Origin of the sequence: Nocardioides alcanivorans, from assembly GCF_021555175.1 — a bacterium.
GTDB lineage: Bacteria > Actinomycetota > Actinomycetes > Propionibacteriales > Nocardioidaceae > Nocardioides > Nocardioides alcanivorans.
In genome coordinates this window covers 1-91,067 of record NZ_JAKGRW010000047.1, presented here as the reverse complement: position 1 = coordinate 91,067, position 91,067 = coordinate 1, and the positions used below count along the sequence as shown (strand labels likewise).

At 68.3% G+C, this 91,067-nt stretch carries 96 protein-coding genes, 6 pseudogenes and 1 riboswitch; of the genes and pseudogenes, 57 read left to right on the top strand and 45 right to left on the bottom strand.

Annotated elements, in window-relative coordinates:
• Window positions 1-89: 89 nt before the first annotated feature.
• The 3 genes from L1066_RS20635 to L1066_RS20625 form a co-directional block, all read right to left on the bottom strand.
• The gene (locus tag L1066_RS20635) at window positions 90-629 is read right to left on the bottom strand and encodes an acyl-CoA dehydrogenase family protein (protein ID WP_235738112.1); all 540 of its coding nucleotides are present in this window, start codon (window positions 627-629) and stop codon (window positions 90-92) included.
• A gap of 131 nt (window positions 630-760) precedes the next feature.
• Window positions 761-1,225, bottom strand: a complete 465-nt coding sequence (locus L1066_RS20630) for an acyl-CoA dehydrogenase family protein (RefSeq protein ID WP_235738111.1) — start codon at window positions 1,223-1,225, stop codon at window positions 761-763.
• A 10-nt stretch (window positions 1,226-1,235) separates the two neighbouring features.
• The gene (locus L1066_RS20625) at window positions 1,236-2,393 is read right to left on the bottom strand and encodes an acyl-CoA dehydrogenase family protein (protein WP_235738110.1); all 1,158 of its coding nucleotides are present in this window, start codon (window positions 2,391-2,393) and stop codon (window positions 1,236-1,238) included.
• Window positions 2,394-2,500: 107 nt separating this feature from the next.
• Here L1066_RS20625 and rlmC point away from each other — a divergent pair, with 107 nt between their 5' ends.
• The gene (gene rlmC, locus L1066_RS20620; protein ID WP_235738108.1) at window positions 2,501-3,622 is read left to right on the top strand and encodes a 23S rRNA (uracil(747)-C(5))-methyltransferase RlmC; all 1,122 of its coding nucleotides are present in this window, start codon (window positions 2,501-2,503) and stop codon (window positions 3,620-3,622) included.
• A 3-nt stretch (window positions 3,623-3,625) separates the two neighbouring features.
• Here the strand turns inward: rlmC and L1066_RS20615 are convergent, their stop codons facing one another.
• From L1066_RS20615 to L1066_RS20605, 3 genes are read right to left on the bottom strand one after another with little or no spacing between them, the layout of a single operon-like run.
• Window positions 3,626-4,465, bottom strand: coding sequence for a hypothetical protein (locus L1066_RS20615; RefSeq protein ID WP_235738106.1), 840 nt, complete (start codon window positions 4,463-4,465; stop codon window positions 3,626-3,628).
• The gene (locus L1066_RS20610) at window positions 4,462-4,857 is read right to left on the bottom strand and encodes a YncE family protein (RefSeq protein WP_235738104.1); all 396 of its coding nucleotides are present in this window, start codon (window positions 4,855-4,857) and stop codon (window positions 4,462-4,464) included. Before L1066_RS20610 ends, L1066_RS20615 begins: the two co-directional genes overlap by 4 nt.
• The gene (locus tag L1066_RS20605; protein WP_235738096.1) at window positions 4,854-5,471 is read right to left on the bottom strand and encodes a YncE family protein; all 618 of its coding nucleotides are present in this window, start codon (window positions 5,469-5,471) and stop codon (window positions 4,854-4,856) included. Before L1066_RS20605 ends, L1066_RS20610 begins: the two co-directional genes overlap by 4 nt.
• A gap of 155 nt (window positions 5,472-5,626) precedes the next feature.
• Here L1066_RS20605 and L1066_RS28925 point away from each other — a divergent pair.
• The 5 genes and pseudogenes from L1066_RS28925 to L1066_RS20580 form a co-directional block, all read left to right on the top strand.
• Window positions 5,627-6,657: pseudogene (locus L1066_RS28925) on the top strand (AMP-binding protein); the annotation flags it as partial.
• A 27-nt stretch (window positions 6,658-6,684) separates the two neighbouring features.
• Window positions 6,685-8,313 carry an alpha/beta fold hydrolase gene (locus L1066_RS20595; RefSeq protein ID WP_376707710.1) on the top strand — a complete coding sequence of 543 codons (1,629 nt, stop codon included), beginning with the start codon at window positions 6,685-6,687 and terminating at the stop codon, window positions 8,311-8,313.
• Complete coding sequence (locus tag L1066_RS20590) at window positions 8,261-8,830, top strand: chorismate pyruvate-lyase family protein (protein ID WP_235738092.1); 570 nt, start codon at window positions 8,261-8,263, stop codon at window positions 8,828-8,830. The genes L1066_RS20595 and L1066_RS20590 overlap by 53 nt, the downstream gene beginning before the upstream one ends.
• Window positions 8,827-10,023 (top strand): 4-hydroxybenzoate 3-monooxygenase, encoded by a 1,197-nt coding sequence (locus L1066_RS20585; protein ID WP_235738091.1) that lies wholly within the window; start codon window positions 8,827-8,829, stop codon window positions 10,021-10,023. Before L1066_RS20590 ends, L1066_RS20585 begins: the two co-directional genes overlap by 4 nt.
• Window positions 10,016-10,987, top strand: coding sequence for a glycoside hydrolase family 16 protein (locus L1066_RS20580; protein ID WP_235738089.1), 972 nt, complete (start codon window positions 10,016-10,018; stop codon window positions 10,985-10,987). Before L1066_RS20585 ends, L1066_RS20580 begins: the two co-directional genes overlap by 8 nt.
• Here L1066_RS20580 and L1066_RS20575 read toward each other — a convergent pair.
• From L1066_RS20575 to L1066_RS20515, 14 genes are all read right to left on the bottom strand, one after another.
• Window positions 10,876-11,424: a DoxX family protein gene (locus tag L1066_RS20575; RefSeq protein WP_235738087.1), complete on the bottom strand. Its 549-nt coding sequence runs from the start codon at window positions 11,422-11,424 to the stop codon at window positions 10,876-10,878. The two genes, L1066_RS20580 and L1066_RS20575, sit on opposite strands and share 112 nt — an antisense overlap.
• 12 nt (window positions 11,425-11,436) lie before the next feature.
• A complete protein-coding gene (locus L1066_RS20570) occupies window positions 11,437-11,781 on the bottom strand; it encodes a glycosyltransferase (protein ID WP_235738086.1) in 345 nt (114 codons plus the stop codon).
• Window positions 11,724-12,605, bottom strand: a complete 882-nt coding sequence (locus tag L1066_RS20565; protein ID WP_235738084.1) for a glycosyltransferase — start codon at window positions 12,603-12,605, stop codon at window positions 11,724-11,726. Before L1066_RS20565 ends, L1066_RS20570 begins: the two co-directional genes overlap by 58 nt.
• Window positions 12,602-13,567: a glycosyltransferase family 2 protein gene (locus tag L1066_RS20560; protein WP_235738075.1), complete on the bottom strand. Its 966-nt coding sequence runs from the start codon at window positions 13,565-13,567 to the stop codon at window positions 12,602-12,604. Before L1066_RS20560 ends, L1066_RS20565 begins: the two co-directional genes overlap by 4 nt.
• Window positions 13,564-13,935, bottom strand: a complete 372-nt coding sequence (locus L1066_RS20555) for a hypothetical protein (protein ID WP_235738053.1) — start codon at window positions 13,933-13,935, stop codon at window positions 13,564-13,566. The genes L1066_RS20560 and L1066_RS20555 overlap by 4 nt, the downstream gene beginning before the upstream one ends.
• A 201-nt stretch (window positions 13,936-14,136) precedes the next feature.
• On the bottom strand, window positions 14,137-14,670 hold the full coding sequence (locus L1066_RS20550) for a hypothetical protein (protein ID WP_235738051.1): 534 nt from the start codon (window positions 14,668-14,670) through the stop codon (window positions 14,137-14,139).
• A complete protein-coding gene (locus L1066_RS20545; RefSeq protein ID WP_235738049.1) occupies window positions 14,630-15,358 on the bottom strand; it encodes a hypothetical protein in 729 nt (242 codons plus the stop codon). Before L1066_RS20545 ends, L1066_RS20550 begins: the two co-directional genes overlap by 41 nt.
• Window positions 15,359-15,611: 253 nt before the next feature.
• A complete protein-coding gene (locus tag L1066_RS20540; protein WP_235738047.1) occupies window positions 15,612-16,193 on the bottom strand; it encodes an MATE family efflux transporter in 582 nt (193 codons plus the stop codon).
• Window positions 16,187-16,900 (bottom strand): polysaccharide biosynthesis protein, encoded by a 714-nt coding sequence (locus L1066_RS20535; protein WP_235738045.1) that lies wholly within the window; start codon window positions 16,898-16,900, stop codon window positions 16,187-16,189. The genes L1066_RS20540 and L1066_RS20535 overlap by 7 nt, the downstream gene beginning before the upstream one ends.
• A 4-nt stretch (window positions 16,901-16,904) precedes the next feature.
• Complete coding sequence (locus L1066_RS27090; protein WP_312008386.1) at window positions 16,905-17,597, bottom strand: glycosyltransferase family 2 protein; 693 nt, start codon at window positions 17,595-17,597, stop codon at window positions 16,905-16,907.
• A gap of 41 nt (window positions 17,598-17,638) precedes the next feature.
• Window positions 17,639-18,151 (bottom strand): glycosyltransferase family A protein, encoded by a 513-nt coding sequence (locus tag L1066_RS27085; RefSeq protein ID WP_283095535.1) that lies wholly within the window; start codon window positions 18,149-18,151, stop codon window positions 17,639-17,641.
• Entirely contained in the window at window positions 18,148-18,411 is a 264-nt protein-coding gene (locus tag L1066_RS20525; protein ID WP_235738044.1) for a hypothetical protein, read from the bottom strand. Before L1066_RS20525 ends, L1066_RS27085 begins: the two co-directional genes overlap by 4 nt.
• Entirely contained in the window at window positions 18,336-19,100 is a 765-nt protein-coding gene (locus L1066_RS20520) for a glycosyltransferase family 2 protein (protein WP_235738042.1), read from the bottom strand. The genes L1066_RS20525 and L1066_RS20520 overlap by 76 nt, the downstream gene beginning before the upstream one ends.
• The gene (locus L1066_RS20515; RefSeq protein WP_235738040.1) at window positions 19,087-19,911 is read right to left on the bottom strand and encodes a glycosyltransferase family 2 protein; all 825 of its coding nucleotides are present in this window, start codon (window positions 19,909-19,911) and stop codon (window positions 19,087-19,089) included. The genes L1066_RS20520 and L1066_RS20515 overlap by 14 nt, the downstream gene beginning before the upstream one ends.
• 151 nt (window positions 19,912-20,062) lie before the next feature.
• On the opposite strand from L1066_RS20515, the gene L1066_RS20510 reads away from it, so the two are divergent.
• Window positions 20,063-21,019 (top strand): alpha/beta fold hydrolase, encoded by a 957-nt coding sequence (locus L1066_RS20510; RefSeq protein WP_235738038.1) that lies wholly within the window; start codon window positions 20,063-20,065, stop codon window positions 21,017-21,019.
• Here L1066_RS20510 and L1066_RS20505 read toward each other — a convergent pair.
• Window positions 21,013-22,425 (bottom strand): alpha,alpha-trehalose-phosphate synthase (UDP-forming), encoded by a 1,413-nt coding sequence (locus L1066_RS20505; protein WP_235738037.1) that lies wholly within the window; start codon window positions 22,423-22,425, stop codon window positions 21,013-21,015. The genes L1066_RS20510 and L1066_RS20505 overlap by 7 nt on opposite strands.
• A gap of 280 nt (window positions 22,426-22,705) precedes the next feature.
• On the opposite strand from L1066_RS20505, the gene L1066_RS20500 reads away from it, so the two are divergent.
• Both L1066_RS20500 and L1066_RS20495 read left to right on the top strand, forming a co-directional pair.
• Window positions 22,706-24,004 carry a sensor histidine kinase gene (locus L1066_RS20500; RefSeq protein WP_235738036.1) on the top strand — a complete coding sequence of 433 codons (1,299 nt, stop codon included), beginning with the start codon at window positions 22,706-22,708 and terminating at the stop codon, window positions 24,002-24,004.
• Between the two features lie 26 nt (window positions 24,005-24,030).
• A pseudogene (locus L1066_RS20495) lies at window positions 24,031-24,676 on the top strand (LuxR C-terminal-related transcriptional regulator).
• A 12-nt stretch (window positions 24,677-24,688) separates the two neighbouring features.
• Here L1066_RS20495 and L1066_RS20490 read toward each other — a convergent pair.
• A complete protein-coding gene (locus L1066_RS20490; protein WP_235738035.1) occupies window positions 24,689-25,090 on the bottom strand; it encodes a Crp/Fnr family transcriptional regulator in 402 nt (133 codons plus the stop codon).
• Between the two features lie 136 nt (window positions 25,091-25,226).
• On the opposite strand from L1066_RS20490, the gene napA reads away from it, so the two are divergent.
• The gene (napA, locus tag L1066_RS20485; RefSeq protein ID WP_512699728.1) at window positions 25,227-25,589 is read left to right on the top strand and encodes a nucleoid-associated protein NapA; all 363 of its coding nucleotides are present in this window, start codon (window positions 25,227-25,229) and stop codon (window positions 25,587-25,589) included.
• A 1-nt stretch (window position 25,590) separates the two neighbouring features.
• The gene (locus L1066_RS20480; RefSeq protein WP_235738033.1) at window positions 25,591-26,058 is read left to right on the top strand and encodes a LytR C-terminal domain-containing protein; all 468 of its coding nucleotides are present in this window, start codon (window positions 25,591-25,593) and stop codon (window positions 26,056-26,058) included.
• Here the strand turns inward: L1066_RS20480 and L1066_RS27080 are convergent.
• Window positions 26,046-26,471 carry a trehalose-phosphatase gene (locus L1066_RS27080; RefSeq protein ID WP_312008372.1) on the bottom strand — a complete coding sequence of 142 codons (426 nt, stop codon included), beginning with the start codon at window positions 26,469-26,471 and terminating at the stop codon, window positions 26,046-26,048. The genes L1066_RS20480 and L1066_RS27080 overlap by 13 nt on opposite strands.
• A 26-nt stretch (window positions 26,472-26,497) precedes the next feature.
• The gene (locus L1066_RS27075) at window positions 26,498-26,959 is read right to left on the bottom strand and encodes a trehalose-phosphatase (protein WP_283095534.1); all 462 of its coding nucleotides are present in this window, start codon (window positions 26,957-26,959) and stop codon (window positions 26,498-26,500) included.
• 1 nt (window position 26,960) lies between these two features.
• A riboswitch (SAM riboswitch) is annotated at window positions 26,961-27,099 on the top strand.
• Window positions 27,100-27,110: 11 nt separating this feature from the next.
• Between L1066_RS27075 and thrC the strand changes: the two genes are divergently transcribed.
• On the top strand, window positions 27,111-28,388 hold the full coding sequence (thrC, locus tag L1066_RS20470) for a threonine synthase (protein ID WP_235738032.1): 1,278 nt from the start codon (window positions 27,111-27,113) through the stop codon (window positions 28,386-28,388).
• 21 nt (window positions 28,389-28,409) lie between these two features.
• Here the strand turns inward: thrC and L1066_RS20465 are convergent, their stop codons facing one another.
• Window positions 28,410-29,255: a helix-turn-helix transcriptional regulator gene (locus L1066_RS20465; protein WP_235738031.1), complete on the bottom strand. Its 846-nt coding sequence runs from the start codon at window positions 29,253-29,255 to the stop codon at window positions 28,410-28,412.
• A 152-nt stretch (window positions 29,256-29,407) separates the two neighbouring features.
• Here L1066_RS20465 and L1066_RS20460 point away from each other — a divergent pair, with 152 nt between their 5' ends.
• The 5 genes from L1066_RS20460 to L1066_RS20440 all read left to right on the top strand — a co-directional run bounded on the left by L1066_RS20460 (window position 29,408) and on the right by L1066_RS20440 (window position 34,168).
• The gene (locus tag L1066_RS20460) at window positions 29,408-30,421 is read left to right on the top strand and encodes an ABC transporter substrate-binding protein (protein ID WP_235738030.1); all 1,014 of its coding nucleotides are present in this window, start codon (window positions 29,408-29,410) and stop codon (window positions 30,419-30,421) included.
• On the top strand, window positions 30,418-31,302 hold the full coding sequence (locus tag L1066_RS20455; RefSeq protein WP_235738029.1) for a siderophore-interacting protein: 885 nt from the start codon (window positions 30,418-30,420) through the stop codon (window positions 31,300-31,302). The genes L1066_RS20460 and L1066_RS20455 overlap by 4 nt, the downstream gene beginning before the upstream one ends.
• A complete protein-coding gene (locus L1066_RS20450; RefSeq protein ID WP_235738028.1) occupies window positions 31,299-32,255 on the top strand; it encodes a FecCD family ABC transporter permease in 957 nt (318 codons plus the stop codon). Before L1066_RS20455 ends, L1066_RS20450 begins: the two co-directional genes overlap by 4 nt.
• A 34-nt stretch (window positions 32,256-32,289) precedes the next feature.
• On the top strand, window positions 32,290-33,309 hold the full coding sequence (locus L1066_RS20445; protein WP_235738027.1) for a FecCD family ABC transporter permease: 1,020 nt from the start codon (window positions 32,290-32,292) through the stop codon (window positions 33,307-33,309).
• An 85-nt stretch (window positions 33,310-33,394) separates the two neighbouring features.
• Window positions 33,395-34,168: an ABC transporter ATP-binding protein gene (locus L1066_RS20440; RefSeq protein ID WP_235738026.1), complete on the top strand. Its 774-nt coding sequence runs from the start codon at window positions 33,395-33,397 to the stop codon at window positions 34,166-34,168.
• 12 nt (window positions 34,169-34,180) lie between these two features.
• On the opposite strand, the gene L1066_RS20435 is transcribed toward L1066_RS20440, so the two are convergent.
• Complete coding sequence (locus L1066_RS20435) at window positions 34,181-34,780, bottom strand: TetR/AcrR family transcriptional regulator (RefSeq protein ID WP_235738025.1); 600 nt, start codon at window positions 34,778-34,780, stop codon at window positions 34,181-34,183.
• A 117-nt stretch (window positions 34,781-34,897) separates the two neighbouring features.
• On the opposite strand from L1066_RS20435, the gene L1066_RS20430 reads away from it, so the two are divergent.
• The 5 genes and pseudogenes from L1066_RS20430 to L1066_RS20410 all read left to right on the top strand — a co-directional run bounded on the left by L1066_RS20430 (window position 34,898) and on the right by L1066_RS20410 (window position 39,822).
• Window positions 34,898-36,529, top strand: coding sequence for an ABC transporter substrate-binding protein (locus L1066_RS20430; protein ID WP_235738024.1), 1,632 nt, complete (start codon window positions 34,898-34,900; stop codon window positions 36,527-36,529).
• A 526-nt stretch (window positions 36,530-37,055) separates the two neighbouring features.
• Complete coding sequence (locus L1066_RS20420) at window positions 37,056-37,769, top strand: hypothetical protein (RefSeq protein WP_235738022.1); 714 nt, start codon at window positions 37,056-37,058, stop codon at window positions 37,767-37,769.
• 20 nt (window positions 37,770-37,789) lie between these two features.
• Window positions 37,790-38,293 (top strand): annotated as a pseudogene (locus L1066_RS28915) (LLM class flavin-dependent oxidoreductase); the annotation flags it as partial.
• A 41-nt stretch (window positions 38,294-38,334) separates the two neighbouring features.
• Window positions 38,335-38,853 (top strand): LLM class flavin-dependent oxidoreductase, encoded by a 519-nt coding sequence (locus L1066_RS27065; protein ID WP_283095539.1) that lies wholly within the window; start codon window positions 38,335-38,337, stop codon window positions 38,851-38,853.
• Between the two features lie 150 nt (window positions 38,854-39,003).
• Window positions 39,004-39,822 (top strand): IclR family transcriptional regulator, encoded by an 819-nt coding sequence (locus L1066_RS20410; protein WP_235738021.1) that lies wholly within the window; start codon window positions 39,004-39,006, stop codon window positions 39,820-39,822.
• 79 nt (window positions 39,823-39,901) lie between these two features.
• Here the strand turns inward: L1066_RS20410 and L1066_RS28050 are convergent, their stop codons facing one another.
• Both L1066_RS28050 and L1066_RS20400 read right to left on the bottom strand, forming a co-directional pair.
• Window positions 39,902-40,189 carry an AMP-binding enzyme gene (locus tag L1066_RS28050; RefSeq protein ID WP_235738114.1) on the bottom strand — a complete coding sequence of 96 codons (288 nt, stop codon included), beginning with the start codon at window positions 40,187-40,189 and terminating at the stop codon, window positions 39,902-39,904.
• Window positions 40,190-40,399: 210 nt separating this feature from the next.
• Window positions 40,400-41,391, bottom strand: a pseudogene (locus L1066_RS20400) (AMP-binding protein); the annotation flags it as partial.
• Window positions 41,392-41,602: 211 nt separating this feature from the next.
• On the opposite strand from L1066_RS20400, the gene L1066_RS20395 reads away from it, so the two are divergent.
• The 11 genes and pseudogenes from L1066_RS20395 (at window position 41,603) to L1066_RS20350 (ending at window position 53,469) form a co-directional block, all read left to right on the top strand.
• Window positions 41,603-42,838 (top strand): MFS transporter, encoded by a 1,236-nt coding sequence (locus tag L1066_RS20395; protein WP_235738020.1) that lies wholly within the window; start codon window positions 41,603-41,605, stop codon window positions 42,836-42,838.
• A gap of 46 nt (window positions 42,839-42,884) precedes the next feature.
• Window positions 42,885-46,145: a molybdopterin-dependent oxidoreductase gene (locus tag L1066_RS28045; protein ID WP_512699729.1), complete on the top strand. Its 3,261-nt coding sequence runs from the start codon at window positions 42,885-42,887 to the stop codon at window positions 46,143-46,145.
• Complete coding sequence (locus L1066_RS29330) at window positions 46,118-46,579, top strand: molybdopterin dinucleotide binding domain-containing protein (protein ID WP_235738019.1); 462 nt, start codon at window positions 46,118-46,120, stop codon at window positions 46,577-46,579. Before L1066_RS28045 ends, L1066_RS29330 begins: the two co-directional genes overlap by 28 nt.
• A pseudogene (narH, locus tag L1066_RS20380) lies at window positions 46,579-47,957 on the top strand (nitrate reductase subunit beta); the annotation flags it as partial. The gene L1066_RS29330 and the pseudogene narH, both read left to right, overlap by 1 nt.
• A gap of 180 nt (window positions 47,958-48,137) precedes the next feature.
• Window positions 48,138-48,260, top strand: coding sequence for a hypothetical protein (locus L1066_RS28040; protein ID WP_312008388.1), 123 nt, complete (start codon window positions 48,138-48,140; stop codon window positions 48,258-48,260).
• Complete coding sequence (locus L1066_RS20375) at window positions 48,257-48,553, top strand: nitrate reductase molybdenum cofactor assembly chaperone (protein ID WP_235738018.1); 297 nt, start codon at window positions 48,257-48,259, stop codon at window positions 48,551-48,553. The genes L1066_RS28040 and L1066_RS20375 overlap by 4 nt, the downstream gene beginning before the upstream one ends.
• Complete coding sequence (locus tag L1066_RS20370) at window positions 48,541-48,969, top strand: nitrate reductase molybdenum cofactor assembly chaperone (protein WP_235738017.1); 429 nt, start codon at window positions 48,541-48,543, stop codon at window positions 48,967-48,969. Before L1066_RS20375 ends, L1066_RS20370 begins: the two co-directional genes overlap by 13 nt.
• Complete coding sequence (gene narI, locus L1066_RS20365) at window positions 48,969-49,706, top strand: respiratory nitrate reductase subunit gamma (RefSeq protein WP_235738016.1); 738 nt, start codon at window positions 48,969-48,971, stop codon at window positions 49,704-49,706. The genes L1066_RS20370 and narI overlap by 1 nt, the downstream gene beginning before the upstream one ends.
• 81 nt (window positions 49,707-49,787) lie before the next feature.
• Window positions 49,788-50,657: an ATP-grasp domain-containing protein gene (locus tag L1066_RS26175; protein WP_235738015.1), complete on the top strand. Its 870-nt coding sequence runs from the start codon at window positions 49,788-49,790 to the stop codon at window positions 50,655-50,657.
• Window positions 50,658-51,013: 356 nt separating this feature from the next.
• Window positions 51,014-52,647: pseudogene (gene groL, locus L1066_RS20355) on the top strand (chaperonin GroEL).
• A gap of 309 nt (window positions 52,648-52,956) precedes the next feature.
• A complete protein-coding gene (locus L1066_RS20350; RefSeq protein WP_235738014.1) occupies window positions 52,957-53,469 on the top strand; it encodes a hypothetical protein in 513 nt (170 codons plus the stop codon).
• A gap of 17 nt (window positions 53,470-53,486) precedes the next feature.
• Here L1066_RS20350 and L1066_RS20345 read toward each other — a convergent pair whose 3' ends face one another.
• From L1066_RS20345 to L1066_RS20300, 11 genes are all read right to left on the bottom strand, one after another.
• Entirely contained in the window at window positions 53,487-53,681 is a 195-nt protein-coding gene (locus tag L1066_RS20345; protein ID WP_235738013.1) for a hypothetical protein, read from the bottom strand.
• Window positions 53,678-54,733: a lysozyme family protein gene (locus L1066_RS20340; RefSeq protein ID WP_235738012.1), complete on the bottom strand. Its 1,056-nt coding sequence runs from the start codon at window positions 54,731-54,733 to the stop codon at window positions 53,678-53,680. Before L1066_RS20340 ends, L1066_RS20345 begins: the two co-directional genes overlap by 4 nt.
• A gap of 97 nt (window positions 54,734-54,830) precedes the next feature.
• On the bottom strand, window positions 54,831-54,989 hold the full coding sequence (locus L1066_RS28910; protein WP_376707709.1) for a hypothetical protein: 159 nt from the start codon (window positions 54,987-54,989) through the stop codon (window positions 54,831-54,833).
• The gene (locus tag L1066_RS20335; protein ID WP_235738011.1) at window positions 54,914-55,951 is read right to left on the bottom strand and encodes a hypothetical protein; all 1,038 of its coding nucleotides are present in this window, start codon (window positions 55,949-55,951) and stop codon (window positions 54,914-54,916) included. The genes L1066_RS28910 and L1066_RS20335 overlap by 76 nt, the downstream gene beginning before the upstream one ends.
• Before the next feature lie 371 nt (window positions 55,952-56,322).
• On the bottom strand, window positions 56,323-57,639 hold the full coding sequence (locus L1066_RS20330) for a hypothetical protein (RefSeq protein ID WP_235738010.1): 1,317 nt from the start codon (window positions 57,637-57,639) through the stop codon (window positions 56,323-56,325).
• Window positions 57,636-57,956 (bottom strand): PucR family transcriptional regulator, encoded by a 321-nt coding sequence (locus L1066_RS20325; RefSeq protein ID WP_235738009.1) that lies wholly within the window; start codon window positions 57,954-57,956, stop codon window positions 57,636-57,638. The genes L1066_RS20330 and L1066_RS20325 overlap by 4 nt, the downstream gene beginning before the upstream one ends.
• A 148-nt stretch (window positions 57,957-58,104) precedes the next feature.
• Window positions 58,105-58,884, bottom strand: coding sequence for a PucR-like N-terminal domain-containing protein (locus L1066_RS20320; RefSeq protein ID WP_235738008.1), 780 nt, complete (start codon window positions 58,882-58,884; stop codon window positions 58,105-58,107).
• Between the two features lie 258 nt (window positions 58,885-59,142).
• On the bottom strand, window positions 59,143-61,203 hold the full coding sequence (locus L1066_RS20315) for a copper amine oxidase (protein WP_235738007.1): 2,061 nt from the start codon (window positions 61,201-61,203) through the stop codon (window positions 59,143-59,145).
• Window positions 61,200-61,952, bottom strand: a complete 753-nt coding sequence (locus L1066_RS20310) for a hypothetical protein (RefSeq protein WP_235738006.1) — start codon at window positions 61,950-61,952, stop codon at window positions 61,200-61,202. The genes L1066_RS20315 and L1066_RS20310 overlap by 4 nt, the downstream gene beginning before the upstream one ends.
• Window positions 61,953-62,033: 81 nt before the next feature.
• The gene (locus tag L1066_RS20305; protein ID WP_235738005.1) at window positions 62,034-63,590 is read right to left on the bottom strand and encodes an Ig-like domain repeat protein; all 1,557 of its coding nucleotides are present in this window, start codon (window positions 63,588-63,590) and stop codon (window positions 62,034-62,036) included.
• Window positions 63,547-64,443, bottom strand: coding sequence for a hypothetical protein (locus L1066_RS20300; RefSeq protein WP_235738004.1), 897 nt, complete (start codon window positions 64,441-64,443; stop codon window positions 63,547-63,549). Before L1066_RS20300 ends, L1066_RS20305 begins: the two co-directional genes overlap by 44 nt.
• 563 nt (window positions 64,444-65,006) lie before the next feature.
• On the opposite strand from L1066_RS20300, the gene L1066_RS20295 reads away from it, so the two are divergent.
• The 7 genes from L1066_RS20295 (at window position 65,007) to L1066_RS20265 (ending at window position 70,825) form a co-directional block, all read left to right on the top strand.
• The gene (locus tag L1066_RS20295) at window positions 65,007-65,750 is read left to right on the top strand and encodes a hypothetical protein (protein WP_235738003.1); all 744 of its coding nucleotides are present in this window, start codon (window positions 65,007-65,009) and stop codon (window positions 65,748-65,750) included.
• A gap of 118 nt (window positions 65,751-65,868) precedes the next feature.
• Window positions 65,869-66,504 carry a hypothetical protein gene (locus tag L1066_RS20290; RefSeq protein WP_235738002.1) on the top strand — a complete coding sequence of 212 codons (636 nt, stop codon included), beginning with the start codon at window positions 65,869-65,871 and terminating at the stop codon, window positions 66,502-66,504.
• A gap of 214 nt (window positions 66,505-66,718) precedes the next feature.
• Entirely contained in the window at window positions 66,719-67,324 is a 606-nt protein-coding gene (locus L1066_RS20285) for a hypothetical protein (protein ID WP_235738001.1), read from the top strand.
• Window positions 67,325-68,107: 783 nt separating this feature from the next.
• Window positions 68,108-68,401, top strand: a complete 294-nt coding sequence (locus L1066_RS20280; protein ID WP_235738000.1) for a helix-turn-helix domain-containing protein — start codon at window positions 68,108-68,110, stop codon at window positions 68,399-68,401.
• Window positions 68,402-68,688: 287 nt separating this feature from the next.
• Window positions 68,689-69,606, top strand: a complete 918-nt coding sequence (locus tag L1066_RS20275) for a TIR domain-containing protein (protein ID WP_235737999.1) — start codon at window positions 68,689-68,691, stop codon at window positions 69,604-69,606.
• A gap of 9 nt (window positions 69,607-69,615) precedes the next feature.
• Window positions 69,616-70,089, top strand: coding sequence for a hypothetical protein (locus tag L1066_RS20270; protein ID WP_235737998.1), 474 nt, complete (start codon window positions 69,616-69,618; stop codon window positions 70,087-70,089).
• A 25-nt stretch (window positions 70,090-70,114) separates the two neighbouring features.
• Window positions 70,115-70,825 (top strand): TIR domain-containing protein, encoded by a 711-nt coding sequence (locus L1066_RS20265; protein WP_235737997.1) that lies wholly within the window; start codon window positions 70,115-70,117, stop codon window positions 70,823-70,825.
• 468 nt (window positions 70,826-71,293) lie between these two features.
• Here the strand turns inward: L1066_RS20265 and L1066_RS20260 are convergent, their stop codons facing one another.
• The 3 genes from L1066_RS20260 to L1066_RS20250 form a co-directional block, all read right to left on the bottom strand.
• The gene (locus L1066_RS20260) at window positions 71,294-71,530 is read right to left on the bottom strand and encodes a helix-turn-helix domain-containing protein (RefSeq protein ID WP_312008360.1); all 237 of its coding nucleotides are present in this window, start codon (window positions 71,528-71,530) and stop codon (window positions 71,294-71,296) included.
• An 81-nt stretch (window positions 71,531-71,611) separates the two neighbouring features.
• Complete coding sequence (locus tag L1066_RS20255; RefSeq protein ID WP_235737995.1) at window positions 71,612-71,896, bottom strand: helix-turn-helix domain-containing protein; 285 nt, start codon at window positions 71,894-71,896, stop codon at window positions 71,612-71,614.
• 204 nt (window positions 71,897-72,100) lie between these two features.
• Complete coding sequence (locus L1066_RS20250) at window positions 72,101-72,442, bottom strand: DUF6907 domain-containing protein (RefSeq protein ID WP_235737994.1); 342 nt, start codon at window positions 72,440-72,442, stop codon at window positions 72,101-72,103.
• A gap of 234 nt (window positions 72,443-72,676) precedes the next feature.
• Here L1066_RS20250 and L1066_RS29215 point away from each other — a divergent pair, with 234 nt between their 5' ends.
• The 11 genes from L1066_RS29215 to L1066_RS20190 all read left to right on the top strand — a co-directional run bounded on the left by L1066_RS29215 (window position 72,677) and on the right by L1066_RS20190 (window position 83,310).
• Window positions 72,677-74,506 carry an ABC transporter permease gene (locus L1066_RS29215; protein WP_446499924.1) on the top strand — a complete coding sequence of 610 codons (1,830 nt, stop codon included), beginning with the start codon at window positions 72,677-72,679 and terminating at the stop codon, window positions 74,504-74,506.
• 1 nt (window position 74,507) lies between these two features.
• On the top strand, window positions 74,508-75,344 hold the full coding sequence (locus L1066_RS20235; protein WP_235737993.1) for an MlaE family ABC transporter permease: 837 nt from the start codon (window positions 74,508-74,510) through the stop codon (window positions 75,342-75,344).
• A complete protein-coding gene (locus tag L1066_RS20230; protein ID WP_235737992.1) occupies window positions 75,341-76,675 on the top strand; it encodes an MCE family protein in 1,335 nt (444 codons plus the stop codon). The genes L1066_RS20235 and L1066_RS20230 overlap by 4 nt, the downstream gene beginning before the upstream one ends.
• Complete coding sequence (locus tag L1066_RS20225; RefSeq protein ID WP_235737991.1) at window positions 76,672-77,694, top strand: MCE family protein; 1,023 nt, start codon at window positions 76,672-76,674, stop codon at window positions 77,692-77,694. Before L1066_RS20230 ends, L1066_RS20225 begins: the two co-directional genes overlap by 4 nt.
• Window positions 77,694-77,909 (top strand): hypothetical protein, encoded by a 216-nt coding sequence (locus tag L1066_RS20220; RefSeq protein ID WP_235737990.1) that lies wholly within the window; start codon window positions 77,694-77,696, stop codon window positions 77,907-77,909. Before L1066_RS20225 ends, L1066_RS20220 begins: the two co-directional genes overlap by 1 nt.
• Window positions 77,906-78,712, top strand: coding sequence for an MCE family protein (locus L1066_RS20215; RefSeq protein WP_235737989.1), 807 nt, complete (start codon window positions 77,906-77,908; stop codon window positions 78,710-78,712). Before L1066_RS20220 ends, L1066_RS20215 begins: the two co-directional genes overlap by 4 nt.
• Entirely contained in the window at window positions 78,709-79,827 is a 1,119-nt protein-coding gene (locus L1066_RS20210; RefSeq protein WP_235737988.1) for an MCE family protein, read from the top strand. The genes L1066_RS20215 and L1066_RS20210 overlap by 4 nt, the downstream gene beginning before the upstream one ends.
• Complete coding sequence (locus L1066_RS20205; protein WP_235737987.1) at window positions 79,742-81,046, top strand: MCE family protein; 1,305 nt, start codon at window positions 79,742-79,744, stop codon at window positions 81,044-81,046. The genes L1066_RS20210 and L1066_RS20205 overlap by 86 nt, the downstream gene beginning before the upstream one ends.
• A gap of 17 nt (window positions 81,047-81,063) precedes the next feature.
• Window positions 81,064-82,197 (top strand): MlaD family protein, encoded by a 1,134-nt coding sequence (locus L1066_RS20200; protein WP_235737986.1) that lies wholly within the window; start codon window positions 81,064-81,066, stop codon window positions 82,195-82,197.
• A 133-nt stretch (window positions 82,198-82,330) separates the two neighbouring features.
• Complete coding sequence (locus tag L1066_RS20195; protein ID WP_235737985.1) at window positions 82,331-82,810, top strand: hypothetical protein; 480 nt, start codon at window positions 82,331-82,333, stop codon at window positions 82,808-82,810.
• Window positions 82,807-83,310, top strand: coding sequence for a hypothetical protein (locus L1066_RS20190; RefSeq protein ID WP_235737984.1), 504 nt, complete (start codon window positions 82,807-82,809; stop codon window positions 83,308-83,310). Before L1066_RS20195 ends, L1066_RS20190 begins: the two co-directional genes overlap by 4 nt.
• A 30-nt stretch (window positions 83,311-83,340) precedes the next feature.
• On the opposite strand, the gene L1066_RS20185 is transcribed toward L1066_RS20190, so the two are convergent.
• Entirely contained in the window at window positions 83,341-83,760 is a 420-nt protein-coding gene (locus L1066_RS20185; RefSeq protein WP_235737983.1) for a CCDC90 family protein, read from the bottom strand.
• 161 nt (window positions 83,761-83,921) lie between these two features.
• Window positions 83,922-84,281 carry a DUF8819 family protein gene (locus L1066_RS20180; RefSeq protein ID WP_235737982.1) on the bottom strand — a complete coding sequence of 120 codons (360 nt, stop codon included), beginning with the start codon at window positions 84,279-84,281 and terminating at the stop codon, window positions 83,922-83,924.
• A 42-nt stretch (window positions 84,282-84,323) separates the two neighbouring features.
• On the opposite strand from L1066_RS20180, the gene L1066_RS20175 reads away from it, so the two are divergent.
• Genes L1066_RS20175 through L1066_RS20155 form a run of 5 tightly spaced genes read left to right on the top strand, consistent with a single transcriptional unit; the run spans window position 84,324 to window position 89,336 of the window.
• Entirely contained in the window at window positions 84,324-84,917 is a 594-nt protein-coding gene (locus L1066_RS20175; RefSeq protein ID WP_235737981.1) for a nucleotidyltransferase family protein, read from the top strand.
• 9 nt (window positions 84,918-84,926) lie between these two features.
• Entirely contained in the window at window positions 84,927-85,841 is a 915-nt protein-coding gene (locus L1066_RS20170) for an AAA family ATPase (protein ID WP_235737980.1), read from the top strand.
• Window positions 85,842-85,848: 7 nt separating this feature from the next.
• Window positions 85,849-86,952, top strand: coding sequence for a vWA domain-containing protein (locus L1066_RS20165; RefSeq protein ID WP_235737979.1), 1,104 nt, complete (start codon window positions 85,849-85,851; stop codon window positions 86,950-86,952).
• Window positions 86,945-88,255, top strand: a complete 1,311-nt coding sequence (locus L1066_RS20160) for an XdhC family protein (protein WP_235737978.1) — start codon at window positions 86,945-86,947, stop codon at window positions 88,253-88,255. Before L1066_RS20165 ends, L1066_RS20160 begins: the two co-directional genes overlap by 8 nt.
• Window positions 88,140-89,336, top strand: coding sequence for a helix-turn-helix domain-containing protein (locus L1066_RS20155; RefSeq protein WP_235737977.1), 1,197 nt, complete (start codon window positions 88,140-88,142; stop codon window positions 89,334-89,336). Before L1066_RS20160 ends, L1066_RS20155 begins: the two co-directional genes overlap by 116 nt.
• 6 nt (window positions 89,337-89,342) lie before the next feature.
• On the opposite strand, the gene glpX is transcribed toward L1066_RS20155, so the two are convergent.
• Entirely contained in the window at window positions 89,343-90,368 is a 1,026-nt protein-coding gene (gene glpX / locus L1066_RS20150) for a class II fructose-bisphosphatase (protein ID WP_235737976.1), read from the bottom strand.
• Window positions 90,369-90,434: 66 nt separating this feature from the next.
• Here glpX and L1066_RS20145 point away from each other — a divergent pair.
• A partial coding sequence (locus L1066_RS20145; protein ID WP_235737975.1) for a DUF4245 family protein occupies window positions 90,435-91,067 on the top strand: 633 nt, incomplete at its 3' end.

Genomic DNA, 91,067 nt, shown 5'->3' with positions numbered 1-91,067 from the left:
ACGAACAGGAAGCAGAAGAGCGGGACGACCGGCCAGTCGAGCACCCCATCGTCGTTCTCCCAAACCATGGACGAGTAGAAGCGATCCGGTCAACGGATCGGTTCGACCTCCCCGTGGTCGGCCACCGTCGCCGCCGGGGCACTGAGGTGGTGGCCGCCGGTTCCGAGCCACTGCTCGAGCGTGAACAGGTGCGCGGTGTGGGCGCCGATCGCGTATTCGGCGGTCATGCCGGTGCCGCCGTGCAACTGGATGGACTCGTGGCCGATGAGCCGGCCAGCCTTGGCGACCTGGAAGGCTGCCCGGTGCTGGCCTCGGCCAGTTCCTCGAGCGCCTCTGCCTCGACCATCGTGGCCAGCCGACCAGGCTCGGGTGAGCTCCAGGGCGATGTAGAGGGTCAGCGGCGAAGGTGAGCGACTGGAAGTTGTTGAGGTGACGCCGAACTGCTTGCGGCTGGTCAGGTAGCCGGCCGTCATCCGCAGGGCCAGGTCCATCGTGCCGACGGCCTGGTTGCCGGCGGCACACCCAGGTGCGCTGCGAGGCCCGCTCGATCGCGGCGGTCGCATCGCCGCCGGTGCCGAGCGGCTGCGCCGCCGCGCCGGCAAGGTCGACCCGGGCACCGCGGCTGCCATCGATCGCGCGGCTGCTCGAGCAGGTCAGGCCAGTGGCGTCGCCGGGCACCACGAAGAGACCGGTGCCCCCGTCAGGCAGCGCCGCAGAGACGATCAACGTCTCGGCCGTCGCCCCGAGCGGCACCGGCTCGCTAGCTCCCGCTCAGCACCCAGCCGTCGCCGGCCGCCGTGGCGGTGACCGCCGATGCGGTTGCCGCCCAACGGCTCCCGGCCTCCGCGTGGGCGAAGGCGAGCAGGGAGTCGCCGGCGGCCAGAGGCGCGATGAGCTCGGACCGTTGCTCCGGCGTACCGACGTCGGCCACCAGGCCGCCCGCCAGCACCACGGCCGCCAGGAAGGGTTCGGGGGCGAGCACCCGGCCCAGTTCCTCGGCGACGATCCCGACCTCGATCGGGCCGGCACCGACGCCACCGTCGTCCTCGGCGAAGGGGAGGCCGAGAACGCCCATCTCGGCCAGCTTCTGCCACAGGTCCCGGTCGTAGCCGGGGTCGTCGGCCACCGTGCGACGGCGGTTCTCGTAGTCGCTGTAGCGCTTGGAGACCAGGCCGCGCACGGCCTCGCGCAGGGCCTGCTGTTCTTCGTCGTGGGTGAAATCCATGTCAGGCCTTTCAGAGTCCGAGGATCGTGCGGGCGATGATCTGCCGCTGCACTTCGTTGGAGCCGCCGTAGATGGAGGCCTTGCGGAGATTGAGGTGCACCGGGGTCGAACGACGGGCCCAGTCGGGTGCCAGCGAGCCCTCGCCAGCGAAGCAGGACAGCCCTGCCGGTCCGGCCAGGTCGAGCGCCAGTTCTGCCACCGCCTGCTGCAGCTCGGTGCCGCGAAGCTTGAGCACGGACGAGGCCGGGTGCGGCTTGCCGTCGCTGGAGTTGGCCGCGACCCTCACGGAGGTGAGCTCGAGGGCCAGCAGGTCGTTCTCGAGTTCTGCGATGCGAGCTGCGGTGAGCGGGTCGTCGAGCTGGCCCACCTCGGCCGCCCACTTCTTCGCCTCGGTGAGCACCCGCTTGGTCGCGCCCACCGGCGCGACGCCGACGCGTTCGTTGCCGAGCAGGAACTTCGCGTAGTCCCAGCCCTTGTTGAGCTCTCCCACGAGGTTCTCCGCCGGCACGCGCACATCGGTGAACCAGACCTCGTTGACCTCGTGGCCACCGTCGATCAGCTCGATCGGGCGCACCTCCAGGCCGGGGCTGGTCATGTCGATGAGCAGGAACGAGATGCCGGCCTGCTTGCGCACGTCGGGATCGGTACGGACGAGGCAGAAGATCCAGTCGCCGTGCTGTCCGAGCGTGGTCCAGGTCTTCTGGCCGTTGACGACGAAGTGGTCGCCGTCGCGGACCGCGGTGGTGCGCAGCGAAGCGAGGTCGGAACCGGCATCGGGTTCGGAGAAGCCCTGGCTCCACCAGATGTCGAGGTTGGCCGTGGCCGGGAGGAAACGTTGCTTGAGCTCCTGGCTGCCGAAGGCAGCGATCACCGGACCGACCATCGAGGCGTTGAAGACGAGCGGAACCGGGACCCCGGCCCGCTGCAGCTCCTCGTGCCACAGGTGGCGTTGGAGTTCGGTCCAGTTGCGGCCGCCCCACTCGATCGGCCAGTGCGGCACCGCGTAGCCGGCGGCGTTGAGGATCCTCTGGCTCTCCACGAACTGGTCCCTGGTGAGCTCCCGGCGGGCCAGCACGGCCTCCCGGATCTCCGCAGGCACCTGCGTGGTGAAGAAGGTCCGCAGCTCATCGCGGAGAGCAGCGTCCTCGGCCGACAGTTTCAGTTGCATGGGGCACCTTCCATTCGACGTCCGGCCATCCTTGCGCAGATGTGGTCGCGCCGACAGGACCAATCCGTGAAAGTTCTCCCCAACGCAACCTCTACCCTTGGCTGGCCATGGAATGCCCGCACTTCTCCGCCGCCCGCTGCCTCTCGTGCACCCTGATGGGGGTGCCGTACGCCGAGCAGGTGGCGGCCAAGGAGCAGGCGGTGCGAGCGCTGCTCCCCGCCGGAATCGATTGGCTGCCCAGCGTCGTCGGCCCCGAGAGCGGCTTCCGCAACAAGGCCAAGATGGTCGTCACCGGCACCGTGGCGGCACCGGTGCTCGGGATCCTCGACCGTTCCGGGGGCGGGATCGACCTGCAGGACTGCGGTCTCTATCCGCCCGAGCTGAGCGACGCCTTCGCACCGCTCAGCCGCTTCATCACGCTGGCTCGCCTGACGCCGTACGACGTCGCGCAGCGCCGCGGTGAGCTGAAGTACCTGCTCATCACCGTGGCTCCCGACGGCGGCCTGATGGTGCGGTTCGTCGTGCGGTCGACCGAGTCGTTGTCACGGATCCGCAAGCACCTGCCCACGCTGCTGGGGTGGCTGCCGCAAGCGCGGGTGGTGTCGGTCAACCTGCAGCCGGAGCACAAGGCGGTGCTGGAGGGAGAGCGTGAGGAGCTGCTGTTGGGGGAGTCGCTGACCATGCGCGTCAACGACCTCGACCTGCACCTGCGCCCGCAGAGCTTCTTCCAGACCAACACCGAGGTCGCCGCCGCCCTCTATCGCCAGGTGCAGGAGTGGGTGGCCGAAGGTGTACCCCGCGAGGTGTGGGACCTCTACTGTGGTGTCGGAGGCTTTGCCCTGCACTGCGCGGCCGCCGGTCGTCGGCTGGTCGGCGTCGAGGTGAGTGCGGAGGCAGTGGCCTCTGCCCAACGGTCGGCCACGGCGCTGCCGGGCGACGTCGAGTTCATCGTGGCCGACGCGACCAGGTGGGCCGTTGCCCGGACCGATGCTCCGGACCTGGTCGTGGTCAATCCGCCGCGACGAGGCATCGGACCCGACCTGGCGGACTGGTTGGAGCGGTCGACGACGCCGACCGTCGTCTATTCGTCGTGCAACGCGAGCACCCTGGCCCGCGACCTCGCTGCGATGCCTTCGCTGCAGCCGGTGCGAGCCAGGGTGCTCGACATGTTCCCGCAGACCGACCACTACGAGGTGGCGGTGCTGCTGGAGCGGACCGTCAGGTCTTGATGCTCACCTGACCACGCGGAACTTCGCGACCGCCGTGCCCTTCTTCGCGACGGCGTTGCCGTTGAAGACCACTCTCACCTTGTGCTTGCCCACCTTGAGCTTGGGCAGCTTGACCGTGGCCACGGCCTTCTTGGCGTTCTTGCGCGTCAGCTTGACGTTCTTCCAGGTCTTGCCGTCGATGGCCACGACGACCTTCTCGTTGGCGTGACCCGGCTTGACCACGACCTTGAGCTTGCCGCGCTTCTTGGCCTTGATCTTCTTCTTGATCGACGTGTTGACCTTCGACTTCTTCTTGACCGGCTTCGGCTCGGTGACGTCGGGGTCGGTCGGCTCCTCGGGCTCGGGCTCGGTGCCGGCCTCGGCTACGTCGATCGTGACCGCGACCGAGCGGCCCTGGTCGCCGGGCTTCAGCGAGCCCGAGAGGAAGCGCAGCGTGTGCTCGCCCGCGGTGAAGGCGGGGGTGGAGCCGTGCTCGCCCTCGGTGGTGCCGTCGGGCAACTGGAAGGTCACGGAGAACTCGCCGTCGTCGTCGGCCTCGATGGTGGCCCACACGTCGGTGCCGTCGCTGGCGCGCTTGACGGAGCCGTCGTCGAGCTTGAGACCGATGGTCGAGCCACTGCCGTCGGGGTGCTTCCAGCCGACGCCGTTGAGGGTGATCTCGCCGCCCACGGCGGGTGTGCCGTCGACGGTGACACCGGTCGCCGGCTCGGGCTCGGGCTCGGGTTCCGGGTCGGGATCGGGAGTGCCGTCGGCCTGCGGGGTGATCCGCCACAGCGAGGAGAGTCCCTGCGCACCGGTGGCGCCGCGGTCCACAGCGATGGCGCTGCCGTCGACGAGGATCACGTCGTTGGGGAGACCCCCACGTTCACGTGGCCGATCTTCTCGCCGGTGTCGGCGTCGGTGACCAGCACGGAGGAACCACCGAAGATGGCGGTGTAGACGAGGCCGGCCTCGGCGTCGACCGCGACGTTGAGGGCGGCAGCGCCGGCGTCGACGGTCTTGAGCACCTGGCCGGTCGCGAGATCGACGGTGCGCACGTCGGAGGAGTCCTGGCTGGCGACGTAGGCCTTGCCGCGCTCTGCGTCCACTGCCACGCCGGAGGCGCGGTTGCCACCCGTCGAGCCGACCTCGCGGTAGTCCTTCGCCACGGAGTCGAACTCGAGGAGCTTGCCGTCGTTGAGATTGACGGTGTAGAGGAGCGCCGTGTCCTCGTCCACGACCAGGTCGAGGCTCATGGGGAGAAGTTGCCGCCCAGTGCGATCGTCTCGACCACCTGGAGGGTGTCGGTGCTGATCTTGGTGATCGAACCGCCGTTGGGATCGCTGACGTAGGCGATGTCGCGGTAGGGGTCGATCGCGATGTCGCGGGAGTGGCCAACGCCGCCGATCGTCTTGACCCGGTCGCCGGTGGTGGCGTCGTAGACCACGACCGCGTCCTCGCGGGTGGCGCTGGTCCAGACGAGGTTGTGCTCGTCGTCGACCGCGACGCCGTACGCCGCCTCCGGACGTTCGACGTCGGTGCCGGCGCCGAGGGTGCGGGGCGTGATGGTCTGCTCGACCTGGAGCGTCTCGGGGTCGATCTTCTGGATCGTCGACTCGTCGGCGATCGGATAGCCCAGGTTGAAGTGGTGGGTCGTCCCGGTCACCCAGATCGCGTCCTGCTCCTCGGACCAGGCGGCCTGATAGAGCGATTTGCCGGCCTGGGCGCTGGTGACGTCGAAGACCCGGTCTCCGACGGTGACCTCGGCAGCCTGGGCCGGGGAGGTCGCCAGGGCGGTGGCGGTCAGGGCCCCGGCCACCGCGATGGCGGCCAGCCTGCGGGGGCGGGTGCGGCGCTTCGTGGTGCGCACGTACTGCTCCTTCTGTGCGAGTCCGGACCGGCCTTCCGCCGTCCCGGTGGCGGTGCGACGAGGTGATGGTGGGGCTCCTCGGTCGCAAGATCAGATGAAGGTTAGCATTACCTTAATTAGGTTGCACTCACTGTCGTGAAGGAAGATCGCCGCCGATGAACACGAACGTCCCGGTGCCGGACCCCGATGCCCCGCATCCCTTCCGGACCCAGCTCGACGCCATCGCTTCGTTGCTCCCCGAACAGGTGGCGCTCGCCGACAGCGCCGGTGTGCGCATCACCCGAGTCGCCCTGGCCCGGCTGTGCAGTGCCCAGCCGCCGGCCACCGGGCCCGTCGCCGTCCTCGGCACCTCGACGCCCGCGCTGGCTGCGGCGGTCGCACACCTGTACGCCGGTGCCCCGGTCTCACTGGTCGATCCGGCACTCGTCGCGGAGCGGCTCCACGACGTTCTCACTCGTTCCGGTGCCACCCGCATCGTGGTCGATCCGGCGAGTGCACCGGCGGTGGAGGCGGCCGCCGCTCCCGGCGCGGTGGAGGTCGTCGATGCGGCCTGGCTGGCGGCGCCACGGGAGCCGTCGGGTGCAGCGCCGACCGCCGGAACGGAGGTGGACGCGCCAGCCTCGATCGTCTGGACCTCCGGGTCGACCGGTCGCCCCAAGGGGTCGCGCTGACCCACGGCGCCGTCGTCAACGGAGCCGCTGTCAGCCGCCGGGAGTTCGACCTCACCAGCGACGACCGGATCGCCCTGGTGCTGCCGCCGGCCTACGCCGCTGGGCAGGAGATGCTCTTCATGGCGCTCCTCAACGGCTGCACCCTGGAGATCCGGGAGAGCCGCACCCGGTCGTTGCGCGACGTCGGCGCCTGGCTCCGCGACCGGCGGATCACGACGCTGCACGCCACTCCGTCCCTGCTGCGCCACCTCACCGGGGCGGTCGGGCACGAACGCCACGATGACATCCGCCTCTTCACCACCTGCGGCGAGGCGGCCCACGGCCGCGACATCGACGCGGCTCGGACCTGGATGCCGAACGCTCGTTATGCGAACTTCGTCGGATCCTCCGAGACGGGCCACCTCAGCTTCCGGCACGTCCTGCCCGGCGAGGAGCTGGAGCCCGGCGTGATCGGTGCCGGTCGGACGACCGTGAGCAAGGTGATCCGGGCTCACGACGAGCGTGGAGAGTTGCTCGCGCCCGGTGAGGCGGGCCGGCTCCGGATGACCTCCCGGCATCTCGCGCTGGGCTACTGGGGTGATCCCGACGCCACCGACGCCGTCTTCGAGCGGCAGCCGGACGGACGACGTACCTTTCTCTCCGGTGACCGCGGTCGGGTCGACGCCGACGGGACGCTCACCTTGCAGGGGCGCGGCGACGACGTGGTGAAGGTGCGCGGCTACCTGGTCGCGCCGATCGAGGTGGAGTCGGCGTTGCGCGGACTCGACGTCGTGGACGATGCAGTGGTCGTCCCCGACCACGACCAGACGACCCGACTCGTCGGCTACGTCGTCCCCGACCCGACCTGTGCGGCGCCCTCGTCGGCGCAGCTGCGCACGGCACTGCGGGAGCGGTTGCCGGAGTGGATGGTGCCTCAGACGCTGGTCCTCCTTCCGGAACTCCCACGCACCGAACGGGGCAAGGTCGACCGGGCAGCGTTGCCGGCCGCACCGGCCCGCTCCACCGACACCGTGCCGGCCGACCAGTGGGAGGCGCTGGTCTCTCGGCACTGGCGTGCAGTGCTCGGGTTGACCGAGGTGGGGCGCGCCGAGGACTTCTTCGCCCTCGGCGGTGACTCGCTCGCGGTGGAGGAGCTGCTCGTGCGGCTCGCCGACGAACAGATCATCCTCACCGGTGCCGACCTCGGCGCTGCCCCGACCCTGAGCGGGTTCGCCGCTGTGGTCCGGCGCCGCGCCCGAGCCAGCTCCACCGAGATCGGCGATCGCGGCCACCGCAGCCACCGGGGCATCGTCGTGCCGTTGCGCGAAGGCGGTGAGCGCCTGCCCGTCCACTGCTTCGCGGGAGCCGGCGGCCCGGCGTACCTCTTCTCGGAGCTGGCCCAGCAGCTCGCCCCGGGCCACCCGGTGACCGCCTTCCAACAGCGAGGACTCGAGCGTCGAGGAATCCCCGACTGGTCGGTCACTGCTGCGGCGCGACGCTATCTGCGCATCCTCGATGAGCGCGGCCACCACGGACCGGCAGTGCTGGTCGGGCACTCGCTCGGCGGGCTCTTCGCCCTCGAGGTCGCCCACCTGTTGCGTGCCCGGGGACACCAGGTGCCGTTGCTGGTCATGCTCGACACGGTGCTGCCGGGACACCTGGCACGCGCGGCCGGCGACGAGGTGCCCAGGATCCGGATTCCCGGGGCCGTGGGGCAGACCCGGGGCGAGCTGTGGCGCACGCGACTGCGGCTGCTGGGTGCGGGGTGGTATCCCTTCGCCTCGGCGACACGCGACGACGTCTTCTTCCAACACGGCCTGCGCATCACCGAACGGCACCGCCCGCAGCCGTGGGACGGACCTGCCGAGGTCTTCTTGACCGCGGAGAACATCGACGGCCGCGACTGGTGGCAGCAGGTGCTCACCGGCGCCCGTGGGATGCACGAGCTCCCGTGCACCCACCTCGCCGTCATCAAGCAACCCTGGATCGGCCAGGTTGCCGACCGGATCAACGCGGTTCTCCACGGCCTCGACGCTCCCACGTCGGCGCCGGTGGGGGTGCCTCGTGAGGACCGGCTGGGGAGGCCCGGTCGCGCGGGCGACCGACGACATCGCCGGCCTGGGCCGGGTGGAGCAGCTGGTGCTTCGCGGCGACGGGCTGACCAGCACCTCGCTGCGGGTCCTGACCGGTGACATCATCTCCGTGCAGGTGCGCGCGCACTGGGTGCTCGGCGCCCACGACGACCTCGCCGCGCTGTCAGGCGCCGAGGACGCCTACACCGGCATCACCGCCGACCGGATCGACACCCAGGTCGCCAGGGCACAGGAGATGCTCCGCCCAGCGGAGACGGAGTCACTGCTGATCCGCGAGGTGTTGCTGACCGGTGGCCGGCAGCGGGTGTGGGGCGCCTCCACCGTGGTGGCGGTGCTCGACCGGCTCCCCGAGCAGATCGTCGCCAGCCTGGCCGCCACCGACCGGCCGATCGGACCCGCGCTCCACGAGTCGGGGGTGTTGACCACCCGGGAGATCCGGCAGTGGGGCCTGGTCCCGGCCGGCCGGTGGGCCGGCATCCTCGCCGGCCTGTGGAGCCCCGAGGAGCAGATCCCCTCCCGGGACTACCTCATGCGCGCGGCGAACGACGGATGCCCACTCGCGCACTTCGTGGAGTGGTTCAGCCCAGCCGTCTTCGAGTCGAGGAGGGACCGATGACCGCGTCGCTGCCGCCCTCGACGCCGGTCGTGATCATCGGCGCCGGCCCGGCCGGGCTGCTGCTCGCTCACCTGCTCCACCTGCAAGGCGTCGAGAGCGTGATCCTGGAGCGACGCAGTCGTGAACACGTGCTCGGCCGGGTGCGTGCTGGCGTACTCGAGGATCCCGTTGTGCGGTTGCTCCACGAGGTCGGGGCCAGCCCGCGCCTGGCCGTCGAGGGCATGGTGCACGGCGGCGTCAATCTGCAGCACGACGGGCAGCGTCACCGGATCGACCTCACGGCCCACAGCGACCGCGCGATCACCGTCTACGGACAGCGGGAACTGGTCGCCGACCTCATCGAGCTGCGCGAGTCGTCGGGACTCCCGCTGCACTTCGACGCCGACGTGGTGGGTGCGGACGGGGTCGAGGGCGACCGGCCCACGGTCCACGTCGAGACCGCAGGCGTACGGCGAGAGGTGCGGGCGCGCTTCCTCGTCGGCGTCGACGGCGCCCGCAGTCGGACCCGCGAACTCGTCCCCGCAGCTCGTCGGCGCAGCCTGGGCCGGAGCTATCCGGTCGCCTGGCTCGGGGTGCTGGCCCGAGCTGTCCCAGCGACCGAGGAGCTGATCTATGCCCGCCACGACGACGGCTTCGCGCTGGCGTCGATGCGTACTCCCGAGGTGAGCCGGCTCTACCTGCAGGTGCCCCACACCGATGCCTTGGAGGCGTGGGACGACGAGCGCATCTGGAAGAACCTGCACCGGCGACTCGACTCCGAAGCGTCCGCCATCAACGAGGGCCCGATCCTGGAGCGCTCCCTGACCCCCTTGCGCAGTGTCGTGCACACCACGATGCGCCACGGATCCCTGCTCCTGGCCGGCGACGCCGCACACGTGGTGCCACCTACCGGTGCCAAGGGGCTCAACCTGGCGGTGGCCGACGTCGTCCGGGCGTCAGCCGCGTTGGTCCGGGGTCTTCGGGGTGACCTGCGGGGCCTCGACGACTACCAGGAACAGTGCCTGGAGCGGGTGTGGCGGGCGGTGCACTTCTCGTGGTGGATGACCACGATGTTTCACACTCTCGACGACGACCCCTTCACCCAGCAGATGCAGCAGACCCAACTCCGCATGGTCACCGCCGGTGGCGCGATGGCCGCACACTTCGCCGATCTCTACACCGGCGCTCCGTTCGAAGGGACCTGGCATGCGTGACCGCAGACGATGGATCGTGCCGATGCTGCTCGGAGCACTCGTGGCTCCCGCAGGCTGCGCAGGCGAGGATGATGCGCGCAGCCTCGACCTGGAGACTCGCGTCGTCCAGGGCCGGATGATCTGGTCCGATGAGTTCAACGGTCCCAAGGGGGCGTTGCCCGGCGACCAGTGGCGGATCCTCACGGGCGGGGGCGGCTGGGGCAACGGGGAGTTGCAGACCTACAAGGCCCGCAAGGCCAACGTGTCGCTCAACGGCAAGGGACAGCTGCGCATCGTCGCGCGGAAGTCGAAGAAGCGGAAGTACACCTCTGCTCGGATCGAGTCGGTCCCCGCGGTCACGCACGGAGTGATCAAGGCCAGGATCAAGGTGCCGAAGGGCAAGGGGATCTGGTCGGCCTTCTGGACGCTGGGTGAGGACCATGAGAACCGCGGATGGCCCAAGGTCGGCGAGATCGACATCATGGAGCTGCTCAACGACACCGAGACGCTCAATGCCAACGTGCACGTCGCCGACAGGGCCAGTGCGGACGGTCGTTGGCAACGGCCGGGCAACGTGAGGAACAAGCGTGGCTTCGCCGGGGAATGGCACGTCTATGCGGTGCGCTGGACCAGCAAGAAGCTGGTCTTCAAGGTCGACGGCACGACCTACCACACGGTCACCCGCGCCGAACTCGAACGAGACGGTCGGAGCTGGCCCTTCGACTCCCCCAGGTGGTGCTCCTCAACGTGGCGGTCGGTGGTGACTGGCCCGGAGCGCCCGACCGCACGACGAAGTTCCCGGCGCGGATGCTCGTCGACTGGGTGCGGGTGCGCAGGCTTCAGTGACTTGGCCCGCGCACCCGTGCTCAGGTGTCAGGCCAGCCAGGGCGCCTTGCGGACCAACGGAGTGCCGCTCCACCAGCGACCGAGTCCGAGTTGTCGACCGGCCGGGCTGACCGCGACCACCACGGCGATGAGTGCATAGAAGAGGTGCTGGTCGAAGAAGGGGTTGTGCTCCAGCGGCAGCGCCGAGAACCACAGCATCACCATGAGTACGCCGCCGCCGAGGGCTGCGATCCGGATCACCACGCCCAGCATCAGCGCGAGCCCGGCGCCCAGGGTGCCGGCCAGGTAGAGGACGTCGACCACCGGGTTCCCCGCCCAACCACTGAGCAGGTCGTGCGCCGGCCCGTCCGGGTTGAGGCCGAACGTCAGGTAGCCCTCGGTCGGAGAGTTGCCCTCGAGCACCGACGCCTCGCGCTCGGTCGGCCAGCCGAGACCGAAGACCTTGTCGAGACCTGCCCACAGCAGCACCCATCCCAGGGCGATGCGGACCAGGCCCACCAGGAGGTCGGACGTCCGTGACGGTTCGCTCGCGGTCGGTGCGGGGGTGGTGCCTGCGTGGTCGAGGGTGGTGCTCATGAGGGTTTCTCCTTATTCCTTGGGGGAATCGACAACGCGCGGAACGGCGTGCCGAAGCAGGGGCAACCAGTCGTCGACCACGGCATCGACGTCATGGTGGGAGATCGTGGAGCGGGCGGCCTCGGCCAACCGCTGGCGCAGCGCCGCGTCGCTGATCAACCGGTCCAGCGCGGTCGCGAGTGCGGAGACGTCACCGGTCGGCACCAGCAGACCTGTCTCCTCGGAGGTGATCAGGTCGCGTACGCCGGGGCCGCAGTCGGTGGCGACGGTCGGAGTGCCGCTGGCCATCGCCTCGGCGATCACCAGGCCCATGCCCTCGTGTCGTGAGGAGAGTGCATGCACCGCTGCCCGGCGCATCCGGGCCGGTAGGTCCTGCTCAGGGGGAGGAGGGCGGCCGGTGCCCCCAGGCTGTCGACCAACGCGGTGAGTGCGGCCCGGTCGGGTCCGTCGCCGTGGATCTCCAGGCGCCACCCCGGGTGCTGCGGGGCCACCTGCGCCCACGCACGCAGGAGGACGTCGTACGCCTTCTGTGGCGTGTGTCGGCCGGCGGCGATGACCACCGGGTCTCGATGCTGCGGAGGTGCGGTCGCGGTGAGCGCGGCGAGGTCGATCGGGTTGCGCATGGTCCTCACCGGCCCGACTCCGCGGGCGGCGAACAGCCGGGTGTCCTCGTCGCTCAGCGTCAGCAGCACTCGCGCCGCCCGGTGCACCCGGTCGATGCGGGGGAGCTCGTGGTAGCCCTCGGCAGCGCTGTGCGCGTCGTGGTACTCGACGATCAGCCGCTGCTTGGGCACGCCTGCAGCGACGGCGTACTCGGCGCAGCGGAGCTGGTGGGCAACCACCACCACGTCGTCGGAGTCGTCGAGATCGGCCAGCAGGCCGCGCAGGCGGCGGACGCCGGCATCGAAGTGGCGGACGCCCGCAGCCTTCCCGCGGGCGAGCAGTCGGCTCCGGCGCAGGCGGGTGTTGGGGGAGTAGGGAAGCGGCACGTCGTGGTCGTGCACGAGGAACTCGGGGAGCTCGTTCTTCGTGGGGAATCGGTGCGGGACGGTGGCCGGGACCAGGCCGACCACACTGGTGCGCACGCCCCGCTCGACGAGGCCGTCGGCCAACAACCGCAGCACTCGCTGCACCCCGCCCAGGGCGTCGGGACTGTCCATCATCATCACCACGTGGGTCATCGACGGACCACCGCCGCCGCATAGGCACGTGCGCTGATCCGCAGCACGAGCGCTGCTCGCGCCAGCTGCCAGCGTCGGGCACGCAGGAGGGTGGGCAGGTCGCGCAGCCGCACCAGCCGCGAGGCGTGGTGCAGCGCAGTCGGAGCGACCGGGTGTGCACCGCGGGCCCTGGCCGCCATGTTGGCCAGTGGGACCACCACGTTGGCGTAGCGGTGCTCCACCGACTCGGGCAGCATTGGCTCCCCGTGCTGCCGCAGCAGGACGTCGACCCGGGCTGACTGCGCCACCAGGTCGAGGGTGCGCGTCGAGAAGACGCGGCTGAGCGAGTCGCCGCGCACTCGGTAGCGATAGAGCGGCTCGGCAACCAGGCTCACCCGGTCTGCCGCCAGCGCGACGGCCACCATCGCGTCGAGGTCCTCGTAGGCGACGCCTTCGGCAAACGGCCGGAGCGCCTCCCGACGGAAGACCTTGTTGCACGAGTACCCCTTGGCCCGGTCGGCCAGGAGGTCGCGGGCGAACTGCTCGCCACTGACGACACCTGACGCGGCCGGCGACCGCTCTGCCCGTGACCAGGCGCCGGCGCCGTCGTCGCCGAAGAGCAGGGTGTCGCACACGGCGACGGTGCTGTCGTCGGCGAGGAGTCGATCGACGAGGGTCTGGAGGAAGGCCGGGTCGGCGCTGTCGTCGCAGTCGCAGAACCACACCACCGCGCCCCGTGACCGGGCGACTCCGAGGTTGCGGGCCCCACCGGGGCCGAGGTTGTGTGGGGCGCGAACCACGCGGTGCGGCAATCCGTGCCGCACCGCCCGGGCGACGGCCAGCTCGACCGAGGAGTCACCGCCGTGGTCGTCGACCAGCACCACCTCCAGCGGCGGCAGGGTCTGGGCGGCGATGGCGTCGATGCACTCCTCGATGTGTGCCTCGGCCCGGTGCACCGGCACCACCACGCTCACCCCGCTCATGAGACCTCCCAGAGGGCGGCGTCGCTCTCCTCGGTGCCGGGCGGGACGAAGCGGAACACCTCGATGCCCTCGTGGTCGAGGACCCGGCTCCACCGCACCCGCAGGTCCAGCGCTTCGCGGAGGTTCGCGAGCGCGTCCTCGGCATAGAAGCCGCGGTAGGCGTTGACGATCTCCATCCGTGGGGAGAGGACGACGAAGACGGGACGGGCATGGCGCAGGGTGAGGTAGTGCTCCCACTCCTGGAGCTGTTCCTCGGTGGTGAAGTCGGTTCCGGCCAGCATCGGATCGAAGGCGCTCGCATCGAAGTCGGGAGCATCGGCCACCCAGTCGACGTAGCTGCCGGCCGAGCGATCGGGCCAGCCCGGCACCGCCGGAGCCAGGTAGGCGGGCTGGGGACCTGGTCGAGGAGGGCCCGCGCCACCGCCACCTCGGCGGTCGGCACTTGGTAGACGTACCAGGGCCCGAAGTAGGCCTGCGCGCTGGTTCCGGTGGTCACCACCACGAAGCCGGCCGCAGCGGCAGCGGCGAGGCCGCGGCGTACGCCGACCCGGCCGGTCGTGAGGGCGCCGTCAGCAGGCGGTGCACCACCGGCCCGAGAGTGCTGCGCAACCGGCGAGCGAGTAGAGCGCCACCTGCAGGATGGCCTCGCCGCCGTAGCTCTGGGCGAGCAGCAGGGCGAGGGGCGAGAAGGCGACCACGGCTTCCACGGCCCACGGGCGGCGGCGCAGCAGGCGGAGACCGAGCACGAGGGCAGTGGCTGCCCACACCAGGACGGTGGCGGTGCGCGACATGAGCGAGTCGCCCTGCCGGGCGGCGCTGCTCCACTCCCGACCACTGGTCTGGGCGTTGGCGGCCACGTCGACACCGGAGAAGAGGCCGAAGTCGGAGACCGTCTCCAGATTGAGGCCGAGGAAGCCCAGGGCGGCCACAGCACATCCAGCCACCAGCCACCAGCTCACCCGGCGCAGCAACGCGATCAGGGCGAGGGCCCCCAGCACCCAGTAGGGAGTGAGCTGGTGGCTGATCACCATCGCCGTGAAGAGGACCAGCGCCAGCACCGCCTCACGTCGTCCGCGGGCCAGTGCCAGTTGCAGCACGAGCACGGCGAAGAAGCAAGGCGATCGCCTGCGGGGCGAAGTAGTCCTGACCGATCCAGTTCCACACCACGAAGAGGTACGTCGCCACGACGGCTCCCCACGGGTCGGCGCCCAGTTGCCGCGCGAGTCCGTGGACCGCCAAGGCGGTCAGCACGGTGATGAAGCCGGTGAACCACAGGGCGAGCTCGTCGGGCGCGACCCCGGAGGCATCGCTCAGCCACGCGCTGGCGGCGAACAGGCCCGGCCAGTCGTGATAGATGTCGACGGAGCCCGAGATGCGGCCCGCGGTGAGGAAGGTGTCGACCACCCCCAGGTGCTTCTGGGTCCAGTCATACATCGGTTCCGGCGAGACGAGTGCCGTGGTCACGCGCAACACCGCGCCGGTCAGCACGAGCGCGCTCACCGCAGCGGCCATCGAGCGCACCCGCAGGGCGGCGAGGAAGCCGGCCAGGGCCAGGGTCAGGGCGATCGCGAACGTCGGTGGAGCCCCGGTGAGCAGGCCCCGCGGGGTGGCGTCATCCGGGTCGATCCCGGGTAGCGCGACCAGCCAGCAGAGCAGCGCGGCCGCCAGCACCAGCCACACGGCCGCGACCGGCAGCGCCGGCCGCGTGGGGCGGGACAGCGAGAGGGTCGCGGGGGCCGGGTCTCGGCGCACGACCGCGAGCCAGGCGGCGCCGGTGAGCACGGCGACCACGCCGGTCGCAACACGTGGGTGCCAGCCAGTCCAGCCACAGCATCGCGCTGCCGACGAGGGTGCAGCACGGCCAGCGACAGGCCCGTCGCCAGGGCGGGCGACGCCACCTGGCCGCGCCAGAGCCGGGCGACCACGAAACCGGGCACCACGAGGAGATAGCCGAGCGCGAAGGGCCCGGTGGGCCAGCCGGCGACCTGGGTCAGGAGCAGGATCACGGAGAGCGCCGGGACCAGGCCGCGCCACGTCCACGCGGTCACCGCGCCCGCTCCGGACGGGTGAGGTCGCGCCAGGCGCGGACCAGCGGGCCGAGCAGGACCACCGCGCAGACGGTCTCGACGAGGAGATAGGTGGCTCCCACCCCACTGATGCCCCAGCGTGTGATGGCGAACGGGGTGAGGGTCACCATGCCGGTCACCGACAGCACCTGGACGGTCAGCAGGATCCGCATCCGGTTGCGCACCCGACTCATCACGGCGTAGGCGCCGATCAGGGCCTGGGGCAGGATCGAGAGTGCGAACAGCACCAGGTGGGTGGCCGCATGGGAGCGGTAGGCGCCGCCGACGAGTGCCAGCACCACCGGGCCGATCAACGCCAGCACGGCCGCGCCGAACACGGCGACGGTGGTGGTCATCTGGGCCAGTCGTCGCGTGCAGGCTGCGGTGTCGGTGTCGGGATGACTGGCCTCGGCGACGTAGGAGGTGTGCACGGCCAGGACGAAGAGCGTGGCGCCGGTGGCGAGCACCTGGGAGAGCCCGAAGTAGGCCGCGTGCTCGGCCCCCTCGAGGCGGAGCACCACCAGGGGCAGATACATCGGCACGACCAGACCCATCACCATGGTCGCGAAGACAGCGGCATGATGGCTGAGCAGGGACCGCAGTGGTGGCAGCTGGCTGGGGCCGGTGACCGCCCGCCGGGTCCGGGACAACGCCCAGCCGAGCGCGATGGCGGCTGCGACGGCCGAGAGCAGGGTCCAGCTGCCGTAGACCGAGGTGGCGTCACCGGAGGTGAAGGTGATGCCGATGACGGCGAGCAGGGGGAGCGCGGCGAGCTTGGCGCTGGCGTGCCCGATGTTCTTGGCAGCGACGAAGGGGCGTCGCGCAGGCCCACGAGCACCGGGTCGGCCAGCGCGAAGAGGGCGAAGGCGACGACGACGAGCGGGAACCACGCACGTTCGGAGGGCAGTGCGAAGAGCCGCTCGGAGATCGGCAGGGTCGCGAAGACGCCGCCGACCACGGCCGCTGTGACCGCCACCAGCGCGGCGCCCCGGACGATGAGTCCGGTGGCGCCCGACCCGCTCGAGCTCAGGAAGCGCTCGTACATCCCGCCGAGGGAGAGGCAGGAGAGGGTGCCGAGCATCGTCGCGGTGCTCACCACCACGGACGCGCGGCCGACCTCGGCCGTCGCGAAGAGCTGCTCGGCAGCCATCCAGTAGAGCAGGCCCAACAGCGCCGTGCACAGGGAGGAGATGGCCAGGGCACCCGCGTTGCGTTGGAAGCGGGACTTCTCCTCCGGGTGGGGTGGGACGGTGTCGGCTGCGGTCAAGGGGTCACCGACGCAGCGATCGGGCGCGGAGGACGGCGCGCAGGTAGAGCCACGGACCGGCCAGGTAGCCCTTCAGCTCTGCCCGGCTGACATCGGCGGGGAACTGGGCGGACTTGTCGGCGTTCTTCTCCGAATGCGGGCTGAGCAGCAGACGCAGGGCGGCCGGCAGGCGCCGCAGGATGGGCAGGAGATTGCCGCTGCACACCTGCTTCGTGATGACCGCAGCCATGCCCGAGCCGTAGCCGAACATCTGGTCGCGCAGCGCCTCGTGCTCGCGTCGGTGGTGGTGGGTGACGATTGCCGCCGGGTGATAGACGATGCCGTGTCCGGCGAGGTGGACTCGCCGGAAGATGTCGAGGTCCTCTCCGCCCCTGGTCGGGCTGCCAGCGCCGAGAGCGACGTCGAACCCGCCCAACCGGCGCAACGTGTCGGCGCGGAACGCCATGTTGTTGCCGGAGCCGAACTCGCCGCCGCTGAAGGGGAAGGTGATCCCTCGATGCCCGGGCACGGTGAGGGCCGCGACCTTGGGAGCCGGCTCTCCCCGTGACCAGTGCATGGCGACGAAGCCCTTCGAGAAGCCGGAGCACTCCTCGAAGAAGAGTTGCTGGGCGGTCGCGAACTCCGCCGGCAGCACGAGCCCCGTCACGCAGCCCAGCCGGCCGTCGTCGGCGGCGAAGACACTGACGAGTGCTGCGATCCAACCGGAGTCGGCGACGGCATCGTCGTCGGTGTAGGCGATCAGGCTGCCCGGGCCGCGGCCAGCCCGGTGTTGCGAGCGACCGAGAGGCCGCGCCGTGGTTCGGGGACGATCCGCAGGCGTCGGTCGGTGAGGTGGCCCAACAGGTTGGCGGTGCGTCCGGTGGCCGGGTCGTTGTCGACGACGATCACCTCGAGCCGGGCATGGCTCTGTTCGAGCAGCGAGGTGATGGTGGCCCGCAGCCGTGGCTCGCGACCGAGCGTGCACACGACGACGGAGACGAGCTGCTGCGCGGTGGGATAACGGTGCGGCCAGCCGTCGGGCACGACGCCCTGGTGCTCGATGACGATCGCTCGGACCCGCGCCACCGCGTCGTCGCCCGATGCCAGTCCGGTCTCCACCTGCTGGGCCAGTGGCCAGCCGTGGTGGCGTACTCGCAGGCACACCTGGCCCTGCTGGTTGGGGGTCAGTCGGTCTGCGGACCAGCCGGGGTCGGCGAGGTCGGCGGCATCGACCTCGATCACGGGGATCGGGGTGAAGTCAGTGGTGTTCATCGTCGTCCCGCTGCGTAGCCGAGTGCCGTGGCCAGGGTGCCCAGGGTCAGGACGAGGGCGCGCGCCACGCCGCCCGGCTCCCGCCGCAGTGGAGCGCACAGATGACGGAGGAAGGCTGCCGGCAGCACGGTGAGCAGGTAGCCACGCTCGGCAGAAAGGCCGGCACCACCGCCGACCGCTCGGGTCAGCTGCCGCTTGGAGACGCCTTCGTACCAACACCGGCGCAGGACGTAGCGCAGCCGGGCGCGTTCGGCAGGCACGTTGTGGTGCACCCGGGCGGAGGCGACCCGGATGATGCGGCCCTCCGGCCGGTGCCGACGGATCCTGATGCCGAGCTCGGTCTCCTCACAGCCCAACGGACGGGCGGAGTCGCGGCCCAGCTCGGTGCGGAAGGGATCCCCAAGGGCAGGACGTCACGACGGACGGCCATGTTGGCGCCGATCGGATTGCGGATCTCGGCGCCGTCGGGGGCCAGGCCGGTGTAGTCGCAGCCGACGACCCAGCCGAACTCGTCGGGGAACCAGGTGGGTCGTTCGGCCGACCAGCGGGGGACGACGCCCCCGCCGACCGCGGCCACCGTCGCGTCCTCGAAGGCCTCGCGGAGGGTGCCCAGCCAGCCCGCGGACGGGAGGGCGTCGTCGTCGAGGAAGACGAGCACGTCGGCTTTCGTCGCGCCCACCCCGGTGTTGCGGGCCCCGGAGAGGCCGCGCGGCCCCTCGCTGCCGACGACGCGGGCACGGGTGCCGTGCCACTCGCGCGCCAACTGTGCTCGGAGCACCTCGTTGTGGTCGATCACCACGACCAGCTCGTCGCAGCGGCCGAGCTGGGCCAGCGACTCCCCGACCGCGGCACGCAGCAGGTCGAGCCGGTCCGCGGTCCAGGTGCAGATGACCACCGCGATGCTGGGGGTCGGGAGGCCCCGCTCGACCGGCTGCTCAGGCAGCGCCATCGGCAGCGGCGGTGGCGAGCTGCCGCCGGGGGCGCTCGGAGAAGCGGGCACTCGCACCGAGATGGCGGGTGCCGTGGCGCTGGATGCGCAGGCGCCGGTGCTCGGTGTTGATGGTGCGCAGCACTCGTACGCCGTCGTGGAAGGCGCGCAGGTTGCTGAGGCCGTGGATGCGGCTGTGCTCGAAGCTGGGGATCTCGAGGATCGTCATCCGGGCCGCGGCCGCCCGGCAGTTGAGAAGGGTCTCGATCTCGAACCCGTCGCCCCACTGCGGCTCGCCGGTCATGGTGGGGTCTGGCAGGTCGAAGGTCTCCAACGTGTCGCGCCAGAAGGCGTTGTAGCCGTAGCAGAGGTCGGTGTAGCGGGTGCGGAAGAGTACGTTGACGGTCTTGGTGAGCGCCCGGTTGCCGACGGAGCGGACGCCGGTGAGGTCGGCACTGCCGCCCCCGTGCAGCATCCGGCTGCCCTTGACGAAGTCGGCGCCGTTGACGAGCGCGGCGACCATCAACTCGATCTCCCGGGCGTCGGCCGAGCCATCGGCGTCGAACATGACGATGATGTCGCCGGTGGCTTCGGCGAAGCCGCAGGCGAGCGCATTTCCCTTGCCCTTGCGGGTCTGCTTGATCACCGTGCAGCCGGGGAGGGTGCGACGCGCTGCCTCGGCCGTGCCGTCGGTGGATTCGCCGTCGACCACGATCACCTCGTGGACGGAGGGAAGCGTGGGCAGGACGCGCTCGAGGTTGGCGGCCTCGTTGAAGGCCGGGACGATCACGCTCACGCGGGGGTTGGGCGTGACGGAGCGAAGCGGGGACACGGGGACTCCTGGAGGTTCGTGGGCGGCATCTTGATTAGGGATGCCTTACCTTCATCAGACGAACGGACCCTAGCATGGGTTTAGGCATGCCTTACTTCCGAAGAGTGTGGTCCGGGTCACGCCTGCGACGATTCGCTGCCACAGTGGTCCCATGACGCTCATCGAGACTTGCGACATCGACGCTGGCGGCATTCGGCTCTCCGCCCGGACCGCCGGCACCGGCCCACTCGTGCTGCTGGTGCACGGTTTTCCCGGATCGGCCTGGAGTTGGCGCCACCAGATGGCACCGTTGGCGGAGGCGGGCTGGCAGACCGTCGCGATCGACACCCGGGGCTACGGCGGCTCGGAGCGTCCCGCTGACGGGCCGTGGACCACGGAGGCGATCGAACAGGACCTGCTCGGCGTGATCGACTCCCTCGGCGCGCAGCAGGCGGTGGTGGTCGGTCAGGACTTCGGGGCCAAGTATGCGTGGAACCTGGCCCGCCACCACCCCGATCGGGTGCGGGCCGTCGCCGGCACGGTGCCGTTCGCCGACCTGCCTCAGGACGCCCCGCCCTCAGCGGCGTGGGCCACCCTCGGGGAGGAGCACTTCCTGCACCTGCACTACTTCCAGGCGCCGGGGGTCGCGGAACGCGATCTCGGTGGCGAGCACGTCGAGGAGTTCCTGCGCCGCCTGCTCTGGGCGCTGTCGGCCGGCGGCAACTATTTCTCGGTCTTCGGCGCTGCCGGTTCCTCGAGCTATCTCGATGCGCTGGCGCCTGCGCCGGCCTTGCCGTGGTCGTGGCTCACCGAGGCCGACTTCGCGACGTACGCCGAGGGGTTCCGGCGCGGTGGAGCAGGCCGTGAGTTCGCGGGTGGATTCGGCTCCTACCGTGCTGCCGATGCGGACTGGGCCTTCGAGTCGCGGTGGCTCGGGGTGCGGATCGACCAGCCGGCGCTGCTCTTCATCGGGGAGCTGGACCCGGTGCGCAAGTTCACCCAGGTCGACCGGTCACTCTTCGCGGACCTGAGCGAGGCCGTCATCCCGGGCGCCGGCCACCACGTGCAGCAGGAGCAGCCCGCAGCGACCACGAAGGTGCTCCTGGACTGGCTGGCTGGGCTTCACTGAAGCTGGCGCATCTCCTCGAGTGCCGTGAGGAAGTTCGTCGCCCACTGGGCCACGTCGTTGTCGCGCAGCGTTCGCCGCAGCGCCTTCATGCGCCGGGTGGTGTCCTTCGGGTCGGCGCGGGAAGCGGCCAGGATGGTCGACTTCATGCCGTTGATGTCGTAGGGATTGATCAGCCAGGCCCGGGAGAGCTCCTCGGATGCGCCGGCGAACTCGGAGAGCACCAGGGCGCCGTCGTCGTTGAGGCGACAGGCGACGTACTCCTTCGCGACGAGGTTCATGCCGTCGCGGAAGGGCGTGACCACCATGATGTCGGCCGCGCGATAGAGCGCAGCCATCTCGTGCTGGGGGAACGACGAGTGCAGGTAGGAGATGGCGGGCCGGCCGAGGGCGCCGAGGTCGCCGTTGACCCGACCCACGAACTGGTCGACCTGGTTGCGGAGCACCTGGTACTGCTGGACCCGCTCGCGCGACGGCGTCGCGACCTGCACGAAGACGGTCTCGCCGATCCGGAACTCGCCCTCCGCCACCAACTCCGAGTAGGCGCGCAGGCGGGGCAGGATCCCCTTGGTGTAGTCGAGGCGGTCGATCCCGAGCAGGATCCGCTCGGGATCCCCGAGCGACCTGCGGATCTGGGCGGCACGGGCGATCACGGACTCGCTCCCGGCGAGCTTCTCGAAGTGCTGCACGTCGATCGAGATCGGATAGGCGGTCGCCCGCACCGAGCGCCGGTCCTGGGTCATCACCATGTCGCGGTGGGTGCGCAGACCGACCAAGGATCGGGTGAGGCGGACGAAGTTGGCGGCCGCGCCCGAGACCTGGAAGCCGACGAGATCGGCACCGAGCATGCCCTCGAGGATCTCCTTGCGCCAGGGCACCTGCATGAAGAGCTCGGACGGAGGGAACGGGATGTGCAGGAAGAAGCCGATGGCGACGTCGGGGCGCATCTCGCGGAGCATCTGGGGCACCAACTGCAACTGGTAGTCGTGCACCCACACGGTGGCGCCGGGAGCGGCGATCTCCGCGGCTCGGTCGGCGAAGCGCCGATTGACCCGCACGTAGGCGTCCCACCACTCGCGGTGGAACTCCGGGGGCGCGACCACGTCGTGGTAGAGCGGCCACAAGGTGGCGTTGCAGAAGCCCTCGTAGAACTCCTCGATCTCCGCGCCCGAGAGCCCGACCGGCACCAGGGTCAGCCCGTCCTCCGTGAACGGGTCGTAGGAGCCGACCTCGTCCTCGGCCACTCCCGGCCAGCCGATCCAGGCGCCGTCACGTTGACGCATCACCGGCTCGAGGGCACTGACCAGCCCGCCGGGCGAGCGTTGCCAGGCCACCTCGCCGGTGGCGCTGCGGACCTGGTCGACCGGCAGGCGGTTGGCGACGATCACGAGGTCCGCCGAACCGGTCATGCCCCTGACCCTAGCCGTAATGCAAACCCCGCGAACCTTCGGTTGGATCTCCCGAACCTTCAGTTGGAGGCGCCGAACCTGCACTGAGGCGCTCCTCGGGGATCCAAGTGCAGGTTCGCGGGATCCAAGTGCAGGTTCGCGGGATCCAAGTGCAGGTTCGCGGGATCCAAGTGCAGGTTCGCGGGATCCAAGTGCAGGTTCGGATGTCGGGCTGGCCCGACAGACAAGTCTCGGGCCCACTGGATCGATTCCGGGGCATGGACGCAGAATGATTCGACACATGGAAACCAACGACACGCTGAGCACCGGCTCCGGGCGCCTGCAGGGGCGCTCGGGCGGATTCTTCACCCGCCTCGGGCAAGACACCCTCTACGCCATGACGGCGATGCCACTGGGCCTGGCCGGATTCGTGCTCACGGTCGTCGGCGTCGCCCTCGGCCTCGGCACCCTGGTCATCTGGATCGGCATCCCGATCCTCGGCGCGACGGTGCTCGCTTCGAGCGGCCTCGCCCAGCTCGAACGACTGCGGTTGCGCAAGCTGCAGGGCCGGGTCTTCCCCGCCGTTCACTACCGCGGGGGCGGCCCGAGCCAGAACCCCTGGGTGCGTGCGCTGCGACGGCTCCGCGACCCGCAGTCGTGGCTCGACCTGGTGTGGGGCGTCGTCGGATTCGTCAGCGGGCTGGTGGCCTTCGTGGTCGTCACGGTGTGGTGGGCCGCCTCGCTCACCGGCCTGACCTACTGGTTCTGGGAGCGTTGGATCCCACGCAGCGACGACGACGAGCCGTTGGCCGAGCTGCTCGGGCTGGGCGACGGCCGCACTGCCGACGTCACCCTCACCACCGTCATCGGTCTGGTCGCCCTCGTCTCCCTGCCCTTCGTGGTGCGAGCCGTGGCCTGGCTGCACGCATCGCTCGCCAGCGTCCTGCTCAACAGCCGCGCGGAACTCCTGTCGGAGGTACGGCGCGCGGAGGGTGCCCGCGAGGCCGCGCACGCCGCCGAGGCGGTCTCCCTGCGCCGACTCGAGCGTGACATCCACGACGGGCCGCAACAACGGCTGGTGCGGATGGACATGGACCTGGGTCGGGCCCGGCGCCAGCTCGCCGACAACCCCGACGGCGCGGCGGAGATCCTCGCGCACCTGCAGCAGCACACCCGGGAGACGGTCAACGAGCTGCGGGCGCTCTCTCGCGGGATCGCCCCGCCGTTGCTCGTGGACCGCGGGCTCGCCGTGGCCCTCGACGAGCTCGCAGCCCGCAGCGCGGTCGAGGTCGACCTGCACCGCGACCTGCCTGCCGCGCTGCCGCCCGAGGTCGAGACGGCCGTCTACTTCACCGTCTCCGAGGCGCTCACCAACGCGGCCAAGCACGCCGGCGTGGACCGGGCTCGGGTGCGGGTGGTCGTGGACCGTGACGCGGTGGTCGCGGAGGTGACCGACGCCGGTCAGGGCGGCGCGCACCCCGGCAAGGGGCAGGGTCTGGCCGGCCTGCAGCAACGGCTCACCGCCGTCGGCGGGACCCTCGACGTGCACTCGCCGAACGGCGGCCCGACGACCGTTCGGGCCCGGGTGCCGCTGACCTGATCGGCCCGATGCCTGATGCTGGGGGCATGCGCATCGTGATCGCCGACGACTCCGTGCTGCTCCGCGAGGGCCTGGCCCTGTTGCTGTCCGAGGGCGGGCACGAGGTCGTTGCCCAGGCCAGTGACGGTCCGGGTTTCGTGGCCGCGATGCTCGAGCACCGTCCCGAGGTGGGCGTGGTCGACGTACGGATGCCGCCGTCGCACACCGATGAGGGCCTGAGGGCCGCGGTCGAGGTGCGCGGCGCCTGGCCCGAGGCCCGGATCATGGTGCTGAGCCAGTACGTCGAGGTCTCCTACGCCGACGACCTGTTGGCCGGGGAGACGGCGGCGTCGGCTACCTGTTGAAGGATCGCGTCGGTGATGTCGACGACTTCCTGGTCGCGCTGGCCGACGTGGCCGACGGTGGCACGTCGCTCGACCCGCAGGTGGTCGGTCAGCTGATGGGCAGGCGCAGGGACCCGGTCGCGACCCTCACCCCGCGGGAGCGGAGGTGCTCGCGCTGATGGCCCAGGGCCACTCCAACTCGGCCGTTGCCGCCGCCCTCCACGTCACGGAGGGCGGCGTGGAGAAGCACACGCAGCGGATCTTCGCCAAGCTCGGACTGCATGCCGATGACCGCGCGCACCGCAGGGTGCACGCGGTCCTCAACTACCTGCGTTCCGGCGTCGCCTGACGTCGAGCGGCGTCAGCTGCCGAGGCGCTGGCGGGTGGTCTCCTCCAGCGCATCGCGGAACCTCGGGACGGTGTCGAGCAGGGACTGCACCGCTTCCGAGGTGAAGTGCAGGACCTTGAGCGGGGTCACCGAGACCACCGAGGCGCTGCGCAGCTTGTGGCTGACGATCGCCGCCTCTCCCACCGTGTCGCCCGCGCCGAGCCGGGCGATCTCCTCGCGTCCGTGGCGCACCGAGACCTCGCCCTCGAGGATCAGGTAGGCCTTGTCTGCTGGAGTCTTCTCCCAGATCAGTGACCAGTCGGCGGGGATGTTCACCGCGGTGCCGTTGTCGGCGATGAGGTTGATCTCCTCGTCGGTCAGGTTGGCGAATCGCTCAAGGTCGCGCAGGCGAGCTGCATTCGTCGTGTTGCTCATGCATGGATCCCATCCGTTGGGGCCACAGGGCCCGGGCTGATCCTCCCGGAGGAATCTTCGTCGCGGTGCCTGCTGGTGTCCAGTGGGACGGGTGTGATTCGGGGCGTTCGGGACACGCCAGCGACGAATCACAACGTTGTTGTTTGGACGCGTAGACTCCACGGCGCAAGCATCCGCGAGCAGCTTCGAGGGGTCGAACCACATGGACGCCGCAGAATCCGTCACCACCGGCAGCAGCGCCGCCGCGAGCGACCTGTCGCAGCGCGACGCCGACATCCTCGAGTTCGAGCGCCACTGGTGGAAGTACGCCGGTGCCAAGGAGCAGGCCGTCCGCGAGAAGTTCGACATGTCGTCGACCCGCTACTACCAGGTGCTCAACGCGCTCATCGACAAGCCGGAGGCGCTCGCCGCCGACCCGTTGCTGGTGCGCCGGCTGCGGCGTCTGCGCGCCGCCCGCCAGCGTCAGCGTTCTGCCCGTCGTCTCGGCTTCGAGGTCTGAGATGACCGCCCCTTCCCCGATCGTCCTGCTCAGCGTTGCCGCGGTCGCCGTGGCCGGCATCGCGTTCGTGGCCACCCAGGGCGACGACGACAAGGAGAAGGTCGCCGTCGTCAGCCAGCCCGTGGTGCCCCCCACGGCCGAGCCCACCCCCGAGAAGACGACCAAGCCCAAGAAGAAGAAGCCTGCGATCAAGCGCGGGCAGATCTACGTCGAGGTCTACAACAACTCCAACATCTCCGGCCTCGCCGGACGCACGGCCACCAAGGTCACCGAGGCCGGTTGGCAGGTCGTGGGCTCCGACAACTGGAGGGGCACCATCCCCGCCACCACCGTCTACTACCCGCCGCGGCTGGAGCGAGCTGCCAAACAGCTCGGCAAGGACCTCGGGATCAAGAGGCTGATGCCGGCCGTGGAACCGATGCGGTTCGACCGGCTCACCCTGATCCTCACGCCCGACTACGCCAGCTGAGCCTGCGCGTCGAGCAGCAGCTGGCGCAGGAAGGCCATCATCCCGTCGACGCCGGGGACCGCGATGTCGGCGACCTCGCGTAGTCCCGGCTCCTCGTCCGACGTCGCGCACACGACCAAGGTGGTGAGTCCGCGGCCGCGTAGCTCGCCGACCGCGGCGGCCGCGGCCAGGTCGCCCAGGTCGTCACCCGCGAAGAGGTAGCCCGTGGCGGCGCTCTCGGCCGCGTGGCGTCGTACGGCGTCGCCCTTGTCGGGGCCCGGAACCCGCACTTCGACCACGTGGCGGCCCGGCACCACGTCGAGTCCGTGCTCGGCAGCGAGTGCGGTGAGCGGTGCGCAGATCCGATCGAAGGCAGCCGACGGATCGATCATCCGCCGGGTGTGTACGGCGACCCCGAGCGGCTTGGTCTCCACGTATGCGTCCGCAGCCCCTGCCGCGGTCAGCCTGCCGGGGAGTGCGGCGACGAAATGGGCGAGGGCGGCCGGGGAGTGGGCGAGTGCACCATGCCGTGTGCGGAGGTCCAGTGTTCGTTGCCGTACTGGCCGTGGACCTCCAGGACCTGACCGTGCCGGGCCACGTCGCGACCGATGGCCTCCAGACCGCTGAGCTCGAGCAGTTGGCCGACGGGCCGGCCCGTGACGATGGCGAGGCTGCGCACCTTCTCGGCCAGCGCGACCACCAGCTCGGGGGCGTCCGGGTGGATCCACGCCCGCGCGGGGTCGTCGACGATCGGGGCGAGGGTGCCGTCGAAGTCCAGACCGACCGCGACGCGGGGAGAGCACGCACGAGAGCGGCGTACCGCTGGGGGCGTCGGGGGCGAGGAACTCCATGCGTCCAGCCTGTCATGTCCGCATGGCGGACCCGGTGCGCACATCGTGAGATGACGGGCGTACGCTGGCATCTGCTCATCGAGAGGGACTGAGGGAACGGCCCTGTGAAGTCCCGGCAACCGCCACGAATCCCTTGACGACCAACCATCGCCAGTCGTGGAAAAGGTGCCAATTCCGGCCCGGTGCGAACGTCGCTCGGGGAAGATGAGGAGGAGGGTACTCATGAGCGCATTGACCAGCGAGACCACCAGCACCAAGGGCTTGCGTGAGGGCGCGTTCGGCAACGCTGTCGGCCTCGCCTGCCGCGAGTGCGGCCATCAGCTCGAGCTCGGCCCGCACTATGCGTGTCCGGAGTGCTTCGGCCCCCTGGAGGTCGCCTATGAGTTCCCGGTGATCACCCGCGAGGAGATCGAGGCCGGCCCGGCCAACATCTGGCGCTACCAGGCGCTGCTGCCGGTGCCCACCGACATCACCGAGAGTCCCAACACCGAGCCCGGCTTCACCCGGCTGCTCAAGGCCCACAACCTCGGCGCCAGCCTGGGCATCGACAACCTGTGGGTGAAGGACGACTCCACCAACCCGACCAACTCGTTCAAGGACCGCGTGGTCGCCTGCGCCCTGAGCGCCGCCCGCGAGTTCGACGCCAAGGTCTTCGCCTGCCCGTCGACCGGCAACCTGGCCAACGCCGTGGCCGCCGCCGGTGCCCGGGCCGGGATCAAGACGGTGGTCTTCATCCCGAGCAACCTGGAGAAGCCCAAGCAGGTCAACTCGGCGGTCTACACCGACTCCCTGGTTGCCGTCGACGGCAACTACGACGACGTCAACAAGCTGGCGCAGGAGATCGCTGCCGAGGAGGAGGGCTGGGCGTTCGTCAACGTCAACGTCCGCCCCTACTACGCCGAGGGCTCGAAGACGCTGGGCTACGAGATCGCCGAGCAGCTCGGCTGGCGCCTGCCCGACCAGGTGGTCATCCCCGTCGCCTCGGGCTCGCAGCTGACCAAGGTGCACAAGGCCTTCCAGGAGCTCGTGAAGCTCGGCCTCGTCGAGGACAAGCCCGTCAAGATCTTCGGCGCCCAGGCCACCGGCTGCTCGCCCGTCTCCGTGGCCTACAAGGCCGGCGTCGACGCGATCCGCCCGGTGAAGCCCGACACCATCGCCAAGAGCCTCGCCATCGGCAACCCGGCCGACGGCATCTACGTGCTCGACATCTGCCGCCAGACGGGCGGTGCGGTGGAGGACATCACCGACGACGAGGTGCGTGAGGGCATCCTGCTCCTCGCCCGTACCGAGGGCATCTTCACCGAGACCGCTGGCGGCACCACCGTCGGCGTCCTCAAGAAGCTCGTGGAGACCGGCCAGCTCGACACCAGCCTCGAGACCGTCGTCATCAACACCGGCATGGGCCTCAAGACCTTGGACGCCGTCGCGGACCAGGTCGGTCCCGCAGCCACCATCGCCCCGTCGTACGACGCCTTCGTCGCCACCGGCCTCGGCGTCTGAGAACGTGTTCTGAGCCGACGCTCAGGCGGAATCGGCGTGGTCCCCGGCGACGTAGCGGCCGGGGGTCTCGCCGAACTCGCGGGTGAAGGCGGCGACGAACGCTGAGGCGCTCGCGTAGCCGACCAGGTGCGCCGTCTCGGTGACCGACCTGTCGTGCAGCAGGGCAACGGCAGCCCGGAGCCGGATCCGGGTGCGCAGCACGGTGAAGGTCGTCGCGAACTCGCGCTCGAGGTCGCGCTGCAGTGTCTTCGCACTCACGTGCAGCCGCTCTGCCCAGTCGGCGAGGCTGGTCGTGTCGGCGGGCTCGGAGAGCAGCGCCCGGGTCACGATGTGGGCGGGGGTCTCACCCACTCCCGCATGATCGATCTGGACCGCCGGGGCCTCGGCCAACGCGGTGAGGATGTCGACCCGCGCGCGGAGGCCGTCGGCCTCGCTGACGCCCGGTCGTGCGAGCGCGGACAGCCTCGCGCACACCTGCGCATCGGGGGTCAACGCTGCGGCCGGCAACGCGGTGAGGGCTGCGGGCGCGCGACGTACGCACACCCGCAGCACCGTCTGGAGGCCGAGTCCGCGCACCTCGGCGACGACGCCGCGGCGCACCCAGAGCATCTCGCCGGAGGAGACGAAGCGCGCCGTGCCACCGCGGCGGGCGACCAGGACGCCGTCGGGCGACCAGAAGACCTGGTGCAGGAAGTCGTCACGATCCTCGGGGAAGTCCGGGATGGTCCGGTCCGGGGGATAACGCAGCACCAGGATGCCGTCCGGCGGGCCGAGGCCGTAGCCGTACTCCTGCACGGTGATCTCGCCCACGTCGCTGGCGGTGTGCGAGGTCGTCAGCGCGTCCGACTGTCCTCTGGGCGACACCATCTGACTCCTGTACGACACGGATACGATCGTTGATAAGGCTAGCCTCACCTTGCGCTGGTCGTGCAGGTATCCCGACCAGCGAGCCGTCGTGCCCGAATCCAGGGCGTGCATCGACCACGGGTGCGCCTGGAACACCACTAAGGAAAAGCGTCATGCGATCACGTCCCACAGTCCGCCGTGCCACCGCCGTCCTGGCAGCAGCCACCCTCGGACTCGCGCTGAGTGGTTGCTGGGCAGGCGAGAGCGAGGCCAAGGTCGAGGGTGAGACCGTCACCTTCACTGCCGAGAACGGCGACATCGAGATCCCTGCGAAGCCCGAGCGGGTCATCGCGACCGGCTATGCGGTGCCGGTGATGCTTGAGGCAGATGCACCGCTGGTGGGCATCTCCGAGTGGGGCCGCGGCGTCCCGATGATGACCGACGAGGACCGCGCCACCTATGAGGCGACCGAGAAGATCATGGGCGAGACCGCCGACACGGTGAACTACGACGCGGTCGAGAAGGTCGACCCCGACGTGATCATCCTGGGCGTTCCGCTCCCCGTGCTGGGCGACGTGAACATGGAGCGTCTCGAGAAGATCGCCCCTGTCGTCGTCCTCGGCCCGAGCGTGCCGGACTCCTGGAAGGAGCTCGGCGGGCGGCAGGCCGAAGCGGCGGGTGTGCTCAGCAACTGGGAGGAGCAGAAGGCGACCTACTACGCCAAGGCCGACGAGCTGAAGGAGAAGTACGCCGACGTGCTCGACGGCATCGACTTCGGGCACCTGGGCGCCTACGGGGACCTCACCGCGGGTGAGTTCCAGCGTGAGTTCGGTGGCTCCTACGGCACCCACATCGTCGGTGACGTCGGTGCGAACTACTACGGCGGGGTCAAGGACGCCAGCGACGGCGGTGCCGCCGAGGTCTCCGAGTACTCCTCCATCGAGGAACTGCCCTCGAGCTTCAAGGATGCCGACTACATCACCTACACGCTGGACAACGACGGCACGATCTCCGACGCGGTGCAGTACGTGCTGGACTCGCCGCTGTGGAAGAACCTCCCGGCCGTGAAGGCGGGTCACGTGATCCCGATCCGCTACAGCGAGGCCGCCACCTACAAGTCGGCGCTGCTCACCCTGGACGCGATCGACGAAGCGTTCGGCGAGGCCTTCGCCGAGGAACTCCAGTGACACAGGACCGCACCAACCCGGGCCCGCTGGTCCGCGCCCACCAGACCGGTGGGCGCGGGACCGTCCGGATCCCCTACGCCACGCAGATCCGGACCACTCGGCTCGTCTCCCGGACCGAGGTCACGCCCCACATGCTGCGGCTGACCCTGGCCGGCCCGGAGATCCGGGTGCTGCACTCCTATGCCTGCGACGACCACGTCGGTGTCGTCTTCCCGCTGGACGACGGCACCCGCAACGACCCGACGTACAACCCCGAGCGGTTGATGCTCGACTGGGTCGCACCGGCTCCGCAGATGCGGAAGTACACCATCCGCCGCCACGACCCGGTCGCCGGTGAACTGGACCTCGACATCGTCGTCCATCCCGGTGGCCTGGCGTCCGACTGGGCGACGGCGGCCCAGCCCGGAGATGAGGTCGTGCTGGCCGGCCCGCCCGGAGCGCTCGCCTTCCCGCACACCTACGGGCACTACGTCTTCGCGATCGACACCACGGCGCTGCCCGCGCTCGCGCGCTGGCTCGACGAGGCCGAGTGGATCGAGCCCCGGGGCGTGACCGTCCAGGTGCTCGTCGACCATGACCATCTCGCGGAGACGGCCTACCCGTTGTGTGAGCGGCCCGGTGTCGACGTCACCTGGCTCTCCCGTGCGGGCGGGTCGCGGCTGGCCGATGCCGTGGCGGAGCTCGACCTCGGTGATCGCGACGCCGCCGACGTCTTCCTCTTCGCGGCAGGCGAGGCAGGCGGCATCAAGCCGCTGCGTCGTTGGGCGAAGGGGCTGGGCGTGGCATCGCTGGTCACCGGCTACTGGAAGCGCGGCGCCGTCGAGGTCGACCACGAGGACGAGGGCCACGCCGATGACGAGCACGACGAACACGAGGAGTGAGCGGCGCCCTACACCGGGTCCCGACGCTCGTCTTCGTCGGCGGCCTGGTCTTCTTGATCGCAGCGGTGTTGCTCAGCCTCACCGCGGGCCAGGGCGACGTGAGCGTGGCCGAGTCGTTCCGGGCCCTGATCCGTCCTGACCCCACCGACAATGCGCACATCACGGTGCGTAGCGTGCGGGTGCCGCGAGCGATGCTCGCGATCCTGGTCGGCGCCGCGCTGGCGCTCAGCGGAGCCCTGGTGCAGACCCTGACGCGCAACCCGCTCGCGGAGCCCGGGCTGCTCGGTGTCACCGCAGGTGCCTCGTTCGCGGTGGTGATCGCCACCCAGCTCCTCGACGTCTCCGGACAGACCGCCACGTTGGTCGTGGCGTTCATCGGCGCCACCGCTGCGGCTTTCGCCGTCCAGGCCGTGGGCGGCGCGGACCCGCTCCGGCTGCTGCTGGCAGGAGTCGCGCTCACCGCGGTGCTGGCCGGATTCTCGATCGGCATCCGGTTGACCGATCCGGACACCTTCGACACCTATCGCTTCTGGTCGGTCGGATCCCTCGCGGGGCGTGAGCAGATGCCGCTGCTCATTCCGTGCGTGGTCCTGGTCGCTGCCCTTGCTGCGGCCCTGCTCCTCGGGCGTCCGCTCAGCGCGGTGGCGCTCGGTGACGACGTGGCGCACGGACTCGGAGTCTCCGTCGTCCGCACCCGGATCCTGGCCCTCCTGGTGGCCACGGTGCTGGCCGCGACGGCCACGGCGGTCGCTGGTCCGATCATGTTCGTCGGCCTCATCGTGCCGCACCTGGTCCGGCGTTTCGCCCAGGCGTCGGTCACCTGGCTGCTGCTGTTGTGTCTGGTGATCGGGCCGCTGCTCGTGGTCCTCTCCGACACGCTCGCGCGCGTCCTGCTGGTGACCGGTGAGGTGCCCGTGGCGATCCTCACCTCGGTCATCGGGGGCCGGTGCTGATCTGGGTGGTCCGCCGACACGGGGCGGTGGGCGTGTGAACACCCTCGTCGTGCCGGTGGGCGCCGGCCGCACCCTGCGCCTCGACGTGCGTACGTCGCTGGTCTGCCTCATCCTGTTGCTGCTGTCGCTCGCCGTCGGGGCGATCTCGCTCTGTTACGGCAGCGGCTGGGACCGCCCGGCCGACGTGCTGGCAGCGCTGCGCGGTGACGGACCCATCCACGTCTCCGTGACCCAGTGGCGGATGCCGCGGGTCGTGGCAGCCCTGGTCTTCGGCGCGGCCCTGGGGCTGGCCGGGGCGATCTTCCAGAACATCACCCGCAACCCGCTGGGTGCCCCCGACATCATCGGTCTCGATGCCGGTGCCTACACCGGGGTACTGCTGGTCTTCACGCTGACGGTCGCGAGCGAGGCCACGATCACCCTCGCCGCCATTGCGGGTGGACTGACCGCGGCCCTGGTCGTCTACGTCCTGTCTGCGGGGGCGGGCTTCTCCGGGCTGCGGCTGATCGTGATCGGCATCGGTGTCCAGGCGATGCTGACCGCCTTGAACTCGTGGATCATCCTGCGTGCCGAACTCGACGTGGCGATCTCGGCCAGCGTCTGGCAGGCCGGTTCGCTCAACGGCCTCGACTGGGTCGACATCGACAGCCCGGTGACGATCATCGTGGTGCTGTGCCTGGCGCTCGTCGTGCTGTCGCGACCGATGCACCAGGCCGCCATGGGCGACGAGCTGGCGATCGCTTCCGGGGTCCACCTCGGGCGGTTGCGGATCATGCTGATCCTGGTCGGCGTCGGCCTCTCGGCAACGGTCACGGCCATCGCCGGACCCATCGTCTTCATCGCCCTCTCTGCACCGCAGATCGCGCGGCGGCTGGCGGCCGCAGCGGGGGTGCCGCTGCTGCCCGCAGCGCTCGCGGGTGCGTTCCTGCTGACCGCCTCCGACCTGCTGGCGCAGAGCCTGCTCGCGCCCACCATGCTGCCGGTGGGTGTGGTGACCACAGGCGTGGGCGGCCTCTACCTCTTGTGGCTACTGACGAAGGAGATCCGCCGATGACTGCGAGGAGCCCCCGTGGAGGTACGCCGAGGTACGAGGTGTGCCGGAGCGAGGCACCGCAGGGATCAGCGGAAGGAGGGCACCGATGAACCGGCTGCGTGCTCGTGGACTGAGCCTGGGGTACGGCGACCGCCTGGTCGTCGACGGACTCGACCTCGAGGTGCCCCATGGCGCCTTCACCGCGATCGTCGGCCCCAACGCGTGCGGCAAGTCGACGCTGCTGCGGTCGCTGGTACGGCTGCAGCCGGCGCGGGCCGGAGCGGTCGAGCTGGATGAGCGTCCGGTCACCGCGTGGAAGGGCAAGGAGGTCGCCCGCGAACTGGGGTTCCTGCCCCAGACGACGCTGAGCCCGGAAGGGATCCGGGTGGAGGCACTGGTACGCCGGGGCCGCTACGCGCACCAGTCGATGCTGGGCGCCTGGAACCCGTCCGACGAGGTGGCCGTGGACGACGCGATGGCGTCCGCCGGGGTGGCGGACCTGGCCGATCGGCTGCTCTCCGAACTCTCCGGCGGCCAACGCCAGCGGGTCTGGATCGCGATGGTGCTGGCGCAGGAGACGCCGTACCTGCTGCTGGACGAGCCGACGACCTTCCTCGACATCGCCCACCAGTACGACCTGCTCCGGCTGCTGCGCGGGTTGGTCGAGGATGGCCGCACCGTGGTCACGGTGCTGCACGACCTCAACCAGGCCTCGCGCTTCGCCGACCACGTGGTGGCGATGCGCGAGGGCCGGATCATTGCTCGGGGCACCCCGGCGGAGGTGGTGACTGCCGAGGTCGTCGAGGAGGTCTTCGGCATGGAAGCGGTGATCGTGCCTGACCCGGTGACCGGCACCCCCATGGTCGTGCCGGCGCACTGATCGTCAGTGTGCTCAGGGTCCGGTCGGGGCCTGGGCGCCGCTGCCTTCGGCCGCGCCTTCCTCGCGGTCGACGAGTGAGGCGAGGAGGTCGGCCATGCGCTGCTCGACCTCTTCCTTCTGCTCGTCCGGGATGCCGGCGAAGAAGAGGATCTCCGAGCTGAAGAGGGACCACCCGTAGACGGCGGCGAGCGCGGTCGTCAGCCGGATGTCGCCCTTGCTCGACGGCTCAGCGGCCTGGATCAGCGCCATGCTGCCCGGCTGCTCCTGACGCAGGAGGTCGGTGCGGCCCTCCAGGGTCAGCCAGGCGGTGATGCGAACGTACGCCGGGTCGGCGACTCCGGTGAGGAACATGCGGCGCAGCAACTCCGGGAGCGTGGTCTCCCGCTTGATCAGCACGGCTCCGACCTTGAGGTCGCGGCGGAGGATCTCGCGGATCAGCTCCTCCTTGTTGCCCACGTACTTGTGGATCAGCCCGAGGTTGACGCCGGCATCCGCGGCGATCTCCCGCAGGGAGGCGGAGAAACCCTTCTCGGCGAACCTCGTGTGGGCGGCGGTGAGGATTGCGTGACGGACCTGCTTGGGCCCTCGGGGCTTGTCTTCGGCTGGAATCACCCCTTGACTTTAGACAACTGTCTACCTTTCAATCAAGCCCGTTCCCGAGTGCCCTCGGCGACGTCGGCGATTCCGTCCGATCGCGCCCCGGCTTGCAGCAATGAAGGAGTCACTGTCATGAAGGTCCGGTCACACATCAACGGGCAACGGCGCTCAGCCCGGCACCGCTGGGTCGTCCTCCTCGCGGTCACGGTGCTGGCCGCCGGATGCGCGAGCGATGACTCCTCGTCGTCGCAGCCCGAGCCGGGGGCGAAGGAGGCGATCTATGTCAGCGGTCTCGTCAACGTCTCCGACGACGGACAGCCGGAGGACGGCGGCACCCTCACCGTTGCCGAGAGCGGCGAGCCGACCAGTCTCGACCCGACGGTGACCTATGCAAACGCAGCGGTCGGCGGCAGCGCCCTGGCTGCGGTCTACGACACGCTGATGACGTACGACGTCGAGACCGGGAGCGTCGAGCCCCGGATGGCGGAGTCGCTCGAGACCGACGACCACAAGACGTGGACGATCACGCTCCGCGACGGAGTCACCTTCACCGACGGCACGTCGGTCGACGCAGACGCGGTGCTGGCGAGCTTCCAGCGTTACCTCGACGAGAAGGCCTACCAGGCGGCACTTGTCTCGGGCCTCTTGAAGTCGATGACGGCGCCTGACGATCGGACCGTGGTCGTCAGTCTCAACAGCCCGTGGCCTGGTCTCGCCAACCAGTTGGCCGGTGGGCTCGGGATGATCGTGGCACCCGCGTCGTACGCGGACCCCGAGAAGTTCGAGCCGATCGGTGCCGGACCGTTCACCTATCAGCGCTACTCGCCCAGCGAGGAGCTCCTGCTGACCGCGAACAAGGACTACTGGAACGGCGCACCGCACCTCGAGCAGTTGCGGATGATGTGGCCGGGCACCGACGCGGCCCGCCGGGACTCCCTCGACAACGGGGATGTGGATGTTGCCTTCCTGCGCGAGGCGAAGACGGTCGAGGCGGCGCGCACGGCCGGACGGCCCGGCTTCATGTCGACCTACGGCCTGGGCACGCTGCTGTGGGTCAACAACCGAGAGGGGCGTCCCGGTGCGGACGTGCGCGTCCGCCAGGCCATGAACCTCGCCATCGACCCCAAGGTCTACGTCGGGCGCCTCAACCAGGGCGACTACGGTCTGCCGACCAAGGCGCTCCTCCCTGACAGCTCTGCGTGGAAGACCGACGTCGAACAGGTCGAGGTCGACCTGGACGCCGCCAAGAAGCTGGTCGAGGCCGCCAAGGCCGACGGCTTCGACGGCAAGATCTCCTTGGTCGGGGGCAACGATCCCGTCGCCACCGCTGGCGCGGTCACGCTGACCGGCATGCTGGAGCAGGTGGGGTTCACCGTCGAGTACAAGGCGCAGAGGACCATCAGCGAACAGGTGAAGACCATCTATGCAGACCACGCCTTCGACCTTGCGGTCGCTGGCAACAACATGTCGGACGAGGACCCCTACGCACGACTCAGCGGCGCGCTCAGCAGCAACGCGCCGACCAACCCGTCCGGCTTTGCCAACGCAACGATGGACGAACTGCTCGCAGAACTGCGAGAAGCGGCGTCGCCCGAGGAGGGCAAGCCGGTCCTGGCGAAGATCGAGAAGCTCTGGCAGGAAGAGGTGCCAGGGATCCCGCTCGCGGCCACCGGCATCTTCTTGACCTGGTCCGAAGACGTCCACGGCATCGTGCCGACTGCGGAGGGGCTCGTGCACTACGACCAGGCCTGGCTGGCGCAGTGAAGCGCCCGGCGACCGTTCTTGAGCCAGTTGAGAAAATCGAGGAGACAACCATGACCGAAGTCGACGACCAGTCCGCAGCAGGCCTCAACGACGCCCTGGATCGATTCACGCGTCGCGTCGAGCAGGTGCGAGCGACGTTGTTCGCCAGTCCGCACTTCTGTGATGACGTCGCGCGCGCCGAGGCGGTGCGCTACCTCAAGAGCATGGAAGCGCTCGCCACCACGACTGCCATGTATTACTCGGATCCCCGCTTCCCGCGGTTCCACAACTCCTGCGCGGCGGAGTGGGACTCCAAGTATCCGAACCCCGACACCTACTACTTGACGGCCAAGGTCTCGGGTGACTACGACTACCGGATCACGGGGCGGCTGGGCACGGCCGTGCAGACGACCATCGGCAGCTATGCCTACGCCAAGAACGCGCACACCGGTGCGGGGAGCGCGCCACCGACAGAAGCCTCAAGACCGATGCCGACGGCAACTTCACGCTGCTGCTGAGCCGGGAGCCGAGCAACGAGGAGAACTGGTTGCCGCTCATCGAAGGCGCCACCGTCGTCACGATCTACCAGACGTTCGGCGCCTGGGAGGAGACCAAGGGGAGCTTCACGATCGAAGCTGTCGGAGCTGAGGATGCGCTGCCGACACACCCTTCCACCGAGCACGTGATCGCCTCGCTCGACGAGGCGGCCGCCGACGTCGCTGACGTCATCGGCTACTGGCTGGAAACCCGCGGCAAGAGGGAGGCCGACCTGCAGGCGAACTCGATGGCGACCGAGCCGCAACACATCCAGGTTGCTGCACTCGACACCTTCTTCTCCCACGGACGTTACGAGATCGATGACGACCATGTCGTCGTCATCGATCTCGTCGCTCCCGAGGATGCGCGCTACTTCGGATTCACCCTCTACAACGCGTGGGCCCAGGCGATGGACTTCATGCACCGACAGATCAGCCTGAACGACGCAGAGGCCGTGCCCGACACTGACGGTCATCACCGACTTGTCATCGCCACGCGTGACCCCGGCGTCGTCAACTGGCTCGACGCGAGTGGCCACCCGAACGGCACGTTCAACTGGCGGGTGACCGGACCGACGGCTCCGGCCGCGCCCACGGTGCGACTGGTGCCCCTGGCCGAGCTCGACGACGTACTGCCGCAGGGGCATCCCCGGGCCACACCGGCCCGGCGCGCCGAGCAGCTGCGGGCTCGACGAGTGAACATGGCTCAGCGTTTCTCGTCCTGAGCCTGGCCGGAAGGAATGACATGGAACTGATCACCTCCCTGCCCGCCGATCTCCCGCTCGGGGAGGTCGGCGGGTGGGCCCGCCGCGTGGAGCGGCTCGGTTTCGACACGCTTCACGTGTCGGAGACCCTGAACGACCCGTTCGCCACGAGTGCGCTGGCGCTGGAGCACACCAGTGACCTGACCGTGCGCACCAGCATGGTGGTGGCGTTTCCTCGCAGTCCGATGCTCACGGCGTACTCGACATGGAGCCTGTCCCGGTTCTCCGGTGGCAGGTTCCATCTCGGGGTGGCGTCGCAGGTGCGTGGCAACATCGTCGGCCGGTATTCAGCTCCGTGGATCGATCCCGTCAGTCAGTTGCGTGACTACATCCACTCGTTGCGGGCGATCTTCGCCTCCTTCCAGCACGGGGTGCCGCTGGATCACGAGGGGCCGCACTATCGTTTCAACCGGCTGCAACCGTTCTTCAACCCCGGACCGCTCGATCATCCGGCGCCTGAGGTGTGGAGCGGTGGCGTCAACGAGGGCATGTGTGCTCTCGGGGGTGAGGTGTCCGACGGGTTCGTCTGCCACCCCACCGCCTCACACTCCGACTTCCTGCAGGGCCAGGTGCTGCCCGCGGTCGAGAGGGAGTGCGACGTGCGGGCCGTGTCGACGGTGGCCCGAAGATCGTCCTGGCCGCGAAACCGTTGTCGGGTCAGACCGCCGCAGACGTCGCACGTGCACGTGATGCGTACCGGCCCGACCTGGCCTTCCTCTACAGCACGCCGGCCTACGCCCGGCAGTTGGAGATGCTCGGCCTCGGCGACCTGGCAGCCCGCCTGGCCAGCCATGCCAAGGGCGAGAACTGGGAGGCAATGGCGGACTGCCTCGACGACGACGTCATGGAACGCCTGGTGCCGTCGGGTCCCCATGCTGAACTTGCGGCTGTGTTGGCACGCTGGTACGACGGTCGGTGCGACGGCCTGATCCTCGACCTGCCCGCCGACCCCGACGACGATCCGCGCATGGCGGAGGTGATCGTCGCCGCGCGAGACATCACCACGCGACGGCAGGTGGGCGCGGTGGTCGCGTGCGAGGCGTGACGTAGCGGAGAAGAAGGAATGCGACCCGGGAATCGTCCGAGCGTGCCACTGGCGGCACTCTGTCGGCCCACTGCGGAGCCGGCCGAGCCACGCGGACCTCAGTCCGTGGTGGCGCCTCGGCGTCCGCCCACGACGGGAAGTCGCTCGGGCATGATCGAGCGCATCACGTCGGTCATGGACGCGATCCGGGCGGCCGAGCCGATCAACCACGAGCGGATCGCGGCGGCGACAGGACTCCCGCAGTCGACCATCTTCCGACTGTTGTCGGCGCTGATGACGAACGGTTGGGTGGCGCCCCACGGTGACGGCCGCTACTGCCTCGGTTGGCGAGCGGAGAGGTTCGCTGGCGCAATGCCCGATGTCGTCGAGATTCGCGGGGCTGCAGCCGAAACGCTGATGGAGTTGCACTGGCTGACCCACGGGGTGGCTCACCTGACAGTCCGGGACGGCTGGAACGTGCACTACCTGGACAAGGTGGGTGGCGACGCCCTACCCACGGTGCCGTCGGTGGTGGGCGCGAAGGTTCCCGCCTGCTCGACGGTCAGCGGCCACTCACTGTTGGCGTCGATGCCACCAGCATGGGTGGCCGACCGGCACGCGGCCCGGCCCTGTGACGTTGAGGAGCAGCAGCGTCTCCGGGAGAGCCTGGCCCGCGCCCGACGCAATCATGGGGTGATGATGTTGCCGGCCCGACTCCACCCGATCGGGCTGACCAACGCGGCCGCACCCGTCATGGGTCCGGGAGGCGCAGTCGCCGCGGTGTCGGTGGCGGTGCGTTCGGCACGTGCAGAACGCCTGGCGTCACTCGTCGCCGAGGCGGCCAACCGGATCTCCGAAGCGCTCTTTCCCGCCGAGCGCCAGCACCCGCACCGCACCGCGGCATCGATCTCGTCAGCAGAGCCGAGCGTGGGAGCTCGCCCCGCCACGAGGGCCGACCGGCACGTCTGCCACGCCCGCGGAAGTGTTTGAGCCGCGTTGGGTGCGGTCCTCGAATGCCGGACCACACCCAACGCGGCTCATCGGGTCTGCTGCCGAGAGCCCGTCGTGCTCAGCCCAGCAGCTCGTTGGCGAGCTTGGCGCTGGCCGGGTAGTCGACCTTGCTGACCGCGGTGCGGGGCACCTGGTCGACGAAGAGGATCACCTTGGGCACCTTGTAGTTGGAGATCAACTCGCGGCAGAAGTCCTGCAGCTCCTTCTCGGTGATCTCGACGCCTTCGCGCAGCTGCACCAGGGCGGTCACCTGCTGGCCCCAGCGCTCGTGAGCGGTGCCGACGACGACGGCGTCGAAGACGTCCTCGTGGCGCAGCAGGATGGCCTCGACCTCCTCCGGGTGCACCTTCTCGCCGCCGGTGTTGATCGACACCGAACCGCGGCCGAGCACGGTCACGGTGCCGTCCTCCTCCCGGCGGGCGGCGTCACCGGGAATGACCCAGCGGACGCCGTCGATCTCCTTGAAGGTCGCGGCCGTCTTGACCTCGTCCTTGTAGTAGCCGAGCGGCACCGGCCCAGAGCGACCGAGCAGTCCCTCGACCCCGGGAGCGGCAGGCTTGAAGTCGGCGTCGAACACCTCGACGTCGGGACCGACGCCGAACTTCGGGGCGCCGCTCGGGCCATCGCTGCCGTCGTCCATGTAGGAACCGGTCGCGCCCGACTCGGAGGCGCCGTACGAGTCGAGGATGTAGCGGCCCGGCAGGGCCCTGCGGATCTCCTCGCGCACGCCTTCGGAGAGCGGAGCGGCGCCGTTGGAGACCGCGACCAGGCTGCTGAGGTCCCAACGGTCCGGTTCGGCCAGCACTGCCTCGGCGACCGGGCGGCCCATGGCGTCACCGAGGAAGGTGAGGGAGACGACCTTGCCCGCCTCGACCAGGTCGAGGATCTTCTCGGCCGAGAAGTTGGGCTCGGTGTAGAGCGCGGCGCAGGCTCCGGCGACGTGGGCGTTGCCGAGGATCCACTGGCTGCCACCGTGCATCATCGGGCCGCAGGCCAGCAGGGTCATCGGGTTCTCGTTGGCCTTGGCCTCGGCAGCGAGGGCTTCCACCGACTCGATGGGGGCGCCGAAGCGGCTGGCGTTGAGGGCGGCCTTGATGACGTCGGCGTTGCGCCACACCACACCCTTGGGATAGCCGGTGGTGCCACCGGTGTAGAGCACGTAGTGGTCGTCCTCGGTGCGCCCGGTGATCGTGCGCTCGGGGAGGCGGCGGCCAGCAGCTGCTCGTAGGAGTCGTCGAGCACGATGAGAGTCTTCAGCGCGGGCAGGTCGAGTTCCTTGACCGCCTCGAGGTGCTCGGGTGCGATCACGGCGGCGACGCAGTCGGCGTTGCCGTAGAGGTACTCGAGCTCGGACTTCTTGTACTTGTAGTTGATGTTGATCGGCACGGCGCGGGCCTTCAGGCAGGCGTAGAACGCGTCGACCCACTCGATGCGGTTGGCGGAGTGGACGGCGACGTGGTCGCCGGGCTTCACGCCGATCGAGACGAGGTGGTTGGCCAGACGCGTGGCCCGCTCGTCGATCTCGGCGAAGGTGTAGGGGTGGTCCATCGTGAAGATGGCCACCCGTTCGGGAATCGTGTCGGCCATCGCTTCCAGGACATCGGCGATGGTCAGCGGACGGGGCGCGGCTGTGGTCTCGGTCACAGACCCAAGGGTCGCAAACGAGAACGTGTTCTCGCAAAGCCACTCCCGAAAGCCGAGACGGTTCCTGCAGGTGTGACCCTCGACACTAGGTTCAGGTTGCGCCATGGTGGTTGCCATGAACGCACTGGAGGGGCGTTTCGCAGACAGGGGTGCCGAGAGGTCGCCCGAGTTGATGCTGGCCGTGGCCACCATCGGATTCGCGGTCAACTTCTGGGCCTGGGCCCTGCTGAGCCCCCTCGGGCCCAAGTATCGCGACTCCGGGGAACTGGGCGCGCTGACCGAGTCGGACGTGGCCCTGCTGGTCGCGGTGCCGGTGATCGTGGGCTCGCTGGGCCGCATCGTGATGGGCGCGCTCACCGATCGCTTCGGCGGGCGGGTGATGTTTCCCGCCGTCTCGGCGGCAACCATCGTGCCGGTGCTCTTCATCGCGTTCTTCGCGCTGGACTCCTACTCGCTGCTGCTGGTGGGGGGCTTCTTCCTCGGCCTCGGCGGCACCACCTTCGCGGTCGGCGTGCCCTTCGTGAACGCCTGGTTCCCACCCGAGCGCAGGGGCCTGGCGACCGGCATCTTCGGCGCAGGCATGGTGGGCACGGCGATCAGCGCGCTCACGACGGTCGCGATCTGGGACAACCTGGGGCGGCGTACGCCGTTCCTGCTGGCCGCTGCTGCGCTGGCGATCTATGCCGTGGTCGCGTGGCTGGTGCTGCGAGATGCCCCTGGGCGCCAGGTGCCGACGACCAGCATGCTGACCCGGATGCGCGCGACCGTGCGGCTGCCGGTGACCTGGCAGGCCGGCGCCCTCTATGCGGTGGCGTTCGGCGGCTACGTGGCGTTCTCGGTCTATCTGCCGGCGTACCTCAAGACGGCCCATGACCTGACCGCTGCCGACGCGAGCAACCGAATGGCCGGCTTCGTCGCGGTCGCCGTGGTGATGCGCCCACTCGGCGGCTGGCTCTGTGACCGGTTCTCCACCGTCTGGGTGCTCGCCGGATGCTTCGCCCTGGTCACGATCTGCGCGGCCGTCGCGGCGACCAATCCGCCGATGGACGTGCGCGGCACCACGGCCTTCCTGCTCATGGCGGCCGCGCTGGGTGCCGGAAGCGGTGCCACCTTCGCCCTGATCGCCCAGGCGACCGATCCGGCACAGGTGGGAAGTGTGACCGGACTGGTCGGTGCGGCAGGCGGCCTCGGCGGCTTCGCGCCACCGTTGCTCATGGGCTACATCTACGGCCGCACGGAGTCCTATGCCATCGGGCTGTGGCTGCTGGCGGTGACCGCGGCGCTCACCTTGGTGCTCACCCTCACGAGTGTCCGACACCTGATAGACGACCCCCAGGAGGAGACCGCGTGAACCACGCCCCGGGACTGGACAACGCGCTGACCGACCTACTTGTCGGATCGCGCCGATTCTTCACCCGGGGGAGGTGAGCGAGGACCTGCGCAGCCTGCACCGCAGAGGCGGCCGCGATGCCGATGACTTCTACCGCGACAGGTGGAGCCACGACCTGGTGGTGCGCTCCACCCACGGGGTGAACTGCACCGGCTCCTGCTCGTGGAAGGTCTACGTCAAGGACGGGATCATCACCTGGGAGACCCAGCAGACCGACTACCCCTCCACAGGTCCCGACCGGCCGGAGTACGAACCGCGTGGGTGCCCGCGAGGTGCCGCCTTCTCCTGGTACACCTACTCGCCGACCCGGATCCGTTATCCCTATGTCCGCGGCGTGCTGCTGGAGATGTATCGAGAGGGCAAGCGCCAGCACGACGGCGACCCGGTCAAGGCGTGGTCGCACGTGGTCGATCACCCGCAGCGGGCGGCGACGTACAAGAAGGCGCGGGGCAAGGGCGGCCTGGTCCGGGCGACCTGGGACGAGGCCGTGGAGATGGTCGCCGCCGCCCATGTGCACACGATCGATCGGTGGGGGCCGGACCGGGTGGCCGGCTTCTCGCCGATCCCGGCGATGTCGATGGTCTCCCACGCCTCGGGGGCCCGCTTCATGCACCTGGTCGGTGGCACGATGCTCAGCTTCTACGACTGGTACGCCGACCTCCCCGTGGCCTCGCCGCAGGTGTTCGGTGACCAGACCGACGTACCGGAGTCCGGTGACTGGTGGGACGCGGGCTACCTGATCATGTGGGGTTCCAACGTGCCGGTGACCCGCACCCCGGACGCCCACTGGATGACCGAGGCGCGCTATCGCGGGCAGAAGGTGGTCGCGGTCTCGCCCGACTACGCCGACAACGTGAAGTTCGCCGACGACTGGCTGGCGGTCAACCCCGGCACGGATGGAGCCCTGGCCCTGGCGATGGGGCACACGATCCTGCAGGAGTTCTTCGTGGAGCGGGAGGTGCCCTACTTCGTCGACTACGTGAAGCGGTTCACCGACCTGCCCTATCTGGTGAAGCTGGATGAGGGCGAGGGCGTTCACCGGGCGGGGAAGTTCCTCACGGCGGAGGACCTGGTCCCGACCGGCGGTGGGGTCTCGACAAGCTCGACCAACGGTGGGGGCTCGACCGACGGGGGTGGGGTCTCGACAAGCTCGACCGACGGTGGGGGCTCGACCGACGGTGAGGGCTCGACCGACGGTGGGGGTGAGAACGCGGCGTTCCGGACGGTGCTGCTCGATGCCGACGGCAGGCCGGTGGTGCCGAACGGGAGTCTGGGGCACCGGTTCGGGGAGAGCGGGAAGGGTCGATGGAACCTCGATCTCGAAGGTGTCGACCCGCTGCTCCGGCTCGGCGACGAGACGGTCACCGTCGAGCTGCCGCGTTTCGGGGAGATCGACGGGCTGCCGTCGACGACCACGGTGGAGGTGCCGGCCCGCAGGGTCGACGGCCACCTGGTCACCACGGTCTTCGAGCTGCTGCTGGCGCAGTACGCCGACTTCACCCCGCAGTGGCAGGAGCCGATCACCGGCGTACCGGCTGCTGCCGCGGCCCGGATCGGTCGTGAGTTCGCGCGCAACGCGGAGGAGTCACGGGGACGCTCGATGATCCTGATGGGCGCGGGCACCAACCACTGGTTCCACTCCGACACCATCTATCGCGCGTTCCTCGCGCTGACCACGCTCACCGGCTGCCAGGGCGTCAACGGTGGCGGCTGGGCGCACTACGTCGGCCAGGAGAAGGTGCGTCCGATCACCGGCTACAACCAGGTGGCCAACGCGCTGGACTGGTCGCGGCCGCCGCGCAACATGAACCAGACCGCCTACTGGTACCTCAACGGTGACCAGTTCCGCTACGACCAGTTCGGTGCCGACACGCTCGCGGCCCATTCCGGTTCGTCGTTCGAGGGGCTCACCACCGCCGACGTGATCGCCAAGGCGGCGCGGATGGGGTGGGCGCCGACGTACCCCACCTTCGACCGCAACCCGCTCGACCTGGCCGACGAGGCGCGGGAGGTGGGCAAGCCCGTCGGTGAGTACGTCGTGGAGCAGCTCCGCGAGCAACGGCTCGGCTTTGCAGGGGAGGACCCCGACGCTCCCGAGAACTTCCCGCGGGTGCTCTCGATCTGGCGCGCCAACCTGTTGGGGTCGTCGTCGAAGGGCAACGAGTACTTCCTGCGCCACTTGCTCGGCACCGACTCCAGCGTGCGGGCAGAGGAGACTCCCGAGGGGCTACGGCCACGCGACGTCACCTGGCGGGAGGAGTCGCCGGTCGGCAAGCTCGACCTGTTGCTCACCCTCGACTTCAGGCAGACGTCGACCACGCTGTTCTCCGACGTGGTGCTGCCTGCGGCCACCTGGTACGAGAAGCACGACCTCTCCACCACCGACATGCATCCGTTCGTGCACTCCTTCAACCCGGCGATCGCGCCGCCGTGGCAGACCCGCACCGACTGGGATGCGTGGAAGGCGATCGCCCAGAGGTTCTCCGAGCTGGCCGGTCCGCGGCTCGGGGTCCGCAGCGACGTGGTGGCGGTGCCGCTCTCGCACGACACCCCAGACGCGATGGCGAACCCGCACGGCGTGGTGCGCGACTGGCGTGAGGGGGAGTGCGAGCCGGTGCCGGGGGTGACGATGCCGAAGCTCGTCGAAGTGGAGCGCGACTACGGCGCGGTGGCGCAGAAGATGACGTCGCTGGGCCCGCTGGTCGACACGCTCGGCGGCACCACCAAGGGCGTCACCTTCGACCTGAGCCGTCCCGTCGCCCACCTGCGCGCCAAGAACGGCTCGACTCGTGGTGGTCCCGGTGACGGGCGGCCGAAGCTGGAGACCGACGTACACATGTGTGAGGCCATCCTGGCGATGTCGGGCACCACCAATGGGCACCTGGCGACCGAGGGGTTCAAGCAGTTGGAGCAGCGGGTCGGCAAGCAGTTGCACGACCTGGCGGCCGAGCACGAGGGCAAGCAGATCTCCTTCGCGGACACCCAGGCGGCGCCGGTGCCGGTGATCACCTCGCCGGAGTGGTCCGGGTCCGAGTCCGGCGGGCGCAGGTATTCGCCGTTCACCGTCAACGTGGAGCGGCTCAAACCGTGGCACACGCTGACCGGACGGCAGCACTTCTACCTCGACCACGACTGGATGCTGGAGCTCGGTGAGGGGCTGCCGGTCTATCGACCTCCCTCAACATGGCGGCGCTCTTCGACGAGCCACCGATCGGTGACGTCAACCAGGGCGGCCCTCGGGTGGAGGGGATCACGGTGCGCTACCTGACCCCGCACAACAAGTGGTCGATCCACTCGGAGTACCAGGACAACCTCTTCATGCTCTCGCTCTCGCGCGGGGGCCAGTCGATCTGGATGAGTGAGGCCGACGCCGACAAGGTCGGCATCGAGGACAACGACTGGATCGAGGCGGTCAACCGCAACGGCGTGGTGGTGGCCCGGGCGATCGTGTCGCACCGAATGCCGCAGGGCACGGTCTACATGCACCACGCGCAGGACCGGCTCATCGACGTACCGCTCTCGGAGACGTCGGGTCGGCGCGGTGGCATCCACAACTCGTTGACCCGGTTGCTGATCAAGCCCTCGCACCTGATCGGCGGCTATGCGCAGCTCTCGTGGGCCTTCAACTACATCGGACCCACGGGCAACCAGCGCGACGAGGTGACGGTGATCCGCAAGCGGTCGCAGGAGGTGACCTACTGATGAAGGTCATGGCCCAGATGGCGATGGTGATGAACCTCGACAAGTGCATCGGATGCCACACCTGCTCGGTGACCTGCAAGCAGGCATGGACCAACCGGGCCGGCACCGAGTACGTCTGGTTCAACAACGTCGAGACCCGACCGGGGCAGGGGTATCCCCGGCGTTACGAGGACCAGGACGAGTGGAAGGGTGGCTGGTCGCTCAACAAGCGGGGCCGGCTGCAGCTGCGCGCCGGCGGCCGGTTGAAGAAGCTCGCGACGATCTTCAGCAATCCGAAGATGCCGTCGATCGACGACTACTACGAGCCGTGGACCTATGACTACGCGACGCTCACCAACGCGCCCGCGCAGGAGCACATCCCGGTGGCCCGACCGCGCTCCCTGATCAGCGGCAAGACGATGAAGGTGAACTGGTCGGCCAACTGGGACGACAACCTCGGTGGCTCGAAGGCGGTCTGGGAGAACGACCCGGTGCTGGCGAAGGCATCGGTCGACGTGAAGCGCTCCCTGGAGGAGACCTTCATGTTCTACCTCCCGCGCATCTGCGAGCACTGCCTCAACCCGTCGTGCGCGGCGTCGTGCCCGAGCGGGGCGATCTACAAGCGCTCCGAGGACGGCATTGTCCTGGTCGACCAGGACCGGTGCCGCGGCTGGCGGATGTGCGTCTCCGGCTGCCCCTACAAGAAGGTCTACTTCAACCACCGCACCGGCAAGGCGGAGAAGTGCACCTTCTGCTTCCCGCGGATCGAGGTCGGGTTGCCGACGGTCTGCTCGGAGACCTGCGTCGGCAGGCTGCGCTACCTCGGCCTCGTGCTGTACGACGCCGACCGGGTCCTTGAGGCCGCGTCCACGCCGGACGACCAGGATCTCTACGAGGCGCAGCGATCGGTGCTGCTCGATCCCCACGACCCCGACGTGGTGCGTGCTGCCGAACGTGACGGCATCCCGCACGACTGGATCGAGGCGGCGCAACGCAGCCCGATCCACGCGTTGATCAACGTCTTCAAGGTGGCGCTGCCGCTGCACCCGGAATATCGCACGATGCCGATGGTCTGGTACGTCCCACCGCTCTCCCCGGTGGTCGACGTGGTGCGCGACACCGGCAACGACGCCGAGGACCCCGACAACCTCTTCGCTGCGATCGACAAGCTGCGGATCCCGATCGAGTATCTCGCCGAGCTCTTCACCGCCGGCGACGTGGCGCCGGTCGAGGGGTGCTGCGCAAGCTGGCTGCGATGCGCTCCTACATGCGTGACATCAACATGGGTCGCGAGCCGGACGCCTCGATCCCCGCGTCGGTCGGCATGGGGGAGGAGGAGATGTATGACATGTACCGCCTCCTCGCCCTGGCCAAGTACGACGAGCGCTACGTCATCCCGCGTGCCCATGTGGAGCAGGCGCATTCTCTCGAGGAGCTCGCCACCGAGTGCTCGCTCGACTACGAGGGAGGCCCCGGGATGGGCGGCTCGGGACCCTTCGGCGAGGGGTCGGGAGCGCAGTCGGTGCCGATCGCGGTGGAGAACTTCGCAGTGCTCCGCGACAGGCAGACCGCGGACGACGTGAGCGGTGACCTCTCCGGACGGGTCAACCTGCTGAACTGGGACGGCAAGGGCGTGCCCGACGGATTGTTCCCGCCGGCCCCCGACGACCGGCCCGACGGCCAGCCGCGGGTGGGATCGTGATCCGCCGGCGGCGCACCCCCGACGACCAGGCGGTCGCGGCCGCTTGGCAGTGCGCCTCGCTGCTGCTGGACTACCCGGGCCAGACCGACCTCACCGGCGTACGTCGGGTGGTGCCGCAGCTGCCACGTGAGCTGGGGGAGCCGCTGGCCCGGGTGCTCGGCCACCTCGACCGCACCCCGCTCACCGACCTGCAGGCCGACTACGTCGACACCTTCGACACCCGGCGGCGGCACAACCTCTTCCTCACCTACTTCCTGCACGGTGACACCCGCAAGCGGGGATGGCGTTGCTGAGGTTCAAGCAGGCCTACCTGGCGGCCGGACTCGAGCTGAGTGACGAGGAGCTGCCCGACCACCTGTGCGTGGTGCTGGAGTTCGGCGCGACCGCAGACCTGGCGGTGGGTCGGCAGTTGCTGCTCGACCACCGCGCCGGGGTGGAGCTGCTGCGGCTCTCCCTGGTCGAGTCGGGCTCACCATGGGCCGGAGCGGTGCAGGCCGTGACCGCGACCCTGCCCACGCTGCGAGGTGACGAGGAGCAGGCGGTGCACCGGCTCGCCGCGGAGGGGCCGCCGGCCGAGGAGGTCGGCCTGACGCCCTACGGGACCCCAGCCTTCGACGCCGCGCTGGCGGAGGCATCGGGACCGGTGGACCTGCCGATGCCGAGGATCCCCGTGCGGTCGTCGAGCAACGTCGAGACGAGGAGTTCGTGATGGACACCTTCTTGTGGATCGTGGTGCCCTACGTCTGCCTGACGACCTTCGTGCTGGGCCACGTGTGGCGCTATCGCTACGACAAGTTCGGATGGACCACGCGCTCCTCACAGCTCTACGAGTCCAAGCTGCTGCGCCTGGGCAGTCCGTTGTTCCACTTCGGGATCCTGGGGGTCTTCCTCGGGCACGTCATGGGACTCGGGGTGCCGCGCTCGTGGACCCGGGCGGTGAACATCTCCGACGGGCTCTATCACACGGTGGCGGTCTTCGGCGGCATGGTTGCGGGGATCGCTGCGGTCGTCGGGCTCGTCATCCTGATCTATCGGCGTCGTACGGTCGGCCCGGTCTTCTCCGCCACCACCGCGATGGACAAGGTCATGTATGCGGTGCTCGGGCTGGTCATGCTGCTGGGCTTCTGGACCACGATCACGGTGACCGTGATGGAGATCAACGGCCACTACGACTACCGCGCCGGAGTCTCGGTGTGGTTCCGCGGGATCTTCCGCTTCGACACGCACCCGGAGCTGATGGCCGATGCCCCGCTCGGCTTCCAGGCCCACGGGATGGCGGCGATGCTGCTCTTCGCGCTGTGGCCCTTCACCCGGCTGGTGCACGTCTTCAGCGCCCCACTCGGCTACCTCACCCGCCCCTACATCGTCTATCGCTCTCGCGACGAGAGCGAGACCGGCCAGCTCGGCTCCCACCGCCCCCGTCGCGGCTGGGACCGCGTGAGCTGACGCGAACCTTCAGTTGGCTCCAGCGAACCTGCAAGAACGTCTGGACGCCTCCGCCCGGGGAGGCCCAGTAGGCTCAGCGGGGTGAGCGAGATCCTCCTGGTGACGTGTGGTGCCCTGCCCGATGGTGAGCCCCGTGGGTGGCTGCTCGTGGATGCCCTGGCTCAGCGCGGCGTGACGGCGCGTTGGGTCGCGTGGGACGACCCGGACGTCGACTGGGTCGCGGCTGATCTGGTCGCCGTGCGCTCGACGTGGGACTACGACTCCAGGCTGCCCGAGTTCCTGGCCTGGGCACGTCGCGTCGAGGCGGAGGGCGCCACGGTGCTCAACGGTTCCCGGGTCTTCGAGTGGAACACCGACAAGGCCTACATCCGCGAGCTCGACCGGGCCGGCGTGTCCGTCGTACCCACGGTCGTGGTCGAAGGTGAGGAGGGACTGCCCGCAGCGATCGCCGAGTTCGGCCGGGCCGTGGTCAAGCCGCGCACCGGTGCCGGTGGTCGTGGGGTGGTGGTCTTCGATCTCGAGGAGGGCGGCCCCGAAGGCATCGACGAGTCCGCGCTCCAGATCGGTCCGTGGCTCGTGCAGCCGCTCGTGGAGTCGATCCACACCGAGGGGGAGTGGTCCGTCTACGTGCTGGACGGCAAGGTCGTCTCGGCCGCCCGCAAAATGCCGGCGCGCGGCGACATCCGGGTGCACGAGGAGTACGGCGGCCACACCGTCGTCGCGGAGGTGACGGCCGGCCACGGGACCCTCGCGCTGGCCGCGGTCCGCGCCGCCGAGGAGCTGCTCGGTTGCCGGCTCCCCTACGCCCGGGTCGACCAGATGCGGCTGCCCGACGGCAGCCTTGCCGTGAGCGAGCTCGAGCTGACCGAGCCGGGTCTGTATCTCGACCACCTGCCCGGCAACGCGGCGGTCTTCGCCGACATGGTCGTCGCTCAGCTCCCGGCATCGTGATCTTCTCGACGGCAGTACGCCGCGACGTGTGAGTCGTGGGAAGCGAACGGCCCCGTGCGTGCACGGGGCCGACCCCTGCCCCGGACATGGCATGCGTAGTGCAAGCAGTCGGCGATGGACAGCGCCCGGCGTGGTGGTCTGGACCGGCTTGGAGGCGCTGAGCGGTCTTGCACTCTCACCATGCGAGTGCTAAACATGGGGTTGGCACTCTCGCTATGAGAGTGACAAACACACGGACCGGTGAGTTGAGGTCTGAAGCGTCGGCGGGAAGGGTCTGCCGGGTCAGCCAGATCGGCCGTCGCGGGCAGCGAACCGGGCCGTCCACGAACTCTGAAGCGTGAGGAATCGCAGGAGTCATGCCGAAGCTGATTGCTTTCAACGAGGAGGCCCGCCGCGGCCTCGAGCGGGGTATGAACACCCTCGCCGACGCGGTCAAGGTCACCCTTGGTCCCAAGGGTCGCAACGTCGTCCTGGAGAAGAAGTGGGGCGCCCCACGATCACCAACGACGGTGTGTCGATTGCCAAGGAGATCGAGCTCGAGGACCCGTACGAGAAGATCGGCGCCGAGCTCGTCAAGGAAGTTGCCAAGAAGACTGACGACGTCGCGGGCGACGGCACCACCACCGCCACCGTGCTGGCCCAGGCGATGGTCCGTGAGGGCCTGCGCAACGTGGCCGCCGGCGCCAACCCGATGGGTCTCAAGCGCGGCATCGAGGCCGCCGTCTCCGCCGTGTCCGAGCAGCTGCTCGGCATGGCCAAGGACGTCGAGACCAAGGAGCAGATCGCGTCCACCGCGAGCATCTCCGCTGCTGACACCACCGTCGGCGAGATCATCGCCGAGGCGATGGACAAGGTCGGCAAGGAAGGCGTCATCACCGTCGAGGAGTCCAACACCTTCGGGCTGGATCTCGAGCTGACCGAGGGGATGCGCTTCGACAAGGGCTACATCTCGGCCTACTTCGCCACCGACCTCGAGCGGATGGAAGCGGTCCTGGAGGACCCCTACATCCTCATCGCCAACTCGAAGATCTCGAGCGTCAAGGACGTCCTGCCGCTGCTCGAGAAGGTCATGCAGTCGGGCAAGCCGCTGCTGATCCTCTCCGAGGACGTCGACGGCGAAGCGCTGTCCACCCTCGTGGTCAACAAGATCAAGGGCACCTTCAAGTCCGCCGCCGTCAAGGCTCCGGGCTTCGGTGACCGCCGCAAGGCCATGCTGCAGGACATCGCGATCCTCACCGGCGGCCAGGTCATCTCCGAAGAGGTCGGCCTCAAGCTGGAGACCGCTGGTCTCGAGCTGCTCGGTCAGGCCCGCAAGGTCGTCATCACCAAGGACGAGACCACCATCGTCGAGGGTGCCGGCGACCAGGCCCAGATCGAGGGTCGGGTCAACCAGATCCGTGCCGAGATCGAGAAGTCGGACTCCGACTACGACCGCGAGAAGCTGCAGGAGCGCTTGGCCAAGCTGGCCGGCGGCGTTGCGGTCATCAAGGTCGGCGCGGCCACCGAGGTCGAGCTCAAGGAGCGCAAGCACCGCATCGAGGACGCCGTTCGCAACGCGAAGGCTGCCGTCGAAGAGGGCATCGTCGCCGGCGGTGGCGTGGCGCTCGTGCAGGCCGCTGCCAACGCGTTCGACAAGCTCGAGCTCGAGGGTGACGAGGCCACCGGTGCCGAGATCGTCCGCAAGGCGACCGAGGCTCCGCTGAAGCAGATCGCCGTCAACGCCGGCCTCGAGGGTGGCGTTGTGTCGGAGAAGGTCCGCAACCTGGAGGCCGGTCACGGTCTCAACGCGGCCACCGGTGAGTACGTCGACATGATCGCCTCCGGCATCATCGACCCCGCCAAGGTGACCCGTTCGGCCCTTCAGAACGCTGCTTCCATCGCGGCGCTCTTCCTCACCACCGAGGCCGTCATCGCCGACAAGCCGGAGAAGGCTGCCCCGATGGGCGACCCGACCGGTGGCATGGGCGGCATGGGCGGCATGGACTTCTGAGTCCACGCTCCTTTCAAGAGAACCACCGGTGATGCGGTGGGTTCGGTGCACTGCACCGGGCCCACCGCATCGCTGTATTTCTGGCGCAAGGCTTGGTCCTGACCCCGAAGGTGCTGGTCGACGGTGCGGCGGTCGACTGTTCCGGGATCCGTCACTTCGCCGCTGGCGACCGGGTGTCGTTGCGGTCAGAGGGCGCCAGCCCGACCCCGACGAATCTCAGTGCGACGTTGTCTCTTGAGAAGATCTCCTGAGCCGAGCCGAGCCGAGCCGAGCGGGCCGGGTTTCGACAGCCGCTCTATCCTCGTTCTCATGCGTGGGGTCGTGGGTTGGGTGCTCGCTGGGGTGCTGGTGCTGAGCGCCTGCTCCGGGGACGATGGGACGCCTGACGATGGGGCGACCCCGACGCCGGTGGCGAGTTCGAGCGGTGAGGGGCTTGGTGCTCCCACGCCGACTCCGGCTCCTCCGCCCGAGCCGGTGACCACCTCCGAGTTCTGTGAGCTGGTCCGCGATGTCACCGGGGACGACGGTGCCGCACGCACCAGGGCGGCGTTCACGATCCTGCAGCGCGGCCTTCCGGAGGACCTCGACGGCGATGCGAAGCAGGGCCTGCAGGTGCTGCTCGACCACGCGAGCGAGCTCGGTTCGGTCAGCGACTCCGTGCGGCTCTATCGCGACCTCGACAAGCAGGAGCGGGCCGACCTGCGCTCGTTCACGTGGTGGGTCACGAAGTCATGCGGCAAGGGCTACATCGCCGACCTGCTTCCGGACCTCCCCGAGGCGCCGGACTGGCTAAAGGACCCGAAACTGCCGTCCCTTCGCTGAGCCGACCGATCGACAGCTCAGTCGGAGGCTTCTCGACTGGCTGTGGTCGTCGGGTCAGCGGCGTCAGGGTCAGCGCCGGGGTCGCCTTCGGGGGTGCACTCCGACTCCTCGTCGGTCTCCTCGGAGTCATCGGTGCCCGACGCCGCGTCCTCGCTGGATGAACCCTCGGTGAGCTCCTCCTCCGGCTCGGTTGCCGCGTCGTCGGGCGTCACGCACGGGTCGGTGGGCTCAGTCGGCTCTTCCGTGCCGGGCTCCGTGGGCGTTTCCGTGCCCGGCTCCTCCGTGCCCGGCTCGTCCGGCGTGGGCTCGCCGGTCGGAGGTGTCTCCGGCTGGGTGGGCGCCTGGGGGTCGGTCGGCTCGTCGGTGGGGGAGTCGTGGGCTTCGGGGTGGAATCGAGTGCACTCGCCACCGCGCCGCCCCCACCCGGGATCTTCGCCTCGAAGGAGCTGTTGCCGCCGCCGGACTTGCCGTTGGCGCGGCTCTTGACCTTGGCCTGCTCGGCCTTGGGAGAGACCATCGTCGGTGTCGCCATCCGTGCAGAGATGCTGACCGGCAGGGTGTAGGCATCGGCCAGTCGCAGCACGAGGTCGAGGTAGCCCGGGTCCTGGTTGTGCTGGCTCAGGGCCGCACGCTGACCCGCCTGCGTGGCGAGGTCCTCCTTGGCGCTGCAGAGCAGTACGGCGAGTCCGAGTGCTGCGTCATCGATGTCTTCGGCATCCCGGTTGCCGTCACCGTCCGCGTCGACACCGACAGCTGCCCAGGCCTGAGGGGTGAGCTGCAGTGGGCCGACGGGGATGTCGCCCGCCGCGCTGCCGTCGTACAGGCCGCCGTCGGAGTCGGCGGTGGGGGTGACCTTCGGCGGCGTACGTCGCCCGTGGTCGGTCTCGACCTGGCCGACGGCTGCAAGCAGCTCCCACGGGAGGTTGCAGCCGGTCGACGAGGCGTTGATGACTGCCTCAGCTCGCTGGTAGGCGGCATAGGCGCTGCCGGGGAGGTCGGAGGTGGGGGCCGCGGAGCGGAAGGCGGCGGGCGCGGTCCGGGCCTCGAAGGCGGAGTTCGTCGGTGCGGCCGGTGTGTCCGGGTCGGGCACCGGCTGCTCGGCGTGGGCGGCCGTGCTGGGAAGGGGCGCGGGGGAGAGGCTGAGTGGCGCGGCATAGGTCAGTGCTGCCAGTGGCACGACCGCAAGTACGGCGGCGCCTCGCAGCCGTACCAGTCCCTTGACGCGGTCTCCCCGGGGTTTTGATCTGCGCACGTGCTCTTCCATCCCTCTAGTGAGCCACCCAACGGTGTCTCACTACAAGACCTTATGTGGGGATGAGTTGAATGGTTGGAGAACTTGTCATCTGGGTGATGAGTTCTTGTCAGGCTTGCGCCGCCTTGTAGATGGCCACGTCACTCAGGTCCCCGGCCTTCCACATCGGCACGGTCGCCTTGAGGAGGATGGTCACGGTGACCACGAACTCGGGATCGTGGAGCAGGTCGCCGAAGAGCTCGTTGATCCTGCGCCAGCGATAGCGCACGGTCTGGGGGTGGACCCGGAGTCGGTCTGCGATCGCGGGGCGCTGTCGCGCGACTCCAGCCAGGCGAGCATCGTCTCGGAGAGGATCTCGCGCGAGTTGGAGCTCTCGGCGAGCAGTGGTGTGAGGAGCTCCTGGGTCAGCTGGCGTCGCAGCATCGGCTCGGCGTGCAGCCACAGGTGCGTGACGTGATCTCGGCAGCGGACGATCGGGTGGGGCGGGATCACGCCGGCGTCGACCAGGGCCAACGCACGGAGGGCCCACCGATCTGCGGCAGCGGCCTGGGTCGGTGGCATGGGCAAACTGATCGCGACCCGCAGCCCGGGCGCTGCCTGCTTGATCTGTGCCGCGACCTCCGCGGCCACCTCGGCGTCACAGATGACGAGTGCTGGATTGCCGAGATCCTGGATCAGGATGTCGTGGGTGGTCCGCAACGTCGGGAGCGTGCCGTGATACTTCACCCGCATCACGACGATGGAGGTGGGCAGCGTCCAGTCGACGCCGAGCGAGTCGGCAGCGAGCTCCTCCATCCGGGCTTCGGAATCAGGTTCGTCCGTCAGCAGCGCTTCGATGAGGTGGTCGTAGTCGGTGAGCTTGTCGTCGGTCTGGAGACTGCGCGCTGCTCGCCGGTCGAGGTCACCGAGGTAACTCAACAGTGCCTCGCCGAGGAGACCCAGGGGTGCCGTGTCGAGGACGTCGGCGGACGCGAGATAGAGAAGCCGCCAGGTGTGACGGCCGATCGTGCGCAGCGATCTTCGCAGGTCACTGCCGTCGTCGGACCGATCGAAGAGGTTCAGATCCAGGAACCGGGTGACGGCTGCCCCGTGCGTGACCTCGCTGTCGGCCAGGGCCGCGAGGAACTGCTGGGGCACGGCCACGACGGCACCCTCGATCGCGTCCAGGGCCACTGGTCCAGGAGTGGTGTCGAGTTGTGCGAGCACGTCGCCCGTCGCACGTGCCGACATCGCTGCGAGTCTGAACCGCGCTGCTGCCACCACTGAGTCGCGTTCGGCCGGCGTCAGGGCCTCGCGGACGGCTCGGACCACGTCGACCCAGGTCTGCGGGCGTTCTTCTGTGGAGCCCTGCGGTGTCTCCCCCTGGGGCAAATGACTACCGCCCTTCCGTGCTGGTCTCGGTCGCCTGCGTCAATACATTGATACAGGCGAGGACCGACACGGCAACCGATCTGGAGCGAGACATATAAGTAGCATCCAGAAGTTGTCACGGGGGAGACAAAAACGGACCGGTACGACCCGTCGCATGGCCGTTAGAACGGCGCCTCTCGGGGCTGTCGCGGGTCGCCGATGCGGTCGCGCGATGGCACCGAAATGAGATCTCAGCTTCGACGAGCGACCGCGAACACCCAGGTTGCGGCGATCACCGAGACCGCGAGACCGACACTCGCTGCGGCGTACGCACTGAGCAGCCCCGAGGCTCCGGCAACTCCGCCAGTGAGGGAGAGCGCGACGGGGACGAGGTCGGCTCTACGCACCCGGCGTCGGGCATTGCGCGTCAGTGACAGCCCACGAACGATGCCGGTGAGGTCGAACTCGTCGAGCGTCACGGCGTGCTCCAGCCGAGGGGTGCCCGGCCGGTGGTCGGTGACGGCGAGGTCGCACTGTTCCAACGCCTGCAGGTTGGTGGCGGATCGAGTGCCGATGAAGCCGACCCGGTGGCCGTCGCCCTGCGTCCGCTTGACGACGTCCAGTCGACAGTCGGCGCCACAGCCGGCGATGTGTCGGGCAACGCCCACGTCCTCGGCCAGCGCGGCCGCGTCGCCTGCGGGGGCGTCGGTGACCAGCGTCAGGGGCGCCATGGCGGCGAGGTCTGCGCATTGCTCCCGGGCGTGTGGACGGAGCACGTCATCGACGGTGATCGCACCCAGCGTCCGGTGGTCGACCTCGACCGCCATGGTGACTCCGCGTATCTCGGGGGTCGTGAGGCCCAGCCAATCCGGTCGTCCGACCCGCACCGGATGGCGGTCGACGGCCCCGGTGAGCCCCTTGCCATCGAGCTCCTTGAAGTCCGTCACCCGTCCTTTGCCGGTACGTCGGGCCAACGCTGCGGTTGCAGGCTCGGTGGAGGAGTGGGAGAGGGCGCCGGCGAAGAAGAGCAGGTTGTTTCGGTGCTCCGCATCGATCGGTTCGACAGAGGTGATCTCCATCGATCCTGTGGTGACGCTGCGGTGCTTGTCGAGCACCAGGGAATCGAGGTCGCCGGCAGCCATCAGATGTTGCCCGTTCGGCAGCCCGATCCCTTGGCGTTGGGCGTGCTGGCGCAACGCCGCCAAGGTCAACGGACGACTGAGGAGCACGGCTCCCGGGGCGCTGGCGATACCGGCGGCTGCGAGGGTCGAGACCGCGGTCGAGGGTCCGTCGCGCAGTGCCCATGCGGTGCCGGCGACAGCCACTCCGAGAAGCACCGCCGCCCAGGATCGCCGTAGGAAGGGGCCGGGAACGCTCTCGCGACGCAGGAGTGCGATGGCAAGGGCAACCAGCACGACGCTTCCGGCCGCCGCGGCGCCGTAGGTGGTTGCCGCCGAAGCCCGCACGGCAGGCACGAGCCAGAGGAGGTGAAGGGCGAGCGCGGTGCATCCCGCCGTTGCCCAACCCATGGGGAGGGTGGCGACGGGCGGCTCGTCGTGTTCGTTCATGGGGCCCCTTGGGATGCCTTGAAACTCTGCACGTCGGTGAGGTCTCCCGCCTTCCACAGCGGCACGGTTGCCTTGAGAAGCGTCGTCACCGAGATCACGTAGTCGGGGTCGTGGAGCAGGTCGCCGAAGAGCTCGTTGATGCGTTTCCAGCGATAGCGCACGGTCTGCGGGTGCACGTGGAGCTTGCTGGCGATCGCAGGCGCGCTGTCGCGCGACTCCAACCAGGCGAGCATCGTCTCGGAGAGGATCTCGCGAGAGTTCGCTGTCTCCGCGAGCAACGGGGTGAGGAGCTCCTGGGTGAGTTGCTGGCGCAGCACCGGCTCGGCGTGCAGCCAGAGCTGGGTGGCGCAGGTCGCGGCAGCGGATCACGGGGTCGGGCGGGATGACGCCGGCGTCGACCAAGCTCCAGCGCACGGCGGGCCCACCGGTCCGCGGCGGCGCCCTGCGTGGGCAGCAACGGCCAGCTCACCGCGACCTCGGAGTCCTGGGCCCGCTCGGCTGACGCGGCGGGCCAGCTCCTCCGCGTCCCGGCTGGCGCTGATCAGCAGCGCGGGCCTGGTCGTCCGCCTGACCAGGACGCTGTCGTCGAACTCCCATCTCGGGGAAGGCGCCATGGTGGCTGACGCGCAGCACCACGATCTCCGCTGGGAGTGTCCATCCGGCACTCTTGGCCTCCGCCTTGAGCTCGGTGAGGCGAGCTTCGCAGTTGGGTACGTCGAGCAGCAGGGCGTCGATCAGGTGCTCGCGGACCCGCTCCGGGTGGCCTCGCCCGCGAACGGTTGCCAAGCGGTGGCCGCGCTCCACCTCCCGATCGAGGTGGTCGATGTAGGCGAGAAGCGCATCGCCGACGTGCCCGAGGAAGGCCGCGCTGAACTCGTGGTGGCTGGCATAACGGTGCAGCACCCGCCACGAATGCCGGGTCGCGATGCGGAGCGCCCGCCGCATCGGGTCCAGGGTGTGGCCTTCCTGGAGTTCGCCGAACCCCATGTCCTGGAAGAGCTTCGCGACCTGTGGGTCGGGCGGGGTCGGGCCGGCGAGGGTGTCGAGAAACTGGTGGGCCGCCTTGGTGACAGCAAGTGCGATCACCCGTTGTCGTTCGCCGCCCTCTGGTCCGGCGTAGGCCGAGACGGAGGCGCGGATGTCGGCCACGATCTCGGCCACGAGGGCCGGGATGGCGGTTCGCGCGTCCAGGATCAGTGCATTGAGATCGGATGGCTGGGAAACCTCAGCCTGGGCATGACTCATGACGCGTTTCCATGCAGCCCGCGCCCCCAAGTACGACAGACCATCGGCTTTCCCTCCGCGCTCCGGTGTGTTGTGGGTCACATGGTCCACCTTGGTGATGCAGATCGTCAAAGAGTCCTTGCAGCAGCGGCCCCGGTGCTGTCTGGATTCAAGCCCTCGGCGCGGTGCTCGACAAGCGAGGTCACCGGGAGGCGGGGAATCAGTGCCGAAAGTTGGCATGTGGGTGACAAATTCTGTCGGTGAATTGGGCGGAAGGGGTCATTTGCGGACCCGCACGGTGATCCGCTTCGCCGACCGCAGCACGTGGTCGGAGCCGCGATAGACGACACGGACCCGGTGGCGACCCAGCTTCTTGATGGCCTTCACCTTCAGTTTGACCCGGCCGGCGGCAAGGGCGCCGGAAGCGATGGTCTTCCCGCGCCGTTTGACGACCACGCGCCCGCCGGGCGTCGTACCGGGGGCGGTCACCTTGACCACGAGGACTCCCCGTCGGCCGGTGCGGAACTTCTTCTTGGCGATCTTGATGCGGCTCGCGACCTTGGTGGGGGTGGTCTGCGGCGGCTCGGGGACGAGGAGCGGCGCAGATTCCGCGGTCCCGGAGGGATAGCCGATCTGCGAGGCGGTCACCCTGACCGTGATCGCGGCGCCGAGGTCTTCCGCTCGAAGCACGTAGTCCTCACCGGTGACGGGCTGCAGGTGGGGGTCACCTCCGTGGTCGTGGTCGTCGCTGGCGACCAGGATGGGTTCGCCGTCGCGATACCAGAGGTAGGAGTAGGCCCACCGAGTCCTCGACTCGTTCCAGATGCCCCGGTCGGCCCGGAGAGCGTCGCCCGTGCCGGGCGAGGTGGTCCCGACCTTGATCGACGGCGGCACGATGTTGGTGGCGACACAGGGGGAGCCGAAGGAGTCGATCCAACCGGCGCCGTTGATGCAGAGTCGTTCGGGCGGGGTGCTGGGCTTCTGGGCGAAGAAGTCGCGGGGAACGAGCTGGAACCGTTGCCAGTGCATGTGCATCGGACTCTGGTCCTCGTCGCGGTCGACATGGTGGAACCCGACGTTGACCCAGGCGACAGGATCGTCGAGTTCCTCAGTGTCCTGCGCGACGTAGTCCAGGACCGACAGGCCCGGGCAGTCGGCGTTGAGGTTCATCGATGCATATTCCTGGCAGGGCTGCGCGTTGGTGAAGCTCACCAGCGGCGTGAAGACCTCCATGTCGGTGTGAGGATCGTTCTGGTTGACGATCTCGTAGGAGCGCGGGTGGCCGTCCGGGTTGAGGGAGCCGGGGTTCACCACCCGGAACCAACTCCGCTCGTCGATGTCTTCGCCGGCAACGGCATGGAAGGATGACTCCTTCTGTGCGCCGGTGCCCTCGAGGCGCGGGGTGAGTCCGGCCTCCGCAGTGTTCTCGTGATCCCACTGCTGGACGTACTGCCGCTCGGCGTCGTCGATCCCGAAGTCGACACGCCAGATGGCGTTGTGCCAGTGGGAGGCGGCGTGGGTGTGGCCGCCGAGTGGGGCTTCGGCGCCGCCGAGGGGCCAGCCGAACCTCGGATCGGCGGAGAACATGGTGCCGCCGGGGCCACCGGGTGCGACGTCGCCGGTGGCGCCCAGCCCGATGTCGAGCTGGCCCTGGTCGTCGAGCTTGATGCTCTGTTGGTATTCGTACCAGGAGATCTTGGAGAGTGAACTGACCTCGAGTGCGGTGCCGCGTTCGGCGATCCGAGCCTCCTTGGTGCCCTCGGCCTCGAGTGAGTGCGTGGCGAGGCCGGTCTCGACCTCGCTGGTGCAGATGCCCGGGACGGTGCGGCTCACCAGCTCATCTCGGCGCAGGTAGGTCTGCGTGACCTCGACCTGGTCGCCGGGGCAGGTGACGTCGTTCTGGGGGATGAGGTGCTCGCCGCCGAAGCCGTAGGAGGTGATGTCGTTGTACTGCACCAGCCCGTTGTCGTAGGGCACGTTGAGCTGCGCCAGCCACAACTGGTCGAGCACACGTTTGTAGCCGGCGTACTCCCGAGTCGTGGGTGGCTTGAACTCGACGTTCTCGAGCACGAGCCCCTTCGTCTCGTCGATCCGCGCACACATCCGCCACGACGCCCCGTTCGCCAGGCTCTCCTCGATCATGCTCTCCGGGCAGGGGAGATCGTCGGGCGAGACCCCACCGTTGGTCGAGCCTGTCGAGACCCCTCCGTTGGTCGAGCCTGTCGAGACCCCTCCGTTGGTCGAGCCTGTCGAGACCCCGTTGGTCGAGATCCCACCGTTGGTCGAGCCTGTCGAGACCATCGCCACGACGACGAGCCCAACAACCCCAGCCAGCCTCACGACCCCTCCTCGTTGACAAGCAGAACCCGCTTCCGGCTCAGGTCGACCACGAACTCCCATGTGGCCAGGTAAGCCCCGCTGGGTGTGCGCAGCATCAATTGCGCACACCGGTTCTTGCCACATGAGGCGCCACCGAGGGTGCTCCCGTCGTGGACGAAGGTGCCGACGACGGCGGTGACCTGGTCGGAGGAGAGCAGGGGAGTGCCCTGGGCCTCCTCGAACTCGCGGAGGAACTCCAAGGCGGGCTGGTGCTCGATGGCCACCTGGACTGCCACGCTGGCTTCTGCCGTCGACATCGGTGCCTGCATACGGCGGTGGGCTCGCGTCAAGACGGTGCCGGTGCTCAGGTTGACGGTCTGCTGGAGGCCGGTGTTGCTGGTGTAGTCGTAGAGGTGGACGACCGCCATGCGATCGGTGCTCTCTGCGCTGGCCGGGAGCTCGGCGCTGAGGATTTCGGCACCCGGTTCTCCGAGTACGTCGGTGGCTTTCTGTGGGAGGTGCGCGTTGCGGGTCGCGAGGGAGATGGCATAGCCGGTCTCTTCTGCACTGAGCGGGTCACGGGGAGCGCCCAACGGCGGTCGCTCCTCGGGGAGCGAGCCGTCGCCGAGTACGACGAAGTCGTCACCAGGCGTTGCGCCGGCGCTGCTCGCCCGCTGGCCGCGGGACTCGACCAGGCTGAACACGAACCCGCAGAGCAGTGCTGCGGTCACGGCCGCGACGAGCAGCCTCCTGCGTCGGGTACGTCCCATGATTCCTCCCGGATGAACGGCTGGAACTGCATGTGGGTGGACGCCGACGGCGCCCACCCACATGCGGTCATGCTGGCGTGATCACTTCACGCGGAACTTCGACTTCGCGGTCGACTTCTTGTTCGCCTTGTTGCCTGCGTACTTGGCGGCGATCTTGTATTGGCCCTTCTTCAACTTCTTGAGCTTGACCTTGGCCACGCCCTTCTTGTTGAGATTCACGGCCTTGTTGAAGGCCTTCTTCTTGCCGAGCTTGACGACGACCTTGACCTTGCCGGCGGGCTTGTTGCCCGTCACTTTGACCGTGAAGTTGGCCTTGCCGTTCTTCTTGCCCTTCTTGGTGTTCTTGACCTTGGGCTTGCCGATCTGGGTCTTGGTCGTGCTGACGGCCGGTGCCAGCGCGACGACTGCAGCGGTTGCCGTCGAGTCGGACGTGAGAACCTCGCCGTCCTTGGTGGCGACCGTCCGGAAGGCGATCTTCTTGCCCACCTCGGCCTTGCTCAACGTCAGCGTCGTGCTGTCTGCACCGGCGATCTGGGTGCCGTTGGCGAGCCACTCATAGGTGATCTCGGGTCCACCCGAGAAGCTCGCCGGGGTGCCGGTCAGGGTCTGGCCTTCCTTGGCGGTGCCTGCGACAGTCGACTCGGAGATGGTCATCACCTTGCGCTGGATGGCGAAGGCGTAGTCCTGCCCCACGGAGACTGAAGCCACCCCACGGCCGTCTAGACCATCCGGGACGTTCGAAGGCGTTCCGAAGCTGTTGCCCCAGGTGGTGATGGCACCGTCGGAATCGATCGCGAGGTTTGTGTCAGCACCTGCGCTGATCTGAGTAATGATCTTGCCATCCAGCGACGCGGGTACTTGGTTATACATTGTGCCGCGACCCACGGTCGCACTCTTGCCCCAGGAAGCAAGAGTGCCGTCGGCGAGGAGTGCGAGGCCGCCGTCGGACCGGGCCTCGATGTCCTTCACCGCTCCGGGAAGGGTCAGCTCAGTCGGGAGGTGGCTGACTTGCTTGTTCGTGTCATCGCCCCAAGCGACGACAGAACCGTTGGCGCGCAGGGCGTAGGTGTGCTGCGTTCCAGTTACAACCTTAGTGACGTTGCTGAGCCCCTCTGGCACGTCGGTCTGTCCGTATGTGTTGTTTCCCCAGGCGACGACGGTGCCGTCTTCCTTGATGCCGACCGCATGGCCGCCCCCCATGCTCACCTGGACCAGGTTGCTGACGTCGACAGCGCTGGGATCGGCGCCGGTTGCTGGAGCTCCCCAAAAGGTCATCTCGCCGGCGTCATTGAGCGCGACGTAGACGGATCCGCTCATGGAGACTGAGACGTCGACTACCGTCTGATTGATGAGGGAGGAAGGCGGCTCGTACTCGGGTTTGTCGGTACTTGTGAAAACCTTGCCCGACGCAGACAAGAACACTGCGTGCTTAAAACCTGACTCCACCTTAGCGAGCGGGGTGTTGAGTAGCGCTGCTGAAAGTGTGGGATCGGAAGTGTCGGGTACGCCCCATGCCAGCGCCTGCCCGGCATCGGACGGGGTAGTGGTCGCCTGCGCTCCGCCAGCTGTGAGCAGACCGACAGCGACTGCGAGGCTACCTACGGTGGCTACGCCGCGGGTTAGCAGTCTCGATGACATGTTCTCTCCTTGTTGTTGAGGCCGGTGGTCGGTCAGGGTCGCTCCGGGGGAGGTTGACGTGACCGGGAATTGCGTCGGGACAGGTCGCGGCGGCGTCGTACTCGCCGACTTGCGGCAGATTCGTATGGGTGCAGGGAACGAAGGGACTGTTCGCGTGTAGTGCCACCCCGTTGTCTGGGCCCGACACGGTGGCCGTCAGCAGCGCGGACACGTCCTCGCCGGACTCGGTGACGCAACTCGCGAAGGCGGGGACGTCGACGGTGCCGGACAACAACCCGCCCGCAGCGGGGGCGTAGTGGCCGCTCAGCCACGGCTTGAGCTCGTTCACGGTGGGATCGCGGGAGATGAAACCCGCGCCGTGGAGGGCGAGGGTAGCCATCTCCACCGTTTTGCAGCCGGGACGCAGTCCAAGGTCGACGCCGTCGACGATGACCGCCTGGACGAGCACATCCAATTGTTCGGCGACCTCGGTGTCCTCATAGAACCGGGTGCCGGCCCACGCTGGCCAGTCAGGAGGCTGTGTCCCGGAGCGGTAGTAGTCGTCGTAGTTGGTGACAACCAGCGGAATCGGTAGACCTGCAGCATCGCGACGTTGCGCCATGCGTAGTGTCGCGGTCACGGGGATGCTGCCGAACGCTACGGTGCGCACAGTGAACGGCGCGGTTAATCCGTAGTTGTGGGGTGCGTTGGCCTCCGGCATCAGATACAGGTAGTTGGTAGCTTTCTTACGGTCCATCCGCGGGTCACCGGGCGGCAGCGGCACCGACTGTGTGAGGTTGTAGACGGTTGTTACCTGCATGGGCACACGCGTCCACTGCTTGGCCTTCTTGGCTTCGGCCGCGCCACCCTGCACGACAGGGGTCCAAGCGCCGCCCTGCTCAGGTGGGTTCGGAAGACCAGGACGAGGTCCGTCCGCGTTTCCGGCCGAGCCGCCGACCACTGTCAACGCGGTGGCAAGTAGCGCTATCCCCGCGAGAACCCGCACCACAGACTGTCGTTGCATGTGACGACAGTTGCAGCCGACGAGTCGCGTCACAATCGGATTGATGGATAACGCGGGCTCATCGGTGGAACAGGTCGCGTTTCTTGTCACCTACATGACAAGTCCTCGGTAGCGCCGGAGCATTCAGCTTCGGTCGCCTGCCGCTCGAGCCGAGTCTCGGGATGCGATGGTGGTCCGTTTTCGGGCGGTGCCCCAACCAACGTGGAAACACTGGCCGGAAGGCCGAAGTTGTCACGCGCATAACAACTTCTGCGACTTCTTGGGCTCGAGATGGTCCCGAAACCCCACGTGGGACTGGACGTCCAAGCACCAGACGCGCCCAACATGTGTCCGTGGCGTGAATCACGTCACATACCAACGAGAAGGGAACTCCCATGAGGAAGTCACTGATCGGGGTCGCCGTCGGCGGACTCGTGACCACTGCGGCCATCGGCGCTGCAGCATTTGCGCACCCCTACACCTATACGGTCAGCGTCGGCGGTTCGACCGCGCCGGCCAGCCACCTGTTCTATGCCAGCGATGTCAATGGGATTGACTTCTCCGTGAAGAGGCTCTCTGACGCGACCGTCACGCCGATGTCGTGCGACGAGGTCAACGCGGAGGGTGAGGTCTATTCGGGAACCGGCATCGACCCGATCGGGGTCATCAAGCAGGTGAGCTTGGCAAACGCACCCGACATCGTCGGGCCGGCCAACAACCCTGGGCAGGCCACGGAGTGGAAGGGATGCACGGGACCATTTGGTTTGGATATGACCGTCAAGCAGTTGAACGACTGGGAAGTACATGCTGACGGAACCAACCCGACGTCTGCGCTGACGAACATCGTCAGTGGCTACGTCAGTGGTCCGAACAATGACCCCCTGCGAGCGCATGTCTTTGCAACCTTGGGCGGCAAGGAGGGCACCAGCTGCAACTTCATCGTCGAGGGTTACGCCGACGGCAACTTCGACGAGTCGGACCAGACTCTGAACATCACCGAGACCGGATTCAGTGGTGATCTGACCGTGGTCTCCACGGAAGGTGATTGTTTCGAGCTCGTTCCCGCCGGCTCACCCGCCGACTTCGAGGGCTCCTTCGAGATCGGCAAGGACGACTCGGGTAACACCAAGGGCAACATCACGGTGAACCACCCGATCAACCTCATCTCCACCCCGTGAACCCACGCGACTAGATGAAGGAGTGGGGCGCTGGGAGCTAGACCTTCTCAGCGCCCCAATCTCGGGATCGTCGCAGCAGTTGCAAGACCCTTGTCTCTGAGAATCGTGAGGAGAAGTTGTGAAGAAAAGTGGTGGAACGTTACGTCGCATGGCCGTTGGCCTTGCCAGCGCTGGAGTAGTTGCGGCAACGATGATGCCGTCGTCGGCCTCGGCGGCGCCGATTCTGAACGTTACTTATGATGCAGGCGGTTCCGCTTACATCGCGAGCACCGACTCGTCCATTGATCTGGGCCCGTCGACGCTTACAACCCAGTTGGACTATGCGACCGGAGACTTTACCGGTTCGATGCCCTTGCCCGGCACGACCACCAAGTTCGAGGTCGCTGGCTTCATCCCCGTGAAGGCCGATGTTGCGTTCGTTGAGGCGGCACCGGTGACGGGCACCCTGAGCGCTGGCCAGGTGGGCAGTCGCGTCGATGGCGTCGCGAGCTACCACATCCGGCTTTCGAACATCAAGATTGTCGGTTTCCCGACCATCACCGGCAATCACTGCCGAACCATCAATCCGGTGACGATTCCGATCTCGTCTCCGCCCGAAGGCGGTTTCGATCTCTTCGTGGGCGGCACGGTCCACGGCGAGTTCTCCATCGGGGACTTCCAGAACTGTGGGCTCAACACCTGGCTGATCAACCTCCTGATCCCCGGATCGGGCAACCAGGTGGAGATCGACATGGCCAACGCTCGACTCAGCTGATGACAGACAGGCGGCTGGCATCGGCCGAGAGCCGAGCCAGCCGCCTGTGTTCAGGAAGGTTGGTGAAGAGATGAGAAGAACAACCCTGAGTGTGCTCGGAGCGGTGGCCGTATGCGCTGCGTTGACTGCAACTGCAGTTGCGCATCCAGACACCCATACGGTGAGCGTCGGCGGGTCGACGGCACCCGGGAGCCACCTCTTCTATGCTAGCGACTTGAGCGGTGTGGCCTTTTCGGTCAAGAGAGTTTCGGATTCAACTGTCACCTCCATGAGTTGCGACGACGTCAATCTGGAGGGCGAAGTGCATTCCGGCTCTGGTGTTGACCCGTTCATGGAAATCAAACCGGTTTCACTGCTGAACGCGCCAGATATAGTTGACGGCTCGGAGCGCAAGGGTTGCATTGCTCCGTTCAGCCTGGATATGCGCATCATCCAGACTAATGACTGGGAAGTCCATGCGCTCGGAACCGCAAGTGCGTCGGCCACGGATGTCTTGAACATCTATCTGAGTGGGCCGAATGATGCTCCGCTTCAGGTTCACGTGTATGCCACGTCAGGAGGGCCGACTGGAACGACGTGCAACTTCGTCGTCGAAGGCTACGTGGATGGCACTTTCGACGAAGCGGCGCAGGTGCTGGCGTTTGACGAGAGCGGCTTTAGCGGAGACCTGACGATCGTCTCGGCGGCTGGCGACTGCCTGGGTCTCACGCCAGTCGGGAGCGTGATCGACGTCAACAGCAGCTTCAAGATCGGCACGGACAGCGTCTGGAACACCAAGGGGAACATCACCGAGGTGTATCCCATCAACTTGATGCCCTGAGTGCCGGGGCGCAGCCCGCCAGGAGTCAAGTGGGGGTGCCGGACCCTAGACCTGCCCAGCACCCCCAACTTGACCTTAACTACCCAACGAAAGCACCCCGAGATCGTCACGCCTCAAGTCGGCGCTACGACCTGCCCTACTGGAGCAGCCCCGAAGGGCTCGCTGCGGCGGCTGGCTAGCAAGAAGGACAAGCGCGAGGGTCAGGCGCGCCAGCGGCTGACTCATCCGCGTCTCAATTAGGGGCCGCAGGGCTGGTGGTCCTGCTGAGCCTCCCGAAGCCGCCAATTCGGCGGCTGTCAGTGAACAGATAGGAGCAACAAGTGAGAGTGCCGGCGTACCACTCAAGCAATCAGTCCGATCCGGACATCCATCACAACCACAGTGACTGCCCCACGGGGCAGCAGATTCCCGCTCACAACAAACTCGACGGGACCGGGGGATACCCGCGCTGTAAGCAGTGCGTCAGCAAGGGGTGAGCCAGTAGCGGTCCCTGGTGCTCGGGCACCGAGGGACTGGCTACTTGTGCCTCAGCGCGGGAGGTAGGACTGCCGCGACGGAGTTGCACGTCTATCTGAGTACACGCCCCACTCCTGCTCATCTCCGTATGCCCGAGGAGGCCGGACAATCAGTTGTCCTGGCGGATCGTCGGAGTGTCGGAGGGGTCATCCACGATGTGCACGAGGGCTCAGGATCCGGGTCGCCGGCTTTGCTGGCGCAACACGTTGAGCCAATGGATCAATATGTTGATCCACTCTCGATCGTGGTGCGGAACAGGGTTGATGTGTGCCGGCTACCGACCATCAACCCGACTTCGCCGAGAAGGCGAAGCTCTTCGGAGACAAGGTCCGCAGTCGCCGCGCTGAGTTGGGTCTCTCCGAACGTAGGCTCGCCGAGCGGGCGAGCCTGAGTCGGGGCTACATCTCGCTTCTCCTGAAGGACCGCGGTAGCCACAAAGACGCGCAGGGTGAGTTCAAGCTTCCGAATCCCACGCTGGACGTGATCTGGCGCTTGGCCGACGCCTTGGAAGTCGAGCCCGCGTACTTGGTCGACTCCAGCCGCCCGGTAGAGCGTCACTGAACACGGCCGGCTCCCGCTGAACAATGGCGACGTCGGTCGGAGTTCCAGCCGCAGGGTGCCGCCTCGTAGCGAGCGGTTGACAACAGAAGAGAGCCGGTAAGACGCAACTCCGAAGCGGGCGTTGGCTTGCGACAACTCTGGGCGCTCCAACGGCGTCGACGCACTGATTGCCTCCGCCTCCCGTTCCCATGCACGCCAAACACAACCGCCAAGTGTCGCGTTTGGCTCGGGTCCGTCGGGCGGCTCTACTAGATTATGGCTGGGCAGCCAAGAGATGTGGAGAAGCGGTGGCGGTGGAGTCGGTCAAGGATGAGCGAGCGGTGTTCGTCGTGCACGGGCGTAACGAGGCTCTCCGAAAGTCAATGTTCGAATTCCTGCGAGCACTCGACCTCGCGCCAATCGAGTGGAATCGTGCTGTGGAACTAACCGGATCGGGGTCACCGTACATCGGCGAGGTGCTTGACGCTGCGTTCGCGCACGCGCAGGCGGTGGTCGTACTCCTCACCCCGGACGAGGTGGCGTACCTTCAGCCCCGTTACGGGCACGGTGCAGGTGACCCCGAGACCCAGCCCGCGGCCCAAGCGCGTCCCAACGTGCTATTTGAGGCCGGCATGGCGCTGGGCCGAGACCCCGGCCGCACCGTCGTTGTGGAGGTTGGCGAAGTCCGTCCGTTCTCGGACATCGCGGGCAGGCACACGATCCGCCTTACTGACAGCGCATCTTCGCGTCAGAGTCTCGCTAAACGACTCGAAACCGCCGGCTGCGCAGTGAACTTGACGGGGACGGACTGGCTCAGGACCGGTGACTTCGCGACCCCGCCGCCACCCGGTGACGGACTTACATTGGGCCGCCGTGTTCCGTCGAACCCGACTCCGCGTCCGCCTGTGGACTTCGACGTGAAGTACCGCTCGCTGGGCGGCAAGAGTCTCGGCGGTAGCCTTCAGGTCATCAATCGAGGCACTGAGACCGCCTACGACGTCACGGTCTCCATTCCGACGGAAGCAGCACTTAGCCTGCGTGAAAAGGACGAGACCATCGTGAAGATTCCCGGCGGCGGGAGGTCAGTCACACTCGCGACGCTGAACCGTGGAGCAAGGACCATGGGCGGTCCGTTCGGAGAGGTGCGCTTTGACATCACTGTTTCCGGGCGCGACGAGTCCGGCCAGACAGTCCGGCAGGACGTGTTTCTCGATATCAACGGCTAGGATTCACTCGTGAACGACGAGATCAACATTCCCGTGAGTCTCCCTCTTGATGCAGATGGCTTCCTTCGGCGCGAATGCCCGAACTGCGAGGAAGAGTTCAAGTGGTTCAGCCACGCCGAGGGCGACCCAGACGCCGAGCAAGTCGACCAGTACTTTTGCCCGCGATGCGGCCAGGGTGCCGGACTCGACTCGTGGTGGACGCCCGCACAACTCGAGTACGCCCACGGTGCCGCAGCGCCCGCCATCGATGACTTCGTCAATGGGGCGCTCGACGACCTGTTCAAGGGACTGAACAGCAAGCATTTGAAGGTGAAGCGGAGTGGGCGCTACAGCAGCGGTACGCCGACTCCAGAGTCTCTCCATGAGCCTGACGACATGGTCATTGTCGAATCGCCTTGTCACCCGAACGAGCCGGTGAAAGTGTCGGGCGACGCAACCGATCGGGTCTATTGCCTCGTATGCGGCTCGCCGTTCGCTGCATGACTCTCACTTGGAAGATGAATGCCCAGTGACCGACTCTCGCGCCGTCTTTGTTGTCCACGGACGCAACGTTCCCGTCAGGGACTCGATGTTCAACTTCTTACGCGCTGTCGGACTCAAGCCGCTCGAATGGGAAACGGCGGTCGGTCTGACCGGCAAAGCCTCGCCATACATCGGTGAGGTTCTAGATGCTGCGTTCGACCATGCTCGCGCGGTTGTCGTCTTGATGACGCCCGACGAAGTCGCCTATCTCGACCAGCAGTGGGCCAGCGGGCCCGACGATGACCAGACGACGCCGGCGCCCCAGGCTCGTCCAAACGTGTTGTTTGAAGCTGGGATGGCCCTCGGAAGGAACCCGGACCACACCCTACTTGTCGAGATTGGCAGCGTTCGGCCCTTCTCAGACGTTGGAGGACGTCATGCGTTACGACTTTCGAACGATGCGACGACTCGATCCTCGTTTGTGACCCGTCTACGCAACTCAGGGCTTGACGTCGATACAAGTGGCGGCGACTGGCTCAACGTCGGCGACTTCACCGCTGCGGCGCCAGGAGGTGGACTTCCGCTCGGGCGACGAGTACCGTCAAGTGCCATTCAAGTAAAGCCCATCAAGTTCGACGTCGCCTTCAACCGAACTTCCGGCTCTGCATCATTCGACAAACTCCGCATCATCAACCGGGGGCGGAGACAGCATTCAACGTCATTGTCGTACTTCCGGACGATGCTTCCCTTGAGCTAGTTGACACGGCCCGTCTAATCGAGAAGGTCCCAGGCGGAGGCAAGTCGGTGACACTCGACGTTTGGAACAAGAACAACACATTCGGAGACGCAGGACGAGATGCCTTCGACGTGACAGTCGCGGGCCATACGGCCGAGGGCGAGAGAGTGACCCAAGACGTATTCGTCGACATTAACGGGTAGCAGACGAGGTTTGTGCGAGCCGGGCGTTCCTCTCCTCAGCCCGGTTTTGACGTCCGACTCTGTACTCCGGACGTTTCGGCGACCAGTTCAGACAAGTTCAAGCTGCTCGCTCAGGCAGGGTCATTCTGGAGCCGGTTTGACACATGGCGTGCGAGATCCGATGACTCGACTCGCTGCAGTGTGGGGCCCGGCTCGTCTGCGTTCGGTATCACGCGTCGTACTCCCCGGGGCGGCGGGAGCAACATTGCAGTTCAGCCAGGGATGGAACTTGAGCGTTACGGTGGCGTCACTCGGAGTCGCCGTGTGGACCGCGGGAGCACAGCAAGTCATCGGTGTGGACGCCGAGTTGTTCTGCCAAGCCTTCGATGACCTGCACACTCATGTTGCGCTCGCCGCGTTCGATGGCGCCGATGTAGGTGCGGTGGTTTCCCAACTGCTCGGCCAGCTTCTCCTGGCTCAAACCTCGGCTCTGTCGAAGTTCGCGTATCCGTGCGCCGAGTTGGCGCTGCAAGTCTCCGGTCACAGATCGAGTCTGGGTTCGCGCTACTGATCAATCTACAGACTTATAAGTAGCGAAATCGGAGAACTCCGCTTCGGGAATGGTCTAGCTCGGCGCGGGGGGCTCGCCCTCTGGGGGAGTGGGTGGCGGCACGGGCTCGACTGGGTGTTTCCAGTCGGTCAGATAGCTCATCTCGACGCGAAGGGCGAGCGCCAGCTTGAAGATCGTGTCCAGTTTCGGGTAGCTCGGGCTTGGTTCGCCGCCCGCATAGAAACGTGCATACAGAATGTTCTGGATGTTGCTGCGACTGATCTGGCTGAGCGTGATCAACTCGCCCTGGGTGAGCCCTCGCGCCTCTCGTGCTGCCTCGACCTTCTTGCCGAGCAGCATCGCCAACACCGCGGGTCGCGGGTGGTCAGGGTCGGGTGAAGTCTGCACGCCAACCACCCTGTTGGGGTGAGACTGATAAGTCTGCACAATGCATTGGGCATTTGTTCACGCCCGTCCGGACAGAGGGCGGCGGCTTGTCAAACACGCCGACGACTGTCGTGGGGCCTGCCGAGAAGATCTACAGATGGATAAGTAGCGCAGCGGTCAAGTCAAGTCGCCGCTGATCGCCTCAAGATGACGGGTAAGGGCGACGTTCAAACGGCGAGCGCTCTCGCGGCTGAGCTGGAGGTGCTGGCCCGGTCGGTCCGGCTCTCCGATGAAGAGCCAGTCTTCGTGATGCCCACTCTTGCGGGAGGTGACGATGAGCAATTCCGTCTGCACTGCCTCGACCTGGCCCTGCCCCGTCCCGCGCCCCAGGAGCACAGGGACGTAGGCCGCGGCGCTGTCGTGGTAGTGGTCGTCGGGATGGTCCTGCTCGAGGTGATTGCTGCGGCACCAAGGAGGGCATGCCTCTCCCGCGATGCCGACTCTCTGCTCGTCGTCCATGGCCCACCTCGTTGCGTTGTACGGAGCTAATTACACGAATGTAGTTTGCGGGTCCGACGAGCCGGCCGGAGGCAGATGCAGCTGGCCCTGTGGGCTGTTGCCCTCCAAAAACTTGTCAACTGCATCACAACTATTCGACCTGTCTTGGGCGCCACCGAAATTTCTGGCCGAGAGCCCACTCCAGTGGGCTACGCCACACCTAGTGTCGCTGCTGGCACCGGTCGCTGGCGACCGGTGCCACCCACAGCCGCACTTCTCGGACGTGTCGGCGTCACCAAGAAGAGGGAGACGATGGGCGGACTTGTCGAGGTCACCGGCCTGAGCAAGAGCTTCGGCCGGCAGAACATCTGGCACGACGTGAGCCTGACCCTGCCGCCGGGGGAGATCACCGCGCTGCTCGGACCGTCGGGCACGGGCAAGTCGGTCTTCCTCAAGGCGCTGATCGGTCTGCTGGAGCCGGAGGAGGGGCAGATCCTCATCGACGGCGTCGACATGGTCTCCTCCCGGGAGTCCAAGCGGCTGGAGCTGCGCAAGAAGTTCGGCGTGCTCTTCCAGGACGGCGCCCTCTTCGGATCCCTCAGCGTCTATGACAACGTCGCCTTCCCGCTGCGCGAGCACACCCGCAAGCCGGAGCGGGAGATCCGCGAGATCGTGCTCACCAACCTCGAGCTGGTGGGTCTGCTGGGCCAGGAGCACAAGCTGCCCGGCGAGATCTCCGGCGGCATGAAGAAGCGTGCCGGTCTCGCCCGGGCGCTGGTCACCGACCCCGAGATCATCCTCATCGACGAGCCCGACTCGGGCCTCGACCCGGTGCGCACCTCCAACCTCGCGCAGCTGCTCATGGAGGTGAACGCGGCCACCGACACCACGATGCTCATCGTCACCCACAACATCGAGCTGGCCCGCACCCTCCCCGACAACCTCGGCATGCTCTATCGCCGCGAGCTGGTGATGTTCGGCCCCCGCGAGGAGTTCCTGCTCACCGACCACCCCGTGGTCAGCCAGTTCATGAGCGGCGACCCCGACGGGCCGATCGGCATGAGCGAGGAGACCGACCACAGCTCCAACCACCAGGTCGACTTCGACCTGCCCGAGGGCGGGCCGGGCGACACCGCCCTCCTCACCCGTCACGCGGGTGCGCGTCCCATCGAGGTGCTGCCCCGCCAGCTGGTGCCCCGTACCGGCATCCCGCGGGCCGGCGGAACCCGGCATCGCGAACGCGTCACCAGCGGCGAAGCGCGGCTCTACGTCGCCGACGACGACGAACACGACCGAGCGCGCCGCGTTCCCACTCGAGGATTCGTCACCCGCGCGCTGACCAACATCGGCGCCCTCTTCGCCCTGGCCCTCGACACGATCCGAGCCACCTTCCGGCGACCCTTCTCGGCGCGCGAGGTGCTGGAGCAGTTCTGGTTCGTGGTCAGCGTCTCCTGGATGCCGGCCATGCTGGTCGCCATCCCGTTCGGCGCCGTGATCGCGCTGCAGCTCGGCACCCTGACCGTGCAGATCGGCGCGCAGTCGTTCACTGGCGCTGCCAGCGTGTTGGCCGTCGTACAACAGGCCGCGCCGATCGTCACCACCCTCGTGATCGCCGGCGCCGGTGGTGCCGCCATCTGCGCCGAGCTCGGTGCCCGGCGCATCCGCGACGAGATCGACGCGATGCGGGTGATCGGCATCGACCCGGTGCAACGCCTCGTCGTACCCCGGGTGCTCGCCTGCGTCTTCGCGGCCGTGCTGCTCAACGGGCTGGTGTCGGTGGTCGGCGTGCTCGGCGGCTACTTCTTCAACGTGGTCGTCCAGGGCGGCACCCCGGGCGCCTACCTCTCCAGCTTCACCGCGCTCGCCCAGATCCAGGACCTGTGGGTGGGGGAGATCAAGGCCGTCATCTTCGGCTTCGTCGCTGGTGTCGTCGCCTGCTACCGCGGGCTCAACACCCCACCCGGCCCCAAGGGCGTGGGCGACGCCGTCAACCAGTCGGTGGTCATCACCTTCCTGCTGCTCTTCTTCGTCAACTTCGTGATCACCACCCTCTATCTGCAACTGTTCCCCGGGAAGGCGGCCTGACATGGCTGACGTGGAACCCCGGCTGCCGCTGGTCGACGCGCAGGTCGACAAGCTCGCCGGCGTCGGTCGAAACCTCCGCTTCCACGCCGCTGTGCTGGTGCGGATCCCCCACACCGTCGTGCGCTATCCGAAGGAAGTGCTGCGGCTGCTCTCGGAGGTGAGCTTCGGCTCCGGAGCACTGGCCGTCATCGGCGGCACCATCGGCGTGATGCTCGGGATGACCCTCTTCGTCGGCACCGTCGTCGGCATGCAGGGATATGCCGCGCTCGACCAGGTGGGCACTGCCACCCTCAACGGCTTCATCTCCGCCTACTTCAACACCCGTGAGATCGCCCCGTTGGTGGCGGCCCTGGCCCTCTCGGCCACCGTCGGCTCCGGTTTCACCGCCCAGTTGGGCGCGATGCAGATCAACGAGGAGGTCGACGCGCTCACCGCGATGGCGGTGCCGAGCGTGCCCTATCTCGTCACCACCCGCGTGGTCGCCGGCTTCATCGCGATCATCCCGCTCTATGTGATCGGCCTGCTGACCTCGTACGCCGGGTCACGGTTCATCACGGTCTATTTCTACGGCCAGTCGGCCGGCACCTACGACCACTACTTCAACCTCTTCCTCCCACCGATCGACATCCTGCTGTCGTTCGTGAAGGTGCTGATCTTCGCGGTGCTGATCATCCTGATCCACTGCCGCCTGGGCTTCATGGCCAAGGGCGGGCCCGCCGGCGTCGGCGTGGCGGTGGGCGCCGCCGTACGCCGCAGCATCGTCACCGTCGCAGTGCTCGACCTGGTGCTCTCCATGGCGCTGTGGGGGACGACCACGACCGTGAGGATCGCCGGATGAGCGCGCCCAAGCGTCGCCAGCTCAAGCGCGAACGGCGCTGGCCCGACCTGCTGCTCGGCGCCGGCTACGGCCTGATCATCCTGGCGCTGCTCGCCGGGGCCCTGGCCGCCTACAACCAGACCTTCAGCGATCGCATCGAGGTGACCTTGCAGACCGGCAAGATCGGCAACGCGCTGCAGAAGGGTTCCGACGTGAAGCTCCGCGGCGTGCCGGTGGGCCGGGTGAAGTCCATCGACGCCACCGCCACCGGGGCCGACGTGACCCTGGCGCTGGACCCCGACGTCGCCCGCGACCTCTCACCGGAGACCGTCGCCCGGCTGCTGCCGAAGACCCTCTTCGGGGAGCGGTACGTCGCCCTGGTCGCCACCGATCGCAGCGGGCAGGGACTGGAGGAGGGCGACGTCATCGTCGAGGACGACTCGACCGAGGCCGTCGAGCTCCAGGAGGTCTTCGACGAACTGCTCCCGATGCTCCAGGCGATCAAGCCAGACAAGCTCTCCGCGGCCCTCGGCGAGACCGTGCAGATGCTGCGCGACCAGGGCGAGTCCCTCGGCGACACGATGAGCGCCTGGGAGGCCTACTTCGCCAAGCTCAACCCACTCGTGCCCGAGATGGCCACCAACCTCGGCAAGTTCGCCCAGGTGACCGAGGTGTATGCCGACGCCGCTCCCGACCTGCTTGAGGCGGTGGAGTCACTGGCCGTCACCAACCGGACCCTCGTCGATGAGCAGACCAAGCTCAGCACCCTCTTCGCCTCCGTCGTCGGCGCTGCCGATGACACCACCGGCTGGATGCGCGACAACCAGTCGACGATCGTGGTGCTCTCCAAGGAGAGCCGGCGCGCTCTGAAGGCCGTGTCGCCGTACGCCTCGCAGTTCCCGTGCCTGCTGGAGTCGGCGCGCAAGTTCATCCCCGAGATGGAGCGCAACCTCGGCAAGGGCACTGACGAGCCCGGCATCCACGTCAAGCTCAACGTGGTGGCCTCGCGCGGCAAGTACGTCGCCGGCAAGGACAAGCCGCGCTTCGCCACCGACGGCAAGAAGAGCTGCCCCTACGTCACCGGGCAGAACCGCTCCCGCGGGGCCGTGCTCGGCGACGAGACGGTGGCACCGAAGCGGGAGGTGCCCGAGCCGATCGCCCCGCCGCCGGGCAACGTGCTGCGCGACCAGCTGGCTGCCGCCGGACTCGGCCAGGCCAACTCGCCGTCGGAGAACAGGCTGATCGCCGAGCTGATGGCACCCACCGTCGGCGTGGAGCCCGAGGAGTACCCCGACTGGGCCAGCCTGCTGGTCGGTCCGGTGCTGCGCAACGCGGAGGTGAGCATCCGATGAAGATCTCCCCACTGGTCGGGCTGACCGCCAAGAGCCTGGTCTTCACGATCGTCACGGTGCTGGCCACCGCTGCGCTCGGCGCCACCATCCTCAACAGCAAGGGTGACGCCAACCGTGAGTTCACCGCGATCTTCACCGACGCCACCAGCCTCAACAAGGGCGACGACGTGCGAATGAGCGGAGTCCGCGTCGGCACCGTCAGCGGGGTCGAGGTGCGCAACGACAGCGAGGCCGAGGTCACCTTCACCGTCAGCGACGACGTGCCGATGGAGCAGGGCACCAGTGTGGAGCTGCGCTTCCGCAACCTCGTGGGCCAGCGCTACGTCTCCCTCGAGCCGCCCGCACAGGCCGCCCCGGCACTGGAGGAGGGCCACACCTTCGAGCTCGGCGAGACCCGGCCAGCGCTCGATCTCACCGTGCTCTTCAACGGTTTCCAGCCGCTGCTGCGGATGCTCGACGCCAAGGACATCAACGCCCTCAGCGGCCAGATCATCGCGGTCTTCCAGGGCGAGGACGCCACCGTCGAGGGATTGCTGCGCAGCACCGCCAGCCTCACCTCGACGTTGGCCGATCGCGACCAGGTGATCGGAGACCTCATCGGATCGCTGAGCACCGTGCTGGAGACGATCGACACCCGCTCCGACGACCTCTCCACCACCTTGACCACCATGCAGCAGCTCGTCAGTGGCCTGGCTGAGGACCGCGAGGTCATCGGATCGACCCTGGACGGACTCGGTGACCTCACCGACAGCGTCTCCACCCTGCTGGCCGACACCCGCAAGCCGCTCAAGGGCAACATCGACGCGCTCGGCCAACTGTCGGGCAACCTCGCGGACTCCGAGGACGTGCTCGACACGTTCTTCACGACCCTTCCGGTGAAGTTCGACCGGATCGGCCGCACCGCGAGCTACGGCTCGTGGATCAACTTCTATCTCTGTTCGATCGAAGGGCGGATCCCGATGCCTGAGGGCTACATGGGCGACCTCGGAGTCAAGCCGGTTGCCGGGAGGTGCCGCTGATGGCGCGCTACCCGCTCTCCTTCGCCGAGCGCAACAAGGTGATCATCGCGCTCGGCGGGATCGCCGCGCTGGTCACGGTCTTCCTGCTGACCTTCAACGCGTCCTCGTTGCCGGTGATCGGCAACGGCGACACCTACACCGCTGAGTTCGCTGAGTCCGGGGGCTTCGCGAGGGCAACGAGGTGCGGGTCGCTGGGGTCAAGGTCGGGGAGGTGACCGACGTGCGGCTCGAGAAGGACGCCGTCGTGGTCAGCTTCCAGGTCAAGGGAGTGCACGTCGGCGACCAGACGACTGCTGCGGTCAAGGTGCGCACCCTGCTGGGGCGCAAGTACCTGGCGCTCTCGCCCCAGGGCCGCGAGGACCTCGACGGCAGGATCCCGCTGGCACGCACCACCACGCCGTACGACGTCAACGCTGCCTTCTCCGACCTCTCCGACGAGATCACCGCGATCGACACGGCCAAGCTGGAGAAGAGCCTCAACGTCTTGTCGACGACCTTCGAGGACACCCCCGAGTCGGTGCGGGAGATGGTCGACGGGTTGAGCGCCCTCTCGCGCACCATCAGCAGCCGCGACGAGGAGCTGGCGAGCCTGTTGGCCTCCACCACGTCGGTGACCGGCACGCTGAAGGACCGCAACGACGAGTTCGCCAAGATCATCCAGGACGGCTCCGACCTGCTCGGCGAGCTGGAGAACCGGCGCGAAGCGGTGCACGCCATGCTCACCGGCACCGCGCGGCTCGGCACCGAGCTCCAGGGGCTCGTGGCCGACAACGAGAAGACGCTCGCGCCGGCGTTGGCCAAGCTCGACCGGGTCTCGGAGATCCTGCAGCGCAACCAGGACCACCTCGAGGAGGCGCTGAAGAAGATGGGCCCCTACTACCGGGTCCTCGCCTCGGCCACCGGCAACGGCCACTGGATCGAGTCCTACCTGTGCGGCCTGTTCGACGAGGACCTCGCGCCGCTGCTCGACAACGACGTCATCCGCAACTGCCATCCCAAGAAGGGCGGTGGACGATGATGAAGTCCCGCCTCCTGCGCACCAGCGCGGTCGCTGCCCTCGTAGTCGTCGCCGGCGGTCTGACCGCCAGCCAGACGCTGCTGGCCGAGGAGGGCACCGAGATCTCGGCGCTCTTCCCGGCCACCGTCGGCCTTTATCCGGGCAACGACGTTCAGATCCTCGGCGTACCCGTCGGCCACGTGACCGAGGTGGAACCGGACGGCGGTCAGGTGCGGGTGGTGATGGAGCTCGAGCCCGGGCAGAAGGTCGACCCCGACACGGCCGCGGTGATCGTGGCGCCCACCGTCGTGAGCGACCGCTTCGTCCAGCTCACCGAACCGTGGACGGGCGGGCCGTCGATCAAGGACGGCACGGAGATCAGTGCCGATCGCACGGCTGTGCCCGTGGAGATCGACGATCTCTATCGGAGCATGATCGACGTCAGCGAGAAGCTCGGCCCACGTGGGGCCAACGCCAACGGTGCGCTCTCGCGGCTGCTGTCGGTGGCAGCTGACAACCTCGACGGCCAAGGTGCCGGGCTCAACCAGATGCTGCGCGAGTTCGGCAAGGCATCGTCGACGCTGTCGGGCATCGACGACGACTTCTTCGCCACGCTGGCGAATCTCGAGGAGTTCAATTCCATGCTCAAGGCCAATGACGGCGACGTCGCAGCGATGAACCGGCGCTTCGCGACCGTCACGGAGTATCTCGCTGCCGACCGGGATGAGCTGGCCGAGGCGACAGCCAACCTCGCCGACGCCTTCGTGGTGCTCGACGACTTCATCGCCGAGAACCGCGACCACCTGCGCACCAGCGTGAAGAAGCTCAACGGACCCACCAAGGTGCTCACCCGGCAGCGGGAGTCGCTCGAGGAGTCGGTGCGGTTGATCCCGTTGCTGCTGCAGAACTTCATCCAGGCCTACAACCCCAAGACCAACACCGTGGACGGTCGTGGCAACCTCAACGAGATCACCCTGTGGAGCAAGGACGGGCTCACTGCCCGCACCTCGCCCGACGCCCCGCCGGTGATGCTCGACGGGGAGGGGAGTGATGAGGCGCGTGCGGATCCTCGGCGGCGGCATCGCGCTGAGCCTGGCCCTCTCCGGCTGCGGGCTGTTGGGCGGCGGTGTCTATGACACCGACCTGCCCGGCGGCGCCGACCTCGGTGACAGTCCCATCAAGATCACCGCCGACTTCACCGACGTGCTCGACCTGGTGCCGCAGTCGAGCGTCAAGGTCGACAACGTCGAGGTAGGTCAGGTCTCGCGGATCTCCCTCAACGGCGACGGCCGCAGCGCCCGGGTCGAGCTCACCGTCAACAGCGACGCCGAGCTGCCCGCGGGCACCACCGCCCGACTGCAGCAGACCTCGCTGCTCGGTGAGAAGTACGTCGCCCTGGTGCGTCCCGCCGATGCCGTCCGTGGCGGCAGCGGCCTCGGGGACGGTGAGCACATCGGCGTGGCCGGCACCTCGCAGGCAGCGGAGGTCGAGCAGGTTCTCGGATCGCTCTCGCTGGTGCTCAACGGGGGAGGGGTGGAGCAGTTCCAGACCATCTCCCGCGAGCTGCAGGCGGTCTCGGCCGGGCGACCGGAGGAGATCAAGGGGTTCCTGCGTGAGCTCAACGCCTTCGTCGGCGGCCTCGACGAGCGCAAGGAAGCACTGACCGCGACCCTCGACGGGCTCGATCGCCTCGGCGCCACCCTCGAGAACGACAAGGACAAGATCGTGACCGCTCTGGAGGAGCTGAGCCCGGGCATGCAGGTGCTCGTCGACCAACGCAAGGGTCTGGTCCAGATGCTCACGGCGCTCGACCGGCTCTCCGCCGTCACCGTTGACACGCTCGACGCCGCGCAGGACGACATCGTCGCCGACCTCAAGGCGCTCGAACCGATCCTCGACCAACTGGCGAAGGCCGGATCCGACCTGCCCAACGCGCTCCAGATCCTGTTGACCTACCCCTTCCCGGACGCGGTGCTCGAGGCCATCAAGGGCGACTACTTCAACGTCTTCGTCACCACCAACTTCCAGACTCCCGACAACTGCGCGGCCCTCGCCTGCGCCTGGCCACAGCCGGGCTCGACGACTGCGGGGCGACGTACCGCCCCACGTGGTCCATCCCTGGCGCCGGGACTGCAGTGGGAGGACCATCCCGAACTCGGGACGGATCCCGGCGAGGAGCAGAGTGAGTCGCCCACCCCGTCGCCCACGTTCCTGACCCCGACCGACACGGCGGTGCCGGGGATCCCGTCGCCGAGCATCACCGTTCCGGCCAGTCCTTCGGACTCCCAGACGTCGTCGCCATCTGCCACCCTCCCCCATGCCGACCCGTCGGTGACCGTGGAAGGAGGTGAGTGACCGTGTTGAGTCGCAGCGTGAGATACAAGCTGGTTGCGTTCGTGATCGTCTCGGTTCTCGCCGCCGGATTCCTGTCGGTCAGGTACCTCGGTGTCGGCTCGTTCGGCGGCGACTACCGGGTCTCGGTTTCCCTGACCGAGGCCGGTGGCCTCTTCGAGAACGGAGAGGTCACCTACCGGGGTGTGCCCGTGGGTCGCATCGACGACCTGCGGGCCACTCCGGACGGGGTCGAGGTGGTGCTCCGGATCGAGGGCGACGCGCCGCCGATCCCTGACGACGTGCAGGTCGTGGTGGCCAACCGCTCCGCGATCGGCGAGCAGTATCTCGACTTGCGTGGAGAAGGCTCCGACGACCACCTGGTCGCGGGCGACCACCTCGATGCGCGTGACGCCCAGCTGCCGCCCAGGATCGACGAGTTGTTGCGCAGCGGCCGTGATTTCGTGGGGTCGGTGCCGCGCGACGACCTGGCCACCGTCATCGACGAGACCTATGAGTGGACCCGCGACGGTGCTGGGCCGCTGCGACAGATGAACACGACGCTCCAGGACTTCGCCGAGGCCGCCGAGGTCAACTTCCTGGTCACCTCTTCGCTCATCCGCAACTCCGGCCAGGTGCTCGACACGCAGCTGGCCGCGCAGGAGAGCATCCGTGGGTTCAGCCGGGACCTGTCGTTGCTGGCGTCGACGTTGCGCAGTTCGGACGCCGACTTCCGCGAGCTGATCCGCAGCACCCCTGCCACTGCTCGCGAGTTCCAGAAGGTGATCCAGGAGGTCGGCGGCCCGCTCGGGGCGCTGATGGCCAACCTGGTCACCCCGGCCCAGGTCTTCGGGATCAACGCCTCCGGTGTGGAGGACGCCATGATCCGGATGCCGGAGGCCTTCAGCATCGGATGGGCGATCAACTCCTCCAAGGGGCTCAACATGGGGCTCGCCCAGACGTACTTCGACCCGCTGCCCTGCACCTCCGGTTATGGGAAGACCCAGCCCCGCGAGGGAGTCGACACCTCGGAAGGGGAGGAGTTCAACCTCGAGGCCGGTTGCTCGCTGTCACCCTCCAGCGGGGTCAACGTGCGCGGACCCAAGAGCGTGAAGTCCGCCCCGCCGGTGCGGGTTCGGGTTGCGCACTCGCTCGATGAACTGATGGGACAGTGAGCAGACCGGTGGCAGCTGACGACTCGGGAGATGGCATGGCGGTTGATGTTGCTGATGACGTGGCGGAGCCCGACGAGGTGACCGCGTCGGTGGGGAGGCCACGCCGCGGGACGGCGTCCCCCGGTGGGCCCAGTTGGGCCTGCTGGCCGCAGCTCTTGCGGTGCTCGTGACCGGAGTGCTCGCCTGGCGCGGTGCCGGGAGCGACGATGCCGACCGGGCGGAGCGTCGCGACCAAGCACTCATCGAGGGGCGCCGACTCGTGGAGACCATGCAGACCATGGATCCGAGTGACCTCGCCGCCTCGCTCGAGCGGTGGCACGAGGCGACCGCCGGTGTGCTCCGCGACCAGCTCGAGAACGTCTCGGACGATGACCGCCAGGTGCTGCTCGACCAGCAGAAGCGGAGCGAGGCACGCGTCGTCGACGCGGCGCTGACCAAGCTCGGTGGTGACACCGCCGTCATGCTCGCCGCGGTCGAGGTGACCACCTTCGGCATCGATGACGCCGACGAGGAACCGGTGGTGAAGCGCAATCGCTTCGCTGCCGACCTGGTCCTGCGTGACGGAGCGTGGAAGCTGGAGAACCTGCAGCAGGTGGCGGTGGATGTCTCATGAGTCGTCTTCGCCAGCATTTCGTGCTCGTGGCTGCCGTCGTGCTGCTGATCGTGGGCGGTGCCTTCTGGCTGCGTGCCCACCAACTCGACAACCCACCCGCGCTCGACAACCAGGCCATGGTCGACGGAGCCGGGACCGAGCAGGTACGCACCGAGGTGGCCTATGCACTCACCGCGGTCTTCAGCTACGACCACGCCAACCCGGCGGCTGCCCAGGAAGCCGCCGACACCTACCTCGCCGATCGGGCCCGTGAGGAGTACGACGTGCTCCTCGCCTCGCTGCTCGAGCAGGCCCCGGGTCAGGAGCTCGTCCTGAGCGCCACCGTGCAGGACGTCGGGGTGAATGAGTTGCGTGATGACGAGGCCACCGCCGTCGCCTTCCTCGATCAACGCAGCGAACGCGCCGGTGACGAGGAGGCCACGGTCTCGGCAGCCCAACTTAATGTCACTGCCCGGCGCATCGGCGGAGCCTGGTTGATCGTCGACTTCGAGGTGCTGTGACCGGACCGGTCGCTCCGTCGTGCGGTTCGGTCAGCGCCCCTTCGCTGCCTCGCGGGCGAGCAGCCCGGTGACTGACGTGTTGAGGTCGTAGACCCTCGCATCGAGGGTGGCCACGGCCATCCGCAGCTCGGCAACGTCGGACTTGATCTCCATGCGGAGATCGGCGATGTCGGTCTTGAGTTCGGTGCGGAGGTTGTCGGTGGCTTGGTGGCAGGCGGCGATGTCGTTCTTGAGTTCGGTGCGGAGTTCGGCGATGTCGTTCTTGAGTTCGGTGCGGAGTTCGGCGATGTCGTCCTTGAGTTCGGTGCGGAGATCGTTCGTGGCCTGACGGCTGACGGCGATATCGCCCCTGAACTCGGCGCGCATGCTGCGGAGGTAGCCGAGGAGCACGGACATGGCCCCCGCCAGTGCGGCGAGGGAGACCCAGGTGTCCATGGTCAAGGCCTCCACTCCTCCATTCTGCGTCAAGCGTCGCTGGGTGACCAGCAAAGCGTCAGACGAGCCTCGGAGTGTGGCGGGTCGCGCCGGTTGTGGACGGAGGGGCCCATCCACAGGCCGGTCTCGCAGGAGCGGCGGACCGCAGCAGGGCGGGCCGGTCGAGGCGCTACGCGTCAGCGCGAAGCGGAGTCGGTGCCCAGGCCACCGAGTGGGGCAATCGCGGTGCCGGAGTGCTCGCAGACCCACACGGGATCGGGACCGCCGAGCTCGGGGTGGATGTAGAGGGCGTGCACGTCGTCGTCCTCGCACTGGGTGCACAGCGGCCAGCGACCGACCTTCTCGAGGAGGGCGTCCTGCACGTCCTGCGCGACCAGCCCGTCGACGTACTCCCGGCCGGCCGGCCACTGCTCGCTCCACCAACGTCGCTCGCTCACGGCGTCCTCCAACAGCGAGACCACGTCGGCGGTGGCGACACCGGTCGCCATCAGGTCGCGCATCACTCGTGCTCGGGTGGTGAGGAGGTCGTCGGCCATTCCTCCATTGTGCGTCGGAGGCGGTGATGAGAGGTTGAGGCCATGACCGTGGTGGGACTTCTGCTCGCTGCCGGAGCCGGCAGCCGGATGGGGCAGCCGAAGGCGCTGGTGCACGACCGCGAAGGCTCGTGGCTGCTGCGGTCGGTCGAGGTGCTGCTGGAAGGTGGTTGCGACGCGGTGCGCGTCGTGCTCGGAGCGGCGTACGACGATGCTGCGGCCCTGCTCGCCCGTCACTCCGACCCGCGGGTCACGCCGGTGCGTTCGCTCGACTGGGCCGAGGGAATGAGCGCGTCGCTGCACGACGGGCTGGTCGGCCTGGCGGACGACGTCGACGCAGTCGTGGTGCACCTCGTTGACCTCCCCGACGTAGGTGCCGACGTCGTGGCTGCGTTGTTGACCGGTGGCGCCGAGGCGCGACGGCTGGCGCGTGCCGCCTATGACGGTCGGCCCGGGCATCCGGTGTTGATCGGCCGTTCGCACTGGGCCGGCGTCCGTGACTCCTTGGCCGGCGACGAGGGCGCCAAGGGCTATCTGCGCGCGCACGACCATGAGTTGGTGGAGTGCGGGCACCTTGCCGGTGGACACGATGTGGACTCCTGGGGAGGACCAACCCCGCACCAACGTCGCTCTGGCTAGCCTGCATGCATGGAAGCCACAGCAGCGCAGCACGGTGCCGCCTCCCTGGAGGTCGCCTCCGTCGATGAGGTCGGGGACCGGATCGCGTCCACGGGATACGTCTGCGACGACGAGTTGGCCACCGTGGTGTTCCTGGCCATGCGGATGCAACGGCCGCTGCTGCTGGAGGGTGAGCCCGGCACCGGCAAGACCGCCCTCGCCGAGGCGTTGGCCGAGAGCTTCGACCTGCCACTGGTGCGGCTGCAGTGCTACGAGGGCATCGACGCCTCGCAGGCGCTCTACGACTGGGACTTCCCGCGGCAGATCCTGCACCTGCGGGCGCTGGAGGCAGTCGCCGGCACCACGGACGTGGAGGAGGCCGAGAAGAGCCTCTTCGACGAGCGCTTCCTGCTCGCCCGCCCCGTCCTGTCAGCGCTGCGGCAGGCGCCGGCGGTGCTGCTGGTCGACGAGGTCGACCGCGCCGACGACGAGTTCGAGGCGTTCCTGCTCGAGGTGCTCTCGACCTACCAGGTCTCCATCCCCGAGATCGGCACCGTCGCTGCCGCGACCCCACCGTTGGTGGTGCTCACCTCCAACCGCACCCGCGAGCTGCACGACGCGTTGAAGCGGCGCTGCCTCTATCACTGGATCGAGCACCCAGGGCTCGAGCGCGAAGTGCGGATCCTGCGCAGCCGCGCCCCGGAGCTCTCCGACCAGCTGGCCGAGCAGGTCGTGACCGTCGTGCAGCAGTTGCGCAGCGATGCCGGACTGCTCAAACCGCCGGGCGTCGCCGAGACGATCGACTGGGCCAAGGCGTTGCACCTGCTCGGCTCCCAGGAGCTCGACCTCGCCAAGGCAGCTGCCACTCTCGGTGCGCTGGTGAAGTACCGCGAGGACGACGAGCGGGTGCGCAAGGCGCTCGACCGCATGCTTGCCGGTCAGTGAGCAGACCGTGACGACGCACGCCCCCGACGAGATCCTGCTCGGCTTCAGCCGCGCGCTCCGGGCAGCCGGGGTGCCCGTCACCCAGGACCGCAACCTCTCCTTCCTCGTCGCCGCCACGGAGCTCGGTGCCGGCGACCCGACGCACGTGCGGTTGGCCGGCCACGCCACCTTGTGCGCCGGGCCGGAGGACGTCGCGCGCTTCGACCGGGTCTTCGACGCCTGGTTCAACCACCGCGAGCCGGCGCTCAGCGCCAAGGAGCCGCCGCCCGCCGCCCGCACCACCATCGCGCGCCTGCCCGACAGTGAGAGCAGCGGCGAGGGCGAGGAGGAGAGCGACACCATCCATGCCCTGGCCAGCGACACCGAGGTGTTGCGGCACCGCGATGTGGCCGAGATGAGCCCGAACGAGAAGCACCGCCTCGCGACGATGTTCGCAACGTTGCGTCCGCGACCCCCGCTGCGGCGTACCTCTCGTCACCGGAGGTGGCACCGCGGTGAGGTGGACGCCCACCGCACCCTGCGCGCCATGCTGCGGCGGATGGGGGAGCCCGGCGAGATCGCCCACCGCCGGCAGGCGCGCAAGCCGCGACGGGTGGTGGTGCTGCTCGACATCTCCGGGTCGATGGCGGCGTACGCCGAGGCGCACCTCCGGCTGGCCCACCGGATCGCCCAGGGAGGCGGGCCGGTCGAGGTGTTCACGGTCGGTACCCGACTGACCCGGATCACCCGTGCCCTGAGGTTGCGTGATCCCGACCGCGCGCTTGCTGCCGCCGGTGACACCGTGCCCGACTGGTCGGGCGGCACCAGGCTGGGCGAGTCGTTGCAGGCCTTCCTCGACCGCTTCGGTGCCCGGGGGATGGCTCGTGGCGCGGTGGTCGTGCTGGTCAGCGACGGCTGGGAGCGCGGCGACACGACGTTGCTCGCCGAGCAGATGGCCAGGCTGGGGCGGCTCGCGCACCGTGTCGTGTGGGTCAACCCGCATCGTGGCAAGGTGGGTTATGAACCCGTGCAACAGGGGGTGCTCGCCGCGCTGCCGCACGTCGACGACTTCTTGGCCGGACATTCACTGGCGACCTTCGCCGAGCTGATGGAGGTGGTGGGGAATGCGTGAGGTGTTGCCTCAGCTGCTGGAGTGGTGGGAGCGTGGAGAATCGGTCGGGATGGGCACCGTGGTGGCCACCTTCCGATCGGCGCCGCGCCCTCCGGGGGCATCGATGCTCGTCGGGCCTTCGGGCGAGGCGGTCGGTTCGGTCTCGGGCGGCTGCGTCGAGGGCGCCGTCTACGAGTTGGGGCAGGAGGTCGTCGGCACCGGCCGAGCGGAGCTGAAGCGCTACGGCATCTCCGACGACGACGCCTTCGAGGTCGGGCTCACCTGTGGTGGCATCCTCGACGTCTTCGTCGAGAAGGTCGACCGGGAGACCTTCCCGGAGCTCGGTGACATCGCTGCCGACATCGAAGCCGGTCGACCTGTCGCCGTGGCCACCGTGGTGGAGCACCCCGACCCCGAGGTGCTCGGCGCTCGCGTGGTGCTGCGGCCCGATGCCGTGGTCGCCCCGCTCCCGCGTGGCTTCTCCCAGCGGATGGTCGACGCGATCCGCGACGACGCCCTGGGGCTGTTGGCCAACGGCCGCAACGAGACCTTGACCTACGGCACCGACGGGGAGCGGCGCGGTGAGGGGATGCGGGTCTTCGTCTGGGGATTCGCGCCGCGTCCGCGAATGCTGGTGTTCGGCGCCATCGACTTCGCCGCCGCCGTCGCTCGGGTCGGGGACTTCCTCGGCTACCACGTGACCGTCTGTGACGCCCGGCCGATCTTTGCCACCCACACCCGTTTCCCGCATGCCGACGAGGTCGTCAACGAGTGGCCCCACCGCTACCTCGAGGCGGAGCGTGATGCGGGGAGGGTCGACCAGCGCACTGTCATCTGCGTGCTCACCCACGACCCCAAGTTCGATGTACCCCTGCTCGAGGTGGCGCTGCGCCTCCCCGAGGTGGCGTACGTCGGCGCGATGGGTTCGCGGCGTACCCACGACGACCGCACCCAACGCCTTCTGGAGGCCGGGGTGAGCGAGGACGAGCTGGCGGGGCTGCGTAGCCCGATCGGCCTCGACCTGGGCGCGCGGACCCCTGAGGAGACGGCCATCAGCGTCGCGGCCGAGATCATCGCCGGACGTTGGGGCGGATCGGGGAGCCCTTGGCCTCCCGGGAGGGCCGGATCCACGGGTAGTGTGATGGTCGTCACCCCCGAGGAGTGCCATGACCGACCCGTTGGACCTGAGCGGTCGTCGTGGCGATGCGATGCACGCCTGGACGGCCTTCGTCGAGCACGGCGACGCGGTGCAGACCGCGGTGCGCCCCGAGATCCTGAAGAGCTGGCGGCGTTCTCGTGCGGCGAGCGCCGAGGAGGTCACTGAGGCGCCGTTGGCCGATGAGGGCGAGACTCGCGACTACTGGCACAGCTCGCCGCTGCAGGTGGCGGTCGAACGCGTCCAGGAGGAACTGCGGCGTACCGCTGAGGACGGTGACCTGGTGCTGGCGGTCACCGACCCGCAGACGCGGATCCTGTGGACCTACGGCGGCCGGGTGATGCGGCGTCGTGCCGAGACGGTCAACTTCGTCGCCGGCGGTTGCTGGGACGACGAGTCGATCGGCACGAATGCGCTCGACCTGGCCAACCGGCACGCCTCCCCGAGCATGGTGTTCTCCGCCGAGCACTATTCGCCGGCGGTCCACAACTGGGTCTGCTGGGCGGCGCCCCTGCACGACCCGGCGACGGGGGAGCAGCTCGGTGTGGTCGACCTCTCGACGACGTGGGACCGCACCCACCCGATCGGCCTGGCCACCGCGCGGGTGCTGGCCCGTCTCATCGAGACCGCACTTCCGCGAAGTGGTCACCCGGTGCCGTTCGACCCCTACGAGGTGGCGCAGCCGGGGTTGGAGCTGAAGCTGCTCGGCAAGGTCGAGGCACGTCTCGACGGGGCACGGTTGCTGCTGAGTCGTCGACAGACCGAGATCCTGGCGCTGCTCGCGCTGCACCCCGAGGGGCTCAGCGTCGACCAGTTGCACGCCATGCTCTACGGCGACGCCCAGATCACGCTCTCCACCTTGAAGGCGGAGGTCTCCCACCTGCGTAGCGCCCTCGCGGGCCAGCTGGCGTCCCGGCCCTATCGGCTGACGATGCCGGTGCGCAGCGATGTCGAGACCGTGTTGGAGCTGCTCCGGCGGGGCCAGGTGGGCCCGGCGGTCGAGGAGTACGGCGGTGACCTGCTCCCCGGCACCGACTCGCCGGCGCTGATCGAGCTCGCCGACTACGTGGCGGTGGCCGTGCGGGAGGCGTTGCTGGCCAATCCGCTGCCGACTGCCGTGGTGCGCTACACCGAGCTGGCGCCGTACGACGTCGAGGTGATGGAGGTCTGCCTGGCCTCGTTGGCGGGATCGGCGCACCCCGCCCAGGCCCTGCTCAAGGGCCGACTGGCCGCTGCCGGCCGGCCCTGAGCGTGCTCAGCTGCTGAAGTCGATGGCCGAGTAGGCGCGGAGCTTGGCGATCTTGTGCTCGCTGATGATGTTGCGGATGGTGCCGCTGCGTGAACGCATCACGAGTGAGTGGGTGGTCGCGCCGCCGGAGCGGTAGCGGACGCCCTTCATGAGCTCGCCGTCGGTGATGCCGGTGGCGACGAAGAAGCAGTCGTCGCCGGTGATGAGGTCGTCGGTCTGGAGCACCTTGTCGAGGTCGTGCCCGGCATCGATGGCACGCTGACGCTCGTCGTCGTCGGTGGGCCACAGACGACCCTGGATCTTGCCGCCGATGCACTTCATCGCACAGGCGGCAATGATGCCCTCGGGGGTGCCGCCGATGCCCAGGAGCAGGTCGATGCCGGTGTCGGGGCGGGCCGCCATGATGGCGCCGGCCACGTCGCCGTCGGTGATGAACTTGATGCGGGCGCCCGTGGCGCGGATCTCCTCGGCCATCTGGAGATGGCGCGGGCGGTCGAGCAGGACGACCGTGACGTCCTCGGCCTCGGAGCCCTTGGCCTTCGCGACCCGGCGGATGTTCTCGGCGATGGGCAGGCGGATGTCGACCACGTCGGCGGCCTCCGGGCCGGTGACGAGTTTCTCCATGTAGAAGACGGCGGAGGGGTCATACATGGTGCCGCGCGGGGCGACAGCGAGGACGGAGACTGCGTTGGCCATGCCCTTGGCGGTGAGGGTGGTGCCGTCGATCGGGTCAACCGCGACGTCGCACTCGGGACCCGAGCCGTCGCCGACCTGCTCGCCGTTGTAGAGCATCGGGGCGTCGTCCTTCTCGCCCTCGCCGATCACCACGGTGCCGTTCATGCCAATGCTGGAGATCATCACCCGCATGGCGTTGACCGCGACGCCGTCAGCGCCGTTCTTGTCACCGCGACCCACCCACCTGCCGGCCGCCATGGCGGCGGCCTCGGTGACTCGGACCAGCTCCAGTGCAAGGTTGCGGTCCGGGGACTCGGGGTCGACGCGGAATTCGGCGGGGCGGCGGCTCTGTGGCATGAGGGGAATCCTATCGGCACGACCCGGCCGTCGGTGCGCGGGAAGCGATCGGGGAGAATCGTGCGGGTGAGTGGTCAACGTGGCGGTCGGTACGAGCGCAGCTTCGGCGGGATGATCGGTGCGCTGGTGGTGACCCTGGCGGTGATCATCGGCTTCGTGCTCTTCCGGGCGTTGGTCCGTGAGGACCTCGAGATCACTCGCGAGACGGTCGCCTACGAGCCCGTGGTGCGCGCCTTCCAGGACGGCGGCGACCTCACGATCGCCTATCCGCCGGAGCTGCCCGCAGGTTGGCGCTCCGTCGGCGCCGGCCCCTCCGGCAACGGCTGGTCGCTCGACGTGCTCACCGAGGACGACGAGTTCTCGGTGGGGCTGCGCCAGGAAGCACGTTCAGTGCCCGAGATGCTGCGGGTCTACGTCAACGACGAGGGCCAGGCGGAGAAGGACGGCTCCGTCGAGCTCTCCAGCGACCTCGCTTCGGAGTGGGACGTCTATCGCGACAGCAGTGACGGCGACTACGTGCTCGTTGCCGAGGTCGGTGAGCAGCACCTGATGGTCTTCAGCCGGGCCCCGGAGAAGACGGTCCAGGCCTACGTGGAGAGTCTCACCACCGACAAGCTTCCCCCGCCGAGTAGCCGCCGCCGTCGGTCGACCCTCCCGAGACCCTCGCGGCCCACCCCGTTGGTCGAGCCCGTCGAGACC

Coding starts and splice junctions, on each gene's coding strand:
- L1066_RS20635 (WP_235738112.1), bottom strand. CDS start 629: ATGGCAGCCGCGGTGCCCGGGTCGACCTTGCCGGCGCGGCGGCGCAGC.
- L1066_RS20630 (WP_235738111.1), bottom strand. CDS start 1,225: ATGGATTTCACCCACGACGAAGAACAGCAGGCCCTGCGCGAGGCCGTG.
- L1066_RS20625 (WP_235738110.1), bottom strand. CDS start 2,393: ATGCAACTGAAACTGTCGGCCGAGGACGCTGCTCTCCGCGATGAGCTG.
- rlmC (WP_235738108.1), top strand. CDS start 2,501: ATGGAATGCCCGCACTTCTCCGCCGCCCGCTGCCTCTCGTGCACCCTG.
- L1066_RS20610 (WP_235738104.1), bottom strand. CDS start 4,857: ATGAGCCTCGACCTGGTCGTGGACGAGGACACGGCGCTCCTCTACACC.
- L1066_RS20595 (WP_376707710.1), top strand. CDS start 6,685: ATGACCTCCCGGCATCTCGCGCTGGGCTACTGGGGTGATCCCGACGCC.
- L1066_RS20585 (WP_235738091.1), top strand. CDS start 8,827: ATGACCGCGTCGCTGCCGCCCTCGACGCCGGTCGTGATCATCGGCGCC.
- L1066_RS20580 (WP_235738089.1), top strand. CDS start 10,016: ATGCGTGACCGCAGACGATGGATCGTGCCGATGCTGCTCGGAGCACTC.
- L1066_RS20575 (WP_235738087.1), bottom strand. CDS start 11,424: ATGAGCACCACCCTCGACCACGCAGGCACCACCCCCGCACCGACCGCG.
- L1066_RS20570 (WP_235738086.1), bottom strand. CDS start 11,781: ATGCGCCGGGCAGCGGTGCATGCACTCTCCTCACGACACGAGGGCATG.
- L1066_RS20565 (WP_235738084.1), bottom strand. CDS start 12,605: ATGACCCACGTGGTGATGATGATGGACAGTCCCGACGCCCTGGGCGGG.
- L1066_RS20560 (WP_235738075.1), bottom strand. CDS start 13,567: ATGAGCGGGGTGAGCGTGGTGGTGCCGGTGCACCGGGCCGAGGCACAC.
- L1066_RS20540 (WP_235738047.1), bottom strand. CDS start 16,193: ATGGTGATGGGTCTGGTCGTGCCGATGTATCTGCCCCTGGTGGTGCTC.
- L1066_RS27085 (WP_283095535.1), bottom strand. CDS start 18,151: ATGAACACCACTGACTTCACCCCGATCCCCGTGATCGAGGTCGATGCC.
- L1066_RS20520 (WP_235738042.1), bottom strand. CDS start 19,100: ATGGCGCTGCCTGAGCAGCCGGTCGAGCGGGGCCTCCCGACCCCCAGC.
- L1066_RS20510 (WP_235738038.1), top strand. CDS start 20,063: ATGACGCTCATCGAGACTTGCGACATCGACGCTGGCGGCATTCGGCTC.
- L1066_RS20505 (WP_235738037.1), bottom strand. CDS start 22,425: ATGACCGGTTCGGCGGACCTCGTGATCGTCGCCAACCGCCTGCCGGTC.
- L1066_RS20500 (WP_235738036.1), top strand. CDS start 22,706: ATGGAAACCAACGACACGCTGAGCACCGGCTCCGGGCGCCTGCAGGGG.
- L1066_RS20490 (WP_235738035.1), bottom strand. CDS start 25,090: ATGAGCAACACGACGAATGCAGCTCGCCTGCGCGACCTTGAGCGATTC.
- L1066_RS20480 (WP_235738033.1), top strand. CDS start 25,591: ATGACCGCCCCTTCCCCGATCGTCCTGCTCAGCGTTGCCGCGGTCGCC.
- L1066_RS27075 (WP_283095534.1), bottom strand. CDS start 26,959: ATGCCAGCGTACGCCCGTCATCTCACGATGTGCGCACCGGGTCCGCCA.
- thrC (WP_235738032.1), top strand. CDS start 27,111: ATGAGCGCATTGACCAGCGAGACCACCAGCACCAAGGGCTTGCGTGAG.
- L1066_RS20465 (WP_235738031.1), bottom strand. CDS start 29,255: ATGGTGTCGCCCAGAGGACAGTCGGACGCGCTGACGACCTCGCACACC.
- L1066_RS20460 (WP_235738030.1), top strand. CDS start 29,408: ATGCGATCACGTCCCACAGTCCGCCGTGCCACCGCCGTCCTGGCAGCA.
- L1066_RS20440 (WP_235738026.1), top strand. CDS start 33,395: ATGAACCGGCTGCGTGCTCGTGGACTGAGCCTGGGGTACGGCGACCGC.
- L1066_RS20430 (WP_235738024.1), top strand. CDS start 34,898: ATGAAGGTCCGGTCACACATCAACGGGCAACGGCGCTCAGCCCGGCAC.
- L1066_RS20410 (WP_235738021.1), top strand. CDS start 39,004: ATGATCGAGCGCATCACGTCGGTCATGGACGCGATCCGGGCGGCCGAG.
- L1066_RS20395 (WP_235738020.1), top strand. CDS start 41,603: ATGAACGCACTGGAGGGGCGTTTCGCAGACAGGGGTGCCGAGAGGTCG.
- L1066_RS20370 (WP_235738017.1), top strand. CDS start 48,541: ATGGCGTTGCTGAGGTTCAAGCAGGCCTACCTGGCGGCCGGACTCGAG.
- narI (WP_235738016.1), top strand. CDS start 48,969: ATGGACACCTTCTTGTGGATCGTGGTGCCCTACGTCTGCCTGACGACC.
- L1066_RS20350 (WP_235738014.1), top strand. CDS start 52,957: ATGCGTGGGGTCGTGGGTTGGGTGCTCGCTGGGGTGCTGGTGCTGAGC.
- L1066_RS20340 (WP_235738012.1), bottom strand. CDS start 54,733: ATGGAAGAGCACGTGCGCAGATCAAAACCCCGGGGAGACCGCGTCAAG.
- L1066_RS20335 (WP_235738011.1), bottom strand. CDS start 55,951: ATGTCGGCACGTGCGACGGGCGACGTGCTCGCACAACTCGACACCACT.
- L1066_RS20330 (WP_235738010.1), bottom strand. CDS start 57,639: ATGAACGAACACGACGAGCCGCCCGTCGCCACCCTCCCCATGGGTTGG.
- L1066_RS20320 (WP_235738008.1), bottom strand. CDS start 58,884: ATGAGTCATGCCCAGGCTGAGGTTTCCCAGCCATCCGATCTCAATGCA.
- L1066_RS20310 (WP_235738006.1), bottom strand. CDS start 61,952: ATGGGACGTACCCGACGCAGGAGGCTGCTCGTCGCGGCCGTGACCGCA.
- L1066_RS20305 (WP_235738005.1), bottom strand. CDS start 63,590: ATGTCATCGAGACTGCTAACCCGCGGCGTAGCCACCGTAGGTAGCCTC.
- L1066_RS20255 (WP_235737995.1), bottom strand. CDS start 71,896: ATGCTGCTCGGCAAGAAGGTCGAGGCAGCACGAGAGGCGCGAGGGCTC.
- L1066_RS20250 (WP_235737994.1), bottom strand. CDS start 72,442: ATGGACGACGAGCAGAGAGTCGGCATCGCGGGAGAGGCATGCCCTCCT.
- L1066_RS20235 (WP_235737993.1), top strand. CDS start 74,508: ATGGCTGACGTGGAACCCCGGCTGCCGCTGGTCGACGCGCAGGTCGAC.
- L1066_RS20230 (WP_235737992.1), top strand. CDS start 75,341: ATGAGCGCGCCCAAGCGTCGCCAGCTCAAGCGCGAACGGCGCTGGCCC.
- L1066_RS20225 (WP_235737991.1), top strand. CDS start 76,672: ATGAAGATCTCCCCACTGGTCGGGCTGACCGCCAAGAGCCTGGTCTTC.
- L1066_RS20220 (WP_235737990.1), top strand. CDS start 77,694: ATGGCGCGCTACCCGCTCTCCTTCGCCGAGCGCAACAAGGTGATCATC.
- L1066_RS20210 (WP_235737988.1), top strand. CDS start 78,709: ATGATGAAGTCCCGCCTCCTGCGCACCAGCGCGGTCGCTGCCCTCGTA.
- L1066_RS20205 (WP_235737987.1), top strand. CDS start 79,742: ATGAGGCGCGTGCGGATCCTCGGCGGCGGCATCGCGCTGAGCCTGGCC.
- L1066_RS20190 (WP_235737984.1), top strand. CDS start 82,807: ATGAGTCGTCTTCGCCAGCATTTCGTGCTCGTGGCTGCCGTCGTGCTG.
- L1066_RS20180 (WP_235737982.1), bottom strand. CDS start 84,281: ATGGCCGACGACCTCCTCACCACCCGAGCACGAGTGATGCGCGACCTG.
- L1066_RS20175 (WP_235737981.1), top strand. CDS start 84,324: ATGACCGTGGTGGGACTTCTGCTCGCTGCCGGAGCCGGCAGCCGGATG.
- L1066_RS20170 (WP_235737980.1), top strand. CDS start 84,927: ATGGAAGCCACAGCAGCGCAGCACGGTGCCGCCTCCCTGGAGGTCGCC.
- L1066_RS20160 (WP_235737978.1), top strand. CDS start 86,945: ATGCGTGAGGTGTTGCCTCAGCTGCTGGAGTGGTGGGAGCGTGGAGAA.
- L1066_RS20155 (WP_235737977.1), top strand. CDS start 88,140: ATGCACGCCTGGACGGCCTTCGTCGAGCACGGCGACGCGGTGCAGACC.
- glpX (WP_235737976.1), bottom strand. CDS start 90,368: ATGCCACAGAGCCGCCGCCCCGCCGAATTCCGCGTCGACCCCGAGTCC.